General features: G+C 45.2%; 114 protein-coding genes, 2 pseudogenes and 1 other annotated feature (2 of these 117 cut by a window edge). Of the genes and pseudogenes, 11 read left to right on the top strand and 105 right to left on the bottom strand.

Annotated features, from left to right (window positions below):
- The 36 genes and pseudogenes from fliF to SporoP37_RS14390 form a co-directional block, all read right to left on the bottom strand.
- On the bottom strand, positions 1–1,351 hold the 5' portion of the coding sequence (gene fliF / locus SporoP37_RS14565) for a flagellar basal-body MS-ring/collar protein FliF (protein ID WP_081244358.1). 245 nt of this gene lie to the left of the window's left edge; the window shows 1,351 of its 1,596 coding nt (coding positions 1–1,351); it begins with the start codon at positions 1,349–1,351; its stop codon lies off the left edge, out of view.
- Positions 1,352–1,406: 55 nt separating this feature from the next.
- Complete coding sequence (fliE, locus tag SporoP37_RS14560) at positions 1,407–1,715, bottom strand: flagellar hook-basal body complex protein FliE (protein WP_081244357.1); 309 nt, start codon at positions 1,713–1,715, stop codon at positions 1,407–1,409.
- 29 nt (positions 1,716–1,744) lie between these two features.
- On the bottom strand, positions 1,745–2,206 hold the full coding sequence (gene flgC / locus SporoP37_RS14555; protein WP_081244356.1) for a flagellar basal body rod protein FlgC: 462 nt from the start codon (positions 2,204–2,206) through the stop codon (positions 1,745–1,747).
- Between the two features lie 2 nt (positions 2,207–2,208).
- Positions 2,209–2,598, bottom strand: coding sequence for a flagellar basal body rod protein FlgB (gene flgB / locus SporoP37_RS14550; RefSeq protein ID WP_085431324.1), 390 nt, complete (start codon positions 2,596–2,598; stop codon positions 2,209–2,211).
- 508 nt (positions 2,599–3,106) lie between these two features.
- Complete coding sequence (gene codY, locus SporoP37_RS14545) at positions 3,107–3,883, bottom strand: GTP-sensing pleiotropic transcriptional regulator CodY (protein ID WP_085431323.1); 777 nt, start codon at positions 3,881–3,883, stop codon at positions 3,107–3,109.
- Between the two features lie 86 nt (positions 3,884–3,969).
- On the bottom strand, positions 3,970–5,361 hold the full coding sequence (gene hslU, locus SporoP37_RS14540; RefSeq protein ID WP_081244353.1) for an ATP-dependent protease ATPase subunit HslU: 1,392 nt from the start codon (positions 5,359–5,361) through the stop codon (positions 3,970–3,972).
- 3 nt (positions 5,362–5,364) lie between these two features.
- The gene (hslV, locus tag SporoP37_RS14535) at positions 5,365–5,901 is read right to left on the bottom strand and encodes an ATP-dependent protease subunit HslV (protein WP_081244352.1); all 537 of its coding nucleotides are present in this window, start codon (positions 5,899–5,901) and stop codon (positions 5,365–5,367) included.
- Between the two features lie 11 nt (positions 5,902–5,912).
- The gene (gene xerC, locus SporoP37_RS14530) at positions 5,913–6,812 is read right to left on the bottom strand and encodes a tyrosine recombinase XerC (RefSeq protein WP_085431322.1); all 900 of its coding nucleotides are present in this window, start codon (positions 6,810–6,812) and stop codon (positions 5,913–5,915) included.
- A gap of 461 nt (positions 6,813–7,273) precedes the next feature.
- A complete protein-coding gene (gene trmFO / locus SporoP37_RS14525; protein ID WP_081244350.1) occupies positions 7,274–8,584 on the bottom strand; it encodes an FADH(2)-oxidizing methylenetetrahydrofolate--tRNA-(uracil(54)-C(5))-methyltransferase TrmFO in 1,311 nt (436 codons plus the stop codon).
- Positions 8,585–8,631: 47 nt separating this feature from the next.
- Positions 8,632–10,707: a type I DNA topoisomerase gene (topA, locus tag SporoP37_RS14520; protein ID WP_085431321.1), complete on the bottom strand. Its 2,076-nt coding sequence runs from the start codon at positions 10,705–10,707 to the stop codon at positions 8,632–8,634.
- Between the two features lie 128 nt (positions 10,708–10,835).
- Entirely contained in the window at positions 10,836–11,711 is an 876-nt protein-coding gene (gene dprA / locus SporoP37_RS14515) for a DNA-processing protein DprA (RefSeq protein ID WP_081244348.1), read from the bottom strand.
- A gap of 72 nt (positions 11,712–11,783) precedes the next feature.
- A complete protein-coding gene (gene sucD / locus SporoP37_RS14510) occupies positions 11,784–12,686 on the bottom strand; it encodes a succinate--CoA ligase subunit alpha (protein ID WP_081244347.1) in 903 nt (300 codons plus the stop codon).
- 18 nt (positions 12,687–12,704) lie between these two features.
- Positions 12,705–13,865 carry an ADP-forming succinate--CoA ligase subunit beta gene (gene sucC / locus SporoP37_RS14505; RefSeq protein ID WP_081244346.1) on the bottom strand — a complete coding sequence of 387 codons (1,161 nt, stop codon included), beginning with the start codon at positions 13,863–13,865 and terminating at the stop codon, positions 12,705–12,707.
- Between the two features lie 136 nt (positions 13,866–14,001).
- Positions 14,002–14,286: an EscU/YscU/HrcU family type III secretion system export apparatus switch protein gene (locus SporoP37_RS14500; protein WP_081244345.1), complete on the bottom strand. Its 285-nt coding sequence runs from the start codon at positions 14,284–14,286 to the stop codon at positions 14,002–14,004.
- Positions 14,283–16,442, bottom strand: coding sequence for a hypothetical protein (locus SporoP37_RS14495; protein WP_085431320.1), 2,160 nt, complete (start codon positions 16,440–16,442; stop codon positions 14,283–14,285). The genes SporoP37_RS14500 and SporoP37_RS14495 overlap by 4 nt, the downstream gene beginning before the upstream one ends.
- A complete protein-coding gene (locus tag SporoP37_RS14490; protein WP_081244343.1) occupies positions 16,439–17,212 on the bottom strand; it encodes a ribonuclease HII in 774 nt (257 codons plus the stop codon). Before SporoP37_RS14490 ends, SporoP37_RS14495 begins: the two co-directional genes overlap by 4 nt.
- A 115-nt stretch (positions 17,213–17,327) precedes the next feature.
- Positions 17,328–18,182, bottom strand: a complete 855-nt coding sequence (ylqF, locus tag SporoP37_RS14485) for a ribosome biogenesis GTPase YlqF (RefSeq protein WP_081244342.1) — start codon at positions 18,180–18,182, stop codon at positions 17,328–17,330.
- 18 nt (positions 18,183–18,200) lie between these two features.
- On the bottom strand, positions 18,201–18,767 hold the full coding sequence (gene lepB, locus SporoP37_RS14480; protein WP_369821984.1) for a signal peptidase I: 567 nt from the start codon (positions 18,765–18,767) through the stop codon (positions 18,201–18,203).
- A gap of 102 nt (positions 18,768–18,869) precedes the next feature.
- Positions 18,870–19,214, bottom strand: coding sequence for a 50S ribosomal protein L19 (gene rplS / locus SporoP37_RS14475; RefSeq protein ID WP_081244340.1), 345 nt, complete (start codon positions 19,212–19,214; stop codon positions 18,870–18,872).
- A 126-nt stretch (positions 19,215–19,340) separates the two neighbouring features.
- Complete coding sequence (gene trmD, locus SporoP37_RS14470) at positions 19,341–20,081, bottom strand: tRNA (guanosine(37)-N1)-methyltransferase TrmD (protein WP_081244339.1); 741 nt, start codon at positions 20,079–20,081, stop codon at positions 19,341–19,343.
- On the bottom strand, positions 20,078–20,593 hold the full coding sequence (gene rimM, locus SporoP37_RS14465) for a ribosome maturation factor RimM (protein WP_085431319.1): 516 nt from the start codon (positions 20,591–20,593) through the stop codon (positions 20,078–20,080). Before rimM ends, trmD begins: the two co-directional genes overlap by 4 nt.
- A gap of 76 nt (positions 20,594–20,669) precedes the next feature.
- Positions 20,670–20,903, bottom strand: coding sequence for a KH domain-containing protein (locus tag SporoP37_RS14460; RefSeq protein WP_081244337.1), 234 nt, complete (start codon positions 20,901–20,903; stop codon positions 20,670–20,672).
- A gap of 15 nt (positions 20,904–20,918) precedes the next feature.
- Complete coding sequence (gene rpsP, locus SporoP37_RS14455) at positions 20,919–21,191, bottom strand: 30S ribosomal protein S16 (RefSeq protein WP_081244336.1); 273 nt, start codon at positions 21,189–21,191, stop codon at positions 20,919–20,921.
- Positions 21,192–21,283: 92 nt separating this feature from the next.
- Positions 21,284–22,639 (bottom strand): signal recognition particle protein, encoded by a 1,356-nt coding sequence (ffh, locus tag SporoP37_RS14450; protein WP_081244335.1) that lies wholly within the window; start codon positions 22,637–22,639, stop codon positions 21,284–21,286.
- A 12-nt stretch (positions 22,640–22,651) separates the two neighbouring features.
- On the bottom strand, positions 22,652–22,978 hold the full coding sequence (locus tag SporoP37_RS14445) for a putative DNA-binding protein (protein ID WP_196796808.1): 327 nt from the start codon (positions 22,976–22,978) through the stop codon (positions 22,652–22,654).
- 63 nt (positions 22,979–23,041) lie between these two features.
- On the bottom strand, positions 23,042–24,076 hold the full coding sequence (ftsY, locus tag SporoP37_RS14440; RefSeq protein ID WP_085431318.1) for a signal recognition particle-docking protein FtsY: 1,035 nt from the start codon (positions 24,074–24,076) through the stop codon (positions 23,042–23,044).
- 12 nt (positions 24,077–24,088) lie between these two features.
- Positions 24,089–27,646, bottom strand: coding sequence for a chromosome segregation protein SMC (smc, locus tag SporoP37_RS14435; protein ID WP_158233582.1), 3,558 nt, complete (start codon positions 27,644–27,646; stop codon positions 24,089–24,091).
- A gap of 2 nt (positions 27,647–27,648) precedes the next feature.
- Positions 27,649–28,386, bottom strand: coding sequence for a ribonuclease III (gene rnc / locus SporoP37_RS14430; protein ID WP_232329851.1), 738 nt, complete (start codon positions 28,384–28,386; stop codon positions 27,649–27,651).
- Between the two features lie 134 nt (positions 28,387–28,520).
- A complete protein-coding gene (locus SporoP37_RS14425; RefSeq protein WP_029052326.1) occupies positions 28,521–28,760 on the bottom strand; it encodes an acyl carrier protein in 240 nt (79 codons plus the stop codon).
- A gap of 112 nt (positions 28,761–28,872) precedes the next feature.
- A pseudogene (gene fabG, locus SporoP37_RS14420) lies at positions 28,873–29,617 on the bottom strand (3-oxoacyl-[acyl-carrier-protein] reductase).
- Positions 29,617–30,561: an ACP S-malonyltransferase gene (fabD, locus tag SporoP37_RS14415; RefSeq protein WP_085431316.1), complete on the bottom strand. Its 945-nt coding sequence runs from the start codon at positions 30,559–30,561 to the stop codon at positions 29,617–29,619. Before fabD ends, fabG begins: the two are co-directional and overlap by 1 nt.
- Positions 30,558–31,550 carry a phosphate acyltransferase PlsX gene (plsX, locus tag SporoP37_RS14410; protein ID WP_085431315.1) on the bottom strand — a complete coding sequence of 331 codons (993 nt, stop codon included), beginning with the start codon at positions 31,548–31,550 and terminating at the stop codon, positions 30,558–30,560. Before plsX ends, fabD begins: the two co-directional genes overlap by 4 nt.
- Positions 31,551–31,556: 6 nt before the next feature.
- Complete coding sequence (gene fapR / locus SporoP37_RS14405) at positions 31,557–32,129, bottom strand: transcription factor FapR (RefSeq protein WP_081244328.1); 573 nt, start codon at positions 32,127–32,129, stop codon at positions 31,557–31,559.
- A gap of 100 nt (positions 32,130–32,229) precedes the next feature.
- Positions 32,230–34,269, bottom strand: coding sequence for an ATP-dependent DNA helicase RecG (gene recG / locus SporoP37_RS14400; protein WP_099662714.1), 2,040 nt, complete (start codon positions 34,267–34,269; stop codon positions 32,230–32,232).
- A 112-nt stretch (positions 34,270–34,381) separates the two neighbouring features.
- Positions 34,382–36,037 carry a DAK2 domain-containing protein gene (locus SporoP37_RS14395; protein WP_085431314.1) on the bottom strand — a complete coding sequence of 552 codons (1,656 nt, stop codon included), beginning with the start codon at positions 36,035–36,037 and terminating at the stop codon, positions 34,382–34,384.
- 18 nt (positions 36,038–36,055) lie between these two features.
- Positions 36,056–36,418, bottom strand: a complete 363-nt coding sequence (locus tag SporoP37_RS14390; RefSeq protein ID WP_081244326.1) for an Asp23/Gls24 family envelope stress response protein — start codon at positions 36,416–36,418, stop codon at positions 36,056–36,058.
- A gap of 216 nt (positions 36,419–36,634) precedes the next feature.
- Between SporoP37_RS14390 and rpmB the strand changes: the two genes are divergently transcribed.
- Positions 36,635–36,823, top strand: a complete 189-nt coding sequence (gene rpmB / locus SporoP37_RS14385; protein ID WP_078817777.1) for a 50S ribosomal protein L28 — start codon at positions 36,635–36,637, stop codon at positions 36,821–36,823.
- A gap of 226 nt (positions 36,824–37,049) precedes the next feature.
- On the opposite strand, the gene spoVM is transcribed toward rpmB, so the two are convergent.
- From spoVM to gmk, 13 genes are all read right to left on the bottom strand, one after another.
- Complete coding sequence (gene spoVM, locus SporoP37_RS17120) at positions 37,050–37,211, bottom strand: stage V sporulation protein SpoVM (RefSeq protein ID WP_099662715.1); 162 nt, start codon at positions 37,209–37,211, stop codon at positions 37,050–37,052.
- A 13-nt stretch (positions 37,212–37,224) separates the two neighbouring features.
- The gene (locus SporoP37_RS14380; protein ID WP_085431313.1) at positions 37,225–37,878 is read right to left on the bottom strand and encodes a thiamine diphosphokinase; all 654 of its coding nucleotides are present in this window, start codon (positions 37,876–37,878) and stop codon (positions 37,225–37,227) included.
- Positions 37,875–38,543 (bottom strand): ribulose-phosphate 3-epimerase, encoded by a 669-nt coding sequence (gene rpe / locus SporoP37_RS14375; protein ID WP_081244324.1) that lies wholly within the window; start codon positions 38,541–38,543, stop codon positions 37,875–37,877. The genes SporoP37_RS14380 and rpe overlap by 4 nt, the downstream gene beginning before the upstream one ends.
- Before the next feature lie 2 nt (positions 38,544–38,545).
- Entirely contained in the window at positions 38,546–39,427 is an 882-nt protein-coding gene (gene rsgA / locus SporoP37_RS14370; protein ID WP_081244323.1) for a ribosome small subunit-dependent GTPase A, read from the bottom strand.
- Positions 39,428–39,439: 12 nt separating this feature from the next.
- The gene (pknB, locus tag SporoP37_RS14365) at positions 39,440–41,440 is read right to left on the bottom strand and encodes a Stk1 family PASTA domain-containing Ser/Thr kinase (RefSeq protein ID WP_085431312.1); all 2,001 of its coding nucleotides are present in this window, start codon (positions 41,438–41,440) and stop codon (positions 39,440–39,442) included.
- Positions 41,437–42,195, bottom strand: coding sequence for a Stp1/IreP family PP2C-type Ser/Thr phosphatase (locus SporoP37_RS14360; protein ID WP_081244321.1), 759 nt, complete (start codon positions 42,193–42,195; stop codon positions 41,437–41,439). The genes pknB and SporoP37_RS14360 overlap by 4 nt, the downstream gene beginning before the upstream one ends.
- 28 nt (positions 42,196–42,223) lie before the next feature.
- The gene (gene rsmB, locus SporoP37_RS14355) at positions 42,224–43,564 is read right to left on the bottom strand and encodes a 16S rRNA (cytosine(967)-C(5))-methyltransferase RsmB (RefSeq protein ID WP_085431311.1); all 1,341 of its coding nucleotides are present in this window, start codon (positions 43,562–43,564) and stop codon (positions 42,224–42,226) included.
- Positions 43,561–44,499 (bottom strand): methionyl-tRNA formyltransferase, encoded by a 939-nt coding sequence (fmt, locus tag SporoP37_RS14350; protein ID WP_085431310.1) that lies wholly within the window; start codon positions 44,497–44,499, stop codon positions 43,561–43,563. The genes rsmB and fmt overlap by 4 nt, the downstream gene beginning before the upstream one ends.
- Entirely contained in the window at positions 44,496–44,984 is a 489-nt protein-coding gene (def, locus tag SporoP37_RS14345) for a peptide deformylase (RefSeq protein ID WP_081244318.1), read from the bottom strand. Before def ends, fmt begins: the two co-directional genes overlap by 4 nt.
- Positions 44,985–45,014: 30 nt before the next feature.
- Entirely contained in the window at positions 45,015–47,423 is a 2,409-nt protein-coding gene (gene priA / locus SporoP37_RS14340; protein ID WP_085431309.1) for a primosomal protein N', read from the bottom strand.
- Positions 47,413–48,633, bottom strand: coding sequence for a bifunctional phosphopantothenoylcysteine decarboxylase/phosphopantothenate--cysteine ligase CoaBC (gene coaBC / locus SporoP37_RS14335; RefSeq protein ID WP_085431308.1), 1,221 nt, complete (start codon positions 48,631–48,633; stop codon positions 47,413–47,415). Before coaBC ends, priA begins: the two co-directional genes overlap by 11 nt.
- A gap of 78 nt (positions 48,634–48,711) precedes the next feature.
- Positions 48,712–48,936 (bottom strand): DNA-directed RNA polymerase subunit omega, encoded by a 225-nt coding sequence (gene rpoZ, locus SporoP37_RS14330; protein WP_081244315.1) that lies wholly within the window; start codon positions 48,934–48,936, stop codon positions 48,712–48,714.
- Positions 48,937–48,939: 3 nt separating this feature from the next.
- Positions 48,940–49,557 (bottom strand): guanylate kinase, encoded by a 618-nt coding sequence (gene gmk / locus SporoP37_RS14325; RefSeq protein WP_081244314.1) that lies wholly within the window; start codon positions 49,555–49,557, stop codon positions 48,940–48,942.
- 341 nt (positions 49,558–49,898) lie between these two features.
- On the opposite strand from gmk, the gene SporoP37_RS14320 reads away from it, so the two are divergent.
- Complete coding sequence (locus SporoP37_RS14320; RefSeq protein WP_085431307.1) at positions 49,899–51,581, top strand: Rqc2 family fibronectin-binding protein; 1,683 nt, start codon at positions 49,899–49,901, stop codon at positions 51,579–51,581.
- Between the two features lie 80 nt (positions 51,582–51,661).
- Here SporoP37_RS14320 and pyrE read toward each other — a convergent pair whose 3' ends face one another.
- The 44 genes from pyrE to SporoP37_RS14085 form a co-directional block, all read right to left on the bottom strand.
- Positions 51,662–52,291 (bottom strand): orotate phosphoribosyltransferase, encoded by a 630-nt coding sequence (gene pyrE / locus SporoP37_RS14315; protein ID WP_081244312.1) that lies wholly within the window; start codon positions 52,289–52,291, stop codon positions 51,662–51,664.
- Positions 52,288–53,001: an orotidine-5'-phosphate decarboxylase gene (pyrF, locus tag SporoP37_RS14310; protein ID WP_085431306.1), complete on the bottom strand. Its 714-nt coding sequence runs from the start codon at positions 52,999–53,001 to the stop codon at positions 52,288–52,290. The genes pyrE and pyrF overlap by 4 nt, the downstream gene beginning before the upstream one ends.
- Positions 52,998–53,912, bottom strand: a complete 915-nt coding sequence (locus tag SporoP37_RS14305) for a dihydroorotate dehydrogenase (RefSeq protein ID WP_081244310.1) — start codon at positions 53,910–53,912, stop codon at positions 52,998–53,000. Before SporoP37_RS14305 ends, pyrF begins: the two co-directional genes overlap by 4 nt.
- Positions 53,909–54,688 (bottom strand): dihydroorotate dehydrogenase electron transfer subunit, encoded by a 780-nt coding sequence (locus tag SporoP37_RS14300; RefSeq protein WP_081244309.1) that lies wholly within the window; start codon positions 54,686–54,688, stop codon positions 53,909–53,911. Before SporoP37_RS14300 ends, SporoP37_RS14305 begins: the two co-directional genes overlap by 4 nt.
- Positions 54,685–57,882 (bottom strand): carbamoyl-phosphate synthase large subunit, encoded by a 3,198-nt coding sequence (gene carB / locus SporoP37_RS14295; RefSeq protein WP_081244308.1) that lies wholly within the window; start codon positions 57,880–57,882, stop codon positions 54,685–54,687. Before carB ends, SporoP37_RS14300 begins: the two co-directional genes overlap by 4 nt.
- Positions 57,875–58,975 carry a carbamoyl phosphate synthase small subunit gene (locus SporoP37_RS14290; protein WP_085431820.1) on the bottom strand — a complete coding sequence of 367 codons (1,101 nt, stop codon included), beginning with the start codon at positions 58,973–58,975 and terminating at the stop codon, positions 57,875–57,877. The genes carB and SporoP37_RS14290 overlap by 8 nt, the downstream gene beginning before the upstream one ends.
- On the bottom strand, positions 58,975–60,252 hold the full coding sequence (locus SporoP37_RS14285) for a dihydroorotase (RefSeq protein WP_085431305.1): 1,278 nt from the start codon (positions 60,250–60,252) through the stop codon (positions 58,975–58,977). Before SporoP37_RS14285 ends, SporoP37_RS14290 begins: the two co-directional genes overlap by 1 nt.
- Before the next feature lies 1 nt (position 60,253).
- Positions 60,254–61,132 (bottom strand): aspartate carbamoyltransferase catalytic subunit, encoded by an 879-nt coding sequence (locus tag SporoP37_RS14280; protein ID WP_085431304.1) that lies wholly within the window; start codon positions 61,130–61,132, stop codon positions 60,254–60,256.
- 63 nt (positions 61,133–61,195) lie between these two features.
- Complete coding sequence (locus SporoP37_RS14275; RefSeq protein WP_081244304.1) at positions 61,196–62,482, bottom strand: uracil-xanthine permease family protein; 1,287 nt, start codon at positions 62,480–62,482, stop codon at positions 61,196–61,198.
- Between the two features lie 21 nt (positions 62,483–62,503).
- Positions 62,504–63,052 (bottom strand): bifunctional pyr operon transcriptional regulator/uracil phosphoribosyltransferase PyrR, encoded by a 549-nt coding sequence (gene pyrR / locus SporoP37_RS14270; protein ID WP_085431303.1) that lies wholly within the window; start codon positions 63,050–63,052, stop codon positions 62,504–62,506.
- 227 nt (positions 63,053–63,279) lie between these two features.
- Positions 63,280–64,185 (bottom strand): RluA family pseudouridine synthase, encoded by a 906-nt coding sequence (locus tag SporoP37_RS14265; protein WP_081244302.1) that lies wholly within the window; start codon positions 64,183–64,185, stop codon positions 63,280–63,282.
- The gene (lspA, locus tag SporoP37_RS14260; RefSeq protein ID WP_085431302.1) at positions 64,185–64,667 is read right to left on the bottom strand and encodes a signal peptidase II; all 483 of its coding nucleotides are present in this window, start codon (positions 64,665–64,667) and stop codon (positions 64,185–64,187) included. Before lspA ends, SporoP37_RS14265 begins: the two co-directional genes overlap by 1 nt.
- 136 nt (positions 64,668–64,803) lie before the next feature.
- Positions 64,804–67,563 (bottom strand): isoleucine--tRNA ligase, encoded by a 2,760-nt coding sequence (ileS, locus tag SporoP37_RS14255; protein WP_085431301.1) that lies wholly within the window; start codon positions 67,561–67,563, stop codon positions 64,804–64,806.
- Positions 67,564–67,706: 143 nt separating this feature from the next.
- Positions 67,707–67,921, bottom strand: a binding site (T-box leader).
- A gap of 43 nt (positions 67,922–67,964) precedes the next feature.
- Entirely contained in the window at positions 67,965–68,531 is a 567-nt protein-coding gene (locus tag SporoP37_RS14245; protein WP_085431300.1) for a DivIVA domain-containing protein, read from the bottom strand.
- Positions 68,532–68,630: 99 nt separating this feature from the next.
- Positions 68,631–69,407 (bottom strand): YlmH family RNA-binding protein, encoded by a 777-nt coding sequence (locus tag SporoP37_RS14240; protein ID WP_081244297.1) that lies wholly within the window; start codon positions 69,405–69,407, stop codon positions 68,631–68,633.
- A 69-nt stretch (positions 69,408–69,476) separates the two neighbouring features.
- A complete protein-coding gene (locus SporoP37_RS14235) occupies positions 69,477–69,767 on the bottom strand; it encodes a YggT family protein (protein ID WP_081244296.1) in 291 nt (96 codons plus the stop codon).
- A gap of 76 nt (positions 69,768–69,843) precedes the next feature.
- Positions 69,844–70,329 carry a cell division protein SepF gene (locus SporoP37_RS14230; protein ID WP_081244295.1) on the bottom strand — a complete coding sequence of 162 codons (486 nt, stop codon included), beginning with the start codon at positions 70,327–70,329 and terminating at the stop codon, positions 69,844–69,846.
- The gene (locus SporoP37_RS14225; RefSeq protein WP_081244294.1) at positions 70,326–71,036 is read right to left on the bottom strand and encodes a YggS family pyridoxal phosphate-dependent enzyme; all 711 of its coding nucleotides are present in this window, start codon (positions 71,034–71,036) and stop codon (positions 70,326–70,328) included. Before SporoP37_RS14225 ends, SporoP37_RS14230 begins: the two co-directional genes overlap by 4 nt.
- A gap of 48 nt (positions 71,037–71,084) precedes the next feature.
- Positions 71,085–71,330, bottom strand: coding sequence for a PRC-barrel domain-containing protein (locus tag SporoP37_RS14220; protein WP_158233583.1), 246 nt, complete (start codon positions 71,328–71,330; stop codon positions 71,085–71,087).
- An 838-nt stretch (positions 71,331–72,168) separates the two neighbouring features.
- Positions 72,169–72,957, bottom strand: coding sequence for an RNA polymerase sporulation sigma factor SigG (gene sigG, locus SporoP37_RS14205; RefSeq protein ID WP_081244290.1), 789 nt, complete (start codon positions 72,955–72,957; stop codon positions 72,169–72,171).
- A 104-nt stretch (positions 72,958–73,061) separates the two neighbouring features.
- Positions 73,062–73,772, bottom strand: coding sequence for an RNA polymerase sporulation sigma factor SigE (sigE, locus tag SporoP37_RS14200; RefSeq protein WP_085431298.1), 711 nt, complete (start codon positions 73,770–73,772; stop codon positions 73,062–73,064).
- Positions 73,766–74,614, bottom strand: coding sequence for a sigma-E processing peptidase SpoIIGA (locus SporoP37_RS14195; RefSeq protein WP_085431297.1), 849 nt, complete (start codon positions 74,612–74,614; stop codon positions 73,766–73,768). Before SporoP37_RS14195 ends, sigE begins: the two co-directional genes overlap by 7 nt.
- 182 nt (positions 74,615–74,796) lie before the next feature.
- Positions 74,797–75,966, bottom strand: a complete 1,170-nt coding sequence (gene ftsZ / locus SporoP37_RS14190) for a cell division protein FtsZ (RefSeq protein ID WP_081244287.1) — start codon at positions 75,964–75,966, stop codon at positions 74,797–74,799.
- A gap of 46 nt (positions 75,967–76,012) precedes the next feature.
- Positions 76,013–77,299: a cell division protein FtsA gene (gene ftsA, locus SporoP37_RS14185; protein ID WP_081244286.1), complete on the bottom strand. Its 1,287-nt coding sequence runs from the start codon at positions 77,297–77,299 to the stop codon at positions 76,013–76,015.
- Between the two features lie 100 nt (positions 77,300–77,399).
- Positions 77,400–77,765, bottom strand: a complete 366-nt coding sequence (locus SporoP37_RS14180) for a small basic family protein (RefSeq protein ID WP_081244285.1) — start codon at positions 77,763–77,765, stop codon at positions 77,400–77,402.
- A 7-nt stretch (positions 77,766–77,772) separates the two neighbouring features.
- A complete protein-coding gene (locus SporoP37_RS14175) occupies positions 77,773–78,411 on the bottom strand; it encodes a DUF881 domain-containing protein (RefSeq protein ID WP_158233584.1) in 639 nt (212 codons plus the stop codon).
- A gap of 96 nt (positions 78,412–78,507) precedes the next feature.
- Entirely contained in the window at positions 78,508–79,233 is a 726-nt protein-coding gene (locus SporoP37_RS14170) for a DUF881 domain-containing protein (RefSeq protein ID WP_231293258.1), read from the bottom strand.
- Positions 79,208–80,092 (bottom strand): cell division protein FtsQ/DivIB, encoded by an 885-nt coding sequence (locus SporoP37_RS14165; RefSeq protein ID WP_158233585.1) that lies wholly within the window; start codon positions 80,090–80,092, stop codon positions 79,208–79,210. Before SporoP37_RS14165 ends, SporoP37_RS14170 begins: the two co-directional genes overlap by 26 nt.
- Positions 80,093–80,106: 14 nt before the next feature.
- Entirely contained in the window at positions 80,107–81,195 is a 1,089-nt protein-coding gene (ftsW, locus tag SporoP37_RS14160) for a putative lipid II flippase FtsW (protein WP_081244281.1), read from the bottom strand.
- Positions 81,196–81,252: 57 nt separating this feature from the next.
- A complete protein-coding gene (gene murD / locus SporoP37_RS14155) occupies positions 81,253–82,602 on the bottom strand; it encodes a UDP-N-acetylmuramoyl-L-alanine--D-glutamate ligase (RefSeq protein WP_085431296.1) in 1,350 nt (449 codons plus the stop codon).
- A complete protein-coding gene (gene mraY / locus SporoP37_RS14150) occupies positions 82,603–83,574 on the bottom strand; it encodes a phospho-N-acetylmuramoyl-pentapeptide-transferase (protein ID WP_085431295.1) in 972 nt (323 codons plus the stop codon).
- 46 nt (positions 83,575–83,620) lie between these two features.
- On the bottom strand, positions 83,621–85,516 hold the full coding sequence (locus SporoP37_RS14145; protein WP_085431818.1) for a penicillin-binding transpeptidase domain-containing protein: 1,896 nt from the start codon (positions 85,514–85,516) through the stop codon (positions 83,621–83,623).
- Positions 85,517–85,588: 72 nt separating this feature from the next.
- Complete coding sequence (locus SporoP37_RS14140; RefSeq protein ID WP_231293257.1) at positions 85,589–87,778, bottom strand: penicillin-binding transpeptidase domain-containing protein; 2,190 nt, start codon at positions 87,776–87,778, stop codon at positions 85,589–85,591.
- Between the two features lie 32 nt (positions 87,779–87,810).
- A complete protein-coding gene (gene ftsL / locus SporoP37_RS14135) occupies positions 87,811–88,182 on the bottom strand; it encodes a cell division protein FtsL (protein WP_081244277.1) in 372 nt (123 codons plus the stop codon).
- Positions 88,183–88,198: 16 nt separating this feature from the next.
- On the bottom strand, positions 88,199–89,131 hold the full coding sequence (rsmH, locus tag SporoP37_RS14130; RefSeq protein ID WP_085431294.1) for a 16S rRNA (cytosine(1402)-N(4))-methyltransferase RsmH: 933 nt from the start codon (positions 89,129–89,131) through the stop codon (positions 88,199–88,201).
- A gap of 17 nt (positions 89,132–89,148) precedes the next feature.
- Positions 89,149–89,580, bottom strand: a complete 432-nt coding sequence (gene mraZ, locus SporoP37_RS14125) for a division/cell wall cluster transcriptional repressor MraZ (protein ID WP_081244875.1) — start codon at positions 89,578–89,580, stop codon at positions 89,149–89,151.
- 345 nt (positions 89,581–89,925) lie between these two features.
- Entirely contained in the window at positions 89,926–91,542 is a 1,617-nt protein-coding gene (bshC, locus tag SporoP37_RS14120; RefSeq protein ID WP_081244275.1) for a bacillithiol biosynthesis cysteine-adding enzyme BshC, read from the bottom strand.
- 85 nt (positions 91,543–91,627) lie between these two features.
- Positions 91,628–92,008 (bottom strand): DUF3397 family protein, encoded by a 381-nt coding sequence (locus tag SporoP37_RS14115; protein WP_158233586.1) that lies wholly within the window; start codon positions 92,006–92,008, stop codon positions 91,628–91,630.
- A complete protein-coding gene (locus SporoP37_RS14110) occupies positions 92,002–92,895 on the bottom strand; it encodes a ketopantoate reductase family protein (RefSeq protein WP_085431293.1) in 894 nt (297 codons plus the stop codon). The genes SporoP37_RS14115 and SporoP37_RS14110 overlap by 7 nt, the downstream gene beginning before the upstream one ends.
- Before the next feature lie 54 nt (positions 92,896–92,949).
- On the bottom strand, positions 92,950–94,500 hold the full coding sequence (locus SporoP37_RS14105) for an acyl-CoA carboxylase subunit beta (RefSeq protein ID WP_085431292.1): 1,551 nt from the start codon (positions 94,498–94,500) through the stop codon (positions 92,950–92,952).
- Between the two features lie 18 nt (positions 94,501–94,518).
- The gene (locus SporoP37_RS14100; protein WP_081244271.1) at positions 94,519–94,734 is read right to left on the bottom strand and encodes an acetyl-CoA carboxylase biotin carboxyl carrier protein subunit; all 216 of its coding nucleotides are present in this window, start codon (positions 94,732–94,734) and stop codon (positions 94,519–94,521) included.
- Positions 94,735–94,869: 135 nt separating this feature from the next.
- Positions 94,870–95,631 carry an enoyl-CoA hydratase/isomerase family protein gene (locus SporoP37_RS14095; protein WP_085431291.1) on the bottom strand — a complete coding sequence of 254 codons (762 nt, stop codon included), beginning with the start codon at positions 95,629–95,631 and terminating at the stop codon, positions 94,870–94,872.
- Positions 95,632–95,739: 108 nt separating this feature from the next.
- Positions 95,740–95,913, bottom strand: a complete 174-nt coding sequence (gene rpmF, locus SporoP37_RS14090; protein WP_029052386.1) for a 50S ribosomal protein L32 — start codon at positions 95,911–95,913, stop codon at positions 95,740–95,742.
- Positions 95,914–95,937: 24 nt separating this feature from the next.
- Positions 95,938–96,468, bottom strand: a complete 531-nt coding sequence (locus SporoP37_RS14085; RefSeq protein ID WP_085431290.1) for a YceD family protein — start codon at positions 96,466–96,468, stop codon at positions 95,938–95,940.
- Between the two features lie 126 nt (positions 96,469–96,594).
- Between SporoP37_RS14085 and SporoP37_RS14080 the strand changes: the two genes are divergently transcribed.
- Positions 96,595–97,773, top strand: coding sequence for a nucleotidyltransferase (locus SporoP37_RS14080; protein WP_085431289.1), 1,179 nt, complete (start codon positions 96,595–96,597; stop codon positions 97,771–97,773).
- Positions 97,774–97,776: 3 nt separating this feature from the next.
- Here SporoP37_RS14080 and SporoP37_RS14075 read toward each other — a convergent pair whose 3' ends face one another.
- Positions 97,777–98,823 (bottom strand): SepM family pheromone-processing serine protease, encoded by a 1,047-nt coding sequence (locus SporoP37_RS14075; protein ID WP_085431288.1) that lies wholly within the window; start codon positions 98,821–98,823, stop codon positions 97,777–97,779.
- 128 nt (positions 98,824–98,951) lie between these two features.
- Between SporoP37_RS14075 and SporoP37_RS14070 the strand changes: the two genes are divergently transcribed.
- A complete protein-coding gene (locus tag SporoP37_RS14070; RefSeq protein WP_085431287.1) occupies positions 98,952–99,833 on the top strand; it encodes a hypothetical protein in 882 nt (293 codons plus the stop codon).
- 83 nt (positions 99,834–99,916) lie between these two features.
- Here the strand turns inward: SporoP37_RS14070 and coaD are convergent, their stop codons facing one another.
- Genes coaD through SporoP37_RS14055 form a run of 3 tightly spaced genes read right to left on the bottom strand, consistent with a single transcriptional unit; the run spans position 99,917 to position 102,397 of the window.
- On the bottom strand, positions 99,917–100,399 hold the full coding sequence (gene coaD / locus SporoP37_RS14065) for a pantetheine-phosphate adenylyltransferase (protein ID WP_081244265.1): 483 nt from the start codon (positions 100,397–100,399) through the stop codon (positions 99,917–99,919).
- Between the two features lies 1 nt (position 100,400).
- On the bottom strand, positions 100,401–100,958 hold the full coding sequence (gene rsmD / locus SporoP37_RS14060) for a 16S rRNA (guanine(966)-N(2))-methyltransferase RsmD (protein WP_085431286.1): 558 nt from the start codon (positions 100,956–100,958) through the stop codon (positions 100,401–100,403).
- On the bottom strand, positions 100,955–102,397 hold the full coding sequence (locus SporoP37_RS14055) for a hypothetical protein (protein ID WP_081244263.1): 1,443 nt from the start codon (positions 102,395–102,397) through the stop codon (positions 100,955–100,957). The genes rsmD and SporoP37_RS14055 overlap by 4 nt, the downstream gene beginning before the upstream one ends.
- A gap of 71 nt (positions 102,398–102,468) precedes the next feature.
- Here SporoP37_RS14055 and SporoP37_RS14050 point away from each other — a divergent pair, with 71 nt between their 5' ends.
- On the top strand, positions 102,469–102,864 hold the full coding sequence (locus tag SporoP37_RS14050; RefSeq protein WP_085431285.1) for a DUF7147 family protein: 396 nt from the start codon (positions 102,469–102,471) through the stop codon (positions 102,862–102,864).
- Positions 102,865–102,876: 12 nt separating this feature from the next.
- Here the strand turns inward: SporoP37_RS14050 and SporoP37_RS14045 are convergent, their stop codons facing one another.
- The gene (locus tag SporoP37_RS14045; protein ID WP_081244261.1) at positions 102,877–103,149 is read right to left on the bottom strand and encodes a YlbG family protein; all 273 of its coding nucleotides are present in this window, start codon (positions 103,147–103,149) and stop codon (positions 102,877–102,879) included.
- Between the two features lie 284 nt (positions 103,150–103,433).
- On the opposite strand from SporoP37_RS14045, the gene SporoP37_RS14040 reads away from it, so the two are divergent.
- Positions 103,434–104,303 carry a glycerophosphodiester phosphodiesterase gene (locus SporoP37_RS14040; protein ID WP_081244260.1) on the top strand — a complete coding sequence of 290 codons (870 nt, stop codon included), beginning with the start codon at positions 103,434–103,436 and terminating at the stop codon, positions 104,301–104,303.
- A gap of 42 nt (positions 104,304–104,345) precedes the next feature.
- Here the strand turns inward: SporoP37_RS14040 and SporoP37_RS14035 are convergent, their stop codons facing one another.
- On the bottom strand, positions 104,346–104,789 hold the full coding sequence (locus SporoP37_RS14035) for a YlbF/YmcA family competence regulator (RefSeq protein ID WP_081244259.1): 444 nt from the start codon (positions 104,787–104,789) through the stop codon (positions 104,346–104,348).
- Positions 104,790–104,848: 59 nt separating this feature from the next.
- Complete coding sequence (locus tag SporoP37_RS14030) at positions 104,849–106,270, bottom strand: Mur ligase family protein (protein WP_158233587.1); 1,422 nt, start codon at positions 106,268–106,270, stop codon at positions 104,849–104,851.
- A gap of 111 nt (positions 106,271–106,381) precedes the next feature.
- On the opposite strand from SporoP37_RS14030, the gene SporoP37_RS14025 reads away from it, so the two are divergent.
- Positions 106,382–107,113, top strand: a complete 732-nt coding sequence (locus SporoP37_RS14025) for an amino acid kinase family protein (RefSeq protein ID WP_085431283.1) — start codon at positions 106,382–106,384, stop codon at positions 107,111–107,113.
- On the opposite strand, the gene SporoP37_RS14020 is transcribed toward SporoP37_RS14025, so the two are convergent.
- On the bottom strand, positions 107,110–108,282 hold the full coding sequence (locus SporoP37_RS14020; RefSeq protein WP_085431282.1) for a CAP domain-containing protein: 1,173 nt from the start codon (positions 108,280–108,282) through the stop codon (positions 107,110–107,112). The two genes, SporoP37_RS14025 and SporoP37_RS14020, sit on opposite strands and share 4 nt — an antisense overlap.
- A 178-nt stretch (positions 108,283–108,460) precedes the next feature.
- On the opposite strand from SporoP37_RS14020, the gene SporoP37_RS14015 reads away from it, so the two are divergent.
- Together SporoP37_RS14015 and ytvI are read left to right on the top strand one after the other, a co-directional pair.
- Positions 108,461–108,820, top strand: coding sequence for a YugN family protein (locus tag SporoP37_RS14015; protein WP_081244255.1), 360 nt, complete (start codon positions 108,461–108,463; stop codon positions 108,818–108,820).
- Between the two features lie 103 nt (positions 108,821–108,923).
- On the top strand, positions 108,924–109,979 hold the full coding sequence (gene ytvI / locus SporoP37_RS14010; protein ID WP_085431281.1) for a sporulation integral membrane protein YtvI: 1,056 nt from the start codon (positions 108,924–108,926) through the stop codon (positions 109,977–109,979).
- A 308-nt stretch (positions 109,980–110,287) separates the two neighbouring features.
- On the opposite strand, the gene SporoP37_RS14005 is transcribed toward ytvI, so the two are convergent.
- Both SporoP37_RS14005 and SporoP37_RS17490 read right to left on the bottom strand, forming a co-directional pair.
- Positions 110,288–111,622: an IS4 family transposase gene (locus tag SporoP37_RS14005; protein ID WP_255414209.1), complete on the bottom strand. Its 1,335-nt coding sequence runs from the start codon at positions 111,620–111,622 to the stop codon at positions 110,288–110,290.
- 334 nt (positions 111,623–111,956) lie between these two features.
- Positions 111,957–112,052: pseudogene (locus tag SporoP37_RS17490) on the bottom strand (DUF420 domain-containing protein); the annotation flags it as partial.
- A 180-nt stretch (positions 112,053–112,232) separates the two neighbouring features.
- Between SporoP37_RS17490 and istA the strand changes: the two are divergent.
- Together istA and istB are read left to right on the top strand one after the other, a co-directional pair.
- Positions 112,233–113,651 (top strand): IS21 family transposase, encoded by a 1,419-nt coding sequence (gene istA / locus SporoP37_RS14000; RefSeq protein ID WP_335696860.1) that lies wholly within the window; start codon positions 112,233–112,235, stop codon positions 113,649–113,651.
- Positions 113,648–114,373, top strand: coding sequence for an IS21-like element helper ATPase IstB (gene istB, locus SporoP37_RS13995; RefSeq protein WP_085430033.1), 726 nt, complete (start codon positions 113,648–113,650; stop codon positions 114,371–114,373). The genes istA and istB overlap by 4 nt, the downstream gene beginning before the upstream one ends.
- Here istB and SporoP37_RS13990 read toward each other — a convergent pair.
- Together SporoP37_RS13990 and ctaG are read right to left on the bottom strand one after the other, a co-directional pair.
- On the bottom strand, positions 114,359–114,820 hold the full coding sequence (locus tag SporoP37_RS13990) for a DUF420 domain-containing protein (protein ID WP_085431280.1): 462 nt from the start codon (positions 114,818–114,820) through the stop codon (positions 114,359–114,361). The genes istB and SporoP37_RS13990 overlap by 15 nt on opposite strands.
- Positions 114,821–114,847: 27 nt before the next feature.
- Positions 114,848–115,343: the 3' portion of a cytochrome c oxidase assembly factor CtaG gene (gene ctaG / locus SporoP37_RS13985; protein WP_081244252.1), read on the bottom strand. Its footprint extends 428 nt past the window's final position; 496 of the gene's 924 nt are visible here — the last part of the coding sequence; its start codon lies off the right edge, out of view — the gene reads right to left on this strand; its stop codon occupies positions 114,848–114,850.

The raw sequence follows: 115,343 nt of genomic DNA, 5'->3' as shown, positions 1-115,343 counted from the left end.
CGATTAAATAAACCCACCATGGTATGACTGTCTTAGTATCTTCAAACGCAATATTTTTCCCCCGCAGCGGCTGGACGGATACCGCAATTTTTTCTGCCAGCATCTCATCCGTCAATTCCCCTGCTGCTTCCTTATCCAATGAAGTACGAACAATCGTCTCCAGAATACGTTCTACATCCTGACGCACTTCGGGAGCCAACGACGCAGGATCATCCGCGGTCGGCGGTTCAATCATTACTTGTATGCCAATATTACTGATTTTATAAGGGCTTTCCACTATATCTTTTCTAATTCTGTTCACTTCATTGTTTATCGTTTCTTCCAAACGCTCGTAGTCCCCGTTTCCGCCTTCGCCTTCCACATAAGTGGTCCGGTTATCGGTTGGATCTTCTGCTTCAGGAGTTCCGCCCACAGCAGGATTGGTTCCCGAAAACGATTCGGTTATCCGCTGAACACTCAGCGCAATTCCTTCCATGTTTTCCGGATCGACCGGTGTGACAAGATTTTCTTCGCGCTGCTCTTTCGTAAAGTCGATGTCTGTTGTAACGGAAACAACTACTTTATCCTGGCCCATCAGAGTACCGAGCATCATTTGAACTTGGCGCTGCAAGTCCCGTTCTATTGTCTTTTTTACACCCATTTGATCGGTTACATTTGCGCCATATGAATTTCCAGAATTATTTAAATCAAAATACTCAAAGTATTGGTTCTGTATGACGATATTATCATTAGAGAGATTTGGAAGGCTCTTTGACACCAGATTATAAAGAGAAGTTATTTGCTGTTCAGAAAACTTTTGGCCGGGATTTGTTTTCAACATAATAGCCGCACTCGCTTCAGTCGTCGTGTCATTCACGAAAATACCTTCTGTCGGTAAAGTCAGCATAACTTTTGCGTCCTTAATACCTTCTATACCCTTTATCAGGTTTGCTAATTCCGTCTGCATCGCAGCCAGCTTAATCATGTTAAATTCATTATCCGTAGTGCCAAATCCCGCGTTGTCCGAGAAAAATGAGTAATCAATAAGTCCGGAATCCGGAAATCCTTCTGCCGCAAGTGACACACGCAGATTATCCAGCTGTTTCTCAGGCACTGATATGGCTGTACCGCCCGGTTCTACTAAATAAGGAACCCCCTGACCGTCAAGCACTTCTTTGATGCGTCCGATCTCAGATGGCGATACTTCTGAATAAAGCGTTACGTATGTAGTTTTTGAAAAGAACATTGTTAAAAAAACCGCCAGCGCAATCACACTGGCCGCCGTTGCAATATATATAATTTTTTGGTTTTTTGTACGACTATCCCAGAAAGCTGTAAGATCCGCTCTGAGCTTTGTGAGTCTTTCTTTCATTCTAATCCCCCGGTCAGCCCCACGAGGCAAACTTCTGCCTCGTGCATTCTATCTGTTAGACAGGCATTCTAATGATTTCTTGGTATGCTTCTACCACTTTGTTGCGCATTTCCACAGTTGCATTGAGCGCGATGCTTGCTTTTTGAGCTGCAATCATCACGTTATGCAGATCAACATCTTCGCCTTTTACAAGCCTTGTCGTCATAGTATCTGAGATTGTTTGTTTTTCATTTACTTGATGGATTGCATTGTTTAGCATGGCTGAAAAGTTTTGCTGTGCTTCAAACGGTGTTCTTTGTACTTTCGTGTCCGGCTGTTGGATTTGCATGGCAGGCAAAGCGCCTGTAATTGATTGAATCGGCATTTATTCCACTTCCTTATTTACTGATATGATTATCTGCCAATCTCCAGTGCTTTCATCAGCATAGATTTATTGGCATTCAAAACGGTGACATTCGCTTCGTAAGATCTCGTCGCGGACATCAGGTCAATCATTTCTCTTAATGGATCAATATTCGGCATTTCCACATATCCTTCTCCATTCGCATCAGGATGTGCCGGGTCAAATACTAATTTAAACGGCGTCTCACGGTCTTCCTTCACACGCGTCACTGCTACCCCGCTGCTTGCACCGCCGCGGGAATGTACTCCCTTAGCCGCTTGAAGGAAAGATGCGAATTGTCCTTCTTTCGGTTGTAATGTGACAGTTTTCCTTCTATAAGGCTCCCACTCTCCATCCACCTGCTTGGCCCTGGTGGAATCAACATTGGCCATATTAGATGATATCACGTCCATACGGAGCCGCTGTGCAGTCAATGCCGAAGAAGATGTATTTAAACTATGAAATATACTCACAATTATCGACCTCCTTTAATCACACTTTGCATCGAGTTAAATTTCCCGTTCAATCGTTCAATCAGCGCCGAGTTGTAAATTTGGTTGGCTGCCAAATCAGCCTGCTCTTTATCCATATCGACACCGTTGCGATCCTGACGATAGCGCAGTCTGGATATGTCAAACATTTTACTGCCTGCGGAATGGGTAAATTCCATATGCCTTGAATCCGTCTTATAAGCCTCGAGGCCTTTGTTCGATTCAGCAGCAAATACTTCTTTGAAATTTACGCTTTTCGTTTTATAGTTTGGTGTGTCTACGTTCGCTATATTTTGTGATATTGCTTTCCCTTTTGCAGATGAGTAGTCAAGACCCTTTTCAAGCAGGTTGATAGTACTGCCATAGATATTCATCTTCTCTCACCCTTCCCTGATTTAGTTCTATTCTCATTGTTTTTTACAGTATTTCACGTTTGTATAATAATCTTCGACAAGAACTTTGTATAAAAATGTCGATTTTATTAATCTACTACTCTATTGTAGCGGACAATAATGATTATTGTCCAATGAATTATGTAAAATTCTGTAGTTCAATGTAACCGTTTTACGGGATTCTAACTATTCACTTTCCTGTAGTTCATCACTTTTTCAGAACTGATTTTTTCAACATAATTAAAAGGGGCTATTTTATGGATATTTAAAGTGTTTTTTCGCTGCTTAGATGCGGGGATTTCCTAAGGAGCAAGAATAAGAAAGATCGGCGGAGGATATATTATGTCTCACTCCTACCAAAGTAATCCCCGTGTCTGTATGTATAAAAAGTCATGCAACAATTATTTCAAAAATAAAAAACTGAAGGAAAGATCCGTGTTTACGGAATTTCCCTTCAGTTTATCTCCACTATTTTCAGCGGAAAAATTGTTTATGAATTGTGTTTTTCAAGTTCTTCTAAAAATTTGTCGTTCAGAACTTTAATGTACGTTCCTTTCATTCCTAAAGAACGTGATTCGATTACACCAGCACTCTCCAGTTTACGCAATGCGTTAACAATTACTGAACGCGTAATTCCTACCCGATCCGCAATTTTAGACGCTACGAGCAATCCTTCATTGCCGTCGAGCTCTTTGAAGATATGCTCAATTGCTTCATGCTCACTGTAGGACAGGGAGTTGATTGCCATCTGTACGACCGCTTTGCTGCGTGCTTCATGTTCGATTTCCTCCGATTTTTCACGCAGGATTTCCATGCCGACTACTGTCGCGCCGTATTCAGCAAGAATCAAATCATCTTCTGTAAAGCTGTTTTTTAATCTCGCAAGAATCAGTGTGCCTAAACGCTCGCCGCCGCCGATAATCGGAACAATTGTTGTCAGCCCTTCTTGGAACAACTCTTTGTTCTCTACAGGGAATACTGTATATTCGCTTTCGATATCGATATTTGGAGACGTTTCATTGATGGAGAATAAGTTATTTGTGTATACTTCTGGGAATTTGCGCTCTTCAAACATTTTCTTCATGCGGTCGTTTTCGATCTGATGGTGGATCTCCAGACCAAGCAATTTACCTCTTCGGCTTACGATGAATGCATTACAGTCAATTACATCGCTAAGTTCTTCCGCCATCTCTTTAAAGTTAACGGGACCGCCCGCACCTTTTTGCAGCATTGCGTTGATTTTTCTTGTTTTAATTAATAAACTCATTTAAATTGTTCCTCCTCATAAATCTCTTCTGACTTTAATGAATATTCTAAAGGTTTTCAATCGTTAAATAAACAATAACGACTTCTTTACAGAATGAAATGTGACAAATCTTTGTTTTTCACGATTCCATCCAGCTTTTCATCTACATATGCAGGTGTAATCTTGATGGATGCCGGTCCGATTTCTGCCGCTTCAAACGATAAATCCTCGAGCAGCTTTTCCAAAATCGTATGCAGTCTTCTCGCACCTATATTTTCTGTCTCGTTATTTACTTCAAATGCAATTTCAGCCAGTTTGCTGATTGCTTCATCCGTGAATTCAATTTCTACTTCTTCAGTCAAAAGCAGCCGCTCATATTGTTTTAGTAAAGAAAAATCCGGTTCCCGCAGTATGCGCTCGAAATCATCTTTTGTCAATTTTTCGAGTTCTACACGAATTGGAAATCTCCCCTGCAGCTCCGGAATTATATCGGACGGTTTAGACATATGGAATGCTCCTGCCGCAATGAATAAAATATAATCTGTTTTGACTGCACCATATTTCGTGGTTACTGTTGACCCTTCAACAATTGGCAAAATGTCACGCTGGACACCTTCACGCGATACTTCTCCTGATGTTTTCTGATTACTGCTCGCGATTTTGTCCATTTCATCAAGGAATATGATGCCTGCTTGTTCAGTCAGCTCAATTCCTTTACGCGCAACTTCATCCTGATCAATTAACTTATCCGCCTCTTCTGCTTCAAGCACTATGCGCGCATCTTTTACTTTCATGCGGCGCTGGACCGTCTTTTTCGGCATAAGCGAAGACAATGCATCCTGCATTCCAGACCCCATTTGTTCCATACCAGACCCTTGCAGCGCATCAAACAAAGAAGGCTGCTGTGCCTGAACATCGACCGTTACCATTTGCTCTTCAATTTGACCATTTGCAAGCTGCTGTGCAATATCGGAGCGCTTTCTTCTGATTTCAGCCTGATCAGCAGTATTTTCAGGTTCAGTCTGTGTCTTTTGACCGAAAAACATTTCAAACGGATTTTGACCGGCAGTATTCTTTTTCGCTTCAGGAACTAGCAATTTGACTAATCTTTCCTCAGCCATCTTTTGCGCCTGCTCCTTTACCGATTCACGCATATCTTCTTTTACCATGCGGATACCGGCTTCGGTCAGATCCCGTATCATCGATTCAACATCGCGTCCGACATATCCGACTTCGGTAAACTTTGTCGCTTCCACTTTTATGAAAGGTGCATGTACCAGCTTGGCAATTCTTCTTGCAATTTCAGTTTTCCCTACCCCAGTGGGTCCAATCATTAAAATGTTTTTCGGGATTACTTCTTCCTGCTCTTCGGCAGATAATTGCATTCGGCGATAGCGGTTCCGCATAGCGACTGCCACTGCCTTTTTCGCTTTTTCCTGCCCTACTATAAAACGATTTAAATACGCGGTAAGCGCCTTAGGTGTTAACTCTTGCTTCATCGCTTACAGCACCTCCACGATAATATTGTGATTGGTAAAGACACAAATGTCAGCAGCTGTTTCCAATGAAATTCGTGCGATTTCTTCAGCAGACAATTGACTGCTGTACTTCTTCAATGCTCTTCCGGCAGCCAGCGCATAATTACCGCCCGAACCGATTGCTAATACGCCATCGTCAGGCTCAATTACTTCGCCTGTACCTGACACGAGCAGAAGCGTATCTTTATCCATGACAAGCAGCAGCGCTTCCAGTTTGCGAAGAATGCGGTCGCCGCGCCATTCTTTAGCCAGTTCAACAGAAGCCCGCTTAAGATTCCCGTCAAACTCCATAAGTTTTGCTTCAAATAAATCAAATAACGTAAAGGCATCTGCCACTGAGCCTGCAAAACCTGCCAGGACTTTTCCGTTAAACAATCGGCGTACTTTTGTCGCCGTATGTTTCATGACGACAGATTCACCCATTGTCACTTGGCCGTCACCAGACATGGCACATTGTCCGTCATGATGAACAGCAAAAATTGTAGTAGCATGAAATTTCATTTTAGTTCCTCCTAGGCACGGGGGTGCGTTTGTAAATAGGTCTGGCGTAAGTGTTCATTCGTGATATGCGTATATACCTGTGTCGATGACAGGTGGCTGTGTCCAAGCAGCTCCTGGACTGAACGCAGATCAGCGCCCGCCCCAAGCAGGTGCGTCGCAAATGTATGCCGGATCATATGCGGTGTAATAGTAGTATGCAACGCTGCTTTTTCCATTAAATCATCCAAAATATAGCGCACGCCACGGTCTGTCAATGGATCTCCGCGTAAATTCACAAACAGGCTGCTGTGCTTTTTTTGTTTCATAAGCATTGGCCGGCTGGAATTGATATAATCTTGCAGTGCGTCTTCAGCAAAACTTCCGAATGGCACGAAACGTTCTTTCCGTCCTTTACCCATTACCTTTACGATTCCTAAATAATGATCCACATCCTGCACTTCAATTTCTACTAATTCACCGACACGAATGCCTGTAGCATAGAGCAGTTCAAGCAGTGCCCGGTCCCGCAATGAACGGAAGTCCTCTCCCATTGTCACGTCAAACAATTTTTCAAGTTCCTGCTGATAGAAAAAAGCCGGAAGCCTCTCTTCTTTTCTTGGGTGATATAACAGTCTGAATGCCTGATCTTCAATCCCGTACCGGGTACTGATGAATGTAAAGAATGATCGAATTGCAGATATTTTTCTGGATATACTCGTTCTCGCATAAGAGCGATTATATAGGCGCGTCACGTACAGTCTGGCGACACCGTAGTCTACGTCGTCCAGCTGCCCGATTTGTTCTTCTTGCAGAAACAGTAAAAAATCCTGAAGATCCTTTTCATACTCAGAGACTGTGTAGGATGAATAGTTTTTCTCCAGGCGAATATAGGATACATATTCGTCAGCTAATTGTTTTATTTCAGGAATCATTTTATCACCCCGACACGATTTTATTGTCACACCTCGTGCATCAGAAGATTCCAAAGATTCTTGATTACATAAAATTTGGAATTAAACATCAAATTCAATGTTGTCCATAAAACACTATACAATAGCAAGGTTTTTTGAGCAACTTTGAAAACTGATTACAGCTTAGTTATTCCCCAATTGACGGCTTTTGACACATATTAGTCAAATTACTTTGATTTTAGCTATCATCATCTGCTTGCTGATCCAGTTTGTACCACTTAGTGGACGTTTCAAATATCGAGAAGTTTCAGTTATTTATTGGAAAACGGAAAAGCGCGCCGAAGTTCATCCCTTCCGCGACACACATCCTGCTTCCAATAAACCCCGACTATCTTAGCGGGTCGCAAAAAAGGACTGAAATCAAAACCTCTTTTAAGGTTTCGGCTTCAGTCCCGGTTTATCTTACTCTATACAATGCATGATTAGATATTCGTTGTTTCTTTAAATTCTTCTACCGCATGGAGCGCCCGGTTTGCATGTTTTTCCGCACGTTCGCCTTTTGTTTTATACCGTCTTTCCAGCTCAGGGAACAAACCAAAGTTGATATTAATCGGCTGGAAGTTATTTGGATCAGCTTCCGTAATATAGCGCGCCATACTCCCGAGTGCTGTTTCTCTTGGAAAACGGACAGGTTTGTCGCCTTTTGCCAATTGCGCAGCGTTGATGCCTGCGATCAGTCCTGAACCTGCGGATTCTACATATCCTTCTACACCTGTCATTTGACCGGCGAAAAGAATTGTCGGCTGTGATTTTAATTGGTATGTGCAATTCAGTACTCTAGGAGAGTTTATGAATGTATTACGATGCATAACGCCATAGCGTACGATTTCCACATTTTCCAATCCAGGGATTAATTTCAGCACTTCTTTCTGCGCTCCCCATTTCAGATGCGTCTGGAAACCAACCAGATTGTACAATGTCCCTGCCGCATTGTCCTGCCGAAGCTGAACGACAGCTTTTGGCTCTCTGCCAGTCTTCGGATCTTCCAGTCCAACCGGTTTTAAAGGACCGAACAACATTGTTTTTGCACCGCGCTTCGCCATAACTTCAATCGGCATGCAGCCCTCAAAGTACATTTCTTTCTCGAAATCCTTCAACGGCGCAACTTCCGCAGATATGAGCGCCTCATAGAAACGTTCGAACTCTTCGGCGTTCATAGGACAGTTTAAGTATGCCGCTTCCCCTTTATCATAACGGGATTTTAAATAGACTTTGTCCATATCGATTGAATCACTTTCCACGATAGGGGCTGCCGCATCGTAGAAGTATAAATAATCTTCACCTGTCAGCTGCCGGATTTCTTCAGCGAGTGCAGGTGATGTCAAAGGACCTGAGGCAACTACCGTTATTCCATCCGGCAATTTCGTCACTTCTTCATTGATGACTTCAATATTTGGATGGTTACGGATCTTTTCGGTTACGTTATCCGCAAATTCGTGACGGTCCACTGCAAGCGCACCGCCGGCAGGAACCGCACAGTCATCTGCAGCCTGGATAATTAAGGAATTAAATTGACGCATCTCTTCTTTAATCACGCCTACTGCATTCGTTAAATTATTGGCGCGCAATGAGTTGCTGCATACTAACTCCGCAAATTTGTCTGTGTGATGGGCGGGCGTTTGCTTCACGGGACGCATTTCATATAATTTCACTTGAACCCCTCGATTAGCTAATTGCCAAGCAGCTTCACTTCCGGCTAACCCCGCACCGATTACATTTACAGTTTGCGTCATTTTAACTACCTCTTTCTCATTATGCTGGAATACTATTTATATGCTGATTAACTTTGCGTTTCTTCTTTATAATCACATTCTGTACATTGGATTTGAACACCTTTTTTCAGGCGCTTCTCCACCAGTGTATGTTGACATTTCGGACAAGGTCTCGAAATAGGTTTATCCCATGAGACGTAATCACATTCGGGATACTGGTCACAGCCGAAGAATATCCGTTTCGTTTTGCTTTTCCGCTCAACGACTTCGCCTTCTTTACATTTCGGACATGTGACACCAATTGGTTTGATAATTGCTTTCGTGTTGCGGCAGTCAGGGAAGTTGGAGCATGCCATAAATTTACCGTAGCGGCCCATTTTGTAAACCATCGGCGAACCGCACTTCTCGCAGTCTTCGCCTGCCGGCTCATCTTTTATTTCAATTTTCTCCATTTCCGCGTCAGCTACTTCAACGTGCTTTTCAAATTCACGGTAGAATTCATCGATGACCTTGCGCCATTCAATAGTGCCTTCTTCCACATGGTCAAGACGCTGTTCCATTTGTCTCGTAAATTCAATGTCGATAATATCCGGGAAATATTGATTGACCGCCTGATGTACAATACCGCCAAGCTCCGTCGGAATAAACCGTTTGGCATCTAATGTGACATAGCCCCGCTTTTGAATCGTATCGAGCGTCGGCGCATACGTGGAAGGACGTCCTATTCCCAATTCCTCAAGTGTTTTCACCAGGCGTGCCTCAGAGTATCTTGGCGGCGGCTGTGTGAAATGCTGTTTTGGATCCACTTCGGCGAATTTGACTTTCTCGCCTTCTTCAAGCGGCGGCAGGATGTTTTCTTTCTCTTCTTGCTGGTCATCACTGCCTTCAATATACACTTTCATGAACCCCGGGAACTTTACCTGTGACCCGGATGCTCTGAAACGAATATCATTGTTCAGGAAATCAGCTGTTACGGTATCTAATACTGCAGGCGCCATTTGGCTTGCGACAAACCGCTCCCAAATCAATTTATACAACCGATATTGATCTCTTGATAAGAACGCTTTCATCGCGTCTGGCGGGCGCATCGCTGAAGTCGGCCGGACTGCTTCGTGCGCATCCTGCGTATTCGCTTTTGCTTTCGTTTTTTTCGTGCTGGTTGAAATGAACTCTTCCCCGTACATCGTATGAATGAATGATTTCACTTCTTCTTTCGCACTGTCGGAAATTCGTGTAGAATCGGTACGCATATAGGTGATCAAACCGACCGTTCCTTCTTTTCCAATTGCAATTCCTTCATATAATTGCTGTGCCATCATCATCGTCTTCTTCGCGCGGAAGTTCAGCTTACGTGCTGCTTCCTGCTGGAGAGATGATGTAGTGAACGGCAATGCCGGATTACGTCTGCGTTCTTTCTTCACTACCTTAGACACTTCAAATTCATCTGACTGCAATGAATCAATGATTTTTTCCACTTGTTCCTGGTTTGTCAGCTTCAACTTTTCTGAAGCATTGCCGTAAAATGACGCTTCAAAAGTTTTATCAGCCTTTGTGAACTGGGACGTGATAGACCAGTATTCTTCTGGTTCAAACGCGTTAATTTCATTCTCGCGGTCAATAATTAATCGAAGTGCGACTGATTGCACGCGTCCTGCAGATAAGCCCTTTTTTACTTTCTTCCAGAGAATCGGGCTGATGTTATACCCTACTAGCCTGTCAAGAATACGCCGTGCCTGTTGTGCATCGACTAAATCCATATTGATCGGACGGGGATGTTTAAATGATTCTTTAATAGCGTCTTTTGTAATTTCATTGAAAACTACGCGGCAGTCAGATTCGGTATCCACACCCAGCTGATGCGATAAATGCCATGCAATTGCTTCCCCTTCACGATCCGGGTCAGCCGCGAGAAATATTTTCTTCGCTTTTTTTGCATCCCTCTTCAACTCTTGAAGTATCGGTCCTTTGCCTCGGATCGTAATATACTTCGGCTCATAATTATTCTCAGTATCTACACCCATTTGACTGCGGGGTAAATCACGTAAATGCCCCAGCGAGGCACTAACTTTATACTTTTTTCCTAAGTAACGTTCAATCGTTTTCGCTTTAGCAGGCGATTCCACAATTACTAAGTAATCTGCCATATCGTTCCCTCCTCAGAGAGATTTCTTTATATTTATTCAGCAAAAGAATATCTGTTGCAAAATGTATAACAGTTTTCGGGATAATGCAACCTTTTAAACATTTTGCAATGCGATTGGATGGCAATTACCTATAACAAATCGATAATCTGAAATCCGCTCCATAATGGCTTAGCGCCTTCATCCAACAGCTTATTCGGGCCTGCAGAAAGCGGTGAATCGATGGCGCCGGGAACCGCGAAAATTTCTTTTCCATGATCAAGCGCATGCTCCACAGTACTCATCGTTCCGCTTCTTTCAACGGACTCGGTTATGACGAGTGCATCCGATAAACCGCTGATGATCCGATTGCGCATAGGAAACGTCCATTTGGCCGGCGGCAAGTACGGCGGATATTCTGTTACGAGCAAATGATTTTTCGCCATTTTCTCTGCAATTTCTTTATTTTTCTTCGGATATATATGAGAAAATCCATGCCCCAGCACACCGATCGTTTTCCCCCCGTAGTGGATGGCGGCCCGGTGAGCCATCGTATCCGCGCCTTCAGCGAGCCCCGATACAATAGGGATACGATTGTCCACAAGCGGCGGCACGATGAAGTCCAGGGCTTTTTTTGAATACACTGTGGCTTTACGGGAACCGATAATTCCCACTCGGGGTCTGGTTTTCAGTAACGTAATGTCACCTTTACTATACAGCACAGCGGGCGGATCACATAATTGCTTTAATTCATCCGGATAATCAGGGTGAAAATACGGGATAGGGATGCAGTCCGTTTTTTTCAATAAATTCAGGATGGGAAGTGCGGATATTTCTGCATATTGGCCGGATAACTTGGCTGCTTTTTCGGCTGTCAGCCCGAAAAAATATGCCCATTGCAGCACAGAGTAAGTTTCCAGATTTTCAAGTGAAGGATTTTCCTGCAGCAGCAAATGAAAGCGGTTGAACGGCACAGGGTGGATGTAATGCATATTTATCAATTGCTGCTGCTGATTTGTATAGATCATTGAATGCTCCTTAATCGACACTACAAGCAAGAGCACGAAAAAAGGAGCAGCGATTACGCTGCTCCTTTCAGTTTACTTCGTTTTACATTTCTCGTACAGACCTTTTTCTTTCAGGACTTTAATCAATGTTTCACCGATAACCGATGGTGTTTCTGCAACTTGAATATCCGCTGCCTGCAATGCTTTGATCTTTTCTGCAGCAGTACCCTTACCGCCTGAAATAATCGCACCAGCATGGCCCATACGCTTACCTTCAGGGGCTGTCTGACCGCCAATGAAGCCTACTACAGGCTTGGTCATATGTTCTTTCACCCATTCAGCAGCTTCTTCTTCCGCCGTACCGCCGATTTCACCGATCATGACCACTGCATATGTTTCAGGGTCTTCATTGAACTCTTTCAGGACGTCAATAAAGTTCGTGCCGTTTACCGGGTCTCCCCCGATTCCTACTGCAGTAGTCTGCCCGATTCCTTCCTGCGTCAGCTGATGAACCGCTTCATACGTTAGTGTCCCTGAACGTGAAACAACGCCCACGTGACCTTTTGTATGAATATAGCCAGGCATAATGCCGATTTTCGTTTCATCCGCCGTAATGACACCCGGACAGTTCGGACCGATCAATCGAGTCTTTTTGCCTTCCATATAACGTTTCACTTTAATCATGTCAAGGACAGGTATATGCTCTGTAATACAGATTGTCATGTCAAGTCCGGCATCGACGCCTTCCATAATTGCATCCGCTGCATATGGTGCAGGAACGTAAATGATGGAAACAGTTGCCCCTGTTTCTTTAACTGCTTCTTCCACAGTGTCAAATACCGGCACGCCTTCCACCGTCTGACCGCCTTTACCAGGCGTTACGCCAGCGACAATTTTCGTACCATATTCCAACATTTGCTGTGTGTGGAACAGGGCAGTGGAACCTGTAATTCCTTGTACAATTACTTTTGTATCTTTATTTACATAAATACTCATGATTTGTACCTGCCTTTCTTATCCTATCAACTCAACGATTTTTTTCGCGCCTTCTGCCATAGAATCCGCTGCAACAATATTAATTCCGGATTCTTTCAGCAAAGCTTTCCCGCGTTCCACATTCGTTCCTTCAAGACGCACAACAAGAGGCACTTGAAGACCCACTTCTTTCGCTGCTTCAATTACACCTTCTGCAATTACGTCACATTTCATGATTCCGCCAAAGATATTAACGAAAATCCCTTTTACTTTAGGATCTGACAAAATAATTTTGAAAGCAGCTGCAACTTTTTCTTTCTTGGCGCCGCCCCCAACATCCAGGAAGTTAGCGGGTTCTCCGCCATAATAATGAATCGTATCCATTGTAGCCATCGCTAAACCGGCACCATTAACCATACAGCCGATATTTCCGTCAAGGGAAATATAACTTAAGTCATGTTTGGATGCTTCGATTTCTTTCGGATCTTCTTCATCAAAATCGCGTAATTCGACAATATCTTTATGACGGAATGTGGCATTATCGTCAAAGTTGAATTTTGCATCCAGCGCAAGTACACGCTCGTCCTTTGTTACGACTAGCGGATTAATCTCTACGATCGATGCGTCTTTTTCACTGAATACTTTATACAATCCTAAGAATAGACCTACAGCTTTATTGATTAACTTACTTGGGATTTGCATGTTGAACGCCATGCGGCGCGCCTGGAAAGGAGCCAATCCCACTACCGGATCTATTACTTCATAAAAAATCTTTTCCGGATTTTTTTCAGCAACTTCTTCTATTTCTACTCCGCCTTCAGCAGACCCCATTAACGTTACGCGGTCAGTTGCGCGGTCCACGACCAGACCAATGTAAAATTCCTGGTCAATATCGATTCCTTCTTCAACAAGAAGTCGTTTTATTTCCTGACCTTCAGGACCTGTTTGGTGCGTAACGAGCTGCTTGCCGATCAAATCAGCTGCTACTGCCCGGACGTCATCAAGATTTTTTACAATTTTGACACCGCCGGCTTTCCCTCGTCCGCCCGCGTGTATTTGTGCTTTTACCACAATCGGCGTAGTACCGAGTTCTTTCGCCACTGCCACTGCTTCTTTTGGTGAAAAAGCGACACGGCCTTTCGAAACAGCCACTCCGTAATCTCTTAATAGCTGCTTCCCTTGATATTCATGGATGTTCATACGTACTGCCTCCATTCGATTTGCAATTGCTTGAAGCTTAACTACTTTATTATTGTAATCAAACCGTCACACATTGTCCAAGAATCGCTATTGCTAATTTAATTTCTATAGATTCTTACAATTCATCGGCTCTTCTTTATTGCTTACCACCTTTTTCCCGGTCTAAACGGTAAACATAAGCAAACACTTCAGATACTGCCTGATAAAGTTCTTCAGGGATTGTTTCATTGACATTTAATTGACCAAGCAATTCCAGCAGACTCGGATCTTCCTGAACGGGAATATCATGCGCTGCCGCACGTTCCAGTATATTTTCCGCAATCTTCCCTTTTCCCTTGGCGATAACTTTCGGCGCATCTGCCACCTCTGGATCATAAGACAGCGCAACGGCTTCTTTACGGATATAGCGTTCTTCTTTCATATCCTGTAATCCACTCCTCCCTCATCAAAATGGGGGGCACTGGCAGCTTTTTCGCTGATTTGCTGCTGTTCTGTAAACGGTTTAAACGAAATGCCCGACAGCTTATACCCCGCTTTTTCCAGACCTTCTTTCAGCTGTACCTGAAATGGCATTCCCGTAGTTTTCAAAGAAGAAATTCCATTGAAAATTGTCAAGTTTACCACCTTGTTCTGCACATGCATGTCAACCAGTGTAGTCGACAGTGATTCGAGCTCCAAATAAAATAATATCCGCGCAAATGACGGATCGATCTGACCATTTTCTTTCATTCTGCCGTTCCACTGAAGCGTCGCGTCGATTTTTTTACCGAACATTTCCAAAGGCAGCTGCATGATCAATTGATGCTGCAGCCCTGTATCTCCAGACTGGATTACTGTCCCATTCATGCGCAGCACCATGGTTTCCGCTGCATCCCGCAACGGAGGAGACAGTGACGGATCCTGTAGTATGGCCAATAATTGCGGTTTCAATGTATGGGCAATATTCGACAAATCGGGGTCCTTGTCGTTAAGCACAGCTTCGTAATTCAGACCAAGTGTGCTGACAATATGCTGGATTGCCTCTTTCATGACTGGCCCATTCATCGTTTGAGACACTTGTGTTTCTGCGGCCTGAAGAATTTGCCTGATATGGTTATTGGCGGAACTTTCTGCCGCCCGGTACAGCGAACGCATCGCTTCCTCAGATTTATCCGACGGTATGAACAGAGATTGTAAGGCCTGCTGCACTTCCCTTGAGACGTCCTGCCTGCCCGCCTGCTGCAGTAACGCGTGACTTAGTTGTTCAACCGCTGCTGTTTTTGCGGTTTCAGTCAGGGGCTGTTGTGTAAATGGGCTCATACTGTTTTGCAGTGCCTGTTTCACAGGTTCAGGTAATGCGGAATTATTTTGAAGGTGGCGGGCCAGGTGCTGTTCAATTGCTTCGATCCTCTGCAGATCAGCTGCGGGCGTCTGGCTTAATTGGCTAATGGCAGTCTGGATGTTCTGAACCGATGCCAGCGCAGATGGTGCGGCTGCAGCGCCCGCCTCTGTGAATACTCTGCTGAACTGTTCGATGACTGCAGCTTTTGCGGCTTCCGTCACAGGCTGCTGAGTCAGCTGATTGAGCACGGTCTGTAATGTATGCTTCACAGATTCCGGCAGAGATGTATTGGCGAGCTGGCGGGTAATATTTTGCATAATCGCACTGACAGTCTGCTGATTCGCAGCAGCAGCCTGGGTTAATTGACTGAGCTGTGTCAAGACAGCATTTGCCGCTGCCGTTTGACTGGACGCAGCATTTGCCGCTGTTTTCGCATCCGCCGTATTCGTCACCAATTCGGCTAATACTTGCGGAAGGTTAGCCAGTGATGTGCGCGCAGGCAAAATATCCGCGCTTTTCAGAAGCTGCAGCGCTGCAAACCTCTCTGTTCTATCGGTTTGCGGATCCAGCAGCTGCGACAAGGCCGACCCTAGCAGCTCCCTGCCGACAGCCTGGCCTGCAGGAGTGGATAACGCCTGCATGGTCGTTACTAGCTGTTCCCGCAGCGCAGGAGACAGATTGGGCTCTTTTTGAATGGCGGTCTGCAGTGTGGTGAGTTGCTGTGAAATCGTGCCGCTTTGCGCCTGAAGCAATGAGCGGAAGACTGACGGCGTAATAGGAAGACGCGACTCTGCCATTTTACCGAGCGTTTCAACGGCAATCGCTTTCATCCCCCGGGGCGCAGATTGCAGGAGAGTCACAGCTTCAAGGAGGTTTTCTTTTGTGACCGGAATCTTTTGCCTGATAATCGCGGTCAGCATATCCTTCATTTCCTGTGTTTTCGGCAAGTCCAGCGACTCCATCAGCTGTGACAGTTGTGCAGACTGACCTTCCCCGCTCCGCATAGGACCGGAAATGACTTGCAATTGTAACTCAGGTTCCGTGCCGTTGACTTTGAAGAAATATTGATCTCCTGCCTGCATAGGGACTTCCAGTTTTGCATACAGCCGCTGATTTCCTACTTGCACTTGCGCCATTTGCCCCGGGAATAATTGAGCGATCTTCCCGTGAATCATCTGACCTTCCCTTAAAGTCAGCGGCTTCGTTTCAGTTGAAGCTGCGCCGGCGGATGAAATGGATAAGGAGCTAAGATTCATTGTCTGTTCCTCCACATCGTTTTAATCGGTTCAAAAGTTTTCCGGTGATGTTCGCAAAACCCGTGCGTTTCAAGTCCTTGAAGGTGCTTGGCAGTTCCGTAACCCGCATTTTCATTGAATGCGTACCAAGGAAACTTTTCATGCAATTCGTTCATCAGTGCATCCCGTGTTGTTTTGGCTAAAATGGAAGCTGCTGCGATTGCCAAACTTTTTTCGTCACCTTTTACAATGGAATAACAAGGACATTCCAGATTCAGATTCATCGCGTCAGCTATCACTGCATGGGGTGCCGTTTCCAGGCTGCTGACGGCTGTTTCCATCGACTGTTTCGTCGCCTGATAGATATTCAGTTCATCTATCCGAGCGGCGGGCTGCACGTGTACAGCGTACGCTATAGCCTGTTCTTTAATTAGAGCGGCAAATTCCTGTCTTTTTTCTTTTGATACTTTCTTTGAATCATCCAATCCGATTAACCCAGGACACTCCTCCGGAAGAATGACGGCAGCTGTGACAACCGGTCCAGCAAGCGGTCCTCTTCCCGCTTCATCAACTCCTGCAATCAATTGAATCCGGTTCGATCTATAGGAATCATCAAATGCTTTTTTCTGCTGGAATTCCTGTACAAGCAATTGGCTTTTTTCGTACCGTTTATGCCATTGGCTGATCGCCTGCCGGACACCTTTGCGCTGATCGGACTGCAGTTCTTCCAGCCACTCGTTCGGTTCCTGCAAGTTCTCCAGTTGTTTTTTTATTTGCTGTATCGTCATCATTTTCTTCACCTGTCCATCTGAAAAGTTATTGTCTATGTATTATATCGGTTCCCAAATCATTTTTTCGACAAAAAAGCAACGGCCGGGAAACTCCATCCCAAGCCGTTGCTTTTAATTATTCAAATTCTTCCGGGAAATCAAATGTTAATTTACCTGCCTGCTGGTCTCGTATGTCCTGCACAACCATCTCGGCGACTTTGTCATAATCTATTTCTCCGCCGGCACCGTATACTTTCCGGCGTTCACCGATCTTATCGAACAGCGCTTGAATGTTTTCACCGACTTCTGACATCTCATAACGCTGCTCAAGCCGCTCCGGATAATGCGCTTCCAAAAAGCGGAGTCCGTAGACCGCCAGCTCTTCCATATTCAGTATGGAATCTTTAATCGCGCCCGTCAATGCCAGTTTATAACCCGCTTCGGGATCTTCAAACTTCGGCCAGAGTACGCCCGGTGTATCAAGTAATTCAAGTTCTTTGCCATATTTAATCCATTGCTGGGCTTTCGTGACGCCTGGTTTATTACCTGTTTTTGCAATATTTTTCTTTGCCAGCCGGTTGATCAATGTCGATTTCCCTACGTTTGGAATACCGACAATCATTGCGCGGATTGCACCAGGGCGGATCCCTCGCTGCTTCATGCGGTCAAATTTCGGCTGCAGTATTTCTTTCGCTGCTTTCATAACTGTTTGCAGGCCTTTTCCTTCAAATGAGTTAATCGCAACGGTGCGAAAACCCTGCTCTTCAAAATATGCAATCCAGCGTTTGGTCTGCACTTCATCCGCCAGGTCCATTTTGTTTAAAATAAGCAGTCTGGGTTTTTGATGGATGAGTTCATCAATCATTGGATTACGTGAAGAGAGCGGTAATCTCGCGTCTATTAATTCAAACACAATATCCACTAATTTCAGTTTTTCAGAGACTTCGCGTCTCGCTTTCGCCATATGGCCCGGAAACCACTGAATGGTCAATCGAATCGTCTCCTTTCGTTATTTCACAAGACCGAAATCTTTGATCGGCCAAAATACCACACTTGTGCTGCCGATGATTTCATCGATCGATACCGCACCGATATGTCTTGAGTCTTTGCTCTTCCGACGATTGTCGCCCATCACAAATACATGATCCTCCGGCACTGTTTCCGCCTCGATTTGCGGGACATCCTGCAGTGTGAAATCTTCTGTCAGCGTTCCGTCCTGCACTTCGGCTTTGTATTGATCAAGATACGGTTCTTCATACGCTTTGTCGTTTATATAAAGCACATCGTCCTTGTATTCCACCGTGTCGCCAGGCAGACCAATTACACGTTTGATATAGTCTTTCTGTTCGGGTGCATGAAACACGACGATATCAAAACGATGCGGTTCGCCGATGGTATAACCGATTTTATTGACAATCATGCGGTCTCCATGCTCCAATGTCGGCATCATGGAAATTCCGTCGACAACGATTGGCGTGAATAAAAAGATACGTATAATAGCAGCCAATCCAAATGCAATTAACAGCGCTTTGATCCATTCTAAGCCTTCACTTCTCGTTTTCTTTTCTTCCATCAGTCCTGCCTCCTGCCTTGTCTGTTATTATTGTACAGTTATTTGTCATTCGGAGCAAAAAGAAAGGAGGCCAAATGCAAGGCCCCCTTCGTTTTGCTTATCTGATTAGCGGAGTTCTTTAATACGTGCTGCTTTACCGCGCAATTTACGCAAGTAGTACAATTTCGCACGACGAACTTTACCGCGACGAGTTACTTCAATTTTTGCAAGTTTTGGTGTGTGTAATGGGAATGTACGTTCCACTCCAACACCGTTTGAAATTTTACGGACAGTGAAAGTTTCGCTGATTCCACCACCGCGGCGTTTGATAACAACACCTTCGAATAACTGGATACGCTCACGAGTTCCCTCAATGATCTTCACGTGTAAGCGAAGAGTGTCACCGGGACGGAATGAAGGGTGCTCAGTGCGCAACTGATCTTTTGTAATATCTGCAATTAGTTTTTGCATGTTTTTCTCTCCTTCTTTTCTGATGCTCTTGCACGTGTTGAATTGCAGCGGAACAACAGTAAAATAGGCGCTCTTAAAAAGCGCTTAATAAATCATATCATATGCAAGTTGGCGAATCAAGCAAATTCAGTCTCTTTTTTGTTTCCATTGCCGGTAAAGTTTTTGCTGATAATCCGTAAGCGGAGCATCCTCCAATAGTTCCGGGCGCCGTGCAGCCGTGCGGTAAAACGCCTGCTCTTCTCTCCACTTATCAATTTCAGCATGATTGCCTGATAACAGCACAGGAGGCACTTCCAGGCCGTTGAATGATGCAGGGCGGGTGTACTGAGGATGTTCCAGCATGCCCGTCGAAAACGAGTCGTGGACAGCTGAGAGATCATTTCCAAGCACGTCCGGCAATAATCTCACTACACTGTCGATAATCGCCATCGAAGCCACCTCTCCGCCTGTCAGGACGAAGTCACCCAGGGAGATTTCATCTGTCACCAAATATTCTCGGATTCTTTCGTCATACCCTTCATAATGACCGCAGATGAAAACCAGATGCTGCTCCTGTGCAAGTTCTTCTGCTTTCTTTTGTGTAAAGCGTTCGCCCTGCGGACACATCAGAATGACACGCGGCTTGCTTTCACCTGTACCGGTCACCGCTTCCACTGCGGCGAAAAGAGGTTCAGGTTTTAATACCATTCCCGCTCCGCCGCCATACGGGTAATCATCCACTTTTCTATGTTTATTTGTTGCATAGTCACGAAAATCCGTTACTCGAAATGATGCGGCTTGTTGTTCCTGCGCTTTTTTCATAATGGAAGAATGCAGCACGCCTTCAAACATTTCCGGAAACAGCGAGAGTACGTCGATTTGCATCATGAAAGCAGACCGTCCATCAGTTCAATTGTAATTACTGATTCGTCGAGATTTATATCTTTTACGACATCTTCAATGTACGGGATATAATGCGGTTTTCCTTCAGCAGGTGTGACTGTCCAGACGTCATTGGCGCCTGTTTCGATAATCTCAGTAACAGTGCCGATCTCTTCACCTGTATCTGTAATAACACGGCAGCCGATGATTTCATGGTAGTAGAATTCATTCTCTTCAAGTTCTGTCAGCTCTTTTTCCGATACTTTAATCACGCCGTCACGGAACTTCTCCACGTCATTGATGTTCGGATAACCTTCAAACGTCAGCAGGTCAAAGTTTTTATGCTTGCGATGGCTTGTCACCGTCACAAAAGTCGGTGTTTTACTTTTTGGCATAAAAATCGCCAGCTTGCTTCCTGCTTTGTAACGCTCCTCCGGGAAGTCCGTCTTTGACATAACACGCACTTCCCCTTTAATACCATGTGTATTGACGATGGTGCCTACGTTAAACCATTCCATTATTTCGCCTCCGTTATATGAATCAAGTATTTATACGTGCAAAAAAAGGAAGGAACCGGGGCTCCTTCCTTTTGGATCAATCCAAAATATCCAAATACACTTTTTTGCCGTGGTGGCTGCCTGCTGCTGAGTAAACAATCGTACGGATCGCTTTTGCCACACGACCTTGCTTCCCGATCACTTTACCCATATCTTCCGCATTCACTGATAACTGATAAACGACTCGCTGAGACTGCTCTTCAGATACCACTTTCACGTCATCCGGGTAATCGACTAACGGTTTTACAATTGTTTCAATCAGCTGCTTCATGTCCACCCCTCCAAATTACTTGCTGTATTTAGCGTTATGGAATTTTTCCATGATACCTTGTTCTGAGAACAAGTTACGTACTGTATCAGATGGTTTAGCTCCATCCTGAAGCCATTTCAAAGCCAATTCTTCGTTGATATCAACTGTTGCCGGCTTTGTAAGCGGGTTGTATGTACCAACCTGATCGATTTGACGGCCGTCACGTGGTGCACGTGCATCAGCTACTACAATACGATAAAAAGGAGATCTCTTAGCTCCCATACGTTTTAGACGAATTTTAACTGCCATTATTATCTACACCTCCGAATAGTTTCACACAAGATAGTATATTATCAAGGTTTTGTTTGTTTGTAAAGTGTTTTTTCTTAACACCTGTTATTTTATTTAAAAAATGAATCAAAACCAGGCATTTTGCCCTTCTTTTTGCCTTTTTGCTGCATGTTGGTCATCTGTTTGACCATTTTCTTCATTTCTTCAAACTGTTTCAGCAGTCGGTTCACTTCCTGAATGGATGTGCCCGCACCAGTTGCAATCCGTTTTTTTCGGCTTGCGTTGATAATGTCCGGATTTTCGCGTTCAGCCAATGTCATGGAATAGATGACTGCTTCGACACGACCCATCTGACTTTCATCCACTTTTGCACTGTCAAGCCCTTTAATTTTATTGGCGCCTGGCATCATTTTTAAAATTTCATCGAGCGGCCCCATCTTTTTCACTTGCTGCAGCTGATCAAGGAAGTCATCGAGCGTGAAAGTTTGCGTGCGCAATTTCTGCTCGAGCTCTTTTGCTTTGGTTTCATCCACGTTTTCCTGCGCTTTTTCAATGAGCGACATGACATCGCCCATGCCAAGAATTCGTGATGCCATACGCTCCGGATGAAACGGCTCCAGCGCATCCATCTTCTCGCCCATACCAACGAATTTGATCGGTTTTTGCGTAACAGAACGAATGGACAATGCCGCCCCGCCGCGGGTATCTCCGTCGAGTTTCGTCAGCACAACACCCGTGATTCCAATGGTCTCGTCGAAACTCTTAGCCACGTTGACAGCATCCTGACCTGTCATGGCATCGACTACCAGGAATACCTCATCAGGCTTCGTCAGTTCACGGATATCCTTCAGTTCCTGCATGAGGGCTTCATCGACGTGCAGACGGCCGGCTGTATCAATGATGACTACGTCATGGTGTTCGCGCTCGGCTTCTTCCATTGCCTTGCGTGCAATTTCAACAGGTGACTGATCTGTTCCCATAGAGAACACAGGAATGGTGATTTGCTTCCCAAGCGTTTCGAGCTGCTGAATGGCAGCCGGACGATAAATATCCGCTGCAACGAGCAAAGGCTTTTTATTATGTTTTTTACGCAAAACCGTGGCTAATTTGCCGGAAGTTGTCGTTTTACCGGCCCCCTGCAAACCGACCATCATAATGACAGTTGGTGATTTGCGGGAAAATTGGATCGGGTTCTGCTCCCCGCCCATCAGATTCGTCAATTCATCTTTAACAATCTTTACGACTTGCTGTCCCGGCGTCAAGCTTTTCATAACGTCCTGGCCAACTGAGCGTTCGCTGACCGTCTTGACAAATTCTTTCACAACTTTTAGGTTAACGTCGGCCTCAATCAGCGCAAAACGCACTTCCCGCATCATTTCTTTTACATCAGATTCATTGATTTTGCCTTTGCCTGTAATCTTATTCATCGTACCTTGCAGGCGTTCGGCCAGACCTTCAAAAGCCATAGACAATCCCCCCTATTCAAAATCCTTTAAGGTGTGCAGCAATTCTTTGAACCGGTCAGGGTCATATGCAGGTATCATTTCTGACAGCTGCTCTACGATTTCCAGACGGCTTTCATGCTTTTCAAACAGTTTGAGTTTTTTCTCATAATCTTCAAGCATGGCTTCGGTTCTTTTTACATTGTCATACACTGCCTGTCTCGATACGCTGTATTGTTCCGCAATTTCACCGAGAGAAAGATCATCCAAATAATATAATTGCATATATAAACGTTGTTTGTCTGTTAATAATGATTGATAAAAATCAAAGAGGAAGTTCACTCTTGTCGTTTTTTCAAGCATGATCACGACCTCCTTCAGTCACCACTTTATAGTAGCCCGGACACTGTTTGCTGTCAAGTATTTTTACTTGTCTTCTTCAGCATCTTCTTCATTTCCTTCTTTATCCAGATCACTGTCTTCCATTTCCAGACCATCTGCAAACAATCCGTAGACGTATTTTTCCGGATCAAACGGCTGTAAATCATCGATGCCTTCTCCAAGACCGACGAATTTCACCGGAATGTTGAGCTTGTTGCGGATTGCCAGCACAATACCGCCCTTTGCTGTACCGTCGAGTTTCGTCAGGACAATTCCCGTAACATTCGTCGCTTCGTTGAATGTCTGGGCTTGAATTAACGCATTCTGACCGGTAGTCGCATCAAGCGCAAGCAATACTTCATGCGGCGCGCCTTCAATTTCACGGCCGATGATACGGTGAACTTTTTCCAGTTCATTCATCAGGTTCACTTTGTTTTGAAGGCGTCCTGCCGTGTCACAGATTAGAACATCAATATTACGTTTCTTCGCCGCTTTCACCGCGTCAAAGATGACCGCAGCCGGATCTGAACCTTCTGCCTGCCGGATGACTTCTGCGCCTGTTCGCTCTCCCCAGACAACGAGCTGGTCAATCGCGCCTGCCCGGAACGTATCGCCTGCTGCCAGCATGACGGTTTTGCCTTCTTTTTGCAGACGGGCCGCCATCTTACCGATCGTCGTTGTTTTGCCGACACCATTTACTCCGACCATCAGAATAACGTTCAGACGGCCCTCTTCAATAGTCAGCTTATTGGACATTTCTTCACCTGAGTTATAAATCTCCACGAGTTTTTCAGAAATCAATGACTGCATTCCTGCAGTATCTTTAATGTTTTTGCGTTTGACTTCATCTTTCAACAGATCGATCAATTCCATAACGGTTTCAAACCCTACATCCGCCTGAAGCAATACTTCTTCCAGTTCTTCAAAAAACTCTTCATCCACTACACGGAATTTCGATACGAGGTCATTTACTTTTGACGTAAATGAATCCCGCGTCTTGGTCAGACCGTCTTTGAATTTTTCTGTTACCGCTTCATTTGTACCTGAAATTTTATCTTTTATTTTCTTAAAAAAAGACATTCAGTTCACTCCTTAGCTATTGATTTCTTCTGCCACTTCAGACAGTTTGACAGAAAGCATTTTTGAAACGCCCGATTCCTGCATTGTAATGCCGTACAGTACATCCGCGCCTTCCATCGTACCTTTCCGGTGAGTGATCACAATGAATTGCGTCTGCTCTGAAACTTTCTTCAAATAATTACTATAACGCACTACGTTCGCTTCATCCAGTGCCGCTTCCACTTCGTCAAGTATACAGAACGGCACCGGACGGACTTCCAGAATCGAAAACAGCAAGGAAATCACAGTCAGCGCACGTTCCCCGCCTGACAGCAGACGTAAATTCTGCAGTTTCTTCCCCGGAGGACGCGCCACAATATCAATTCCTGTCGTCAGCAAATTGGCTGGATCTGTTAAGAGTAAGTCGGCTTCTCCGCCGCCAAACATTTCTTTGAACACCCGGCGGAAATGACTGCGAATCGCTTCAAATGTCATCTCGAAGCGGCTCTTCATTTCCTGGTCCATCTCCTCCATCGCTTCCTGCAGCGTGTTTTTTGCTTCCAGCAGATCATTGCGCTGCGACTGCAAAAACTGGTGGCGGCCGGAAACCTCTTCAAATTCCTGGATGGCATTTGGATTGACCGGACCGATCGCCGCAAGCCGCTGCTTACATTCATCCACAGTTTTCCGAAGCTGCGGAATATCCGGTGTATCCGACTGCAGTTCATTTGGACGCAGACCGTACTCTTCATCCAGACGTTCTATGACAGTTTCATACTGTGTTTCGAGCCTGGACAATTGAACTTTCACTGTATTCAATCGCTCAGCCACCGTACCTGCCTGCTGTCTGAGCTGTTTCATTTGCTGTTCGTGTGATTGGACCCGCTGCACTTGCCCGGACCGTTTCGTTCGTTCTGCCTCAATTTGTTGCTGGATTTGCTGCTTTGCTTCGTTTGCCTCTTGACTGTGCTTCTCAATTTCTTCAGGGGACAGCTCGTTGCCGATGACAAACTCCCGGACATACTGATGCTCCTCCTGCAGTCGGCTGATTGTCTGATGCAGTTCCGCCAATTGGTCTTTTGTTTCCAAAATGCTGTTTTCACGGTACGCGTTCTGCTCTTTCAGTACAGCACTTTTCTGTTGCAGATCATGCAGTTTTTGCTGCAGTGACTGTTGCTCTTCGCGGCCATTTTCAACTAAACGTTCCAGGCTTTCAAGCTTTTCCATGATCTCTTGAAGTTCGCTTTTTAAAGCTATGTGATGCGTTTGTAAGCCCTCTTTTTTCCTGATAAGCTCTTTTTCTGCAGATGCCGTATCAGTTCGCCCAATTTCAATTGTTGAAATCTCCATTTTCACAGAACGCAGTTCCATTTCGGTTTCCTGTAAAGAAGTATGAATAGCAGACTTTTTCTGCAGAACCTCTTCTGTCCGGGTCCTCAGCTGATCGCGCAAATGTAAACTGACTCCCACCTGGTTGCGTGTTTCCGCTATTTGCGCCGTGGCCTGCTGAATGGATTCATCCATTTGCTGCAGCTGAGCGGTAAGTGTCTCTACTTCCGCTTTCCGCGAAAATAAAGTGGATTGCCCTTTTGCACCTCCGCCGGTCAGTGATCCGCCCGCATTGATGATATCACCATCGAGTGTGACGATGCGGTAGCGGTGGCTTATTGCTTTTGCCAAACCGGAAGCTGTCTGCAAATCACTCGCCACTATGGTCTGGCCTAATAAATTTTTGGCGACAGATTCATAGGCAGGAGAAGTTTGAATCAGTTCAAACGCTGTACCGATAAATCCCGGCTGCCCACTAAGCAGCTGACGGCTGTTCATCGGCAGCTCCCGCGGCTTTAAAATATCCAGCGGAAGAAACGTTGCGCGTCCGAAGTTTTTAGACTTCAGATAACCGATCGCCTGCCTCGCGTCACGTTCAGTTGTCGTGATGATATGTTGCATCGCGCCGCCAAGGGCTGTTTCGATTGCTTTCGTATAGGAAGGTTCTGTAGTAATCAGTTCTACTACCGCCCCTTCAATACCTTGTATACGCTGTTGCTTCTTTGCGTGCAGCACTTCTTTCACACCCGAATAAAATCCGGAGAAATCTTTCTCTAAACTTTCCAGAGCACGGAGTCTCCCCTGCATTTCAGACTGTCTGCGCAGTGCTTTCTGCAGAAATTGCTGCTGTGTAGACAGACGCTGTTCTTCTTCAGTTAATTGTTGCTGGCATGCTTTCGCAGATTTCTCCAGCTCGTCAAGCTGTTTCTGAATGACGGTCTTTTGCGCCATTTTCTCCTGCTGCTCTTTCGTCAATTGCTGCTGCCTTTCAGAAAGAAGAGCAGTCTGCACAGTAATCTTTTCAGTGGATGACTTTTCACCTTGCAGACGCTCTACCACATGCCTGATTTCACTGCGCACAGTCGCTTCTTCATTGAGCCGTTCAATATAGTCTGATTTTAGCCGTTCAATTTGCTGTTCTGTTTCTTTCAATGAACTGCTCAGCATAGATGTGACTTGTTTACTCTCTTTCACAACGGCTTCCAATTCCTGCTGAGCTGCTGTCTGTTTGGCCTGCATCGCAAGGAGTTTATCTTTCGCTGCTTGTTCAGCTTGTTCAGCGGCTTGCAGTTCTTGTGTGATCCGTTCTACCTGCTGCTTCGTATTGCGGCTTTTTTCAAGGGACAGCAGTCTTCTGCCTTCCCATTTTTCCGCATCTGATGTTTTATTGACTAGCTGGCTTTGCAGTTCATCCAGCGCAGCTTCGATTTGTCCAAGCAGCTGTTTATCCTGTTCTAGTTCCTGTTCACGCTGCTGAAGTACTGCAGATGATTGCCGCTGCTCTGCTTCATCAGCCTCTACAGCTGCTGTTTTTTCAGAAATCTGCTTCTGCAGTGTGCCCGCGTCATGATGCAATAACCGCACATCCGCCTCTCGGAGTTCAGACTGCAGATGTGCAGCTTGACGGGCCAGTCCCGCTTCCTTTTCAAGCGGAGCTAGCCGGTCGTCAATTTCTTTCAATATATCTTGCACACGATCTAAATTATCAGTAGTCTCGAACAGTTTATGCTCCGCCTGCAGTTTATGGGTTTTATATTTTAACACGCCCGCCGCTTCGTCAAAAACGTTTCTGCGCTCCTCCGCACGGCTGTTTAATATCTCATCAACCCGTCCCTGTGAAATAATTGAGAAAGCCTCTTTGCCCAGCCCTGAATCCATAAATAGCGCAGTGATATCTTTTAGCCGGCACGTTTGGCCATTCAGCAGATAGGCGCTGTCTCCGGACCGGAAAACTCTTCTGCTGACACTGATCTCTGTGTAATCCAGCGGAAACAGATTATCCGTATTGTCCAGAATGAGTGTGACTTCTGCAAAGTTAATCGCTTTACGGGAATCACTGCCGGCAAAAATAACATCTTCCATTTTACTGCCGCGAAGTGATTTTGCCGACTGTTCGCCGAGCACCCAGCGGATCGCATCAATAACATTACTTTTTCCGCTGCCGTTCGGTCCGACGATGGCTGTAACACCAGGTACAAAATCAATATGGATTTTCTCCGCAAAAGACTTAAAGCCTGCAATTTCCAGCCTCTTTAAAAACACGATTAGTTCTCCCCTTCGTCTGTTTGCGTCTGTAACTGTTCAATCGCACGACGGGCAGCTTCCTGTTCTGCTTCTTTTTTAGATTTGCCAATCCCTCTCCCCAGCTGCTGATCATTGAGGTTCACTACGGTAACAAACTTTTTCGCATGTGCAGGACCTTTCTCCTCAATTACTTCATATTGAAGAGGTCCGTTATTTTTTTGCTGCACCAATTCTTGCAGGCGACTTTTATAATCTGTCACATGCGAAAAAGCTCCGATACTAATTTTCGGAAAAACGATTTGTTTCAGGAACTCTTCTACGACTTCCATGCCCTGATCCAGGTAGAGCGCACCGATATATGCTTCAAATACATCCGCGAGCAGTGCAGGACGCATTCTGCCGCCTGTCAGCTCTTCTCCCTTGCCAAGCAAAATATAGTCACCAAAATGAAGTTCATTTGAGAACGTGACAAGTGACGGCTCACAAACAATCGCAGCACGGAGCTTCGTCAGCTCCCCTTCGCTTTTTGCAGGTTCTGTACGGAATAAAAACTTAGATACTCCCAGTTCGAGTACAGCATCCCCAAGGAATTCTAAGCGCTCATTATCGGAAAACTTCTTACGCCGGTGTTCATTGACATAGGAGGAATGAATAAATGCATTGTATAATAAATTCTCGTCTTGAAATTTAATACCCATTTCCTGCTGGAGCTTGTTAAATTTCTCCCGCACAGCTGCGGCAACGTAGGATAGGATGATGTCTCTTTTACAGTTCTCTTATTTTTCATAAACTACTCTGCCTCTCATCTATAAAAGTTATGTCTGTACTGTAAAGCGAAAAGAGACGCTTTCTCCTTTTCAGATGAAAGGAAGAAAGAGTCTCACCGTAAAGGTCATTCGCCTACTTTTTCTGTGATGTACGTTACTGCATCTCCGACAGTTGCAATCTTTTCTGCATCGTCATCAGAGATTTCTGTTTCAAACTCATCTTCAAATTCCATAACAAGTTCTACTACATCTAATGAATCAGCTCCCAGATCCTCACGGAAAGAAGCTTCAGGTTTTACTTCGCTTTCATCGACGCCCAGACGGTCGACAACTACTTTTGTTACACGCTCAAGTACTGTTGACAACATAGTCACCTCCTCTCAAAGCCAGTAACGGCCCATGGACTTCTATTGAATTATAGGGGTTAGTGCACCGGTAAGCGCAACCATAAGTAGCGCATTCGCAGAAGTAGTTCGTTTACATCACCATTCCGCCGTCAACATTGATTGTCTGACCGGTAATATATTTTGCTTCATCTGACAGCAGAAAAGCCACAGTGCCCGCTACGTCGTCTGCACTGCCAAGCTTGCCCAAAGGTATCGTCGACAGCAATTGTTCTTTCATATCGTCGCCGAGCTCATCAGTCATATCAGTTGTAATGAAACCCGGTGCTACCGCATTAACTAAAATATTACGCGCAGCCAATTCTTTTGCGGTTGTTTTTGTCAAGCCGATGACGCCTGCTTTCGCCGCCACATAGTTCGCTTGCCCGGGATTTCCCACCACTCCGACAACGATGCTAAATTGACGATTTTCCCTGCACGCTGACGCATCATTTGACGCGTAACAGCCTTCGTGCATAAGAAAACCCCTTCAGATTTATCGACAATACGTCATCCCACTCGTCTTCTTTCATGCGCATCAATAAATTATCACGCGTGATGCCTGCATTATTGATAAGAAAATCGATGGTGCCGAATTGTTTAACCGTTTCGTCCATCATGGCTTTTACTTGATCGGCATCCGAAACGTTTGCCTGAAAGACGAGCGCTTCACCGCCTGCAGAACGGATCTCTTCCGCTACTTCTTCCGCCTTTTCTTTACTGCCGCTGTAATTGACGACTACCTTTGCACCTTCTGACGCCAAACGCAATGCTACAGTTCGTCCAATCCCTCTGGAAGCTCCTGTAACGACTGCTGTCTTTCCATCAAATCTTCCCATCATGACCATCCTTTCGCTTCTTCAAGAAACTTCTCGAGCGTTTCTTCATCGTAAACCGGATACACTGTTGCAGTGCGGTCGATTTTACGGATTAGTCCGCTCAGCACTTTGCCCGGTCCGCACTCTACAAAACGGGTAACTCCGAGTTCAAGCAACTTTTCAACAGATTCTTCCCAGCGAACTGGTGAGTAAAGCTGTTCAACTAAAAGCTTCTTTATTTCTTCTTGTTTTGTCACTTCGTCCGCCGTGACATTCGCGATGACGGGAATTTCCGCATCCTTCATAGTAATATCTTCCAGAGTTTTCTGCAGCTCTTCTGCTGCCGGCTGCATCAGAACTGAGTGGAACGGCCCGCTGACATTCAGCGGCAATGCGCGTTTCGCACCTGCCTCTTTTAGCGATGTGCACGCTTTATCAACACCTGCTTTAGCGCCCGAGATCACAATCTGACCGGGACAGTTCAAGTTAGCTGCCTGTACCGGATGGCCTGATTCTGTAATATTCTGTGTGATAGATTCCAGGACGTCCCTGTCTATTCCCAAAATTGCAGCCATAGCACCCTGGCCTGCCGGAACCGCTTCGTTCATATAAAGACCTCTTTTATGAACTGCCACGACCGCATCTTCAAATGAAAGTACTTTCGATTCAACAAGCGCTGTATATTCACCAAGGCTGTGGCCCGCTGAGTAGTCAGGAACAATCCCCTCCTGCTCGAGACGCGCTGCGATCATTGCACCCGCCGTGAGTAATGCGGGCTGTGCATTGTATGTCAGGGTCAGCTCTTCCTGCGGACCTTCAAGCATCAGTTTGCTTAATTCAAAACCAAGCGCCTTATCGGCTTTCTGCATGAATTGTCTGCATGTTTCATTTTTCTCTGTAAATTCTTTACCCATCCCTACAACTTGTGAGCCTTGTCCCGGGAATACAAATGCCAGTTTACTCAAGTTTCTTCATCCTCTCCGACTGTTTCTTTAATAGTTTCACATACTTGATATTGTACCATGGTTCTCGCCTGGCGAACCGCATTGAATAGAGCATTGGCATTCGATGAACCGTGTGCTTTGATCACAGGCTGGTTCAAACCAAATAATCCTGCACCGCCGTATTCAGAGTAGTCCATCTTTTTCTTTAGGCCCTTTAAGTCCTCCTTCACCAACCCTGCTGCAAGCTTGGTTTTCAAAGAAGACATGAACACATCTTTAATCATAGAAAAGACATTCATCGCGGTGCCTTCAATTGTCTTCAGCACCATATTGCCCGTGAAACCATCCGTCACGACAACGTCAGCCACTCCGTTCAGCAGGTCACGTGATTCTACGTTTCCGATAAAGTTGACCGGAGCCTTCTGAAGTTCTTCATACGCTGCTTTTGTCAATTCATTTCCTTTTCCCGACTCCGTGCCGATGTTCAGCAGACCAACACGCGGTTTATCGATTCCACGCACTTTTTCCGCATACACACTGCCCATAATTGCAAACTGAGCCAATTGTGCAGGCTTACTGTCTGAATTCGCTCCGACATCAAGCAAAACAAAACCGCTGCCGTCAATCGTCGGTAACGTCGGCGCCAGTGCCGGCCTTTGAATACCATCCAAACGTCCCACAATAAAAAGACCAGCGGACATAAGGGCGCCGGTATTTCCTGCCGATACACATGCTTGCGCTTCTCCGTCTTTTACCGCTTGTGCCATACGAACCATGGATGCATCTTTTTTCTTTCGTATCGCACGAACAGGCTCGTCATCTGGCTCAATGACCTCCGAGCAGTGTACGACTTGCAGTCGCGGATGCGGCTCGAGAAACGGTGTCATTTTTTTCTCGTCACCGAATATATGTATCTTGATGTCTTCAAATGCATGCAAGCTCTGTAGTGCTCCCTTGACGATTTCTCCGGGAGCATGATCTCCACCCATTGCATCTACTGCAATAATCATATGTAGTTACCTGCCTTTTTTTGTCGTACGATACATCGAGAATTCTCCTGAAAACACAGGCTCGCCTTCGACAGTTGACAGGACATCGACGACCGTACTTTTATTTTTTAATGTTTCTTCGCGTACAGTGGCACGTGCTACGACGCGGTCACCCGCCCTCACTGGTTTCTGAAAATGCAGCGAGGAACGTACGGTCAATGCCAGATCATCGTCCAGCACAGCAACAGCCAGCGAATTTGCCTGAGCGAATAAGTGATGCCCTCTGGCAATACCGTTTCGTTTAAATACATGTGCTTCCGTCACATCAAAAATGGAAAGCGCTTTATTGTCTAATTCCACATCTATGATTTCACCAAAGATTTCTTCTGCCTGTATGGATTTCACGGTTTCCTGCATTTGCTGTGAAGCCACGGACTTCAGCCGTTCTCTCAATTCAGGGATTTGGCATTCCAGACGATCCAGCCGAACTGTTTGAATGCTTACGGAAAAATGCCGGGCAAGATCTTCATCCGTCAGAAAAGGATCCTCTTCAAGCAGCGTAACGAGTGCCCGCTGCCTCTCCTGCTTCGGAACTTTCAATTGCTCCACCCTTTCAGATTAGCACTTGGTATTAATACTAAGTATATAAAGAGCTAAAACAGATTGCAAGAGGTTATCGAATATACTCGTTACACAGCTTTCAGTCTATTCTCTTATCTGTCAGTGCACCTGACTGTTCGAGCTGCCTGCGCAATACTGCATAATCGTCATTTTGCCAAAATGCATCTGAGTTCAACAATCGCTCCGCATCTTCCCTTGCCGTAGAAAGTGCTTTAAAATCATGAACCAGATCGGCCATTTTAAATTCAGGCATACCGCTTTGCTTCTTACCGAAGATGTCGCCTGCTCCACGCAGTTCCAAGTCTTTTTCCGCCAAAATAAATCCGTCATTCGTCTCCGTCATCGATTGCATCCGCATTTTCCCTTCTTCGGATGAAGGGTTTGCAAGCAGGACGCAATAAGATTGATCGGAGCCCCGGCCAACACGTCCGCGCAGCTGATGCAGCTGGGCCAGCCCAAATCTTGTTGCATCATAGATCAGCATAAACGTCGCATTCGGAACATTGACGCCTACTTCCACGACCGTCGTAGAGACAAGAATGTTCAGCTGCCCTTCACTGAATTCCCGCATTACCTGATCTTTTTCTGTTGACGGCAGCCGGCCGTGCATCAGTCCGACTGTGTAGCGGCCTGCAAAATAGTTACTGAGCTCAGCATGCACTTCTACAGCGTTCTGCACATCAAGTTTATCGGACTCTTCAATCAAAGGACAGATGACGTAAGCCTGTCTTCCGGCGCGTAATTCTTTCTCCATTCTTTGCAGGACAGGCACCAGTGATTCTTCTTTTAGCCAATGTGTTTCTATTTCTTTTCGTCCTGCCGGCAATTCATCCAGCACAGACACATCCATTTCACCAAATACCGTAATCGCCAGCGTTCTTGGAATGGGAGTGGCGGTCATGAAAAGCACATCCGGATTCAGCCCTTTATCACGCAAGACACGGCGCTGCTCAACGCCGAACCTGTGCTGTTCGTCCGTCACTACAAAGCCCAGCTTACGGAATTGCACTTCGGGCTGGATAAGCGCATGTGTGCCGATCAGCAAATCGATGTCACCCGACTCCAGCCTTTCCAGTATTTCTCTTCTGGCTTTCGCTTTAGTGGAACCTGCCAAAAAAGCGACAGTTACACCAAACGGCTCAAACCAGTCAGCCAGCAACTCCGCATGCTGCTCCGCAAGAATTTCTGTCGGTGCCATCAGTGCACCTTGAAATCCGGCAGTAACCGCCGCGTAAAGCGCAATAGCCGCCACCGCGGTTTTTCCGGAGCCTACATCACCCTGCAGCAGCCGGTTCATGCGAAGAGGTGATTTTAATTCAGCGCATAATTCGTTCACCACCCGTTTTTGTGCATTTGTTAATTCAAACGGCAGGGAGCCGATGAATTTCTTCAGCAATTCCAGATCGTATTGTATGACTAGGCCTGGCTCCTGTTCCTTGCGCAGCTTTTTCATCCCTTGAATTTTCAGCTGAAACAGCAGGAGTTCTTCATAAACGAATCGTCTGCGCGCGTGCTTTACATCTTCCGGCTTCGTTGGAAAATGAATCATTTCCAGCGCCTGCGCAATCGACGGAAGCCGGTATTCACGAAGCATCTCCTGCGGCAGTGTCTCTTCTGCATCCTGTGCTGCAAGGTCAATTACTGTGCGCATATAGCGGCGGAAGGTTTTTTGGTGCATAACACCTTTTACGCTGTAAACCGGCTCGAAATCTGTTTGTGCTCCTGTATGTAAACGGCTGACCGTAATCACTTGGCGCCCTCTGTCCCACGTGCCGGTCACATTGACCTGCATGCCCGGCAGCAGACGGTCTTTCAAGTAATGCTGATTGAAAAACACCGCTTTCACTAAATGATGTCCGACCAGCAAACGCACTTGCATGCGTGAACGGTTCTTTCCCGAATAAAATACTGCAGGCTGTGATTCCACGCGCCCTTCTACAGTCACCCGCTCATTATGCGGCGTTTCAGTTAGGTCTCTCATTCTGAAATCTTCGTGCCGGTAAGGGAATGTATACAGCAAATCTTCAATCGTCAGAATCCCGAGTTTTGCAAACTGTTCAGCTGTTGCTTTGCCGATTCCTTTTACGGTTCCGATACTATTTTTTAAAATGGTTGCCACTGCGGATCCTCCTCTCTATGCAAGCTGAAAAACAGATGTTCTCTTTTTAGTTTACCATGAAAAGGCAGGAAAATAAAAACGTTGCCCCTGCTTACAGGACAACGTAATATTTTTATTCGACAGAAAGAATGTATGGATAAAGGGGTTGTTTCCCCGCGTACAATTCAATATCGACATGGTCGAATTGCTCTTCAATATACGCACTGATTTTTTCAGCCTCTTCTGCAGATACATCTTCACCATATATAATAGTGACGATTTCATCCTCTTCATCAATCATAGAAGAAACCAGGCGTTTCGTAACATCTTCAAGTGATGGAGCTGAACTGGTGATCTTGCCTTCTGCAATCCCCATAAAGTCATCTTTATGAATCGTCACTCCATCGATGGATGTATCACGTACCGCATACGTAACTTGCCCCGTCTTAATGGAAGCAGACGCCTGCTTCATTGACTGCGCATTCTTTTCCACCGTTGCTTCCGGATTGAATGCTAAGATTGCCGCAAGACCTTCCGGTACGGATTTAGTCGGCACGACAGCTGCCTCAATTTCCAATACCTCCGCCGCCTGTTCCGCCGCCATAATGATATTTTTATTATTTGGCAGAATTAATACTTTCTCTGCACCAATTTCCTGAATCGCTTTGACAATGTCTTCGGTGGAAGGATTCATCGTCTGACCGCCTTCAATAACCGCGGATGCACCGATACTTTTTAGGAGTTCAGCGATTCCTTCTCCCATCGAAACGGTTACAATTGCATATTTATGCTGAACTGGTTTCACTGCGGACGCTTCATCGCGATCCATGATGTCACTGTGCTGTTCACGCATATTCTCGATTTTCATCTTTGTTAATGAACCGTATTTCTGGCCATATGTCAGCGCATCTCCAGGCTCTTCTGTATGGATATGTACTTTCACCACTTCATCATCTGAGATAACGAGCAATGAATCGCCCAGTTCACTTAAATCCTGCCGGAAAATGGCTTCATCGAAAGGCTGATCAAGAAGTTTTTTGGAGTCTAATTTGACCATGAATTCCGTACAGTAGCCAAACACAATATCTTCGGAGTTCATAAAGCTCTGAACACTTCGATGGTGTTCTGTATTCACTAAGTCTTCCATCGACTGTACAGTTACTTTTTCTGGCAAGTCTTCGCCTTTCAGGCATGCCAAAAAGCCTTCATAGACATAAACCAGACCTTGTCCTCCGCTGTCTACTACTCCTACCTCTTTCAAGACCGGCAATAAATCAGGCGTGCGTTTTAAGGAAGTCTTTGCTTCTTCCACAATAATCTCCAGTAACCCTGCGAGATCTTGTGCATCTTCCATATGCTGTACAGCTGCATTTGCAGCATCTTTCGCCACAGTCAAAATGGTCCCTTCCACCGGTTTCATTACTGCTTTATACGCTGTATCCACGCCGTATTTAAGCGCTTCTGCAAATTGCCTGACGGATACTTCCGATTCTTTTTCAATCTGTTTACTGAATCCACGGAACAGCTGAGACAGAATGACGCCCGAATTTCCGCGCGCACCCATGAGCAATCCCTTTGAGAATGCCTGCGCTGTCAGCCCGATATGTTCCTGTGCGTGACGTTCTGTTTCCTTTGCCCCTGATGTCATGGATAAATTCATATTTGTTCCCGTATCACCATCCGGCACCGGAAAGACATTTAAAGAATCCACGTAATCCGCATTTTGATGAAGATGATGCGAACCCATTTCTACCATCTTCGCAAATTGCAATCCATTAATTGAAGTCATTGACTTGAAGTCCTCCTTTTACACGTTCGTTACCCGAACTCCCTGTACAAAAATATTTACCGAACTGACTGTCAGCCCGAGTGTCTTTCTCACTATATATTGCACTTTTGATTGTACTTGATAAGCCACTTCAGTAATTTTCGTGCCGTAACTTACGATGACGTATATATCGATATGGAATTCCTCGCCTTCGCTGCGCACAATAACACCGCGGGCGAAGTTTTCTTTGCGGAGAATTTCTGTAAGTCCGTCACGAATTTGATGCTGGGAAGCCATCCCCACTATTCCATAACATTCAATTGCAGCCTCTCCGACTACTTGCGCAATTACATCATTTGTAATATCGATCGTCCCGTGTTCATTTTTAAGTTCGATTGACATCCTCATCTTCTCCTCCCTATCTCCAGATACATCATACGTACATTATACGGCAAATCATCAAGAATGAAAGCATTGAAGACGGCAAAATATAGTGTAAAGGAAAAAACCTTGAAAGTATAAGAAAAAATTGTTGCATCGATTCTGTCCTTATGATAAAGTACTATGGTATGCGAATTGTAACGTGAATCGCTAAATAATTCACGAGGAGGAACTAAAATGGCTAAACAATGTGTTATCACTGGACGAAAAGCTCGTTCTGGAAACTCTCGTTCACACGCTCTGAATTCTAGCAAACGCACTTGGGGCGCAAACCTTCAAAAAGTTAGAATCTTAGTAGACGGCAAACCTAAACGCGTTTGGGTATCTGCAAGAGCTCTAAAATCAGGCAAAGTACAACGAGTATAATGTAAAGCTGAAAGCGCCCGGTAGCCTCGACAGTCGTTGGAGGATCTGCCATAAAGGCGCTTTTTGCCTTTCTGGCGGAGCCGAAACGATCCGAGAGGCTGGCGCTGGAAGCTGGATATAATGTTAAAGCTGAAAGCGCCCGGTAGCCTCGACAGTCGTTGGAGGATCTGCTGTATAGGCGCTTTTTGCTTCTTTACTTTACACAGAAAAAACACAAAGCACCTGCTTAGGCGCTTTGTGTTTTTTCTTTTTTGCGTTTTTTTGACTTGGCGGCTTTTGGATTGGCAGCAACCGTTGATTTTGTGCGGCTATCTTTCTGGAACGCCACTGCACACTTTCTCACGATGTTGCTGACAAACTTTGGCAGCGTGAATGTATATACTCGCAAATCCCCACTCCTTTCAGGAATCTGAACTCCTTACCATTAAGCATATGCCCTCACGGAAGGAGATAGTACAAACATCCGCCATTGTTTCATTACTTGTAAAACGAGTTACGCCAATTTCCAGCCGCTCATTTACTGTTTCGTATTTAAAGCCCGTCAGCGTCAGCCCCGTTACAGCAGGGCCGAACGAGAAAAAGGATGTATACGGATAACGGGAATCTTTCTTTACGCGTCTTACTCCGGGAAGCATGACACGGATATCATTTGTTGTATTATGAATCTTAAACTTTACTTTACGGTTCTCGGACTGAATCCGGTACAGCAAATGCAAAGCTGACTGCAAATGATCCAGACGCCCGCCTGTGACGCCTGTCAGCACGATGTAATCGGGCTCGTACGCAAGCGCGCGCTGTACTGCAAGTTCCGTATCAGTTTCGTCCTTCTCTTCGTTCGCACGATGAATCATTTCAGCACCTGATTCGATTTGTTTAAATTGCTCTTCCGTCACCGAATCAAAATCGCCAACCGCTTCATTCGGCACTATGCCTTTTTCGAGTAAATACAATGCGCCCCGGTCCACCCCGATATACACCGTATCCTCCTGATCATACTCTGTCAGATCCACTACTTCCTCAATGGGGCCAGCCGCACACACGATGGCATATTTCATTTCGCCATCACGCTTTCACCGGCTGACTTGATGGCCTGCAGCGCTTCTGCGCGATTCTTTTTATTATAGATGGCAGAACCAGCCACAAAAATAGTCGCACCTGCCTCCACACAAGGCTTGATCGTTTCTTCATTAATACCGCCGTCAATTTCGATTTCAATGGAGAGATTGCGTTCTTTGATGATATCGGACAGCTGCTTCACTTTCGGAATGACGGATTCAATGAATGACTGGCCGCCGAAGCCGGGATTGACTGTCATGAACAATACCAAATCCACATCTTCAAGAACATGCATAATCTGTTCAACAGGCGTATGCGGATTCAGGACGACACCCGGCTTTGCACCGGTTGATTTAATTAACTGCAGTGTTCTGTGCAAATGACGGCATGCTTCCACATGGACCGTAATATAATCTGCTCCTGCTTTCGCGAAGTCTCCGATATACGCATCCGGATTTTCAATCATTAAATGCACATCCAATGGCAGTTCTGTCAACGGACGCAACGCTTCCACCACAATCGGCCCCATCGTAATATTCGGCACGAAATGACCGTCCATTACATCGATGTGAATAAGCTCGGCTCCTGCCTGCTCTACCTCTTTCACTTCTTCTCCTAATTTGGCAAAGTTTGCCGCTAAAATAGATGGCGCAATTTTTATCATAGTTAATACCTCGGCTTTCGATCCATTATTTCTTGCATGAATAACAAGTAATTTTTATAACGGCTTTCTGAAATGAGTCCTTCTTCGACTTGCGCTTTAACTGCGCAGCCCGGCTCCTTCAAATGAAGACAGCCTCTAAATTTACATCCTTCACTTGCTTCAGCCATCTCTACAAAATAATCCCGCAGTTCTTCTTTTTCGATATGATCAAAATCCAGCGAACTAAACCCGGGTGTATCAGCCACCAGACCGCCCGCCACTTCGAGCAGCTCCACGTGCCGCGTCGTATGTTTTCCGCGGCCCAGCGCGTCTGAAATGACTCCGGTTTTCAACTGCAGCTCAGGCAAAATCGTATTCAGCAATGTGGATTTGCCTACACCTGACTGTCCTGCCAGCACGGTAGTTTTACCGCTGATATACGGACGCAGCACTTCCAGCAGCGGTTCTTCATTATCCACATTCCGCAAAACTGTATAACCGATCCGCTGGTAATATGCAAGATTCTCTTCATTATCCTCTACGGTTTGCTGATTGGCTATATCCTCTTTTGAAATATACAAAATCGGCTCTAATTGGTGTGATTCAATGACCGCCAGGAAACGGTCCAATAAACGGAGACTCATATCTGGTTCGACGACTGAAAAGACCAGCAGCACTTGATCCACATTTGCAATCGGCGGTCTGACCAACTCACTCTTACGCGGCTCGACCCCAGTAATAGTCGCATCATTTTCTCCGTCAGGCACATACGTCACAAAATCACCTACAAGCGGATTGATCTTTTTTAACCGGAATACTCCCCGGCTTTTACATTGAATCAATTCACCATTATGTTCCACATAATAAAAGCCGCTGATTGCTTTTCGAATTTGGCCTTCCGCCATCGAACTCCTCCTCTACTCTAACTCTTTATAGTCAAACTTATTTTGTTCAATCACTGTTTGATCGCGCATGATTTTATATCCTCCACGCGCTCCTTCTTCAATTTCAATAGTGATTTTACGGGTCGTATCTTCCGTAATTTCAAATTCCTCCACTGGATCGTTCATGGTATGTGTCCGGTCTTGGATAAAAATTTGGATTTTCTGAGGTGTTGGTTCCGTCTCTGGGTCAGAATCCGAATCAGGATTCCCTTCATCCTCTCGGTCAAATTCATCTTCTGGCTGGTTTTCGGGATATTTGTAAGGTATATGAATGGTTTTAACCAGCAGTTTGACCGGTTTTGATGCAGGTCCCTTGGATACTACTACATCCACCCGCTCACCTTTTTCCAATTTCTCACCTTTAGCCGGTTTTTGTGAAACGACATGCCCCTTTGTGACTGTGTCTGAGTATTCCTCGCTGACAATATGAATTTTCAGTCCTGATCTTTTCGCGTAATCCTCCAGCTGTTTAGCAGACATCCCTGACAGGTCATTAAGAGAGTGAAGTTCTTTGCCTTTACTCACAGTAAAAATCAATTTCGTATCTTCAGGAATGACAGGCTGATCAGCTTCAGGCTGCTGGCTGATGATTGTGCCTTTAGGTTCTTCAGAGTAGACTTCCACTGACTCAATCAGCTTAAAACCATAACCTTCAAGGAAACGTTTCGTTGCTTCAAAATTTCGCCCGGTATAGTCGCTGAGCTTCATCGTATCTTTGCCCGTACTGATGAAGAGTTTGACACCGTCGCCTTCTTTGCGTTTCTTGCCCGCTTCTGGGACCGTCTTGGTAACTTTTCCGGCATCGAACTCATCGGATGTCTCTTCAAATCGCTCATCAATGACAAAGCCTTCCTTTTCCAGTATCTCCGTTGCTGCGAGCTCTTCCTCCCCTACCACTTTAGGCACGATAATCTCTTTCGGCTTCATCATCATGAACAGCAGAAATGCCAGCAGCGCCGCCAATAATATACCGCCTGCCGCCACATAAGGCCATTTCCTCTTTTTCTTTTTCACGGGAGATACAGGGTCCTCTTTCACCGGCGGAATTTTCATGGTGTCTTCCGCATCTTCAAACTTCGGCACATCACGAATCACCGGGATCGCCATTGTCTTATCATCATCAAAAGGTAAAGTAAATTTACTTTCATTTGCCCGTTCAGGTGATAATACGGTCAATAAATCATCGTACATTTCATCCGCTGTTTCATAGCGGCACATTGAATCTTTTGCAGTTGCTTTCAGGATGATATTTTCAACGCTCTGCGGAATTTCAGGAAACTGGTCGCGGACAGACGGCGTTTCTTCCTGAAGGTGCTTTAGTGCAATGGCAACAGCTGTTTCCGCTGAAAACGGCAATTCACCCGTCAGTAATTCATAAAAGACAATGCCGAGTGAATAAATATCCGAACGCTTTGTCGCCATGCCCCCTCTTGCCTGTTCAGGTGACAGGTAATGAACCGTGCCGATCACAGAATTTGTTTTGGTGTGAACCGTGGAATTCAGCGCCATCGCTATTCCAAAGTCCGTGATTTTCACATCATCTTCACTATTCATGAGAACATTTTGCGGTTTGATATCGCGGTGCACAATACCGTTATGATGCGCATGCGAGATAGCTGACACCAGCTGCTGCATAATGGATACAGCGTGTTCTGCCGACAATGCGCCATGGGTGTGGATATAGTCTTTCAACGTTCTGCCGGGTATGTATTCCATCACCAGGTAATGGAGTTCATCTTCTTGGCCGACATCAAAAATATTTACAATATGAGGATGTGTCAGACTGGTCGCGGAAAGTGCCTCCCGCTGAAATCGCTTCTTTAACTCCTCTTCATTGGCAAAATCATAATGCAGTACTTTAATGGCTACGTCGCGGTCGAGAATGATATCATGCGCCAAATAGACTCTGGACATGCCCCCGTCTCCGATGACCCGAATAATTTCATATCGTTTACCGATTCGTTTACCAATCATGCCGGCGTCACCCCGTTTCCGGGAATTTCCAGCAGAATCACTGTAATATTATCTTCGCCGCCGCGTTCATTCGCCATTTCGATAAATTCATCTGCTCTGACTGCCAGCGGGCTGTCTTGAAGGATGATATCCAGCATGGTTTCTTTATCGATTTTATTGCTCAGGCCGTCTGTGCAAAGCAGCACATAAGAGTGTTCAGTCAAAGGGAATATATAGCGGTCAGGAACGATCGACTTTTCAGAGCCGACTGCTTTCATAATCCAATTACGCTGCGGATGCACTTCCGCTTCTTGTTCTGTAATTTCTCCGCTGTCAATCAATACATTGACGAAAGAATGATCTTTTGTGATCTGGCGGATGGCTTTGCCTGTAACATGATAAATCCTGCTGTCGCCGACATGGAAGACAAGACATTGTTCATCCAGAATCAGCGCAATGTCAAGCGTAGTTCCCATCCCTTTAAAGTTTTCATCTTCCTGAGAAGTTGTATAAAGAAACAGATTAATATCGACAACTGCATCATATAGAAGATCGCACCAATCCTGTTCAGTCTCCACTTCCTCGTCCGCTGCCATAAATCGCTCGCCAATCATGCGAACGGCTGTGGCACTGGCAAAATCACCGCCTTTGTGACCACCCATTCCATCCGCAATGATTGCGAGAACCGTCTGTTTTTTGGAGTGAACAAATACAGCTGCTTCATCTTCATTTACAGTTCGCTTTTTCCCTGTATCTGAGCGGATCTCATACTCCATAGGCTACCCTCCGTTCCAATCTGTCACATCAGCTGATTCTTTGCATGGCTGCAATAAAGAATCCGTCACTTTGATGGTCATGCGGTAAAATCTGCAAATATCCCTGCTCATTCTCTTCTTCCAAAATATGAAGAGGCACCAGCTTAAAGTCCGGCTGCTCCCGCAAGAACCAATCGACAATCTCTTCATTTTCTGATTTGTCGATGGTACACGTACTATAGACGAGCAGGCCGTCTATCTTCACCAGCCGGCTGGCAACTTGCAGCAGCTCTTTTTGAATGACTGAAAGATTTTGGATATCCTGCAGCGTCTTTTTATATTTAATTTCAGGCTTTCTGCGAATAACACCCAATCCGCTGCACGGCGCATCCACCAGCACACGGTCAAATGACCGGGCTTCATAAGTGTCTAATAACGCTCTGCTGTCACCGCTGTTTGTATGAATTGAATTCAAACCGAGACGCTGTGCATTTTGTTCAATCAGACGCAGTTTGTGCGGGTGCAAGTCATGCGCCTGTATTTCCCCTTCATCATTCATGCGTTCTGCAATATGTGTCGTTTTGCCGCCAGGTGCTGCACACATATCCAGTACGCGCATCCCAGGCTCCACTTGCAGTGCAATTGCGGGCAGCATCGAACTTTCATCCTGAATTGTCAGCAGTCCTTGCTTGAATACTTCCGTAGATGCGATATTACCTGACTCCACCTGGATACTGCTGTCTGACAGCGTGCCAGGCGTCGCAATAATACCTTCTTTCTTAAGTAACCCAATGACTTCCCCTTTATTCGTCTTCGTTTTATTGATCCGTGCTGTCGTAATAGGCGGCTGGTTATTGACAACTGCCGCAGCAGTCGCTTCTTCCATGCCGTACTGCTCAATCCATCTTCGAATCAGCCATTCCGGGTGGCTCGTTTCGATTGACAAACGGGTAACAGGGTCTTCTATTTCATCAAGGGAAGGTACGCCTTCACGGAGTATGGAGCGTAAAATTCCGTTGACCATAGATGACACCCCTTTATGCCCGCGTTTATTGGCAATCTTTACTGCTTCATTGACAACAGCATGTTCAGGTATCTTGGACAGATAAATGATTTGATACACTGACAGCCGCAGTAATTGCCGTACCCACGGCTGCAGTTTTCCGCGCACGAACGGCGCCAGATAATAATCGAGTGTCATTTGCTGCTGTAAGGTGCCGTATGTTAATTCTGTCAATAACGCACGGTCTTTTGGCGGCAGATCATATAACTCAATAGTTTTATGCAGTAATAAATTACTGAATGCCTGCTCGTTTTCAATTTCCATTAAAATTGATAATGCGGCATCCCGGACATTGCCGCGCCAAATCTTCTTTTTATAATTTGTCATTCAAATTGATCTCCCACTTGCCATTTCGATCCGATTCCATTTAAGAATACGTCGGCAGTCATTCGTTTTTTTCCTGCTGGCTGTAAATCAGTGATCGCCAGTGCGCCTTCACCTGTCTGCACGATAATCCGGTCTTTCTCAAGGCCGATAATTTCTCCCGGCACTGCGTCAGCATGCTTTTCTTCCATTTGCGCCCACCAGACTTTCACTTGATCGCCTGCAAACTTCGTGTAGGCGACAGGCCATGGATGCAGCCCTCTGATTTGGTTATAGATGGAACGTGCGGATGTTGTCCAGTCAATCCGTTCCTGTTCTCTTGAAATATTGCGTGCAAACGTTACTTGTGTCTCATCTTGTTTTGTGCGTTCGTTCGTACCGCTGATAATGGAAGGCAATGTCTCCTTCAATAATGAAGTGCCTGCCGCAGACAGCTTTGTGAACATAGTTCCAGTATCGTCGGTCTCTTCAATTGGCGTGACGACTTGTGAAATAATATCGCCCGCATCCAATTTTTCCGCCATATACATGATCGTGACACCCGTTTCGGTTTCACCGTCCATCACTGCCTGGTGAATCGGTGCACCGCCGCGATATTTTGGTAATAGTGAAGCATGCACATTAATGCAGCCAAGCGCAGGTGCTTCAAGCAATTCATTTGGCAGCAATTGCCCGAATGCGGCTGTCACGATCAGGTCGGGCTGCAATGCCAGAATTTCCTGCAATTCGGAAGATCCTTTCAGCTTTTCAGGCTGAATAACCGGCAGTCCCAGGCGCACCGCTTCTTCTTTTACAGGAGGAGGCGTCAGTATGCGCTTGCGGCCTACCGGACGATCAGGCTGCGTAACGACAGCAGCGATGTCATATCCTTCCCCGTGAAGCATCGAAAGGACACCGACAGAAAATTCAGGCGTACCCATGAAAATAATTTTAGTCATTCGTCGTCCTCCTCCTCTTCAAATTCAGACGGGTCCACTACCCGCTGGATTTTCTTATCAAATAAAACACCATTTAAATGGTCAATTTCATGCAGAATGGCACGAGCTTCATATCCCTCTGCTTCTAACTCATACAGACTGCCGTCGCGTTCCTGAGCTTCTATTTTCACGTAAAAAGGGCGCTCTACTTCGCCGAATAATCCCGGGAAACTGAGGCATCCTTCGACCTCAACTTCTGACCCTCCTGTTGCGGTAACTACCGGGTTGATCATTTCAATGATGTCCTGTTCTTCATCGAAGTCAACAATGGCGGCGCGGATCGTGCGGCCGACTTGCGGCGCAGCAATGCCGACACCGTCATTTTCGACCATCGTCTCATACATATCGTCAAGCAAAACCCCTAGCTTCTCGTCAAATACGGTAACTTCCTCGCAGGGAGTAGTCAAAATAGGGGACGGATGTTTTACAATTTCTAATATAGTCAAAATTACTTCCTCATTTCTGCGTTGTAAAAGTTAAAAAATTGCTGTCGGCTCACGGTTTATAGACATAATTAACCCGTCTTTTGCCCAGCTCGTTTTATAATGTTTCAACAGTTGCTGCAGTGTTGGAATCAGTGCAGGTTCCTGTTTGTATTTTATCAAACTTTGGTAGCGATATCTATTGTTGAGGCGGCTGATGGCAGCAGCCGTCGGTCCAATGATCACAGTGCCTGGCGACAGGTGCTCAGACAGAAACGCGGTTCCTTTATGTGCGTAGTCCGCCGCTTTCAATACATCTTCATGACTGAACTGTACAACCGTTACGTAATAATAAGGCGGATAGCCGAGCTGCCGTCTTCGTTCCATTTCCAGTTCATAAAATGGTACGTAATTCTGTGTTTTAGACAGCTCTATCGCATAATGTTCAGGGTCATATGTCTGAATGACCACTTCTCCAGGCAGCTGATCACGTCCGGCCCGGCCGCTCACCTGCGTCAGCAGCTGAAATGTTTTTTCTGCTGCCCGGAAATCTGCGAGGTGAAGAGATGTATCAGCCGCTAAAACGCCGACGAGTGTAATGCGCGGAAAATCCAGTCCTTTTGCAATCATCTGTGTTCCGAGGAGAATATCTGCTTTGCCTTCACCAAAATCATAAAGCAGACGTTCATGTGCGCCTTTTGTATTTGTCGTATCGACATCCATGCGAATGACGCGTGCTTCTGGCACCAATTTATACAGTTCTTCCTGCGCTTTTTGTGTACCGGTTCCGAAAAAACGAATGTGCTCACTCGTACATTCAGGGCATTCAAGCGGCACCGGTTCTTCATGACCGCAATAATGGCATTTCAAACTTTCACTCGCGCGGTGGTAGGTCAATGAAATATCACAATTCGGACATTCCACTACAGTCCCGCAATCACGGCAAAGCACAAAACTGGAGAAGCCGCGTTTATTGAGCAAAAGCACAATTTGTTCCTTGCGTGCCAGCCGTTCGCGAATGCCTTCCGCCAATGCAGTTGAAAACATCGAACGGTTCCCCGTCTTCAGCTCTTCCCGCATATCCACGACTTCAACGCTTGGCAGTGCCTGATTTTTCGCCCGCTTTGACAGCGTCAATAACGTATAAACACCTTTCACAGCACGTGCATAAGACTCCAATGAAGGCGTCGCACTGCCTAAAATGACCGGGCAGTTATAGTGCTGAGCACGCCAAATAGCTACATCCCGCGCATGATATCTGGGTGATTCTTCTTGTTTATAAGTAGATTCATGTTCTTCATCTAAAATCAGCAATCCTAAATTCGTAAAGGGCGCAAATACGGCAGAACGTGCACCGATTGCCACTTTCACTTCGCCCCGGTGGATCCGGCGCCATTCATCATATTTCTCGCCGGACGACAATCCGCTGTGCAAAACCGCCACCAGCTCGCCGAACCGTCCTTTAAAACGGGCTGTCATCTGCGGAGTCAATGAAATTTCCGGAACAAGCACAATTGCTTCTTTTCCTTGTGTCAGCACATGGTCAATTGCCTGTAAATAGACCTCTGTCTTGCCGCTTCCAGTAATGCCGTGCAGCAGAAAAGTTTCCTGAATCTGTCGGTCGCTCGCTTCGCTGATTGCTGACAGGGCAGTCCGCTGCTCGTCCGTCAGCTGTTCCGGTTGTCCGCTGTCCTGCATTTTCGGTGTATCCAATTCACGATACACTTCCATATAGGACTGTTCGACAACCTGTTTATCCACCAGTGATTTCAAAACAGCGGCCGTCACGCCGGATTCATTGACAATTTCACTTGCTTCGATCGATTCTGCCGGATGAAGCAATAGCCAGCGCAGTAATTCCTGCTGTTTTTTTGCATTCGGATGGGCCTCTTCCAGTGCGCCCTGCAACTGCTCCGCATCGGGTATATGAATCATCCGCACTTTTTTCATTTTCGTTTTCTGCTGAATCGCTGTGTCGATATCGACGATTCCCAGCTCACTGTATTTCTTTGCTTCATTTAATAAATTCGCATCTTGCAGTGCTTTCAGAGTCACTTGCTGACGATTTCCTAAAAATGCACGGAACGAATCATCCAGCAATTCCGGTTTGACTGCCCTCAAAACCTTTTCATACTTTGCCCGCATCGCTGCGGGCAGCATTACTTGCAACGCATCAATCTCATAAGCAATGGTGTCTGTAGCCATCCATTTGGATAAAGCCAATAGTTCTGCTGATAAAACCGGCTCCAAATCTATAATTTCTGCGATTGGTTTAATTTTATTGTGATCCAGTTCACTTTCCTCTTTGACCGCAGTAACGTAGCCAAGAACTTTTCTCGGACCGAACGGCACTTTGACCCGCAGACCAGGCTCCATCACATGTTCCCAATCCGCAGGCACGGCGTAATCAAACGGTCGGTCGATCGGATAAGCCGCTACATCGACAATGACTTCAGCGAACATGCAGTTTACTGCTTTCTTGCTGAATAATCGTTTCAAATAAACGCACAGCCAGCTGACCTTTCGGCATAGAGGAGAAAGGAGTCACATCTCCTTCTCTAGAAAGGAGTGTTACAACATTTGTATCACTTCCGAACCCGCCACCCGGATCGGTCACATCGTTTACGATAATATAGTCAAGGTTTTTAGATTCTAATTTCTTTTGTCCATAGGCAATCACGTCTGTCGTTTCAGCCGCAAAGCCAACGAGTAACTGTTGCTCTTTACGCTCACCGAGTGTTTTCAATATATCCGTTGTCCGCTCAAGTTCAAGCACATCATCGCCGGCTTTTTTCTTCATTTTCTGGCCATGTATATTTTTAGGCCGGTAATCTGCAACTGCCGCCGATTTCACCACTATAGATGCATCGTCATACTGGCCAAGTACGGCATCCAACATTTCTGCTGCACTTTCGACATAAATCACGTGAACGCCAGCAGGCACCGCCAATTCTACAGGCCCTGAAATCAGTACCGTTTCGGCCCCAAGTTTTTGTGCCGCAGCCGCCATCGCGTAGCCCATCTTCCCGCTGGAAAAATTAGACACATAACGCACAGGGTCAATTCGTTCACGGGTAGGCCCTGCTGTAATAACCACTTTCTTGCCTTTCAGCGGCTGATTGGAAGCATCCGTAAAATAGCTGCCGATCAGCTCAGTGATTCGTTCCGGCTCTTCCAGGCGCCCTTTGCCTACGTAACCGCACGCAAGAAACCCTTCTGACGGTTCGATAAACTGATAGCCGTCTTTATGCAGCTGTCCGATATTACGGACGACAGCCGGATGGTCATACATATGCACATTCATAGCCGGCGCTATCCATACATCTGCTTCCGTTGCGAGTAAAATAGTCGTTACCATATCGTCAGCAATTCCATTAGCAAGTTTGCCGATGACATTGGCAGTGGCAGGTGCCACCACAACCAGATCTGCCCAGTCCGCCAGATCGATATGCGCAATGACACGGGAATCTTTTTCATCAAACGTATCGAAATATACGTCGTTGCGGGACATCACTTGAAAAGATAAAGGCTGTACAAATTCTTTTGCTGAGTCTGTCATCACCACTTTTACATTAGCGCCTGCCTGGGATAATTTGCTGACAAGTGCAACTGCTTTGTATACCGCAATACCGCCTGTGACGCACAGTAAAATGTTTTTATTGTCAATCTTCATGGAAACTCTCTTCCTTTCCGAAAATAATAAACTCCCTGAGAACGGTTGGATTCTTAGGGAGTTGTTTTTTATTTCAAATCATACTTCATCTTCATAAACAATGGATTCGTCTGCTTTTTCATTGATCAGAATCCCTGCCGCTACTTCTTCGAGGGATCTGCCGACACTTTTTACCGAACGGTACGTGCCAAGTAATTCGTTTTTCTTTTCCTGCATTTCACGTGCGCGTTTTGCTGCCAGTGTAACGAGTGTATATTTAGAATCAACTTTTCCTTTTAGTGAATCAACTGATGGATATAACATAGTTTATTCTCCCTCCAACATTTGTAAGTATCTCTCTTCTACACGTTCTCTTCTGCAATGCTCTGCCGTAACAATCGCATTGATCCGATCACATGCTTTGGAGACCTCGTCGTTTTCTACTACATAATCGTACAGGTGCATCATTTCCAGTTCTTCTCTCGCTTTTAACACACGGTCAGCAATAATGTCAGATGCTTCTGTACCTCTTCCGATCAAACGGGTTTCCAGATCGCTTAAGCTTGGAGGTGCAAGGAAAATGAACAGGCCGTTCGGTACTTTTTCACGCACTTGCGCTGCACCGACTACTTCAATTTCCAGGAATACATCGCGGCCTGCATCCAATGTTGCGTTGACATAGTCAAGCGGAGTTCCATAGTAGTTTCCTACGTATTCTGCGTATTCAAGCAGTTTGCCTTCGCCGATCATTTCTTCAAATACCTCTTTTGAGCGGAAGAAGTAGTCGACGCCGTCCACTTCCCCTTCCCGCGGGTTTCTGGTGGTCATGGATATGGAATATTCGTAATTAGTATCCGGGCTTGAGAAAAGTTCTTTCCGAACGGTTCCCTTTCCGACGCCGGATGGACCAGAAAGGACGATTAGGAGTCCTCGATGTTTGTACATGTAATCCCTCTTTGTATATGTATTCATTCGCACGTCATACCTCTGATGCGCCGTTGATTTGCGCTTCAGGCGGACGCTTTCCCGAGGGCGTGGCCCGAGCCGCTTCCCTCAATTCGTTCAGTCCAGGGTCTCGAACTCACGCTAATCCTCCGGGAGTCGCCGCCTTACGCTCCAATCAACTGGAGACGCTTCTAAACATAGAACTTTAACAAGAAAGTCAATTTACTACTTGAATTTTATCGTTAAACTGAAAAGGCCCATGTGTGCAATCTGTTCATATTATACCATAATCATACGATGAGTGCTAAAATGGAACAAAACGAAATGAAAGAGGAATCCGTATGGCATTTGATGGTTTATTTACGAAAGCTATAGTAAGCGAACTGCAGCAACTGAAGACTGGCCGGATTTCGAAGATTCATCAGCCGAACTCACAGGAAATTATATTCCAGATCCGGGCCAACAATAAAAATCATAAATTATTAGTATCGCTGCACCCTTCTTTTTCGCGTCTGCAGCTGACCGATGAGGTATTAACTAATCCGCAGGAGCCCCCTTTATTTTGCATGGTGCTGCGAAAACAGCTCGAAGGCGGAATGATTACGTCAATTAAACAGCATGAAACAGACCGCATTGTAACTATTAGTGTCCAGGCGCGAAATGAACTGGGTGATCAGATTGAACGGAAGCTGGTCATTGAGATTATGGGCCGGCACAGTAATTTAATTTTACTGGATGCATCGCGTGATATGATCATCGACAGTATGAAACACTTGCCGCCTTCCGTAAACAGTTATCGGACCGTATTACCCGGACAGCCTTATATTCCGGCACCGCCGCAAGATAAATTGAATCCTTTTGAAGTAACAGAAACTGAATTCAGCGAAATTGCGGGCACACTGCAAGAGCCAAAAGATATCGTGCGCCGATTTTCCGGTTTTTCTCCACTGACCGCGGCGGAACTGCTGTACCGTTTGGATAATCAAGCCTTATTCAGCATTTGGCAGTCGTTTCTGCAAAGCTTCTCTGCCGAATCAATGAAACCGACTGTCGTGGAAAATGACAGAAAGACCGTATTTTCCGCGGTGGAACTTACACACGCAGAAGGTACTGCACAGTCATTTTCCACACTGGGCGACCTGCTTGATAAGGTATACTTTGCCCGCGCGGAACGGGAACGGGTAAAATCGCAGGCAATCGACCTGGAACGCTGGTTATCAAATGAAATTGCTAAACTGGAAAACAAAATGAAGAAACTGCAAAAAGAACAGGAAACAGCACAGGATCTTGATACATTAAAGCTGTACGGTGAACTATTGACAGCAAACAGTTATATGCTGCAAAAAGGTGATAAAGAAGTGACGGTGGACAATTACTATGAACAAGGCACCGTTGTCACTATCCCGCTTGATCCGAGAAAATCGCCAATCGATAATGCGCAGCGCTATTTCTCACGCTATTCAAAAGCTAAAACAGCTCTCGTCCGGATAGCAGAGCAGCTGGAAAAAACTAAAGACGATATTGAATACTTCGAAATGGTCAGACAGCAAGTGTACCAAGCTTCCCCCATTGATATAGAAGAAATACGTGAAGAACTGGTGGATCTCGGATTTATGCGTGCAAGAAAAAGCAAAAAGAAAGTCAAAGCGAAGAAGCCGAAGCCGGAATCATTCGTATCGTCTGCCGGCATCCCGATCTCCGTCGGAAAAAATAATAAACAAAATGATTATTTGACTTTCAAACTGTCAGCCCGGGATCATATATGGCTGCACACGAAAGATATCCCCGGCTCCCACGTTGTCATACATGACGCCGAACCGGATGCACAGACGATTGAAGAAGCTGCGGGACTTTCCGCTTACTTCAGTAAAGCAAGGGAGTCCTCCTCTGTACCTGTCGATTACACAGCAGTCCGTCACGTAAAGAAACCTTCAGGCGCCAAACCTGGCTTCGTCATTTACTTTGAACAGAAAACAGTATTTGTTACGCCGGATGAAGATTTAGTGCGGAAACTGCGGAAATAAAAATGAGAGAGAACAGTTAATCGGTCTTCTAATCTTTCTATCCAATAAAAAACGGTCCCCGTCATGGGAACCGTTTTTTTTTACAGTGTGCCTGCTTTAAGTTTCGTATGCCAGTCCATCAATTCTTTCATAGACTCTTCCTTAATCGCGCCTTCTTCTTTCGCCACTTCTGCCAGCGCAGCGAAATTCGTTAAGCTGTGATACGAAAGGTTGGCTTCTGCAAATTTTTCATCCGCTTTTTGCAATTCGTATGTAAAAATCGAAACAATGCCGCTCACTTCTACGCCTTCTGAAAGAAGTGCATTCGCTGCGTTCAAGCTGCTGCCGCCGGTTGAAATCAAATCTTCAATAATAACTGCTTTTGCGTCCGGCTCGATTTTACCTTCGATTTGACGGCTTTTTCCATGCGCTTTTGCAGTGGAGCGAATATAAACCATCGGCAATTTTAAAATATCAGCCACCCATGCAGCGTGCGGGATACCTGCAGTTGCAGTACCTGCGATCACTGTAGCTTCAGGGTAGTGGACGCGAATCAATGCCGCAAGACCTTCTGCAATTTCTTTGCGTCCTACAGGATCTGCCATTGTCAGGCGGTTATCACAGTAGATCGGTGATTGAATTCCGGAAGCCCACGTGAACGGCTCTTCAGGATTTAGCGCTACTGCACCTACATTGAGCAGGATTTGTGCTGTCTCTTTTTCTCTGTTCATGAAGTGATTCCCTCCCACAATGTGTTAACTTTTTGATACGCTTCGAGCGGGTTAACGGCACCTATGATGGCACGGCCGACGACAATATGTGTCGAGCCTTCCTGCCATGCTTTTGCAGGGGTCGCCACGCGCTTCTGATCATGGACATCGCCTTGTGCAAGGCGGATACCTGGCGTTACTTTGAAAAACTCCTTGCCGCATACTTCTTCAATAATTTTTGCTTCCTGCACTGAGCAGACAACCCCATCCAAATGAGCAGATGAAGCCAACTTTGCATAATGTTCGACAGACTCTCGAAGCGGCACACTGATCAATTGCTCTTCCCTCACCTGACGTTCGTCGGTAGATGTCAGCTGGGTAACAGCAAGCAATGCAGGACGCTGCGCACCTGCCGCTGTACCTGCATCCAAGCCTTCTAATGCCGCTTCCATCATTGCCTTGCCTCCCGCCGCGTGGACGTTGACCATATCCACTTCCAGTGAAGCCAAAACTTTCATCGCAGATTTCACAGTGTTTGGAATGTCATGCAATTTCAAGTCCAGAAAGATGGAATATCCTTCTTCCTTCAATCGTGCAATCATGGCGGGGCCTTCTTTATAATATAATTCCATTCCTACTTTGACATTGACCGAGTGATCAAATGCTTGCAGAAAGTCGAATGTTTTTTCAGCTGAATCAAAATCTAGCGCGATAATTGGGGAGCGGTTCATACGCGATGACTCCTTCCGATCAATTCTGAAATATGGTCTATTCCCAGTTCATCCAATTTTGCAGGCAACTGGTCAATAATAGCAGGACAGACAAACGGATCTACGAAGTTTGCAGTCCCTACCGCCACTGCACTGGCGCCGACTGATAAAAAGTCCACGACATCTTGGACGCAAGTGACGCCGCCCATCCCAATGATCGGAATATTGACGACCTGGCTCACTTCATAGACCATGCGGATTGCCACAGGTTTCACAGCTGGCCCGGATAATCCGCCGGTTTTGTTGGCAATGACCGGCTTTCCTGTCTTCTCGTCCAGACGCATACCGACCAATGTATTGATCATAGTAATACCGTCTGCCCCGCCCGCTTCCACAGCCACTGCCATCGCTTGAATATCAGTGACGTTCGGCGACAGTTTCACATATACGGGGACGGATGAAACGGCCTTAACAGCCGCTGTTAATTGCTTCGCTACTTCCGGATCTGTTCCAAATGCAATGCCGCCGCATTTGACGTTTGGGCAGGAGATATTCAGTTCTAACGCATGGACATTTGGCGCCTTTGAAAGTTCTTTCGCCACTTCCACATAGTCCGCAGTTTCAGATCCCGCCACATTCGCGATGATCGGCACATCGAATTTCTCCAGCCACGGAAGTTCATTATCCAGCACGCCTTGTAATCCCGGATTTTGAAGCCCGATAGCATTCAGCATGCCGGCTGCCGTCTCCGCAACACGCGGTGTCGGATTTCCGTAACGTGTTTCTTGTGTCGTCGCTTTAATCATGATAGCGCCCAGCTTTGAAAGATCATATAGATTGCCGTACTCTTTACCGAAACCGAAACAGCCGGATGCCGGCATGATTGGATTTTTCAATTCGAGTCCCGGCAATGTAATCGCCAGTCTGTTCATATCTGCACCACCCCTGCCGGAAATACTGGACCATCTGAACATACTTTGACATACGCTTTATCCGAAGCGTTTTCATTCGTATGGCAGACACAGGCGAAACAAGCACCTATACCGCAGCCCATACGCTGTTCAAATGATAAAAATCCTTTTTTATGGACATATGCTTTTTGTACTGCATCAAGCATCGGCATAGGTCCGCAGCTGTAAAATGTTTCAAAGTCGTCAGATAATCCGCTCATCACATTCGTAACAAACCCTTTTGTTCCGTTACTTCCGTCTACGGTTGCGATATGCGTTTCACCCAATGATGCAAATTCTTCTTCATAGAAAACGACGGAGTCAGTCTCGAAGCCGAGAATGTGGATGCAGTTTACACCTTTTGCCGTGAGCTGTTTGGACAACTCATACAATGGAGGCACGCCGATTCCGCCGCCGATTAATACAGCGGTTTGCCCTGCTGCAGTTTCTTCAACCGGAAAACCGTTTCCAAGGGGGCCAAGCACATTGACCGTGTCTCCCTCTCTTTTTTCGGACAGGAGTGAAGTTCCACGTCCTTCTGCCCGGTAGATAATAGTCATTTCATTTAGTTCCGGATTAATTTCCGCTATTGAAATCGGGCGTCTCAGTAATGGTTCAAATGAATCCGATACGCGGATATGGACAAACTGGCCCGGAGAAGTAATTTCTCCGACCAGCTCGCCTGTAAGCTTCATCTCAAAAATATTTTTCGCGATTTCCTGCTGCGATCCGACGGTCATCAAGTCCTGGATGATCATTGAACCACCTGCGGCTGCGGCATTGCTTCCGTCTGGAACGTCATCGATTCAATCACAGACAGCATGGCTGCTGCTGTATCAATAGACGTTAAGCAAGGAACGCCATTTTCCACTGTTTCCCGGCGGATTCTGAAACCATCACGTGCAGGCTGTTTCCCTTTAGTCAGTGTATTGATGACCAACTGCGCCTGTCCTTTTTGAATGACATCGATCAGCGTCAAACCTTCTGTGCCGATTTTACCGACGGTTTTCACTTCGATGTTTTCGGCTTCAAGTGCTTTAGCCGTGCCTTCTGTTGCCATAATGCGGTAGCCGATGTCAATGAAGCGCTTTGCTATTTCAACGATTTCTTCTTTATCTTTGTCAGATACTGTCATTAAGACTGTACCATATTCTTTTACTTCCATACCCGCAGCCACCAGGCCTTTGTATAAGGCTTTTTCCAAAGTGCTGTCTTTCCCCATAACTTCCCCTGTTGATTTCATCTCGGGTCCGAGTGTAATATCTACACGGCGAAGCTTGGCGAATGAGAATACCGGCACTTTTACATAGACTCCGGCCGGCGCTTCTGCCAGACCTCCTGCAAAGCCTTGTTCTGCAATCGACTTGCCCAGAATAGATTGAGTCGCCACATTTGCCATCGGAATATTCGTGATTTTACTCAAGAACGGCACCGTACGGCTCGAACGCGGATTGACTTCAATGACATATACTTGGCCTTCTGAAATGACGAACTGGATATTCAACAGCCCGCGGATATTTAATCCAAGTGCTAAACGTGTTGTGTAATCCGTAATTGTCTCAATCATCGACTGTGACAGGTTTTGCGGCGGATACACAGCAATCGAGTCTCCGGAGTGAACACCCGCGCGTTCAATATGTTCCATGATGCCCGGGATCAATACCGTTTCACCGTCACAGATCGCATCCACTTCGATTTCAGTTCCCGTCAAGTAACGGTCAATCAGTACAGGATGTTCAGGGCTCGCTTTTACCGCGTTCTCCATATAGTGAAGCAATTCTTCTTCATGGTAGACGATTTCCATCGCGCGTCCGCCAAGTACATATGAAGGTCGCACGAGAACCGGATACCCGATTTCAGTTGCAATGACAACTGCTTCAGGGACAGACAGTGCTGTCTTTCCAAGCGGCTGGGGTACGCCGATTTCATGCAGCGCACGCTCAAACTTGTCGCGGTTTTCTGCACGGTCAATATCATCCAATGAAGTTCCAAGAATCGTTACGCCGCGTGCTTCCAGTTCATCCGCCAAGTTGATGGCAGTCTGGCCGCCGAATTGTACAATAACACCTTCAGGCTGCTCGAGATCAATGATGTGCATAACATCTTCAATTGTCAGCGGCTCAAAATAAAGCTTGTCAGAGATGGAGAAGTCCGTTGAAACGGTTTCGGGATTGTTGTTTACAATAATCGCTTCATATCCCGCTTCCTGGATTGCCCATACACAGTGCACTGTGGCATAGTCGAACTCTACGCCCTGACCGATGCGGATCGGGCCTGAGCCTAATACAACCACACTCTTCTTATCTGTTTTTATAGATTCATTTTCTTCTTCATAAGTGCCGTAGAAGTAAGGTGTGTCTGACTCATACTCCCCTGCACATGTATCGACTTTTTTATAGACAGGAGTCATTTCCTGTTCTTTTCTCCAGCTGTATACTTCACGTTCTGTTGTGTTCCATAGTTTCGCAATCGTCACATCTGCAAATCCGAGGCGTTTTGCTTTGTATGCAACAGCCGAATCATATGGGTGATCTTTCAGCGTTTCTTCATAACGAATGATATTGTCGAATTTACGCAGGAAGAATAAATCAATTGCGCTCCATTCGTGCAATGTTTCGATAGTTACACCGCGTCGCAATGCTTCGCCGATAAAGAACAGACGCTCGTCCCCCGCTTTACGGATACGCTTTTCAATCCATTCATCTGACATCTCACCGCCCCCTGGAAGTGACAGATCAAACTGACCTGTTTCCAATGAACGGACTGCTTTCATAATGGATTCTTCAAATGTACGGCCCATTGCCATGACTTCGCCTGTTGCCTTCATTTGTGTGCCAAGGTTACGCTTAGCCGATTCAAATTTATCGAAAGGCCAGCGCGGGATTTTCGTTACTACATAGTCAAGTGTCGGCTCAAAGCAGGCATATGTATTGCCTGTTACAGGATTCATCATTTCATCAAGCGTCAAACCGACAGCAATTTTTGCCGCAAGTTTTGCGATTGGATAACCCGTCGCTTTGGATGCCAGAGCAGACGAACGGCTGACACGCGGATTCACTTCAATGATGTAATAATCAAAACTGTCCGGGTCAAGCGCCAGCTGTACGTTACAGCCGCCTTCAATTTTCAGTTTGCGAATAATATTCAATGAAACATTGCGCAGCATCTGATTTTCACGGTCTGTTAACGTCTGGCATGGTGCCGTTACGATAGAATCACCAGTGTGGATCCCCACAGCATCGACGTTCTCCATATTACATACGACAATTGCATTATCTGCTGAGTCACGCATTACTTCATATTCAATTTCCTTGAAGCCCGCGATGGATTTTTCCAATAGACATTGTGTAACCGGGCTGTATTTTAACCCGCTCGCAACGATTTCTTCCAAGTCTTCATCGTTGTAGCAGATTCCTCCGCCGGTTCCGCCTAATGTGAAGGCAGGACGTACGATGACAGGATAGCCAATTTCATTGACGAACGCATACGCCTCATCCAGATTATGGATGATTTCACTTTCTGGAACAGGTTCTCCCATTTCATTCATCAATGTACGGAATAAGTCGCGGTCTTCTGCTTTATGAATGGCATCCAGCTTCGTGCCAAGGATCTCAATTCCCAGTTCATCAAGAATGCCTGATTCATGCAGTTCAATTGCCATGTTCAGTCCAGTTTGTCCGCCAAGTGTAGCGAGCAATGCATCGGGACGCTCTTTACGGATGATGCGGCTGACGAATTCCAGCGTAATGGGTTCAATATAAACTTTGTCGGCAATTTCCGTATCTGTCATGATAGTGGCAGGGTTAGAGTTGATCAGAATGACACGGTACCCCTCTTCTTTCAGTGACAGACATGCTTGTGTGCCTGCATAGTCAAATTCTGCTGCTTGGCCAATAACAATCGGGCCGGAACCAATAACAAGAATGGATTTAATATCAGTACGTTTAGGCATTAGTATTCTCCTTTCGGTTGCTTGCAGTCATTAATTGAATGAAACGTTCAAACAAATAGCTGGAATCCTGAGGTCCCGGTGATGCTTCAGGATGGAATTGTACAGAGAATGCTTCCAGCTGTTCGCTGCGAAGACCTTCTACGCAATTATCATTCAGGGCTCTATGTGTTACTTCAAGGCCAGTGCCTTCTAAAGAGTCTTCCAGCACTTCATAACCATGGCTCTGAGATGTCAGGTCTGTACGGTTTGTGTTCAGGTCTTTTACCGGGTAATTTCCGCCGATATGGCTGTTTGTCATTTTTGCAGTTTTGGCACCGCAGGCAAGCGCGAGCAATTGATGGCCAAGTCCAATGCCGAAGATCGGTTTTTTGCCAAGCAATTCTTTAATAGTTTCAACTGCACCTTCAACATCTTCAGGGTTGCCGGGGCCATTCGACAGAAGAATTCCATCCGGAAATAATGCCTGAATTTGTTTTGCTGATGTATCGTAAGGCACGACAATTACGTCGCAGTCCTTTTTATTTAATTCGCGTAAAATACCGTGTTTGATGCCGTAGTCAATAGCTACAACGCGTTTGCCCAAGCCCGGGCTCGGGTACGGACGCTTCGTGGATACTTTTGCCACCAAATCTTTTGGCAGTTCGTATTGCTGAAGCTCTGCAACGGTTGCATCTGTATCGACGTCTTCTCCTGCAGCAGTCAGTTTCCCCCGCAGTGCGCCTTTCTCACGCAGCAGACGTGTCAGTTTGCGCGTATCAATTTCCTGAATACCCGGAATACCTTTTAACGTAAGCAAGTCACCGAGTGTCATACCGCTGCGGAAGTTGGAAGGCTCGTCCGCCAGTTCTCTGACAACCAGGCCGTTAATAGCCAGATCGATGGATTCATAGTCATCCCGGTTAATACCGTAGTTACCGATTAACGGATATGTCATGACAAGTATTTGTCCGCATCCTGATGGGTTGGAGATTGTTTCTTGATAGCCTGTCATTCCAGTGGCAAATACTGCCTCTCCCACTGAAGCACTGTCTGCCCCAAATGCCTTACCTTCAAAAATAGAGCCGTCTTCTAATACTAAGTATCTTTTTTTCATCATTGACCATCCTTCCACACGATGTTTCCACCGAAAATTGTCATTGCAGGCCATCCCGCGCACTCCACGCCGTCAAATGGTGTGTTCTTCCCTTTTGAAACAAATGTCGTACGGTCGATTTTCTGCTGTTTTTCCAAATCAATCAATACCAGATCCGCTTCAGCACCCACTTCAAGTCTTCCGTATGGCAAGTTGAAAACTTCTGCCGGCTTGACTGTCATCCAGTCCAGCAATTGCTTCAGCGTCCAATGACCAGGCTTGACGAAGTTTGTATATAGCAGCGGGAATGCTGTTTCAAACCCTGTAATACCGAATGGTGCTTTTGCGATCCCGACTGCCTTTTCATCCGCTGTATGCGGTGCATGATCTGTCGCGATGCAATCCAGTGTGCCATCCATTAATCCTTCACGCAGTGCGTCACGGTCCTCTACGGAACGAAGCGGCGGATTCATCTTCCAATCTGCATCGTCACCGGGCACATCATCTTCTGTCAGCAATAAGTGGTGCGGGCTGACTTCTCCTGTCACACGAATACCTGCTTTTTTTGCATCTCGGATCGCGCGCACAGACTCCTTTGTACTGACGTGGCATACGTGGTAATGTGCGCCCGCTGCTTCCGCAAGCAGAATATCCCGTGCGATATGTACGGATTCCGCAATAGAAGGAATTCCCGGCAAGCCCAGCTCTTTATTGCGCTTTCCTTCGTGCATGGCGCCGCCGTAGATTAACGTATTATCCTCACAGTGCGCAACAATCGGCATGTCGATTGCCGCAGCATCCTGCATTGCTTCATACATCATGCCGGCCTCCTGTACCCCTACTCCGTCATCTGTAAAAGCGAAGGCGCCATGTTCTTTTAATTCAGAAAGATTTGTGCGTTCTTTTCCCGCTTCTCTAATCGTAATAGAGGCATAAGGAAGCACACGGATTTTTGCATTGTTTTCAATTAATGTATTTATCTTTTCAAGATTTTCTTTTGTATCGGGTACAGGGCGTGTGTTGGGCATTGCACAGATTGTCGTATAACCGCCTTTTGCTGCTGCATATGTACCTGTTTCGATTGTTTCTTTATGTTCGCCGCCCGGCTCGCGTAAGTGTACGTGCACATCGATGAAGCCAGGTGATACGAGAAGCCCTTTACCTTCAATCACTTCACAGCCGTCTGTTGCCAGCCCGCTGCCGATTTCTGCAATTTTTCCGTCTTGGATCCGGATATCCGTTTCGACCATTCCGCCTTCTTCATTGACCATTTGCACTTGTTGAATTAACGTGTTCATATTACTTCCGTCCCTTCAAAATAAGTTCTAGAACAGCCGCCCGAATATAGACGCCGTTTTCTACCTGTTTAAAAATACGTGATTGCGGACTTTCTATTAAACAATCTGCTATTTCCACGTCCCGGTTTACCGGAGCAGGGTGCATAATGATTGCGCCTTTTTTCATCTTGGCTGCACGCTCTACGGTCAGACCGTATTGCTCGTGATAGGCAGCTTTCGTATACGCCATTTCTGTATTGTGACGCTCGTGCTGTACGCGCAGAAGCATGACTACATCGCTCGTTTCAATAACCTCGTCCCAATTATCCACACTGTCAAATTCTCCTGCCCATTCAGGCGGGCAAAGGAAGGTGACTTCTGCACCAAGTTTTCGCAAAGCTTCTGCATTTGAACGGGCTACCCGGCTGTGGGCAATATCTCCCGCAATCAGAACCTTCAACCCTTCAAATCTGCCGAATTCTTCCTGTATGGTGAACAGGTCCAGCAGAGACTGCGTAGGGTGCTGACCTGATCCGTCGCCTGCATTGATGATGGCAACGTTTGTCCGTTCGATTAATTCTTCATAGAAGCCATCGGAAGGATGACGGATCACAAGTGCATCCAACCCAATTGCTTCCAATGTTCTAATCGTATCATATAAAGTTTCCCCTTTTAGAGTGCTGGAAAAACTCGTTTCAAACGGGATGATTTGCGCGCCTACTTTTCGTTCCGCCATTTCAAAGCTAGTTTTCGTTCTGGTGCTCGGTTCAAAAAACAAGTTACTTACGGTGTAAGTACCCGGTAATTCACGGAAGCCCAGCCGCTTGAAAATTGTTGCCCGGTCAAGTATGAGCATAATTTCTTCAACTGTCAGGTCTTTCATTGAAACTAAATGTTCCATCGGATGTTCCCCCTTCACGAAGTGCAGGCACTGCTATTGGTACTGCTGTATTCCATCTGTTTTTTATTCTTCCTCATCCATTAATGTGTCGTTTGTTTTACCCGGCAGCACCAGATTCAGCAAGACGCCGACGATTGCCGCAAGCGCCATTCCGCCCACTTGGAACGTAGGGCTGATGTTAATGGTTGCGCCGCCAATGCCGATGACTAAAATGATGGATGCGATCACCAGATTCCGCTGGTTATCAAAATCAATTTTATGGTCAATCAGCATACGAATTCCCGATGATGCGATGATTCCGAATAACAGGATGGAGATTCCGCCCAGTACTGCTGCAGGAATCGTTGCAATGAGTGCCATGACTTTCCCTACGAAAGAAAACATAATGGCGAATACTGCTGCTCCTAAAATAACGTACACACTGTATACTTTTGTAATCGCGAGGACACCGATGTTTTCTCCATAGGTAGTTTTTGGCGGTCCTCCGACCATTCCGCTGATCAGTGTGCCCAAACCATCACCAAGCAGTGATCTGTGCAATCCTGGGTTTTCAATATAATTTCGTTCCACCACTTTCCCCAGTACTAACTGATGCCCTATATGTTCAGAAATGGTGACGATTGCTATTGGCACCATAATAATGAGCAATGTCGGAGTGACGGCAAACTCGTAATCAATTCCCGGAATCAGCATCTCCGGTACAGCAAACCATTCCGCTTCTGCCACCTTTGTGAAATCGAGGATTCCTACGAAGGCGGAGTAGATGTAGCCAACGATAATGCCTATCAGAACCGGCATCAGGCTGATAATCCCTTTAAAGAACATCAGGCAGAACACTGCGGACCCGAGTGTGACAAGAGCAGCGGAAAAATGCAATCCGCTGTATATTTCTTCTTCACCGACCGTAATCATGCTTGCCATATTGACCGCAGTCGGCGCAAGTGCCAATCCGATGACCATGATGACCGGTCCGACTACAATCGGCGGTAATAATTTCATAATCCATTTATATCCGGTCTTATAAATCAGCAGCGAGACAAGTGCATACACAAGAGCTACGAACATGCTTCCGATCATCGCACTGCCGATGCCGCCCGTCTGTGTCGCCATCTGGATCGGGACGATAAAGGCGAATGAAGAGCCGAGATACGCTGGAACTTGGAACTTCGTAACGAGAATGAATATGATTGTTGCTATTCCGCTTGTTAAAAGCGCGATAGCCGGGCTCAGGCCTACCAGCTGCGGAACTAAAATTGTTGCGCCGAACATAGCGAACATATGCTGTAAACTTAATATCACCCAGCGCCCCGGCTGAGGTTTTTCATGTACATCTAATACTTTACCGTTCATCTGTCTGTTTCCCCCAGCTGCTTATAGTGTGCGTGTATGAATAGCCACGCCGTCGCGGTCGTCTGTTTCTATCATGCTGACAACAACCCGTTCATCGCTCGAAGTCGGAATGTTCTTTCCTACAAAATCGGGCCGAATCGGCAGTTCACGGTGCCCCCTGTCGACAAGAACTGCCAGCTGAATGGAAGAAGGTCTGCCGAGATCCATGATGGCATCCAATGCCGCCCGTACGGTTCTGCCTGTATAGAGGACATCATCTACAAGGATAACTTTCTGATTCGCCACGTCATGTTCGATATTCACTTGCTGTACAAATGCTTCTCCCTGCTGATGCTTTAATTGAAGATCGTCCCGGTACAATGTGATGTCCAGCTCGCCCGTTTTAATGGGTTTGCCTTCAATTTGTTCGATTTTGTCTGACAGCCGTTTAGCCAATATTGCGCCTCTTGTTTTAATGCCGACCAAAATACACTGATCGATGCCTCTGTTCTTTTCAATAATCTCATGTGCAATACGTGTGACGGCCCGTCCGATAGCTTGCTCATCCAGTATTGCTGCTTTTTCAGCCATATCAATGAATCCCCTTTCGATTCCATCTTTTATTCATAAAAAAACCCTCCGGTCAGAAGAGACCGGAGGGCAGACGTGCAGAAAAAAGCATACATCGATTCCTGCCGCAGCAGGCCATCATGTAATTCCGTGCAACCTTCCCAGCCTCTCTGGACTGACTTTAAAGGTATCGCTATTCAATTGCTTTATAGAGTATACATCTTACCCTAAGAGTTTGTCAATGCATATTAGGCACGTAATTCATTTAATAATTTTTGATAACTTTCCGGCAGGGGTGCGGTAAACTCCAGATACTCATCCGTTACAGGATGCTGAAATCCAATTGTTCCCGCATGCAATACTTGTCCACCGAAATCAATGGTTTTCCTTGGACCATATTTCGGATCACCTACAAGCGGATGGCCGATATATTTCATATGCACGCGGATCTGATGGGTTCTGCCTGTTTCCAGCCGGCACTCCACCAATGTATAGGTTCCGAAACGTTCCAATACTTTAAAGTGCGTCACAGCATGTTTGCCGTCATCGACAACCGCCATTCTCTGACGATCACGTTTATCCCGTCCGATTGGCGCATCAATTGTTCCGTTATCATGCGGAATATGTCCGTGAACCAGGGCCGTATAGACACGGGTGACTGATTTGGCAACGAGCTGATTAACGAGCGAGACATGGGCTTTATCATTTTTCGCTACCATCAATAAACCTGATGTGTCTTTATCAATTCGATGAACAATGCCGGGACGCATTACACCATTAATACCTGACAAATCTGTAATCTGATACATTAACCCATTGACAAGCGTGCCGCTTAGATGACCGGGCGACGGATGAACTACCATTCCGACCGGCTTATTGACAATTAACACATCCTGATCTTCGTAGACAATCTCTACATTCAGATTTTCAGGCTCCACGTCATACGCTTCTGCTTCAGGCTGCTCGACAGCCACGATATCTCCTGTCTTCACTTTATAATTCGATTTGACTGAACTGCCGTTTACTTTTACACGCTCTTCTTTCACCCATAATTGGATTTGGGTGCGCGACCAGTCAGGCTGCAGGACAGCTATCGCCTTGTCGATCCGATTACCGGTTTGTTCTTCTGTAATTTCATATTCAAATCTTTCCATTACGACACCTTTTTCTTTTTCTTTTTCTTTTTCTCATCTAGCAGCACATGCAGCAGAATGAGTGCGACAGCTATAGTCAGTGCGGCATCTGCCACATTAAATATCGGAAAATCATAATTAATAACAGGAATTAAGACACTGATGAAATCTACTACTTCTCCTCTTAGCAGCCGGTCGATAAAGTTCCCGATCGCACCGCCGAGCAGCAGCATCAGACTGATGCCTAACAGCCGATCTTTCTTTCCTTCTGTATGGAAAAAATAAATAATAGCTCCTACTACGACAATCGTTACGATGAAGAACAGCCACATCTTTCCTTCAAGCATGCCCCAGGCCGCACCGCGGTTACGGTGAGACAGCAGCGCAATATAAGGATCCAGAACAGAGATATGTTCCCCCAACTCCATATTTTTTACAACCAGCCATTTTGTCAGCTGATCCAGGCCGATGACCAGTACAGCCACTGCATAATAAACGATCACTTCATTACCCTCCGTCCGGCAAATTTCTTCTTTAGTTTACCACAAAATGTACCCTTCATTGCATTTACCGGTCCTGTCATGTAAAAAAAGCAGCCATCATCATCCAGGGATAATGATGGCTGCGCATCAGGATTGCTTACGCATAGTTCTCTTTCACAACAGTTGCGCATCGTGTGCACAATGTCGGATGAGCTGTATCTTCTCCAACTGTCTTGGAGATCGTCCAGCAGCGTTCACATTTTTCGCCTTCAGCAGGTTCAACCAGAACCGTTGCCCGATCCAGTTTCAAAGCATTAGGCAATCCTTCATCCGCGCTTTCTTCAAACGCAGAAACGATAAAGAATTGTGCAAAATCAATGTCTTCAGCTTCCAGAATACCGCGCTCAGCTTCAGGTAATACGACTGTCACTTTGGCTTCCAGTGACTTACCGATTACTTTTGCATTTCGTGCTTCTTCCAGCGCTTTTAAGACATCATCACGGATATCCATCAAGTTGTCGAAACGTTCACGAAGTTTGTCTGCCGCTTCGCCTTTTTGATCAGCTTCCGGCATATCCGTCAACTGGACACTTTCCGCTTCTTCAAAAGCAAGGTTCGTCCACATCTCATCTGCAGTATGCGGCAAGATGGGTGTGATCAGCTTCACCATTGTGATCAGTGTATCGTACATCACTGATTGCATCGCGCGCCGATGCGGGTGATCCGCAGCTTCAATGTACACTACGTCTTTTGCGATATCCAAGTAGAATGAGCTGAGTACACCCGTACAGAAATTATTGATCGCATGGTAAACAACCGGGAATTCATACTGCTCATACGCAGTTAGCACTTCTTCAATCAAATCTTGAAGCTTCACATAGACGTATTGATCGACTGGACGCATATCATCGAAAGCCACACGGTTTGCCGACGGGTTAAAGTCCGCCACGTTACCGTGCAGGAAGCGTACTGTGTTCCGAATCTTCCGGTATACTTCCGAAACCTGTTTGAAGTTTGAATCGGATACACGTACGTCTGCTGTATAGTCAACAGACGATACCCATAGACGCACAATATCGGCGCCCAGCTGATTGATGACTTTTGCCGGAACGATTACATTACCTAAAGATTTACTCATCTTGCGGCCGTCTTTATCTAATGTAAAGCCGTGGCTCAAAACACCTTTATACGGTGCAATACCGTTGATCGCTACGCTTGTCGTCAATGAAGAGTTGAACCATCCGCGGTATTGGTCAGATCCTTCAAGGTATAAATCGGCCGGGTACCGCAGATCATCCCGCTCCTCAAGTACACCCTGATGCGTCGTACCGGAGTCAAACCAGACGTCCATGATGTCCGTCTCTTTCGTAAACTCGCCGTTTGGACTTCCTTCATGCGTGAAGCCTTCAGGCAATAGCTCTTTGGCAGAACGCTCAAACCAGATATTCGATCCGTTCTCACGGAACAGGTCCGCCACATGGCTGATCGTTTCATCTGTCAGAATTGCTTCGCCGTTTTCCGCATAGAAGACCGGAATCGGAACTCCCCATACCCGCTGACGGGAAATACACCAGTCGCCCCGGTCACGGACCATATTGTACAGACGTGTTTCACCCCAAGATGGCGTGAATTTTGTATTGCGGATCGCTTCCAGCAGATCACTTCTGAATAATTCAATCGAAGCGAACCACTGTGCTGTGGCGCGGAAGATCACAGGTTTCTTTGTGCGCCAGTCATGCGGATAAGAGTGAGTGAAGAACGACAGCTTTTGAAGTGCCCCGACTTCTTTCAGCTTCTCGGTTACCGCTTTATTCGCATCTTCATAGAACAATCCTTCGAAGTATGGTGCTTCTTCCGTCATAACACCGCGATCATTGATTGGAGATAATGCATCGATTCCATACGCCTTTGATACGTAGAAGTCATCTTCACCATGCCCAGGCGCCGTGTGTACACAGCCAGTACCTGCATCAGCCGTAACGTGTTCGCCAAGCATAACCAGTGAATCCCGGTCATAGAATGGGTGTCTTGCTGCAATTCGGTCAAGATCAGCACCCTGTACTTCTTTCTCAATAGAATAGTCTTCCCATTCTAATTCTTTTGCTAAATATTCCACTAAGTCCTTTGCTGCCACAAATTTCTCGCCATTCACTTTCACAACTGCATAAGTGAATGCAGGATGTACGGAAATTCCCAAGTTTGCCGGAATTGTCCAAGGAGTTGTTGTCCAGATTAGGAATTTTACATCTTCATCCAGCACACCTTTTCCGTCCCGGATCAGGAAGCTGACATAAATCGACGGAGACTTTTTATCTTGATATTCAATTTCTGCTTCAGCCAATGCAGATTCACTTGACGGTGACCAGTACACCGGCTTCAGACCTTTGTAGATATATCCCTTTTTTGCCATCTCGCCAAATACTTGAATCTGACGGGATTCAAATTCAGGCTTCAATGTGATATACGGATTATCCCAGTCTCCGCGGACACCGAGACGTTTGAACTGCGTACGCTGGTTATCGATTTGATTAAGCGCATACTCTTCACACATTTTACGGAATTCCGCAGTGCTCATTTTCTTGCGGTCGACCCCTTTATTGACCAAAGCCTGCTCGATCGGCAGACCGTGCGTATCCCATCCCGGAACATATGGCGCATGGAATCCTGACATGGATTTATAACGGATAATAAAGTCTTTTAATATTTTGTTGAGTGCGTGGCCCATATGCAAATCACCATTTGCGTATGGCGGGCCGTCATGCAGCACGAAAAACGGACGGCCTGCTGTGCGCTCCTGTACTTTCTGATAAATATTTTTCTCGTTCCATTCTTCCTGCATCTTCGGTTCGTTATTCGGCAAGTTTCCGCGCATTGGGAAGTCTGTTTTCGGCATTAGTAATGTATCTTTATATTCCATTGTAATTCCTCCTTAAATTATGTGAGTTTCAATCGTGCTGTGTTTGAAGAGCAACGTCAGGCTTGGGCCGTTTCTAAACTCCATGGCCCGTTGAACACGAACGCTGTCTGCTGCTTTTTTAATAAACAAAAAACCCCATCCCAAAAAGGGACGAGGCTTATTCTCGCGGTACCACCCTACTTGCAATTGCATACACAATTGCCGCTTAGACACTGGTAACGGCAGTGTAACCGGGGCTCCGCATAAAACAAAGTCCAGCTCAGGAGTGATTTTCCTTGCTGCTTCTCCGCCGGGCTTTCACCATCCCCGGCTCGCTTTGGGTAAAGTCAGTAAGTACTCTTTCCTTCAACGCTTCATTATAACGATTTAGTTGTCATTATAAAAAATGTGTTCGGAAGTTGTCAAGCCTCTTCCACTTTCTCAGGTTTCACTTCATCCAGACTGTCCACATCGGGTATGTCTAATTCTTGCTCTGCCACATTTTCTACACTGGACGTATCAAGCTCATACTTCATCAGCTCGTCCCAGTCTTCTGTGTTGATCATATCCAGCTGCGCTTCGACCATCATCTTAAAACGGCTCTTGAAAACTTTGGACTGCTTTTTCAGCACTTCTACTTCCAGTGCAATTTTTCTCGCCTGGGACAGTGCGTCATTAATCAGACGATCCGCATTTTTTTCTGCTTCCGAAATAATTAACTTAGATTCCTGAACAGAATTTTTACGAACATCTTCCGCAGCTTCCTGTGCAATCAAAATGGACTTTTGCATCGTTTCTTCAATCATATTGAAATGACTGATCTTTACTTCGTGATCTGCAACCTTTTTTTCTAGTTCTTCATTTTTTTTCAGGACGTTTTCATAATCTTTCATGAGCTGCTCAAGGAACTCATTGACTTCATCTTCATCGTAGCCGCGAAACTTTGTGTTAAACGTTTTATTATGTATATCCGTAGGGGTTAAAGCCATAATACGCTTTCTCCTTTCAGTATGCTGTATCAACTTGCATTGTAATCATCTATACTACTTGATTAAACACTACTTTTCTGAAATTATCAAGGATTCTATTTAGACTAACGCCCCGATCATTACACGGATTTTATCTTTTCTCGTACGCCCTTCGATGCTCATGATTCTGAAACGGCCAAATCCCCTGACCGACAGCACATCGTACTCTTCTACTTCGAATGCCTGCTGATCGATCATCGCCCAATTCACTTTCACTTTTTCACCTTTGATAAGGGATGACGCTTTCGCTCTTGAACTGTTCGTCAGTGCTGCAACCACAGTATCCAGACGCAGTGAACTGATAATATGCAGCTCTTCTGCCCACTCTTCTTTTGCATCAATGAAATCTTCAGAGTTCAATACAGGCTCCACGGAAACCTTCACTTTACCAACTTGAGTAAAGTTCACGTGAATATATTCAGACACTTCTGACGCAACTGCAAATTGCACTGCTTCTTCCGTCAATTCGATATCCCCGAACCTCGACCGTTCAATGCCGATTGACAGAAGTGACCCCAGCAATTGAGAATGTTTCAGCGTGACAAATTTTTGCGGATAATTCACCTGATAGATACTGATCTGAAAATCATCTGCTGCCGGTGTGTAATAATCGGGATAAATTAACACACGCTGACGCTCTGCACCGTGAAATCCTCCTTCCGCCGTCAATGTCAAGTCGGAATTTCTGACAATCGATTCTGTAATGAAGCGCTGGCGCGGATCCAAAAATTCCGTTAATTTTGGCGCATACGTATCCTCAACTTCTTTCACCCAGCTATTCACTTTTTCTATAAAAGGCTGTTCCTCTTTACGGAAATGCTGAAACATCGAATCCATTATTTTTATTCTCCTTATACAAAAAAATCCTCACCCTGTGAGGATTTCCGTTTTCTGTTAAGAGTATGCTCAGTAAACCAATGCCTGAAACAGCATTAAATAAATTTGGCCGATTCCCCTGCTAATTAATTGCAGAGCAAGCAAAGCTACGATAGGTGAAAAATCAATCATGCCGAATGGCGGAATGAACTTACGGAAAAACCCTAAATATGGTTCCGCTATTTTGGCTAACATCTGACCAAATTTCGTTTCTCTCGTTGACGGGACCCACGACATCAAAATATAAATGACTAACAGAATTGAAAAAATTTGCAGCGCGCCTGAAATCAATAAATAAGCGTTATTTAATAATGCGATCATAATTACTTGTACACCTCATTCAAAATTGTTCATCTTCCGTTTAACTGGAAGTTTTAAGCTGTGTAGCCTTCCTTCTTTACTGCTCGGATAAGAATTCTGTTATCTTGCCGGCTACTTCTACGTTGTCTGGTGCACATAGGAATATATCTGCTCCGATTCGCTGAATATCTCCGCCAAGCGCGTAAACTGTCCCACTCAAGAAATCGATGATGCGAAATCCCTGATCCCGTTCCACCTGCTGCAGATTAACCACAACGGAACGCCGGTTTTTCAGGTGTTCTGCAATGTCTTCCACTTCCGCATAAGACCGCGGCTCGAGTAAGATGACTTTCGATGACTTTTGGAGACTTTGTAAACTGATGACCGGAGCTTGCGCTGAAGTTTGCTGCTGGCCAGGCTGCACACGTGAATTGAATGCCCGTTTCTTTCCGCCTAGCTTCTTCATCTCTTTACGGGCAAGAGCGTGCTCCGCTTTTTTTGGTTTACTCTGTGGTTGAGGCTGATGAACAACTTCTTCTTCCGATACCCAAAACATCTTTTCTAATCGTTTTTTGAGGCTCATTCAATTTCCTCTCTTTCTGATCCGGCCAATGCTGTGCCGATACGTATATGGGTTGCTCCTTCTTCTATCGCAATTGCAAAATCATTGGACATGCCCATGGATAATTTCGTACATGGCGCATACGGCAGCTTCTTCGCTGCGATCCGGTCACGCAGTTCACGCAGCGACTGGAATACACCGCGAAGCACGGACTCGTCCTCTGTGTTCGGCGCCATCGTCATTAATCCAATCACATGAACATTCTCATAAACTGCCAGCTGCTCAAAGAATACATCCGCTTCTTCCGGCGTAATTCCCGATTTAGATTCCTCTCCTGAGACATTGACTTGTACAAAACAATCCAGCGGCCGGCTAGCCCGCTTGTTCACTTCTTTCGCAAGGCTCAGGCGATCGAGCGAATGAAGACAGTCAATCGTATCAATCAGGTCCTTCACTTTACGCGTCTGCAAGTTTCCAATGAAATGCCAATTTGCTGAATCTGTAATCGCTTCCTGCTTTTCAAGGAGCCCTTCCAGACGGTTTTCACCTAAGTCTTTTATGCCGATATCGAGCAGAGACTGCGCTCTGGAAGGTGACACCTGTTTGGTAACTGCAATAATCGTAATGTCTTCCGGATTGCGCTGAGACATTTCACATGCTGTATTTATTTGTTTTTGTATAGTTGCTAATCGTTGTTTTACTTGTTCCACAATATCACTACTTTTCATTGTCTTTGCTTCATTGTATCAAGCGGGGAATCATATATCAACGATAAGTCATTTATTCAGCGGTTTATTCTGGATCAGGATAATATCTTTTCCAATCGTCATGACGTCTTCATAACTGACTTTCTGCACACCTTTAGATTTGCCTTCAGAGAAGAACGAGCGCTCAAGTTCCCCTATATGAAGCTGTGCAATCCTGCCGTTTTTGATATCAATCGTCGCATCCTGAACAAACCCGAGAAACGATCCCTTTTTAAGTTCAATAACTTCTTTTTTCTGCAAGCTGGAAAAACGCATAGTTTCCCCTCCTTCTTTCATACTATGCATAGGCGGTTTTAATGAGAACGCAGAAAACTGTCTTCATAACCAATGAAAATGACGGGCTGGAGCAGTCAGAGACTTTGTTGGAACTAATCATTATTGATAAATCGAGTTTTTTTGTAAAGTTCAAGATGGGAATAGAAGTAAATAGCTTTATGAGCGCTTATGGAGCAAGTATGAGCGCTTGCACAGGGTCATTGAGCGCTTGACGGAAGTTATGAGCGGTCGCCGGCATGCATAGAGCGCTTGCGGGGATGTTATGATCGCTTACGGAGGATTTATGAGCGGCCGGGAGAATTTACAAATCAATGCACAGCCAAACACCACTCTAAAAGCGTTACAAGTGAAACGGAATGGAAGACGGCGACTCGGGGTGGATCAGCACGACAGGCGAGACAGCCAAAGGGAGCCCAGGCGACCTGGTTGGCACGGCGCGGGCCCTGCCGAACGCGTCCGTCTGGAACGCAGTGCAGCGGTGCCTTACCGTTTTCATTTCCATCCTCTTAGTAGTCAATGAGCGGATAACGGACCAGTATGAGCGCTTGCACAGCCCCATTGAGCGCCTGCTGAAAGTTATGAGCGGTCGCCGGCACGCATAGAGCGCTTGCGGGGCTGCTATGATCGCTTACGGAGGGTTTATGAGCGGCCGGGGGAATTTACAAATCAAAGAACAGCCAAACACCACGTAAAAAACTGCAACAAGAGGAACGCAGTGCAGCGGTGCTTTCAAGTCTCCCTAACACTCTCCATCAACAAAACAAAAACTGCCCTACCACTTTTACATGGAGGACAGTCTTAGTAAAGTCAATCGCTATTAACTATTTTTCTGCTCAATCCCAAGCCGAATCTGTTCCATCGCATGCTTCTCTATTCTTGAGATTTGTGCCTGTGATATCCCTAGCTCCTTGGCGATTTCAGTCTGCGTCTGACCGAGGTAAAATCGTTTAGAGACGATAAGCTGCTGGCGTTCATCCAGCTCGCCCATCTTATCCTTAATGGAAACATAGTTCATCCAGCGGTCTTCTGATACTCTCTGGTCATGCAGCTGATCCATCATATAGATCGGATCTCCGCCGTCACTGTTCATCGGCTCGTGCAGAGACATCGGATCTTGTATCGCATCAAGCGCAAAGAGAATATCTTCTTCCGGAATGCCTGTGATTTTCTCCAAATCAGAAATTCTGGGTTCGTGCTGATGTTCGTTAACATATTGTTCTTTTGCCCTGATGGCTTTATAGGCGATATCACGTAAAGATCTGGAAACACGGACAGCATGATGATCACGAAGATGCCGTTTGATTTCACCGATAATCATCGGCACGGCATATGTTGAAAACCGGACATTATGTTTTAGATCAAAATTGTCTATGGCTTTCAACAAACCAATACAACCAACCTGGAATAAATCGTCAGCCTGTTCCCCGCGATAGTTAAAGCGCTGAACAAGACTCAGTACGAGACGCAAATTCGCAAACACCAATTCATCTCTGGCAAATTCGTCGCCGCTTTGCAGCCGGATGAAAGTTTCCTTCATCACATCACTGGTCAATAATGGCAGCTCGGACGTATTGATTCCACAAATTTCAACCCTTGTACGTACCATTGGCTTTTCCTCCGCATTCTATAGGTGAGTGTAATGAGTAGTTTGTCCTCAACTCTTTAGAATATGCGGTTTCACGAATCGCCAATTTCTGCCGATATGTCCAGTTACGAAATCGGCTGATTCAGACGGTCACGAAGTTCTGATATAATTTTCTTTTCTAATCTTGAGATGTAAGATTGTGAAATACCGAGCAAATCAGCTACTTCTTTTTGCGTCATTTCATTTGTACCCATGAGACCGAATCGCTGCTCCATAATATAACGTTCTCTCTCATCCAAGTTCCGGATGGCCTCAATCATATATTGGCGCTCCATTTTTTTCTCTACATCGTCTGTAATAATATCTTCATCTGTACCCAGAATGTCTGACAGAAGCAGTTCATTGCCGTCTGCATCGGAGTTTAACGGCTCGTCGAATGAAATTTCTGAACGGATCCGGCTCGTTTTGCGCAAATGCATCAAGATTTCATTTTCGATACAGCGGGATGCGTATGTTGCCAGCTTAATATTCTTATCTGCTTTAAATGTTTCAATGGCTTTGATCAGTCCAATTGTACCGATGCTGATGAGATCTTCAATATTGGTATTCGTATTATCAAAACGTCTCGCAATATAGACCACAAGACGCAAATTCTTTTCGATCAGTGTATCACGTGCAGCAGGATCTCCATTCATTAGTGCCTGTATGGTTTTTGCTTCTGTCTCTTTATCAAGCGGCTTCGGGAGCGATTCATGTCCTCCGATATAAAATACGCCGCCTTTTTTCCTAAAAAAGCCAATAATGTAAGAAATCCATTTTTTCACTTCTGTTAACATGCAGCCGTTCTCCCTTCTTCTTTTAGTATTTCCATCGCACTCATTTGCAAAATGGCTGATGCGCCTTGCGGATACTGGCGCCGTTCTTTTGTCAGGACAGCATAGCCTGCAGGCAGTGCTTCTCCATTCACCAGCCAGCTGTCATACTTGATTCCGACTGCCCACGAAGCTCCTTGAACGGTTTGCAGTCGTATTAGCCGAAGACTTTTTTGATGGGGTGCAGGAAAACCGGCTAAGTCAGGGGTTTGATCAGGGCGCCATGCTTCCAAAGCAGAGGCAAAATCTTTAGGTAAATGTTCTTTTACTGCCTGATACCCAATAAAATGGACTGGATCTCCCGACAACGGTTCTATGCAATGATTGCCTGTGTCAATAAACACTTTCAGCGGAATAACCCTGCCCCACAGTGTTAATTCCGACTCATGTGTAAAACTCATTAACTTGCTCACCATTCGGGTATCAATCCATTTGTGCTTGACGATATATAACGAGAGATACGTCAGACCGATTGCAACAAATAAGAAATTTGGATTCGTGCTGATAGAGATTTGTGTGTAGACGAGAGTCAGCAATCCCCCTGCAAAGAACGCTGCAATTAGTACAGCAAGGACTGAACTCTTCCAGCTGCTGAACGTTTGTCCGAAAGCGATATACGTCATCCCTAAAAAAGTGAGAATCATCGCCGGCAGAGAATACGGGAACAATGTAATAAAGAAGGCACCAATAAATGCTGCGACCCATAACCTCCTTCTGCTTGTCTGATGATTTCCAACCTTATTTGTGAATGACAGGATGGCGTAGTTAAAGAGCATGTTGATTCCTATCATCAGTTCTCCATACATATGCCGGCCTCCTTACGAACAGATTAGCACGGCTGTCCTGAAAAACCTGTCAGGCTTTGGATGGTTTCCTATGAAAACTTCGACATTTTTTTGAGCATCCAAAAATAGAACACAATTATTGAGAAAACAAAAAAGCTTTCCGCTGAAGAATAAAATCTTCAGCGGAAAGCTTGGTTTTTCTATTATTTACGGCGTGTACGGTTGCGCAAGAACGTTGGAATATCCAATTGTTCTTCGTGCTGGTGCTGATTCGTTTGTGACTGTCTTGGCTCCGGCTGCTGCTCGTAGCGCGGCTGCTCTTCATATCTGCTTTGAGCAGGCGGCTGCTGCTGGGCAGGACGCTGCTGACGCACACCGCCGGTAACGCCCGGGCCTCTTTGTCTTGATGATGAAAGCAGCTCTTCGTTAAAGCCTGTTGCGATAACTGTGACAATGATCTCGTCTTTGAGATCATCATTGATCACAGAACCGAAAATCATATTGACGTTTTCATCTGACGCAGTGGCAACGATATCTGCTGCTTCCTGCACTTCAAACAAGCTCAGGTTAGAGCCGCCTGTAATATTCATCAGAACGCCTTTTGCTCCATCGATCGATGTTTCAAGCAATGGACTGGAAATAGCTTTTTTCGCAGCTTCTGCCGCACGGTTTTCTCCAGTGGACATACCGATACCCATCAATGCAGAACCTTTGTTGTACATAATTGTTTTCACATCGGCAAAGTCGAGGTTGATCAATCCAGGTACCGCGATCAAATCGGAGATACCTTGAACACCCTGACGTAATACGTTGTCTGCCTCTCTGAACGCTTCCAGCATTGGTGTGTTCTTGTCAACAATCTCCAGCAATTTGTCGTTTGGAATGACAATCAGCGTGTCGATTGCTTCTTTCATGCTGGCAATGCCGCCTGCCGCTGAAGTAGATCTCTTTCTTCCTTCAAACGTGAATGGGCGCGTAACAACCCCTACTGTCAATGCGCCGATATCTTTGGCGATTTGAGCGATTACCGGTGCTGCACCCGTACCCGTTCCGCCGCCCATCCCCGCTGTAACGAATACCATGTCCGCTCCGCGCAGTGCTTCTTCAATTTGTTCTTTACTTTCTTCTGCTGCTTTTTTGCCTACTTCAGGATTTGCCCCCGCACCGAGTCCTCTTGTAAGCTTTTCACCGATTTGCAGCTTTACTTCAGCCGATGATAACTGCAATGCCTGAGCGTCAGTGTTTACCGCAATAAACTCCACACCCTGCACTCCATGTTCGATCATACGGTTGACCGCATTATTTCCGCCGCCGCCCACTCCAATAACTTTAATTACTGCTAAAGAATCTATATTCGTCTCAAATTCAAGCATTGATTTTCCTCCTCTTAATTATCTGCAATTTCCATCTGTCAAGATTTTACTCAAAGAAATTGTCGAATACTTTTTTAGCGCGTTTCATGAAACCTTGACTTTTTTCTTTTTTCGGTTTAACCGGTTTAGCCGCAGGTTCAGCAACTTCATAAATGGAGTCATTTGCTTGAGGTGAACCGACTTGATCTTCTTCATATCCAAAGAATACATCTTCCATATACGCATAGCGAATCAAGCCAACCGCAGTAGAATACATCGGCTCACGAACACCTATATATTCAGGCGTGTACAGTCTGGCTCTGGTTTTGAAGACATCTCGGGCTAACTGCAGAATTCCGTCAAGTTTAGCCGTTCCTCCTGTAATGACGATTCCGCCCGGCAGGTCACGGATACCCGTTGCATACAAGTCTTCTAAAATTAATTCAAATAATTCTTCCAGACGTGAACCGATTACATCAGAAATATAGCGCTGGCTATACTGATCTTTCGCGTCTGATCCCACTACCGGCACTTCAAACAGCTCTTCGTCTGAAGCATCTTCATAATAGGCATGTCCATACTGATGTTTAATCATTCTTGCCTGTTCTGTCGGTGTTTTTAGTACAATCGATAAATCTTTTGTAATATGGTCGCCGCCTACAGGCAATACAGACGTACTGATCAAACGGTTTTCGGCAAATACAGATACCGTAGTGGACCCTCCGCCAATATCGATGAAAGCAGTTCCATGATACATTTCATCTTCAGATAATGCGAATGTACCTGCCGCCAGCGGCTGCAAATAAATTTCGCGAATTTGTAAACCGGCTTTTTCTACACATCGTAAAATGTTATGTAGTTGTGTTTTGGATGTCGTGATTAACGTTGCATCCATTTCCAATCTGACACCCATCATACCACGGGGATCAGTAATTTCATCATAATCATCTACAATGAACTGCTTAGGCACTAAATTGACGAATTCTCTTTCCGGCGGAACATTCATCACTTGCGATGATTTCATTACTCTTTCTAAATCGTCATCAGTAATTTCACGATTTTCGGAGTTCACAGCCACCACGCCTTTGACGTTTTGGAACTGGACGCCGTTCGCCGGGATGCCAAGAACTACTTCTTCAATTTTCAGGCCTGTCATTCGTTCAGCCTGTTCAATCGCTTTACGGATCGATTGTACAGTGGCATCAATATCAATAATTGTGCCTTTGCGGATTCCGGCTGATTGTACATTCCCCACGCCAATTACGTGCAGGGCATTTTGATCCATCTCACCAATTAAGACTTTAATTGTGGACGATCCTATATCTAGTGATACGTAATGATTTGATTTACTCAATTATTGACACCTCCTTAATGTAACTAGTAACTTCCATTCTATTGTATTATGACTGCTTTGTCTAAATATTTTCAACACCCTCTTCTAAAAAAATTTACTTTCAGGCATTTGTATTAGGATTTTTGTTTCTGGACGTCCATTTTGTCAGCAAGATTCTGCGGATGACAGCAATGTTTTGGAATAATCGTACACCAAACGTAAAGACAGCCGCCAAATATAAATCTACGCCTAAATGTACACCAAGGAAAGCAAGTCCCGCTGCCAAAAGCAAGTTAAAGAAAAATCCTGTGACGAAAATCTGGTCGTCGTATACTTGCTGCAGATAGGCTCTGATTCCACCAAATAGTGTATCAAATGCAGCGAGAATCGCAATAGTTAAATAATTATTATACACCTGCGGGATCTGTATATCCGAGAGCAAACCTAGTGAAATGCCAAGGAGGAGCCCAAGTAAGGGTAGCCACATATTGTCATTACTCCTTTGTTTGTTCTTTTAAAAATTGGTTTTCAAAACCGCCGGTCCAGCCCTCTAACGTAATACGGTCCGTTGGTTCACTAATTGACAAAACTAAGTCATCTAGATAGAATTCATCCTGGATTGTAGTTGTCAATAATAAATTATACAGCTTTTCACTGTCTTCCATCGTTGGAGAAACGACTTTTATGTTAAACGGCGGTGTGGAAACGATTTCTCCGCTGACAGTCAGATTGCCGTTGACGTCCCGGATCCAACTCAGTGTAGTGAAACGTTTGCCGTCAATTTCCAGCTCGTTCCCTTGGTGCTGATTGATCACATTAATAAACCAGGCCAGCAATTCAGATGAAACAGGTTCTATGTCATAACCGAACGCAATAGACTCTGGGGACGGGGCTACTTCGATTACAAATCCCGGTCCGGTAATTGGCATGAATCCAGCTTGTTTATACAGCTTGTCCAGTGTGTTTTGCAGCACTTCAGCTGCGTTTGCCTCAGGCGATGCAGTATAGGATGCAAGTGTTTGATCTATTTCCCTGATTTCTTCCAACAGTTCAGAGTGAATTTTCTTTTCATTGGACAATTCTTTACGGATCGCCCACAAATCTCGTGTATCACGTGTTGATGTGGTATTCATAGAATTATATTGTAACGCTAATACAAACCCTACTATACCGAGAATCAAAGTGAACTTCCAGTGTGTGTTCCGTTTCACTCTACCCCCCACAATCCATCATACTTCGTCACGAATCGCAGGCAGTTGAATTTCCTTCATTTCCTCTACTGTGACGACAATGTTATCCCTTTGCAATCCGTCAATGACACTGCCTTTCAGATGCAGTGCCGGTGACAGCACTTTCGGATCCCCAACTGCTTCTATAATAAAAGGTGCCGGAAAGGTTCTGCCATCAATCATAATAACAGGGCCTGTACATTTTATGTACGAATTCGAATTAATCCGCTGCCCATTGATGGTCATTCCTTGTGCACCTGCGATTTTCAATTCATTAATGACGCGCAAGACATGACTCTCATGAACGATATAATCATTTGGATTTTGAACCGATGGGTCATAATCCGCATCTTCAAGTGTCACTTTGACGCCTTCTCCCTCTGAAGGAACAAAGCCCAGCAATAATCGTAAATCACGTGCTTTTTCTACAAGAACCGCATGTTTTTTTTCTTTGTCGGAAAACTCCTGTTCGAAATCATGTACCCGTTTTTGTTTTTCAAGTAATTCGCCGGTCAATTCTTTATTGCGTTCCTGCTGCTCAATTAAATCTTCACGATATCGTTCTTCCTGAAGAAATATACTGGATTGTTCAGGATCCAGCACTTGTTGCTTACTGCCGATTGTCCGGTAAGAAAATGCAAGCATGAAGCCCAGTACTAGAAAGACGACAGAGAACACTAACTGCTTGCCTCGTTTTTCCCTAGTTTTCTTCAGTCCCTTGCCCACTTTCTCCCTCCTCTTTCCGTTCCATTTCGACAGGCGGCGCCTGTTCTTCATCAGTTTTTTCGTCTGTCTTTTCATCGGTCTTTTCGTCAATCTGAGGAATTTCGACTTTTACAGGCTCGGGCTCTTTATAATAATCCGAGTATTTTTTAAAATACACGCCAATCTCGATATCCAGCACACCTTTTTCATCTTTCGGCAATTGTGCGATAATATCCGGATAATAAGACATTTTTTCCGCAAAGCCTGAAATAACAGCGTGCACTTCATATCCATCGTTCATAAAAACATCTATTTTTTCCTGTCCTGCAAAATGAAGTTCTGACAGCAGCTCGAAAACGGAACTGTCCATCTTCTGAAGCTGGTCAATCATCCGTTCTGTTACATCCGCATCGGTAAACCCAGACAGAATTGGGGCATGTGAAAGGATTTCTGGATCACCAGTTTCGATGCGCTCCCCATTCTCCAGGAGCAGGTCATATCGCGTCTTATTTTCTATATAAGCAACCGGCTCCCATTCCGTTACGGTTATCGACACATCATGATAAAAATCCCTTTTGACGCTCACTTCCTTCACGCCAGGGATTTTCATTATGTTATTTTCAATGTCTTTTGTGCGGAATCCCCATAGCGACTGTCCTTTATATAATCCGCTCTGATCTATATATTCCTCACTGTCATGTAAAATAGTCTCATTAATTGATATATCCGACACATCGCTTAATGAGGATTGGAAATACAGCAAGGCCAGAAGAACAAGAACGAATATCACGACTAGAATCAGGAAGCTGATATTAGCTCTTCTTCTTCGCTTTTTACGCATCGAGGGAATTCGGTCTTCAATATCAATTATTTTATCCATATCCTGTTCTCCCTTCATCCTGCCCTTTTATTCGCAGAGTAGTGCAGGATTGTTCCGACAGCCAGCCACGTGGTTAACAGCGAAGATCCCCCGTAACTGATAAAAGGCAGCGTCACTCCTGTTACAGGCAGCAAACCTGATACGACTCCCATATTTAAAAATGTTTGAAAAGTAATCATGGACACCATACCGGTGACTATTAAAAATGAGTTCCAGTTACCGAGACGAATCGCGATACCAAATGCCGAAGCAAATAACAGAATGAACAGCACGACGATGGATGCCGCACCTATAAATCCGATTTCTTCTGCAATGATGGAAAATATAAAATCGTTTTGCGGTTCGGGCAAGTACAGGAACTTTTGCCGGCTGTTGCCGAAGCCATGTCCGAATAATCCTCCGGGGGCAATGGCAAACAACGACTGGATACTTTGAAAACCCGTACCGAGCGGGTCATTCCACGGGTCAATATAGGACTTGATCCGATCCAGGCGATACGGTGCAGCCAAGATGAGCCCGATAAAAGCAGCAACTCCGGATACGATAAGAAATATAAAGAATGACAGCGGATAACCTGCCAGAAACAGGATGACAAAAGCAGAAACAATCATGATGACGGCTGATCCCAGGTCAGGCTGCATCATAATCAACGCCGCCGGCAGCAAGATGAGTGCAAAATGCTGCCATTGCCATGACTTTCCTTTGTGTTTCTTCATACTGCTTGCCAATTTCCCAAGTAACGCGACTTTTACAAACTCGGCGGGCTGCAAACTGACCGGACCGAGTGTGATCCAGCTTTGGGAACCGTTACGCACCGCCCCGATGCCAGGAATCAAAACTGCCACGAGCATCACAATGGAAGCGATGTAGCAATACGTCCAAAACTTCGGATGTGAAGTTAATGGACTCTTCACCAGCACGTAAGCGACACTTAATGAAATAATCATGTAAATGCCTTGCTTGACGATGAAGGGGGAGGAATCCTGGTAATGCACTTCCCCCCAATACGATCCTGCCGATTGCACAAATACCAACCCGATCAGCGACAAAAGTAAAGCGGCTGTCAAAAAGACTATACGGTAGGTTCTTTCCAGCGTTCGCATCCTTTCTCAAATTAATCAGCTGTCTGTTCATTTTACTTTCCCGCTGTTGCAGCGAAGTTATAATTTCATTACTGCATCAATAAATTGATCTCCGCGGATTTCAAAACTTGGATACTGATCCCAGCTGGCGCAGCTTGGCGATAATAAAATGACATCGTCCTCACTGCTGAATCTATATGCCTTTTCAACTGCTTCCTGCATAGTCGAAGCACGCGCGGTATCAGTCACACCGCATGACACCGCAAACTCCGCAAAACGATCAGCGGTCTCCCCTATCGCCACAACAGCGCGGACATTTTGCATGAACGGCCGCAGCTCTTCAAATGAATGATTCCGGTCAAGTCCTCCAGCTATCAATACGATCGGAGTCTTAAATGATGACAATGCACTTTTCGTTGCCAGAGTATTAGTCGCTTTGGAATCATTATATATGGTGCGGCCTTTTACTTCGCGCACGAATTGCATACGGTGGCGTACGCCTGTAAATGAATTTAAAACATTTTCAATTGCCGTTTTTTCACAGCCAGATAAGATGGCCGCGGCAGTTGCCGCTACAATATTTTCCAAATTATGGCGTCCTGGCAATTTGATTTTCCTGATTTCAATGAACGGTTCGCCTAACCAGTAAATCCATTCATCATCGGCTGAAATCCCTTCCGCATTTTTCCCTTGAACAGAGAACGGAACTTTACGGGATTCGAATAACCCGACTGCCTCACTGATAAGCTTTTGATCTGCATTATAAATCAAGTACTCTTGTGACGTTTGATTGCGCGCCACCTGCAATTTTGCATGTAAATATTCTTCCAGTGAACCATGATAATCCAAGTGTGCTTCGTATAAATTCAAAAACACTGCAATTCTGGGAGTAAACCGTTCCGTCCCTGCTAATTGAAACGAGGAGGCTTCCAGAACCATCACTTCATCGGGTTTGGCTTTTTCCGCCACGGTGCATGAAACTGTTCCGATATTACCGGCAATCAGCGGCTTTTTCTTCGCCATATTGAGCATATGATAAAGCAATGTGGTTGTAGTCGTTTTTCCATTAGAGCCCGTTATGGCAATAATCGGCGCTTCACTCAGCAGACCTGCCAACTCCACTTCTGTCCAAATGGCAAGACGCTGTTCCACCGCTTTCGCGATCAGCGGATTAGTATACGGGATCCCCGGATTTTTTACGATCAAGTCAAAATTTCGCTCCAGTAAATCTGCCGGATGGCCGCCGCCGATCACTTCTATCCCCTGCGCCTGGAGCTCCATAGCTTCTTCGTTGCCTTCTGCCGGTCTGGAATCATTGACGACAACTTCTGCTCCGAGCCGATGAAGCAAACCTGCTGCCGCCACCCCGCTCTTTGCCAGGCCGACCACAAGTACTCGTTTCCCTGCGAATTGTTCTGCATTCTTCATTTACATGACCTCCAAAAAGACCGGTACAAGGGCAGCAAGCAGTGCTACTCCCCAGAACACAATCACTACTTTCCATTCAGACCAGCCCGATAATTCAAAATGGTGATGAATGGGACTCATTTTAAAGACACGTTTTCCAGTCATTTTGAAACTAATGACTTGAATGATTACAGAAAGCGTCTCTACCACAAAGACAATCCCGATAATCAGCAGCAGCAACTCCTGCTTGATCAGCACGGACAGCATGGCGAGCGCACCACCAAGCGCAAGCGAGCCGGTGTCGCCCATGAATACTTTTGCAGGCTTAATATTGAATAATAAAAACCCGAGCATGGCACCCGCCACTACAAAAGCGAATAGTGCAATATCATTTTGTTCATACGCTAATGCAAAGACGCCGAATGCCGAGAATGCGATGGTTGAAGTTCCTCCAACCAGACCATCCAGGCCATCTGTCAAGTTGACTGCGTTGGAAAATCCTACAAGCCAAAAGACTAAAAAAGCCACATAAAATACGCCAAGGTCTATCCCGAGATCCGTGAAAGGGATCGTTACAGTTGTTTCGAATGGTCCCAGTTTCAGTAAGAAAAAGGCGATGATCGCTATGATAATCTGTCCGATTAATTTCTGAAGTGATGTTAATCCTAAGTTGCGTTTCGCTACGATGATGATAAAGTCATCCAGGAATCCGATACATCCGAAACCAATTAGCACAATCAATAACACGATCGTATGAGTAGTCAATGTGTCGTTTATGTAAGATAAGGTAAGTGTTGAAATCAATATGGAAATAAGGAAGATGAGCCCGCCCATAGTAGGCGTGCCCGCTTTTTTCATATGCGCTTGCGGACCCTCTTCCCGTATGCTTTGACCAAATTTCAACCTTCTAAGTAATGGGATGATGATCACCCCGACAATCGCTGAAACAAAAAACGCAACAGCGATTATCGTGACTGTGGTGCCGAGTGTCATATTAAGTTCTCCTTCTACTATCTATTGCGTGTCAATAAGGCACTGCTTATTCTGTATACAGATGAATGGTATCTTCCACGGTCATCAATGTATGAGGCGCCGGCAACTGACGCACTACCTTCTTGCCTTTGCCGTGCCATTTGACCTTGAATGAGTAATTTTGGGACAGCAGTTCCTTTTCAGTCATTCCGAGTAAGTCCGGCGAGCGGAATGTGATGGCATCTCCCCACCGATACTCTTTCTCTAGCTGTTCTTTCCTTCTCTCGATATGAGCTATTGGTGCCACTTCTTCAATTATCCGTCCGACAATCGGAGCTGCTATGACACCCCCGAATTGAATCGAGTTCTTCGGGCTGTCTACTGCTACATATACCAGTAATTCAGGATCATCCGCGGGAGCAAAACCAATGAACGAAACAATGTAGTCGCCATCACTGTAACGGCCATCCACTACTTTTTGCGCTGTTCCAGTTTTCCCTCCAATGCGAAGTCCATCTGCGAACGCATTGCGGCCCGATCCATTTGCGACTACCGATTCAAGCGCATGACGAACTTTCGCTGATGTCTCTTCACTGATTACTTGTCTTTTCAATTCCGGTTCAAATTCTTGAATCGTCTTGCCTTCTGAGTCCCTTATTGATTTGACGATATACGGTTTAAAGAGTTTCCCGCCATTTATGGCTGCAGCTACCGCCTGAACTTGCTGGATCGGCGTTACTGATATCCCTTGGCCGAATGAAGTCGTTGCCTGCTCAACCGGACCAAAAGCTTCTTTTGAGAACAGGATACCTTTCGCCTCGCCGGCAATGCCGGATTCTGTCGAAACGCCAAAGCCGAATGACCGAATATAGCGGTCTAGCCTTTCGCTTCCAAGCCGCTGCCCCATCGTAATGAAACCGGGGTTACAAGAATTCTCTACGACTTCAAGAAACGTCTGATCTTTATGCCCTTCCCGCTTCCAGCATCGCAATCGGGCATTCGCTACCATCGTATAACCGGGATCATAGAAGCCTTCATTTTCCAGATCAATGACATCTTCTTCTAGACTTGCCGCCAGCGTGACAATTTTAAATGTAGAGCCCGGCTCGTATGTCATCCAAACCGGTAAGTTCCGGTTATAAATAGTGGAATCAGCCGATTGGTAGTCTTTCGGATCAAAGCCCGGTACAGATGCCAACGACAGTAACTCCCCTGTCTTTGGATTCATAATAATTGCCAGTGCCTGTGTCGCATCATACTTCTCCATTGCCTGAATGAGCTCACGTTCAACAATTTGCTGCATTTTCAAATCAATTGTCAGTTCGAGAGAGGATCCTTCTTTTCCGTGTTCAAAGCTGTCTTCAACATGAGGCAAGGCAATGCCCTTAGCATCAGTGAACAGCCGCACTTTGTCCCCTGTCCCATTCAGAATCTCGTCATAAGCATATTCAATGCCTGCGAGTCCTTTGCCGTCATAGCCGGTAAATCCAATCAAACGAGCCAACAGGTCATTATATGGATAATGGCGGACAAAATCTACTCCAACGTACAATCCAGCAATTTGCAGTTTGGTAATTTCATCCGCCTGCTCTTTCGTGATGTTTTTTCCTTCAGGAGCCAGTTTCACCATATAATCTTTTTTCTTCAGTTTTTCTTCCAATACAGCAGGTTCTGTCCGCAGGATTTTTGCAATCGCAGGGATGTCATCTGAAATATCAGGATTTTGGGCGGGCATAAAATATAGCGTAGGAGCCAGCTCATTGCCGACAATCAGCTGCCCATTACGATCTGTAATATTCCCGCGCATGGCGCCGAAAGGGATTTCACGGTCCCAGTTTTCTTCGGCTTTTTCTTTCAGCCACTCGTGTTTAATTATCTGCACATGAAATAGTTTGCCGATCACGAGAAGTAAACAGATGAGGAACAAGACAAACGCTGCACGTAAACGCTTTTTTGACTGCATATCGATAAATGACCGCAATGATTCACTACCTTTTTTTCTATTAAGGTATGCCGTGAATTTGCGCACTATACATTAGCCGCCCATGATTTGTTCCTCTTCGCCCTCTTCTTTATTCTCTTTATTCTTCTTTTTATTAAACTGTTGTTCCGGGGTCCGCAGCTCGACTACGACAGGGTCTTCCTTATTCACAGAAGTACCCTCTGTAACGCTCTGACCGACAACATACCCTTCACCATTTATCCGAATGTCCAGCTTAGACAGATTCGTAAATGACAGCACCATTTTTTTGGACCATCCCGTCATATCCGGGAATGTCGTGTCCCCTTCTGTCTTCAGAAGGATGATGGAATCCTCCGTCAATTTAGTCTTGGCTTTAGGTATTTGTTTCGATACTTTGCCGCCCTCCCCTATCAATACCGTTTGGAAACCGTCTTCAGCTGCCAGTTCCGCAGCCTTCTCTGCTTCTTCGCCTTCATAATCCCCTACTTTTTTCACAGGAATTACTTGCTCGTCATCCGGGGCGATATTCAAGTATTTTAGACTGTTTTCCATAATAGGGTTGAATACTTTTGAAACCGGATCTGAACCAAGCTCCCCGCCCTTTAGTTTGGGTTGCTGCACGGTGACATAAATCAAAAGCTGCGGATCGTCGATGGGCGCCATGCCAAGGAAGGAATACAGATAGTTTCCGTATCCGGACATATAGCCTTTTCCTTCTTTTTTCGGAATTTCGGCTGTTCCTGTTTTACCGCCTACTGCATAATTCTCCAAATGATATTTTTGCGCCGTTCCGTTTTCTGAAGTAACGGTAGATGCAAGAATTTCGCGCACCTGTTTAGCAGTTTCTGCTGAAATTGGTTTGCCGCTTTCTTCCGGCTCATGATTCTCGAGAACTTCTTCGGTATTCGGATCAATGATTTGATCAATCACATACGGTTTCATCATGACACCGTCATTCGCGATAGCGGAAGCTGCCTGAATCATTTGCAAAGGAGTGACCGTAGACCCTTGTCCATAGGAAGTCGTCAATCGTTCAGCCGGATAGTTATCAAGCACGACACCGGAAGCTTCGTTCGGCAAATCAATACCGGTGCGTTTGCCAAAGCCAAATTTATGAATGTATTCGATAAATTTCTGATCTCCGATTCTCTCCAGCAGGTAGGCCATGCCGACGTTAGATGAACGCTGCAGCCCTTCAAGGAAAGTAATTGTTCCCCAGCCGTCCACGTTGACATCCCGGATGATCCGATCATAAATTTGATAAGAGCCCGATTTGAAATAGTCATCCGGTGCCCACTTGCCCTCTTCGACCGCCGTGGCCAACGTGAACATCTTCATCGGCGAACCTGGCTCAATTGTCTGTTCCACCGCATCGTTCAACCAGTTTTCCGTCAAACCTTCTCTCGTCATTGGATTGAATGTAGGCCGCTGACTCATTGCCAGGATTTCACCGGTTTTCGGATTCGTTACGAGTACCAGCATTTTTTTCGGCGAGTACTCTTTCTCCACCTTATCCATTGCTTCCTCAACGAAATTACTGATCGTCTTATCCAGTGTCAGCTTGATCGTCTGACCATCCTTTGGTTCTTCTATTTGTTTACTGGCAGTCGGCAGTAAATATCCCCAGCCGTCAGCCTGATAGTTCACTTTGCCGTCCACTCCGGTCAATTGCTTGTTATACGTCTTCTCCAGTCCCATTTTTCCTGTAGTAACGGTGTTTCTGTCTGCCGTTTCCTCTTTTTGTGCAAAGCCTACTAAGTAGGAGGCAAAGCGGCCGTTAGGATAGAAGCGCTTTTTCCCCTCTACAAACAAAATACCCGATAAGCCTTTTCTATCGAGTTCTTCCTTCATCTTCAGCACCGTTTCCCGGTTAAGGTCCTTGCCTGCACGACCAAATTCAATTTGCCATGTGCCTTCCCTGGCATTTTTCATTTTGTCATATATTTCACGTTCGGTTAGCGGCAAATATTTGGCCAGTACTTTGGCCGTTTCCTTATAGTCAATTACGTGATACTTTTTTTTGCTGTTTTTGCTTGCTGCTTCATTTAGCACCGCAACTACATGATAGCTCAACGTATCCGATGCAATGGGTTCATCATTTCGATCCACTATAGCACCGCGGTTCGCCTGAAGAACTGCATGTTTTTCATACTGGTTAGCGGCTATTTTCGCAAGTTCTCTGCCATCCACCTGACCGGTCATCTGAATAAACAAGATTCTGCCGAATAATATGAAAAAGAGCCCTCCGAATACTACAAACATTAGAAAGGCTCCCCATTGAAAGCGAAACTGCTTCATCGTCCCGGTACGACCTTTACGTTACTTTCGTTAAGGTTCAGACCACTCTCTTGTGCTTTTTTCCAAATGCGTTCATATGTGGATTTATCACTCACTTGGATGGACAATTCAGTATTTTGTTTTACCGCATCTTCTATTTCCAAATTCATCAATTGCACTTCTTTATTCACAGCGTTTATATCTGAATGCGTCTGTAAAAGCATAGAAGTAGATCCAATTGTAAATGCTGCAAATAAAGTGAACAATATTTTTTCACCTTTAGAAAAACGTTTTTTTACTCGGCGGACAACCTGGGGCTGATTAATTTCAGTTTGTTGTTCTGTCTCCGGTGTCTGTGGCATATTCAGGTTCCGTTGTTCTAGTCCCATGCTCTATTCCCCTTTTCTATTTTTTCTCTATAATTCGTAATTTCGCTGATCTTGCGCGTTTGTTCAGTTCTATTTCTTCATCTGAAGGTATGATCGGCTTTCGTGTAATAAGCTGGAATTCCGGCTCCATTCCTTCAGGTATGACAGGCAAATTTGGCGGCAGCTCCGGTATAGATGCTGCTTCTTTGAATATAGTCTTACATAAGCGGTCTTCAAGTGAATGGAATGTAATGACGCTGATTCGGCCTTCTTTGCGCAATAATATGAGCGCATCTGTCAAAGATTTCTCAGCTGCTCCGAGTTCATCATTCACCGCGATACGTATTGCCTGGAAAACCCGTTTAGCCGGGTGGCCGCCCGTTCTTCTGGCTGCTGCAGGTATACCCGTCTTAATGAGTTCCACAAGCTCTCCAGTTGTGCGGATTGGCTCAATCCCCCGTGCTTCTTCAATTTTACGGGCAATTTGTTTTGAAAATTTCTCCTCGCCGTAACGGAAGAAAATTCTGACCAGATCGGCATAAGACCATTCATTAACTACTTCATAAGCTGTCAGCGGCGCAGAAGTATCCATACGCATGTCCAGCGGCGCATCGTGATGGTAACTGAACCCTCGTTCGGGCGTATCAAGCTGCGGAGAAGAAACCCCCAAGTCATATAAAATTCCGTCCACTTCAGAAATCCCCAATTTTGCCAATTCATTTTTTACGTCTTTAAAGTTCGCATGAACAAATTTTACTTGTGCTGTATAGTTCTCTAATTTTTTTTGAGCTGCTTCAATAGCTGTTATGTCTTGATCGAAGCAGATAAGTTGTCCTTCCGGTGAGAGAAGTTTAACGATTTCTTCACTGTGTCCTGCTCCGCCAAGCGTGCAGTCAACATAAATACCATTTTGTTTTACATGCAAGCCATCAACTGCTTCTTGCAGTAATACGGTTGTGTGATTAAACATGATTATCCCGCCCGCTTTCAAAAGTCAAAATCAATAAGGTTTTCTGCAATGTCATTAAAGGACTCTTCAGATTCTTCGTAGTATGCTTCCCAAAGTTCTGCTGACCAGATCTCGATCCGGCTTGACACACCGATGATCATACAGTCTTTTTCGATCTTCGCAAATTCTCGTAAATTTGCCGGGATATTGACTCTTCCCTGCTTATCGAGACTTGCCTCGCTCGCGCCCGAAAAGAAGAAACGGGTGAATGCACGGGCATCTTTTTTAGTGACCGGCAACGCTTTCAACTTTTCTTCAAGTTTTTGCCATTCGTCCAGCGGGTAACCGAATAAGCAATTGTCCAGTCCACGGGTTAAAATAAAGCCGTCAGCTAATAGTTCCCGAAACTTCGATGGAACGATCAGACGACCTTTTATATCGATTGAATGCTGATACTCACCCATGAACATAGAATTCACCCCACTGTATGAAATAATGTACCACATCCCCCCACTTTCCTCCACCCACTAGGCTGTTTTTCTTCGCATAATTTTTAAAATGTGTCAATAGTACTTCTTTCTGATTTGTTTTCCTCCCCGTCTCCCGAAAAACCCACTATTTTCGCCATTTTCTTGGTTTTTTATCAACAAAGAAAATTCTGATGGAAGGAAAGTATTACTAAATGGGCCCGGCTAATTTAGCCAAAGAAAATGCTGAAAAGCGAACATATCCTCGCCTTCACTTTTACATCAGCCCATATGCATTTTGAGACAGAAAAAACCCGTCATTCACAGAACGAATGACGGGCATTACGTTTATAAATAAACCAGCTGATGTGATCCATCAAATGTATAAGGCTGTTTCAGTAATTCGTCTATCAAGCCTTGGCCGAACTGGTTCATATAGAAATACGGCGAATAGAGCCGTTCCTGCAGAGACCCTTCCGGAAACAGTTGTTCTGAAATAAGGTGAAAGCGGCCAAATTGAACATGATGTTTCAGCAATGTCGACTGTTCTTTTTTCTTTTTCAAATAATCAAACTGACCTTTATGGAACTGCAAGTTTTTATCCAACAGCTGCAGCAGAGCCGGATCTGTTGTTTCCAGATGGCTATGCAACTGTTCATACTGCGCTTCCAGCTGATTCTTTGTTTCATCCAACAGCTGATCAAATCGCTCATCGCGCAGCTGCTCGAGCCACAACTCCTGGTGTGACGGCAGCTGGTGATCCAGCACTCGATCTATCGTGATGCCCGTCAGTTTCAGCGCTTCCTGGACCTGTCTGTTGACCAGTGTGATGGATAATCTCGGTACGATGACCGGCATGCGGATGCCTAGTATATGGAATGCGCCTTTTAATAATGACCAATAGGCGATTTCTCCGGGGCCGCCAACAAAAGCTAATACCGGAAAGACCAGATCCTGCATGATGGGCCTCGTTGCCACGTTATTGCTGAGCAGCCACGGTTTGTTCTTTGCCAGCTCATGCATTTCTCCCTCGCTGAAAGATATCCCGGCCTGTTCATTAACAAATTTATGATCTTTTCTTCGCAGCAGCACTCTTCCTGTATCATGAACATAGAAAAGATTGGCATCCTGCTCTTCCGATTCAATTGGTTTTGCGTACCCCATGGTTTGCAGCTGCTGCTCTGTGGAATAAACACTCTCCGCCATCGCCTCCGCATTTTCTATCATTTGAGAGAAATATGGAGATTCTAATTCACGCAGCGGTTTACATGCGGCATCTATGAACAGCAGGCCGTGGGCGGAAAATAATCTATTCATCAAAGATGTAAAGAAGCCCGTGTACGTTCGCTGCTGCTGCACAGTCTGGAGAACGTCTTGCAGTAAGCTTTGCGTATACGCTGTTTCACCGTAGCTTTTGAAGATCTTTTTGATATAGGCTGTCATTTCTTTTTGATCATAAACGGTATCCGAAGCCATCGTCTTTAAAATGGCCGGCTGCTTGAACTGCCTCTTCACAGCTTTGCCCGACTGCGGAGTATATGTATGATTAATTTCGTTAATATCATGATCTTCTCCGGCAATCCAAAAAACAGGAACTACCGGTCTTTCAAGCACCGCCCGCTGTTGCTTTGCCAATAAAATTACGGAAACTGCTTTATGAACAGAGTAGAGAGGACCCGTCAGCACACCAGCCTGCTGACCTCCAATGACGACCAGCGCATCTTCCGCGAGCTCCTGTATATGTTTTGCCGCGAGTTCAGAAATTCCAAACGGTTTCATGTATTCCTTAACGACAGAAGCCAGCCGAGTTCTTTGGAAAGAACGTTCATCTAACTCCTGTACTCGTTCTTTATATCCTTTTTCCGTTACTTCATTGTCAAAAAATCTATGGAAAAACTGCGGATCATGACGGTACGATTCCATCAATTTATTCTTTTTCGGCAACTCCAATGTCTCCAAGTCCATGTCACAAACTCCTTTATGTCAAATACTACCGCAAGTATAGCACCCCATGCATACAGGTTGAATTGATGTGCTTACAGGGAGGCCGTTATTTGACGTACTGGACGATCTGTATAACGATTCCCAAAATGAACAGCAGAATATAAGCCGCGGTCAGCAGCAGAAAAAATGCTCTCCACGTTCTGCGTAATACCCAAAACGTCCGGAATTCTTTTTCTGATGAGCGCTCTTTGACTGCAAAGCCGATAGCAATCAGACATAACACTCCGATGATAAGGACAGGCAGCCAAACATCCCAAATCGCGCGAATCAATATTAATACAGTTATTGCCATGAACGGCGTCGTCCAGTCGACAGCCCAGCCAATTCTTTTTTTCTTCGGTAATCCAATTTTTTTCGCAATAATGAGTAATACAACTAAAATAATAAAAGGAAACAATAATAATGTACCCAATATATTCGTTAACATCCGCCACATTCACTCCTGTTTATTCCCAGCAGCATGCTTTCAAGCACATGCAAAAAAGGGGCGCTGCCGCCTTTTTGTTCAATCCTTTGCAATACTGCCGTCAAAATTGTATCAATTTCCATAGTGCATCCTTTCAATCTATCCGTCAGCATGGAAGATTGATTGTCTGCAGTTTTGCGGCACACACCCGCAATATCTTCGTAACTCAGCAAACCTTCAGCTTCAGGGAAGTTACTGAGCAACTCCTCGCATAGTTGATTAAATAACTGATGAAAATGAGGGTTATCCAGCAATTGCCCATTTTTCACCTGCAAAATCGCTGTCAGCGGATTAATCGCACAATTAATCAGCACTTTGCGAAGAAGCAGAAGTTCCGGATTTTCCTGCGTGCGTACCGGAAAATTTACCGGATCCATGTCGCGCATCCAGCGAATCACTGGCGCAATGTTTTCGTTTTCCGCAATCGTTATCGGACCTACACCGTTATGCCGGACTGTTCTGTCATCCAATCTTCCCGCCCCATGTTCCACCGTCGCAAAAGATACATAACCAAGCGGATACTCCTCAACCATAGACAGATGCCCAATACCGTTTTGTATAAACAGTAAATCCGGCTGTACAGGCAATTCGCTGATTTCAGACAGCATTTTCTGCAATGCATCATATTTTACTGCAATGATCCACAGCGCATCTGTCGGCAGCTCTTCAATATGTATGGTAGCTTGCACATCATATGTATGTTCTTCCCTGTCTCTAACCAAGCCTTTCCGTAAGCATTCCGCCTGTTCCTCACGCCGGACCCAGAATGTTACATTTGCTTTATGCTGGGCTAAATAGGAGCCGATTAACAAACCGATCGACCCCGCACCCGCCACTACAAACTGCATAGCTTTCCTCCTTAAAAAAAGAGACCCGTAAAGGCGTCTCTTTGGTTATTTCTATTATACAGGATAGACCGGATGTTTTCTCGAAGAATTCGCAACTTTTTTTGTTTCATAATAGGCTAAGCGTTCAACGAGAACAGAACGTAAATCACGAGGTGCCACCACTTCGTCTATAATGAGTTCTGATGCCATTTTGTAGATGTCAATTTCCTCTTTATACTCCTGCTGTTTTTCTTTAATAAATGCAATTTTCTCTTTCGGGTCTGTAATTGCTTCAATTTTATTGGAGTATACGGCATTTACAGCTGCTTCAGGCCCCATCACCGCAATTTGCGCTGTCGGCAGCGCGATGCATACATCCGGCTCAAATGCAGGACCGGCCATAGCATACAGCCCCGCACCGTACGCTTTACGGACAATAACAGAAATCTTCGGCACCGTCGCGGAACTCATTGCCATAATCAATTTTGCCCCGTGACGGATAATGCCCTGACGCTCAACTTTTGTTCCGATCATAAAGCCCGGAACATCCGCCAGGAACAGCAGCGGGATGGAAAAAGCATCACATAATGTGATAAATTTTGTTACCTTATCGGCTGAATCCACAAACAGCACGCCGCCCTTTACTTTCGGCTGATTAGCAATGATTCCGACAGGCCTGCCGTCAATTCGCGCAAGCGTTGTGATGACCTCAGCCGCGAACAGTTTTTTGATTTCAAACAGGCTGTTTTCATCCACGAGCTGATCAATTGCTTCATACATATCAAAAGGCGCATTTTGATTTTCGGGAATAATTTCTTCCAATGAACGCCCCGCTTTGACCTCGCTGGCTTCCGCCCGTCTGACAGGCGCTTCAAAATTGGCAGGGAAGTACGAAAGATATCTGCGCGCTTCGATAATAGCCTGCTCTTCGTTTTCAGCCAGGACATCACCGCATCCGCTCACTGAACAATGCATACGGGCACCGCCCATTTCTTCGAGTGTCACTTTCTCCCCAATGACTTTCTCCGCCATACGCGGCGAACCTAAATACATCGACGCATTACCTTCCACCATGATCACGACGTCACAGAAAGCGGGAATATACGCACCGCCTGCCGCGGAAGGCCCAAACAGCAGACAAACTTGCGGAATAACCCCGGACAATCGTACCTGATTGTGAAAAATCCGTCCTGCTCCGCGGCGGTTCGGAAACATATCCAGCTGATCCGTTATACGGGCACCAGCTGAATCCACTAAATACAGTAACGGCACATTCAGTTTCTCCGCCGTTTCTTGAATACGTATAATTTTTTCTACTGTTCTGGCGCCCCAGGACCCCGCCTTTACCGTAGAGTCATTAGCCATGACACAGACTGTCTGACCGTCAATTTTCCCCGTAGCGGTCACAACTCCGTCAGCAGGCAGATCATTCGCTTCACAGTTTGCGAACTTTCCGTCTTCCGCATACTTTCCTTCATCAAACAGCAGCCGCAATCGTTCTCTGACGAACAGTTTGCCTTGTTCCTCCAACTTCTCATGATATTTTTCAGCGCCGCCTCCAGATATGCGGGTACTGATTTTTTGCAGTTTTTCATTATAAGCTGTCTTTGCTGATTCATTTGCCAAGGAACTTCCCGCCTTCCCTTACGATTGAATTGTGACCAACACGTCTTCTTCGTCTACAAAATCACCTTCAGCACCGTGGATTTTACTGACTGTCCCGTCCATTTCCGCTTCCAACGGAATTTCCATTTTCATAGATTCCAAAATAATGACGACTTGTCCTTTTGTCACAGCGTCTCCTTCTTTTACTTCAATCGAAAAAATTGTACCTGCCATGGATGCTTTTACTTCTTGCATACAATCACTCCCCGTAGTCTATTTGCGTACAGTTGATGCAACGAACTTCTTACAATAAGTGTATCGCATCTATGAAACCGTTTACAAGCAGAAACTAAGCAATCCCGACAGTATATGTCTGCCGGGGGAGGAACTTTACTTACTTTTTGTTAAGAATCGCTGAACCGCTTCGTGGTGGGCATCGCTTTCCCACAGCACTGAACAGACGCGGGCTTCTTCCTGCATCGCCAGCTTCAGATCACCGGACTTCCACTTTCTTACGGCAATGTTTTTATAGGCACGGTGTACATTTCTGTGCACTTTCAGCTTCGGCGCTAAAAATTGATCGAGTGCTGTCTGCACATCCCCTTCAAACACTTCAGTAGCCCATCCAAGCTGCTCCAGCTGTTCTGCCGAATGAACGCTCGCTCTGCTCGTAAACTGCAGCATGCGGTCATGAGGGCCATTCTTCTCGAACAGCAGCGATGCGCCTCCCCAGCCAGACGTTATAGCTAATGTTCCCTGAATAAATCCTGCTTTGGCATGTGAAGCGACAAGACGGTAATCACAGGCTGTTGCCAGTTCACAGCCGCCGCCGACAGCCGCCCCGTTGACCAGCGCAATCGTCGGCATCGGCAATGTCGCGATACGGTATAAAATATTCGCTCCTCTGCTTAGCATAGGCCACGCATCATCCGCTGTCTGAAAACCATGAAAATCCCCAAGATCTCCTCCTGAACAAAATGCCAGTCCACCTTCCCCTGTGATGACAGCAAACGAAACTTCAGGATCATCCTCTATTTGATCTAAAAATAATTCAAGTCCTTCCATAACATCATAATTCACTGCATTACGCATGTCCGGACGGTTAATTGTAAAATACGCAATTGACTGACTGATTTCTATCGTGTAAGACATATGACTTCCCCCTTTTTTTATCTAGCATACCATTTTTACACAAAACAAAAAAGACTGCCTTGAGCCATGGTCTCAAGACAGTCTTCCATTCGTTGCGCTAAATCTAAATTATTCGCCTACAACGTCTTTTCCTTTGTAGTGTCCGCATGATTTGCAAACGTGGTGTGCCAATTTCATTTCGCCACAGTTGTCGCAAGTAGTCATACCTGGCGCTTCAATTTTGAAATGAGTTCGACGCATATTTTTCTTCGTTTTAGAAGTTCTTCTCTTTGGTACTGCCATTGGGGGGCACCTCCTTATAAGGGTTTACTCTTTATCGGTTTCAAAAAAATTAGCCAATCCCGCTAATCGAGGATCCACTTTTTCTTCTGCATCTTGACGCTGCGCTTCCAATTCTTCATCGGTTGTATAGGACCAGCCTTTACCTTCGACCTGTTGCATTTCATCTGTATTTTCGCAGAATACTTGCAGCGGGATCTCCAGCAAAATCAGTTCTTCTAATACAGGCGTAAAATCAATTGTTTCCCCTTCTACCAGATGAATTTCATCATCTGTCAGAAGCGTCTCCTCGTCCCAGCTGAATTGCTCAACTGATTCAATAGAGAATGGATAATTGACGTCTTCCCACGTACGTGCACAAGGCAAAATCATTGAACCTTCTAGCCGAAGCTGGCATGTTAATTTTTTCTCACCAATTATACATGTTCCGCTTACTCGAACAGGCTGAATTGCCCTAATTTCTTCATTCCGATTTTTCACGGAATCTAAATTTACTGCTTCGTCAAACAGTAGCGGGCCTTGCCTATGTTTCCGTAATTGATGAATGGACCATTTCATGTCTATCACCTCAAGACAACAATGTTGATTATAGTATTTAAAATAAAGGATGTCAAGATATTTTCTTGTCACCCTAATAAGTTTAACGTTATAATTCATTATACGCAAGTACAGAGGAGGATTTCATTGATAGCTACTGGTATTGTCGTCGAATATAATCCTTTCCATAACGGCCATCTCTTTCATCTGAATGAAGCGAAAAAGCAGACTGGCGCGGATGTCATTATTGCCGTCATGAGCGGTCATTTCTTGCAGCGCGGCGAACCGGCAATTGTCGATAAATGGACACGCACCCGTATGGCGCTGGCCGGCGGAGCCGATCTCGTCATCGAATTGCCGTATGCTTTTTCTGCAGCCCATGCCCCGCTTTTCGCAAAAGGTGCTGCAGAGATTCTCGATGCACTTCACTGCAGCAGCGTTTGCTTCGGCAGTGAAGAAGGCGCGATCGAACCATTCACCAACAGCCTGGAATTGATGGACACAAACAAGACACTCTATGAACAAACAATAAAGAATGCCATGCAGGAAGGAATCAGTTATCCGAATGCATTGCGGATTGCGTATGACGAAATCTCGCATAACGCAAACGGACCGCTGGCTGATTTATCCGAACCGAATAATATTTTAGGTTTTCATTATATGCGGGCTATCAGCGAAATACAGTCCGGCATGAAACCGGTCACGATTGAAAGGACCGGCACACATTACCATGACGCTGCGCTGCCTGCGGGTTCCATTGCAAGCGCCACGGGCATACGAAAAGAAATCTTTACAGGCAATTCAGCGCAAGTAGAGCCGTTCATGCCTGATGCTTCATATCAATTACTGACCGGACAGCCGCAGATGAGCTGGAATCACTTCTATCCGCTTCTGCGTTACACTATCCTCCGGGAAGGACCCGAGCGTCTGGCAGACATAGCGGATGTAACAGAAGGCATCGAATATTCTTTCTGCCGCTCCGCCAGGGAACATACTGCGTTTTTAGGGTTCATGCAATCTGTGAAATCCAAGCGCTATACTTGGACAAGAATTCAGCGCATGCTTGTTCATATCCTGACAGGCTATCGGAAGTCTGACCGTGCGCAGATCACCCGCCCGTCTTATTTACGGCTTCTTGGCATGTCGGCAACAGGAAGAACCTATCTGCGGACGGTCAAAAAACAGTTGCCGCTGCCTGTAATCAGCCGTGCTGCTTCCCATACCGATCACTCACTTTTGATGGATATTAAAAGTACAGATATTTACATGTTCGGCGCGCACAGAGCACCGGGGCTTGATTATCAGACGCCGCCCATTTTGATGTAAGTGTTATTTTTCTTCCAGCTTTTCAAGATAACGCAGCGCATCGTCAATCGTTTTAACCGGCACTATTTTCATTTTCGTGCCAATCTTTTCTGCAGTTGCTTTCGCTTCTTCGTAATTGGACTGTAACTGCGGATTTTTCTTTTTGACTTCTTCAGGCAATTCGTCGTCAGGAGCGAAAAATATTTCAATGTCCTGGCGGTCTGCAGCAATGACCTTGAAGTCTATCCCGCCGATTCGTCCCACCGATCCGTCTTCATGCATCTCACCAGTTCCTGCGATATGATAACCTTTCGTTAAATCAGCATCGACAAGACGATTCATCAATTCAAGTGTAAACATAAGGCCCGCTGAAGGCCCTCCGATATCTTCGGTACGAATATCCACTTCGGGTTCTGTTTCAAGCGTAATCTGTTCTTCAAACTCGATGCCAATTCCTGCACGGCCATGCGTACCGGGAAGCTCTGCTAATTTAACCGGAATCTGCAGGGTCTCTTTTCCGCGCTTTACATTCAAATCCACTTGCTGACCCTTCGACATATTGCTGAATGCGTCGATAAATTCTTTTGCAGAAGTAAACTGCTGATTATTAATCGATTGAATGACATCTCCTACCTTGAGCTTTCCGGCAGATGCTCCCTCCGGCAATACACCAGCTACAAAAACGCCTGTGAACTTTCTGTCAATCGGCAGTCCTGCCTTTTCAAATGCGACAGAAATAGCATGTATTTTGGAGTCTGTCATTAATTTCTTTTGACGCACTCCATATTCTTCATCACTTTCCCCGTGTCTTCTGACATTTGCAGCCGGCAATAATTTCATTTTCCCGGAGACATGCGACCAGGCGTAGGTGAGCGGTGTCGCTTTGCCAATCGCGATCGTCATCAAACTGAACGTTCCCCGATCATCCGTATCTCCTCCTGACACTTCTACGAGCGGTGCTAAATCGTATGCGCCACCCGGTCTGGAAATATACATATCTAACGGATAAAGTGCCAGAAGCGCCACTGCAATAAGGAGTGCAGCCGCTATCCCCCACTTGCGCATTTTCATAAAAGCTCACCTCCATTAATAGCCTGTACGAATCCAACATATATATTACGGTAGATTTCATTGTAGTTCAAAAATTAGAAAGGAGTGCGACAGATGCTTATCGATTTTCTATCCTGCCGTATAAGACTATGAGTAATGTACTCTTCATCTGGGCACTGATTATTTTATTCATTCTGCAGCCCGATGTCGCGCATGAAGGAGCTGTGACAGGTGCGCAGCTGTTTACCCACGCGCTGCTTCCTTATTTACTGCCGTATATTATTTTAACGCAGTGGCTGTTAAAAATGCCTGGAAAAAGAGCCTCCAGCCAGTGGAGTCGTTACATAAAAGCGTATGTGCTCGGTTCATTCGGCGGATTTCCTGTAGGTGCCGTCACTGTCAGTGAGATGAAGAAAAACGGAGAAATTACAGCGGCCGAAAGCAGTCTGCTTGTCGCCTCCTGCCATGCACCCGGCCCGATGTTCATTATTGGCTTCGTTGGCAGCGAATTATTCGGCAGCACCGCAAGCGGATGGAAGCTGCTCCTTGCGATACATCTGGCCAATATTGTATTTTTCTTGCTGGCCATGTCGATAGCAGGGAAACGGAACCAGTATCCGGCACCCGCCGCTGTTCCAGTGCAGCATACAACGTCACCGCTGCTGCGCTCCATCAAAGACAGCTCGTCCGTCATTTTACTCGTAGCAACGACCGTTATCTTTTTTTCTTCGCTGGGTAATGTACTGTCTCATTCCATCTCTGCATTGTTCCCCGTCGATATGGAGATAACCAAAACGCTATTGCTCGCGATATTTGAAATGACTTCCGGCGTCCAGTCGGCCACTGAGCATTTTAACGGAGAAGCGATTTATCCAATGCTGATTGCCGCCATCCTTTCAATCAACGGCTTGAGCATCCACATGCAGGTCATGACCATCGCTAAAAGCGCCGGCATACGGATATTCCCTTACATCATTGCACGGGCATGGAACACATTACTCGTCCCTGTGTTGTTCATGTGGATTTATTGACTGCGCATCGTAGTGTGTAAAAAAAGTGGTTATGATGATTCACTCATCATAACCACTTTTACACATAATGTTTCAGCTTACTTTCAATTATTGAACTTTTCCTTGAGCGCTTTGTTGACATGCGGCGGCACAAGTGTGGAGACATCTCCGCCGTATCGTGCAACTTCCTTCACGATACTCGAACTGAGGAATGAATATTGACTTTTTGTCATGACGAAAAACGTTTCAATGCTTTCATCCAGCACCCGGTTCATCGACGTGATTTGCATTTCGTACTCAAAGTCCGAAATTGCGCGTAATCCGCGCACAATAACAGAAGCATTGATCTCATGCGCATAATCAATCAACAGGCCTGCGGATGTATCAATCGTGACATTGCCATATTGGGATGTTACTTCATGAATAAGGGCGATTCGTTCTTCCACTGTGAACAACGGCTGCTTCGACGAGTTATTCATGACCGCGACGTGCACTTCCGGGAATGTTTTCGCAGCCCTTTGGATGATATCCAGATGACCGTTCGTTACGGGATCGAAACTTCCCGGTACAATTGCAATTTTCGACATGCTAGTAGCCTCTTTTCTCGTAAATCGTAATAGCAGTACTTCCATAAACTGCAGAATTAATTTGGATATATGTATCGTACTGTTCAGGCAATGCTGTATTTTTATCATGTTCACACACGATGGTTGCATCATCCGCCAATAGTTCTTGCATGATCACTTCTTTTATTACATCATAATATTCGACTGCTGCATAGGGAGGATCTACAAACAGCAGATCTATACGGATGTTTTTCTGTTTTAAGACCATGGCAGCCTGACGGGCATCTCTTTTTTCAATATGCAGAAGTTCCTGCATTCTGCATTTCTCTGCGTTTGCTTTAATGACGGCACAGGCTTTCGGATTTTTTTCAAACACAATTGCCTGCTCCATTCCTCTTGACAGTGCTTCAATGGCAATGGAACCGCTGCCGCCAAACAGCTCAACAACTGTTCCCCCATCGAAATACGGACCAATTTTATTGAATAGTGATTCCTTTACTTTGTCTGAAGTGGGACGTGTAGAAGTGCCAGGCAAGGATTTTAATGGCGTTCCTTTTCTCGAACCGGAAATGACTCTCACTCTTTTTCCATCTCCTTTATCAAATTTTCAATCTGTTCGATAGAAATGGTCTTTTCTGACTTTTCGATCAGCACCAAAAAGATGCGGCGCAACCAATTTTCATCAAAATATAATTCCTTGTTAATATAAGTATGAGGCTTTTCCAGATAATCGAATTTTCGGTCATTCATGACGTAGAACGGCTCCAATTTAGAAAAGCGATACTTGCGATTTGGACTTTCAATGTAGATAGACTGTTCATTAGAACGGATTGCATAGCCCATTTTTGACAATAACTCAGCTGCAGGATAAAAGCTCTTTCCGTCTTGTACGACAACCTTTACTGCCGGAACTTCTTTCCCATCCAAAAGAACTGTACGAGGGTCAAGTAACAGGAACGGATAGTTAAGCTGCTGCTCATGCATAGTTTTTTGGAAATATTGTGTATCGAACGCCATTACATCCGCCAGCAATTGATCCATCCTTGAAGCGGACAGTTCTTTGCCTATCTGTTCATGCACATTTTGCCGGAATGATTGATACTGTTCTTCGGAAAGTGATTCTTTTAACCGGATAAATACACCCTGCTCAGCTTTTGTTCCCACCGGCTCATCACCGAGCAGGGAAGCCAGCATACTATTCATCGACGGCTCGTCCGGCCTCAAAGTGAAGCGCGACTTGACACTCATTTTGGCTGCCTGCTTTACCACCTGAGGCATATTTCCCGTCTTTTCCACAATAATACGCTCTGCATACAGCGGCTGATTGCGCGGCGCCAGAACTACACTTATATGATTTCCGCCGACTCCTTCAAGCATCTTCACCATTTGGTCATTCTGTTTCTTGTCGATCCCTACCCCATACATAGACAATTTATTGGAAGAGTAAGCCAGCGGCACATCTTGCGGCTGCCAGTACAGTTCATTAACGAAGCCGACACCCCGGTAGAGACGATACGTGATGCGCTCTTTGTCTGCTTTTCCTACACGTTCGAGTCCTGTCACCCACATTCCGCCAACATCCTGCTCATCGGTCATGTGAAGTACTGTCGTTAATGGTTTATTATCTTTCAGTAATGCAAACGGCTTTTTAAATAATTTCCGTCCTGTCAGGGGCTGTTTTTTCGGTAATTTATAGATGACGGACTGCTGATCACGCTCCCCTTCTTCAAACGCAACGCCCGACTCATTCAACCGGGAGCACGGCGCGGATTCTTCCTGCTCACAGCCGCGTTCCACACTTCCCTGAGGCCATATAATTTCGTGTCTGTCTTCTGACAGATTATAAAAATGGTGCCGGATGTATAATCCATCTGTCCGATTGATCACTTCGATTTCCTGACGGTACGTCCCCGAATCAGCGCTTTCACCATCTGCATTTGCCGATTGACTGTAATGCAAATATATGAGGACTCCGTTTACCGCCGCCAAAAGAAATAAAATCCTTACAATAGCTTTCAACGTACAACACCTCATCACATGGTATGATGGATACGAACCATTACTAATCGCCTGAAAGGAAGAGCCTGATTATGATCCAACAACGTTTTATTGAACTGGGAGAAGGATACAGCGACATTTACGAGCTGCTCGAATTAATGTCCACAAATTCCCGCAGAATTTATAAATCTTATATTTTTTCATCAGCACACGGCAGTCATGAACAGTTATCGCTTGCGGTTTCCTTTTCTCCTGCAACAGAAAACAGCCACTATATGCCGATCTATATTTGCAGAGAAGGAATTCGGCACACCGCGGACAAGCCGTCCAAGCGCTATGATTTATTTGTCGAACATGCGGAATCTCTGAATACAAAACCTGTTCGGGTGGAAATAAAGCACTCTTCGCAGTTTGCGGAAAAAGAATTATTTTATCAGTATATTATTGGAATCTTGCGGCTGAATCATTTGCTCCCGCCGCTCAATTAATCGGATGAACTATCATAAACCCGTTTTATAATCGTATTCCTTTGCTTTATCCGGCTTTGCATTTTCATATTCTGTACTGACAAATGGCCGCTGGGAAGGCAGTACTTTTCTGACAGCGGACAGACGCTCCAATTTGCTGATTGTCGTTTCCACGTCCTCCATATTACAGTAGAGTACAACGTATTTCATTCTCTTGGAAATATAATGAACATGCCCGAATTTACGCAGTGATTTTGCTTGTTTTAAATGATGGAGATAGACAATTATTCCTTGCCGATCAATCATGATTCTCCCCCTCTTTCTTACTCCATACAATACCATAGGTGAGAAAAGTCCTGCAACCTTGCTTTGTAAATGTTTGTCCGAATGCGGGCACTATATGTAAGAACATGAATCTTTGATTGCACACCTTCTCATAAATAGGTTACAATTAGTTAGACATTTATCTGAATTCAGCCGGATGCTCTTTTCGAACTGACGGCTGAATACAAGTATTTTCCGGTCCGCTGAAGTTCAAACAGCTGCGGATTGAAAAAGCGAAAAAGAGTTATTTATAAGGAGGTTTTAGATTGGGAAGGAAAACAAAGGTTGCACTAACTGTCGGAGCTGCCGGAGTGGCTGCATGGGCAGCATCAAAAGTAGTAACGAAACAACAGCCCCGCGACGAAAAGAAAGCGCTTCAATTTACTGAAACGGCTGTACTGACAGATGCGCAATTTCCCCTGGAGAGCGATGTCCATCCGCTGACTGCTTTTACAAAAGCAGCTGATTTAGGCGTACATGGATTCACTGTGGATGTGCAGCTTACGAAGGACGAAGAAATTATTTTAGTGCCGGCCCGGGAACTCTTGCCTTCCGATGAAATCGCCGACTATACTTTTGCTGAAATGCAAGATGAAACTATTACAGCAAATGAAGGAGATCCCGTACCGCCGCCCAGCTCCATTATCGCTTTGCGTGAACTGTTGGAAAAATTCCCGCAGCTGCTGTTTGTTGTTTCCATGAATGATTCACCAGATTCTTACGAAGGCAGTCTGATCCCTTCCAAGCTGTGGCATTTGCTGAATGAAATGGATGCGACGGAGCGTGTAGTCGTGACCAGTTCGTATGACGAACAAATAGACCGCTTCAATCTGTATGCACAAAATTCCGTCGCTCTAGGAGCAGGCAGTGAGGAAATTAAAAAAGCATACTTGACTTATACAAGTAAATTTGGCCATCTCTATCGCCCAGCCGCAGATGTCTTTTGTCTACCGGAAAAGCTTGGTGTATTTCCGCTGGCGTCTGAAGGATTTGTCCACTTTTTGCAAGAGCTGAATATTGCGGTGTTCTATGAATTGGATGAAACTTGCGATCTTCCGAAATTGTCCAAGCTTCACGTTGACGGCTTTATTACAAGCCAGCCAAAAGATTTGCTGACATTCTTTAACGAAAACTAAACCCTGCGCACAGAGCGCAGGGTTTAGTTTTCGTTATAATCATTATGCCGAACAAGAACAACTGCCGCCGGAGCCGCAGCCGCCTCCGCAAGAACTGTTCGAGAAAGTTCCGTCACCGGCAGGCACTTTGACTGCATCTGAAACCGATTGTCCGATCATGATGCCGATTTCATCCAGCAATGATTGCACATCATTTTCCGCCAGACGCAATTCCGCCACTTCGTCCTGCAAGTCCAGTTCCCGCTTTTGCAGGCGTATTTCCTTCATAATTACTCTATAATCCGGATGATAGCGTCCAAAACGCTGTACATCTTCATATTGTTCTTTCATTTTGGTAAATTTTATGATCTTTTCACGCAGATCAGCGTTTGAATATACACGGTTGTGTGCGTCTCGATAGGCTTTCACCACTTCAGAACGCAGCAGCATATCGGAAAGTTCTTCCGCCACATCGATGACTCTCATCCACTCGTCTGTCATCATCATAGTTTGCCGCACCTCCTATCTACCCCATCATACCAAAAAACCGGTTCCCCGACTATTCATTAAGATTTCTTGCGCCTTTTATTTTCCGCAGCGAATGCTTTCTTCACTTCTTCCATATCACAAAAGCGGATCGTTTGATTTCCCGACTGCTGTGTCTGTTCATGTCCTTTACCTGCGATAAGGACAATATCTCCGGGCTGCGCTTGCCTGATCGCGTATTGAATCGCATACTGCCGATGCATGAGGATATCTACTGGCGTTGCGAATCCTGTCATGCCGGCAAGGATATCCAAGATAATTTGAGATGGTTCTTCTGTTCTCGGATTATCAGAAGTAAGAATGACACAGGAACTGTAATGAGCCGCTACTGCACCCATTTGCGGGCGTTTTTCACGGTCCCTTTCTCCGCCGCAGCCAAATACCGTAATTACACGTTTGGAACTCGCAGACAGCGCCTCAAGCACGGCTTGCAGTGCATCCGGTGTATGCGCATAGTCTACGTACACTTCGATACCCGCTTCTTCATACTTTTCCAAACGGCCCGTCGGCAAACGAAGACTTGTCAGATGGGGTCGTACGGCCTGCCAAGTATAACCAAGAGCGAACAACGCTCCGACAGCTGCACGGGCGTTCATTTCATTATGCCTGCCGAGGACCGGATAGGTTCCGGGTGGCTGCGGCATCCCGTGAATGTGCTGACTGCTGAAATAAATTGGCGGATCAGCCAGTTCCATGCCAATTGAATGACAAGTTTCATCTTCTTCGTTGATCACCAGCTGGTCAGCCAGCAAAACCAATTTCTTCTTTGCTTCAATATAACGCTGCTTGCCGCCGTGTTCAACGTAATGATCCATCCCGATATTCAAAAATATACCGACAGCCATCGGACAATGGGCCAGCCGGTTTGAAGATAAACCGAGTGATGATGCTTCCAGCACAACATGTGTCACATGCTGATCGGCACATCTGCGCAGAATGGGATGCAGCTGTTCGGCCGGCATGGTCGTCATAGAATTGGCTATAGTTTCTGTCAGCTGGCCGTTGATATAAAGCCCTGTCGTCCCAATCACTGCCGTCTTGCAGCCTAGTTCATTCAGTAATTGACCGATAAAATGACTGACTGTCGTTTTGCCGTTCGTACCTGTAACACCAATCACCGTCAACTCTTCAGCCGGATTTCCTGAAAACCTCGCACTTCCATATGAAATAAATAATGAGCAGTCCGGTACAAGCACCACGGTAATATCATCAGGCACGAGTGAGAGATCTGCATTCGTCCGGTCTACTGCAAGTGTTTTCGCTCCATTAGCTATAGCTTCATCTATAAATGCCATACCATCTTGCACAGATCCCTTCCTTATGACAAATACATAGTCTTTCTTCACTTTTTTAGAGGATTCCGTAATGCCGCTGACTGACTGCCGTATCGAGCCCTGCAGCACAGTGCATGGCCATTCCTTTAGTAACTCAGATAAAAGCAAGGCAACCCGCTCCTTCCCGAACATTTTATTCTTCAGAGAATATAATGAAACGAAGCATAAAGTATTCTATGAAAGGCGTAAGGAGAATGTCACGAAGAAAGTTGGGATACTATGATTATCCAGAAGTTCGGCGGGATTGCGATGCAGAATGAACAGCAGCGGGCAAAGTGCATTCAACATATCCGCCGTGCACTGTCGAAGTACCGCGCCGTAATCGTCGTCGTCTCTGCAATGGGGAGAGGCGGCGATCCCTATTCAACGGATCAGCTGCTGACACTCACCAACTCTTTCTCTAAATCCGGCGAAGCCAGAGATTTGGCAGCTGCATGCGGAGAACTGATTGCTTCTGCTGTATTATCCGCAGAATTAACTACTGAAGGCATAGACAACACAATTATCTATGGACAAAATACAGGCATTCGAACAAAGGGCGCATTTTGTAATGCCACCATCGAAAAAATCAACAGTACACATATTGTCAATACATTGCAGACGCATTCATGCATTATCGTTCCCGGCTTTCAGGGAATGAATACGCAAGGTCAGTTTATGACACTCGGCAGAGGCGGCAGCGATTTAACAGCGATTGCACTGGCTTCATCTTTACAGGCCAGTCATGTGGAGTTTTTTAAGGATGTACCGGGAGTCATGTCAGCCGATCCCCATAAAACATCAAACTATACACGTTTCGACCGGCTGACATTTGACGAGTTTCTTCCATTACTTCAGTGTGAACGTCCTGTTATTCAAGAAAAAGCAGCTGTATATGCAAAAAAAACAGCGATGCCTCTTCATATAAGAGGCATCGCATCGAACGAGGAAGGCACATGGATTCTTCCTTAGTCGTCATCTTCCGATTGATCGGTTTCCGTCCGGGCAACAAATGACTGTGTGTAGTATTTATTGTAAACGCCGACACCGGTATGCGTAAAATTGGGATTCAGCAGGACTTCCCGGTGCTTCGGTGAATTTAGCCAGCCATGAACCGTTTCAATGGAATCGATATAATTAAATGCAGTATTTTCTCCAGCCTTCGCAGGTGGGATGCCGGCCGCTTTTAACCGTTCTGAAAACGGTTCAATAATTTCTTCACCATGCGACCGGTATTTCTGAAAAATCATTTCCTGGCTATGCTTTCTTGAAAGTGCAGCCAGTTTTTCGTCATATGATAAAACCGGCAAGTCACGTTTTTCACGCACCTGATTAGTCACTTCGAATGTCTGTCTTTCCATAGCACGGTCTACCTCCGTCTGAACTGTTGAAGAAGGCTTTGGCGCTTCTATCATTTCGCCAAGATAGGTCATATCATACGGCTGATGTTTGACCAGCGTACTCGGAGTGATGAAGCGGACGCCTCCAAGCACCCCGTCTACTTGATCAATATATAATTGTACGAATAAGTTCTCGTAGGGTATTAGCATACGGTTTTTAATATCATCACTGTTTAATGAAAATGAATAAATATTGTCTTTGATTGTTACGTCAATCTCTGATTCAATTGGTGTAAAACGATGAATTTCCTGCACATTCTGCCCGATGGTAAACGGGGACACATCCGCTGATCTGTCGGCAGTATACAATTGGTTGACCTTTCCTTTTCGCACACCTGCCATAAAACTTGGTTTATCTGTGTATACCCACCATTCGTACTGATAGCTGGATGGCTCCACTCTGGATGGTTTGCCGAATTGCTCTTCCAGTTTTTCGACCTTCTGACCGACAAACACGGACATCCCTTCCGATGGTCTTGGCATACCTTCACCGCCCACTGAGGGGTCCTTTTCAGGCACTGCAATAGGCGAACCATGCTGTACGGGTGATTCCAGCGGTTCATTTACACTCACCTTATCAGTTATAAAATAAAAAATCCCCATGACGATCAATAGCAAAATGAGAATCTTCCAGCCCACTCTCCACATGTAATCTTCCTTTCCGCTCGTTTTATACAGTTCGTATGATTGCACCTTATCTTTTATTGCTGCAAACCATGATGAAACAAATGTATATATCATGATACGTATTTACATACTGGAACTTTCTTTTATTGTACAGAAGACACAGACGCTAGTCACCTATATACACCGTGAAAGAAAGCGTTGACACAATGTTGTCATTGCAAGTAAAATTGATTTGTTTTATGATATAATAGTATACGTATTCGTCAGGATGAACATGGAGGGGGATTTACAGATGTATGTTGAAAATATAGGTCTTAAAGGCCTTGTGGCAGATTTGCGGGTTATGGAAGAAATCATGAATAAGCATAATCTTGAAATCGACGGTCAATGGGACTACGAGCGCGTAACTTTCGACAGAAAGTACGTTGTTAGAGAAGGTACATACTACTTGCGCGTGTTCGGTGAGCTGGTAGAAGGCGACATCGACGGCCGTAAAGCTACTGTTCGTCTGAAGCAGCCTGTTCTGGGCAAGTATTACTATCCATTCGGCGTTGAGTATGGCGAAGAAGAAAACTTCCCGGCAAGCCTGGTTAAAGACTGCGAACTAACATTGAAAGCAGTATATGACGAGTTAAAGCAATATAGTTTGTAATGACAGGAAAAAGCCGAAGAGCGATTGTTCTTCGGCTTTTTCTACTATTACTCCACTAACTTGGTTATAATAAAAACAGTATCTACGTGGAGGACGATTACTCTTGAAATTTCTCACAAAACGAAACATTATGATTACACTCAGCATCATTGTATTACTGCTTATTGTGTTTTTTATTTTACCGGTTTCCATACCTATTATTTTAGCGTTTTTGACAGCTTTATTCATGGATCCTTTAGTAAAATGGGTGGAAAAACGATTTAATTGGAAACGTAAAGTTTCTGTTATTGTGAATTTCATCGTCTTTGTCGGTGTCAGTATATTCTTTCTATTCTACACTGTCACGACGCTGATTGGTAAAATTATTCATTTCACAAAAGAGATTCCGAACTACTTAAACTCTCTTTCAAGTGTGTGGATTAACACGCAAAGTAAATTATTTCAGTACACCGTCGGCATGCCCGATGATATTCTGACTATGTTGGAAAATGAATTTAATGAAATTGTAGAATCCATTCGCGTGTCAATTATTACACTTTTAAGCTATGACCGTATTTTAGCACTCATGTCCGATATTCCAAACTTTCTTGTCAGTTTTATCGTGTTCATGATTGCACTCTTCTTGTTCATGCTAGAGCTGCCGAGCCTGAAAAAGACATTTTATTTTCATCTGACGGAAGCAACCGCTCAAAAAGTTCATTATATGGCGAAAAGATTACGATTTGTTATCTTAGGTTTTGTCAAAGCACAATTGCTTGTCAGCCTGATTGTACTGGTCGTATCGTTTATCGGACTGCTGATGATTATTCCTAAATACGCTGTCGTCATGGCGCTCGTGATCTGGATTATTGATATTATTCCTATACTTGGTTCCATCATCATTCTGGCGCCCTGGTCCATCTATCAGTATATTTCAGGTGATATCGCGATGGGTACAAAATTAGCGATATTAGCAATTATTCTTCTGGTGATCAGACGGACAGTGGAACCGAAAGTAATGGGTTCGCAGATCGGGCTGTCTCCGCTGCCAACGCTAATCGCTATGTTTATCGGATTGAAACTGGTTGGTTTTCTCGGTTTCTTCATCGGGCCTATGATTGTCATCCTGTTTAATACGGCAAGAGAAGCAGGCATCATCAAATTGAATTTCAAAATTTAAAGCGAAAGAGACTGGGACATAATATGAAAAAAGCGTAAAGGAGTTTATTCATCCATTACGCTTTTTTTATGTCTATTTTTTAATAAATACTTTGCAAAGCATTTGAGTGGACCGGAGCGGAAAAAGGCCGACCATATACGTCAACTTAAGGTGTATTTCTTCTTTTTATTCGTTCTGTGACCAGCTATTTCTTGATTGGAACGGTTTGGATTTGCTGGAATACGGGAATGTCTCTAGTAACCTTCACTTTACAGATTTGAAGGCACAGTAAATAACCCCCAGTATGTTCTTTTTTAAAAATAGTGTGCTTATGTTAGCCAGCTAATGGGTCCGGATCCCCTCACATTCTTCCGGCCATTGCTGGCTAATATGTGGAGTAGTTCATCCATCAGTTCCTTCCACTTAGGAGAAGCACGCGCCTGCACCAGTTTCCACACTCGTTCACTCACTTCCCGGATCGCAATCCGCTCACTCAGTATCAGTTGTTTCTCTCGCCAAAAGTAATGACGCACTTGATACGTAAGCAGCACACTCAATAAGAAAATAATTAACTCCGCATACAAATGACACATCCATCTCTCCAGTTTCATATTTCGATGAGGAGCGACCCCTAAGTCGGATTTCCATGACTTGAAGAGGAGCTCAATTTGCCACCTGTATCGATAGAGTGTACAGATTTCCGATGCCGGAATGTCTGTGGGCAGATTGGTCACATATAGAGACAGGCTAGACAAGTCCTTTACTTTTTGTTTAATGATTCCGGGCTTCGTCTGTTTGCGTCGTTTGATACGAAATTCCTGGCGCTTCTGTTCCTCGGCTGTCATCCGGTAGATCACTAAGCGGGCTGGCATCCGTTCATGTTTTCCTATATACACTCGCGGAAACTCTTTGCTTTCTCCCGGTTTCATGGTCTGTACTTCTTCTTCCAGATACAACCGGATATGCGCGTACTTTTTCATGAGTTCTCCGTTTTTATGATAACGCGGGTGTGACGAATTCACATAAAACATGGTGTCGGCACGTGCGCGTGATACATAGAATGCTTCTTTCTTTTCAATCTTCCTGAACAGATCACATTTGAAATAGCCTAGATCCTGAAGAAGCAGATCATCTTTCTGCACGCTCTCTAACCGGCTGAGCCCTGAAGGGGAATCTCCTGCTTTTCCAGGCTGGAGTTCCACATAATAGAACTTTCCTGTCAGATAATCAAATTCCAATTGGCATTTAACGCCACCCCCCGTGGTTCCGGGGAACATGGTGTGAAGTGCGTCAGGCAATTTAATGGAGCTGCCATCCAAAATTCTCATGCTTCTAAATGGATGAGTGGTAGCGATGGGAAGCTTAGAGAATGCCATCTGGAATTGGCTGTCAAATAACCGGAGAAAAATCTGTTCCAAAAACTGTACGGCATTTTTGTTGAACCGCTTATCCAGCGCCTGCTTGGATAGCGTCCGATTCCGTTTGGCCAGCTTCGCACACAGATGGGTTAACGAACAGCCCGCAACCGCCCCCGGCTGGTCAAACAGAAGATGAAGGAATGTATTCATATCCAGCTTGCGTTCCCGTTGAATAAACTTAGTCTCTCTAGCGATAGCGGTAAGTTCTTTTGGGTGACAGAAGAGTAAACAATCGACGCTGCTGATAAAAAGGATGTTTAGGCTTCATGAGGTATCCCTCCTTCTATTTGTCGTGGTAAGGATTTATACCAACAAATAAAGGAGATCAATCATAAATTACTAAATTTTTCTTAAGTTGACGTATATGAAAGGCCGACTCCTGCGGGATTTAGCGCGAATGTTGAGACCCCGCAGGAGCGCCAGCGACGAGGAGGCTCAAGCGCACCCCGCGGAAAGCGTGCCTTTTGGAGCGCAGGGGAACGGACTTTATTTTTAATTTTTTCCCAGCCTCGTATGGCAAAGAAAAAGCTGAAGATCATCCACACGTGCCCTGTGAATAATCTTCAGCCTATAAGCCTTATTAAAAACCAAGGATTGCTTTAAATACAGAAGTGGTTTCGCCGCCTTTATAAAAGACATACAGCAGCAAGTATACAGCGACACCTGTAATAGCTGTTTAGTGCAAAATAGAAGTACATAGTTTTGAAATGAAAAAGTACATAACATTGCAACGTAAGTTTCAATAAAAAAAGGCTTGCCAGCCTCTTCAAACTTCTCTACTGTATTGGTGTCGAATCAAAACCAGTGGAGGTTGAAAGGAATGCTGACAATGCCTGAAATTAATTGTATCAAACTAATGAGAAATCAGAAATCATTATCTATCAACAAGATATCTAAAACCTTAGGAATTAATTGGAGAACTGCTAAAAAGTATGCTGATGGTGATCTATTACCTAAAGAAGCAAAGAGAAAAAGATCGGGAATGATGTATAGAGAAAAATGGGGAGAAATTGTTGGAGATTGGCTTTGGGAAGATCAGAAGCTTAAAAGAAAAGATAGAAGAACTAATAAAGGAATTTTTAAGGCCTTGCAAGAGATGGGATTCGAGGGGTCCTATCGGACTGTTTCAAACTATATTCAAGAATGGCGTGAAGGAAGAGAAGACCTGGAGGATGAAACGAAAGACAAAAGCTATGAGAGACTCATCCATCCCCCTGCTGAGGCACAATTAGATTTCGGATTGATGCAAGCTGTGCAGGATGGAAAATACCGAGATGTTCATTGTTTGGTTATGACGCTTCCTTTTAGTAACAGTGCATTTGCCATCCCATTGCCAGCAGAAAATCAAGAGTGTCTTTTACACGGTATGAAACTTATCTTCGATCAACTTGGTGGTATTCCAAGAACAATCCGTATTGATAACATGAAAACTGCAGTGGTGAAACCAAGGAATAGAAATGAAGAGGCTGCTTTTACCCAAGAATTTTTACAGTTCGCCACTCATTATGGATTTGAACCACAAGCCTGTAATCCATATTCTGGTCACGAAAAAGGAAATGTAGAAAATAAGGTGGGATATGTTCGATATAACTTTATCACTCCGGCCCCTGTTATAGAGGACTTAGACCACTTGACAAAGCTACTGCAAGAGCAACTAACGACAGATCGACAACGTATTCACTATAAGAAGCAAGTTCCGTTACAAGAGTTACTGGAGGAGGAGCATCAATATCTTTTAGCATTACCTGAAGAAGAATATCCAGTATTCAAAGAGGAGAAAACAAAAGCGAATAAGTATGGAGAAATCACGTTAGATAAAACGAAGGTGTATGTTCCAAAAGGATATAATTACAGTCAATTATCCGTAGTGAAGTACTGGGATCGCTTTAAGGTGGTGTCTCCTCACGGAGAGCCGTTATATCAAGACAACCGACCCTATATGCATAAGAATCGCGAGATTCCTTGGCAATCCATCTTGAAAGCATGGTTGAGTAAACCACGGGCAGTAAGCTATTCACGTTATTCAGCTTATTTACCTGGTCGACTCTTTGAATATCTAAACATCTCTAATCTTTCGATTCGCAAAGAGCGTATTCAATGGATTATCGGGCTTTTAGCTACGTATGAAATGAATGAAATCAATAATCAATTCTACGAACTCTTAAGTGGTCAATCGGACGAGTTAAAAGAGCCAGATGCGCATCCCTATAACATTGATTGGAGCAAGTATGATCAGCTTCAGAGTGCTCCTCAGATTGAAGGTGAGGGGAAATGACCCAAGATTTACAGACCATGTGCAAAGCATTGCGCTTAGCGCACGTGCATGATGTTTATTCAGATATCCCATTTGAAAATTCTGCTCAATTTCTTGAAGCTTTATTAAAAAAAGAGCTGCAGTTACGGGAAGAAACGAAAGCCGAGAGATTGATTAAGAAAGCAAGATTTCTGCAAAAGAAGTCCCTTTCGGCATTTCAATGGAATGAACAGATTCATTTTCCCTCTCATATTGATTCGCAAGAATTATGTACGTTAAGTTTCATCAGGCGCAAAGAGAATGTCATTCTAACCGGTGCGCCCGGTACAGGAAAGACTCACTTAGCTACGGCCATTGGTTATGATGCGTGTAAAAGAGGGCTTGAAGTACGATTTTACCGGGTTTCAGATCTAGCAGAAGCATTGGAGAAATCCTGGCAGGAGGGAAAGTCAACGCAGTTTAGAGCGCGTTTTAAAAACGTAGACCTTATCATATTGGATGAAATGGGGTACATACCATTCAATAAGGAAGGGGCAGAACTCCTCTTTCAGCTGATTTCTGACTGGTACGAACAAAAAAGTTTAATCATCACATCAAACTTGGAATTTAGTCAGTGGAATCGCGTTTTTAGCGATTCTAGATTGACTGCAGCATTAGTAGATCGGGTGATACATCATGCCCATATATTGAATTTTACGGGAGATAGTTTTAGAGTAACAAACGCTTTATCACGTCAAAAATAATACTGAAATGAAGGCTGGCAAGCTTATGTATTTTACTTTGCATTCTTCTGCACTTTTATCTTGCAAAACACAAATAGCGGTGAAAAACCAGATGATACTTGTCACAGGTCCGATTTTTCGATGACGTGACAGGTTGTTCCTAAGGCCGGCAATAATAGTAACGACGCCGAATACGGCACCTGTTGTTGCCAGTACGATATGAAAAATCAAAAATATGGTGTAATAAACTTTCAGCGAATCTGGTCCGCCAAAGGCTGTATTACCGATAAATACTGTTCTGGAAATATAAATAATAAAGAACAGCACAGCGGACACTGCAGCCGCAATCATCGTTTTCTGATGAGCTTCTATTTTCCTTTGACGTATTAACTTCCATCCGACTGCAACCAGGATCGCGGATAATACGATGAAAAATGTACTGACAGTAGGCAGTAAAGGAAGATCCATTGCTCATTAACCCCTTTTTAAAATCTGTTAGCCATGCATCGTTAACTTCTGACGTTTCAGCATGTCCTGCCGTGTAATTTCATCAGCATTGTCTTTTTCATACTTTGCCCAGCTTAAGAAGATACGTCCGATGACTACCACATAAATAAGTTCCTGTATTACTTTCATCAAGATACCGCCTAGTTGCTGATCATAGATAGTCGGCATATCCGTAAACAGCTCCGGACCCGAGATACCCATGCCTGACAGGCCGGCCAGCGTTCCGCTTGGCACACACAATGCCATCGCCTTTAGCCACGCTTCACCGCTCTGGTATGTTTCATATACAGGCACGTCTACAAATATAATTAACGAGCAGGCAGGTGTGATGAGTAATGCACTTAAAATCACATAACCGATTTTCTTCAAGCCATGTAACTGCGGCTGTCCTTTAACTGTATTCACAATCGGCCACCAGAGGAAGATAGCGGATAAGAAAAGTGTAATAGTGAAAATTGTATGCAATGGCAAGCTCAATTTAACT

Source organism: Sporosarcina sp. P37, assembly GCF_002109365.1.
Lineage (GTDB): Bacteria > Bacillota > Bacilli > Bacillales_A > Planococcaceae > Sporosarcina.
Note: the sequence above shows the minus strand (reverse complement) of the source record. Positions and strands in the feature narration are given on the sequence as shown.

What these genes read in the sequence shown, in the direction of transcription:
- SporoP37_RS14165 (WP_158233585.1), bottom strand. Translation starts at nt 80,092, where the DNA reads ATGGATAAAATAATTGATATTGAAGACCGAATTCCCTCGATGCGTAAA.
- SporoP37_RS14320 (WP_085431307.1), top strand. Translation starts at nt 49,899, where the DNA reads ATGGCATTTGATGGTTTATTTACGAAAGCTATAGTAAGCGAACTGCAG.
- SporoP37_RS14035 (WP_081244259.1), bottom strand. Translation starts at nt 104,789, where the DNA reads ATGATGATGACAGACGAGTGGATGAGAGTCATCGATGTGGCGGAAGAA.
- dprA (WP_081244348.1), bottom strand. Translation starts at nt 11,711, where the DNA reads ATGATCTATACAAATCAGCAGCAGCAATTGATAAATATGCATTACATC.
- xerC (WP_085431322.1), bottom strand. Translation starts at nt 6,812, where the DNA reads ATGATTCCTGAAATAAAACAATTAGCTGACGAATATGTATCCTATATT.
- SporoP37_RS14140 (WP_231293257.1), bottom strand. Translation starts at nt 87,778, where the DNA reads ATGTTTGTAGTATTCGGAGGGCTCTTTTTCATATTATTCGGCAGAATC.
- SporoP37_RS14490 (WP_081244343.1), bottom strand. Translation starts at nt 17,212, where the DNA reads ATGATGACGATACAGCAAATAAAAAAACAACTGGAGAACTTGCAGGAA.
- SporoP37_RS14100 (WP_081244271.1), bottom strand. Translation starts at nt 94,734, where the DNA reads ATGCAAGAAGTAAAAGCATCCATGGCAGGTACAATTTTTTCGATTGAA.
- flgB (WP_085431324.1), bottom strand. Translation starts at nt 2,598, where the DNA reads ATGAATATCTATGGCAGTACTATCAACCTGCTTGAAAAGGGTCTTGAC.
- topA (WP_085431321.1), bottom strand. Translation starts at nt 10,707, where the DNA reads ATGGCAGATTACTTAGTAATTGTGGAATCGCCTGCTAAAGCGAAAACG.
- SporoP37_RS14025 (WP_085431283.1), top strand. Translation starts at nt 106,382, where the DNA reads ATGATTATCCAGAAGTTCGGCGGGATTGCGATGCAGAATGAACAGCAG.
- coaD (WP_081244265.1), bottom strand. Translation starts at nt 100,399, where the DNA reads ATGTCGAAAATTGCAATTGTACCGGGAAGTTTCGATCCCGTAACGAAC.
- rplS (WP_081244340.1), bottom strand. Translation starts at nt 19,214, where the DNA reads ATGCAAAAACTAATTGCAGATATTACAAAAGATCAGTTGCGCACTGAG.
- SporoP37_RS14020 (WP_085431282.1), bottom strand. Translation starts at nt 108,282, where the DNA reads ATGATATATACATTTGTTTCATCATGGTTTGCAGCAATAAAAGATAAG.
- SporoP37_RS14240 (WP_081244297.1), bottom strand. Translation starts at nt 69,407, where the DNA reads ATGGATTCGATGTTTCAGCATTTCCGTAAAGAGGAACAGCCTTTTATA.
- SporoP37_RS14300 (WP_081244309.1), bottom strand. Translation starts at nt 54,688, where the DNA reads ATGATCATCCAGGACTTGATGACCGTCGGATCGCAGCAGGAAATCGCG.
- SporoP37_RS14445 (WP_196796808.1), bottom strand. Translation starts at nt 22,978, where the DNA reads ATGCTTGAAAAAACGACAAGAGTGAACTTCCTCTTTGATTTTTATCAA.
- murD (WP_085431296.1), bottom strand. Translation starts at nt 82,602, where the DNA reads ATGAAGAATGCAGAACAATTCGCAGGGAAACGAGTACTTGTGGTCGGC.
- SporoP37_RS14175 (WP_158233584.1), bottom strand. Translation starts at nt 78,411, where the DNA reads ATGAATACCACATCAACACGTGATACACGAGATTTGTGGGCGATCCGT.
- sigG (WP_081244290.1), bottom strand. Translation starts at nt 72,957, where the DNA reads ATGGTACGTACAAGGGTTGAAATTTGTGGAATCAATACGTCCGAGCTG.
- bshC (WP_081244275.1), bottom strand. Translation starts at nt 91,542, where the DNA reads ATGGACTTGGAGACATTGGAGTTGCCGAAAAAGAATAAATTGATGGAA.
- pyrR (WP_085431303.1), bottom strand. Translation starts at nt 63,052, where the DNA reads ATGGCTGAAAAAGCAGCAATACTGGATGAGCAAGCTATCGGACGGGCC.
- ileS (WP_085431301.1), bottom strand. Translation starts at nt 67,563, where the DNA reads ATGGAATATAAAGATACATTACTAATGCCGAAAACAGACTTCCCAATG.
- sigE (WP_085431298.1), bottom strand. Translation starts at nt 73,772, where the DNA reads ATGTTAACAGAAGTGAAAAAATGGATTTCTTACATTATTGGCTTTTTT.
- ftsL (WP_081244277.1), bottom strand. Translation starts at nt 88,182, where the DNA reads ATGGGACTAGAACAACGGAACCTGAATATGCCACAGACACCGGAGACA.
- SporoP37_RS14115 (WP_158233586.1), bottom strand. Translation starts at nt 92,008, where the DNA reads ATGTTAACGAATATATTGGGTACATTATTATTGTTTCCTTTTATTATT.
- rsgA (WP_081244323.1), bottom strand. Translation starts at nt 39,427, where the DNA reads ATGGCGGAAGGCCAAATTCGAAAAGCAATCAGCGGCTTTTATTATGTG.
- SporoP37_RS14015 (WP_081244255.1), top strand. Translation starts at nt 108,461, where the DNA reads ATGTATGTTGAAAATATAGGTCTTAAAGGCCTTGTGGCAGATTTGCGG.
- SporoP37_RS14495 (WP_085431320.1), bottom strand. Translation starts at nt 16,442, where the DNA reads ATGAATCTTAGCTCCTTATCCATTTCATCCGCCGGCGCAGCTTCAACT.
- istA (WP_335696860.1), top strand. Translation starts at nt 112,233, where the DNA reads ATGAGAAATCAGAAATCATTATCTATCAACAAGATATCTAAAACCTTA.
- hslV (WP_081244352.1), bottom strand. Translation starts at nt 5,901, where the DNA reads ATGAAATTTCATGCTACTACAATTTTTGCTGTTCATCATGACGGACAA.
- rpoZ (WP_081244315.1), bottom strand. Translation starts at nt 48,936, where the DNA reads ATGTTATATCCATCAGTTGATTCACTAAAAGGAAAAGTTGATTCTAAA.
- SporoP37_RS14180 (WP_081244285.1), bottom strand. Translation starts at nt 77,765, where the DNA reads ATGTGGCTACCCTTACTTGGGCTCCTCCTTGGCATTTCACTAGGTTTG.
- SporoP37_RS14305 (WP_081244310.1), bottom strand. Translation starts at nt 53,912, where the DNA reads ATGAACAGACTGGCGATTACATTGCCGGGACTCGAATTGAAAAATCCA.
- rpsP (WP_081244336.1), bottom strand. Translation starts at nt 21,191, where the DNA reads ATGGCAGTTAAAATTCGTCTAAAACGTATGGGAGCTAAGAGATCTCCT.
- SporoP37_RS14275 (WP_081244304.1), bottom strand. Translation starts at nt 62,482, where the DNA reads ATGAACGGTAAAGTATTAGATGTACATGAAAAACCTCAGCCGGGGCGC.
- priA (WP_085431309.1), bottom strand. Translation starts at nt 47,423, where the DNA reads ATGTTCGCTGAAGTCATTGTCGATGTAGCGGCTTATCCGATCGACCGA.
- sucD (WP_081244347.1), bottom strand. Translation starts at nt 12,686, where the DNA reads ATGAGTATTTATGTAAATAAAGATACAAAAGTAATTGTACAAGGAATT.
- rpmF (WP_029052386.1), bottom strand. Translation starts at nt 95,913, where the DNA reads ATGGCAGTACCAAAGAGAAGAACTTCTAAAACGAAGAAAAATATGCGT.
- istB (WP_085430033.1), top strand. Translation starts at nt 113,648, where the DNA reads ATGACCCAAGATTTACAGACCATGTGCAAAGCATTGCGCTTAGCGCAC.
- SporoP37_RS14045 (WP_081244261.1), bottom strand. Translation starts at nt 103,149, where the DNA reads ATGATTGATCGGCAAGGAATAATTGTCTATCTCCATCATTTAAAACAA.
- SporoP37_RS14095 (WP_085431291.1), bottom strand. Translation starts at nt 95,631, where the DNA reads ATGTCTTACACGATAGAAATCAGTCAGTCAATTGCGTATTTTACAATT.
- rsmB (WP_085431311.1), bottom strand. Translation starts at nt 43,564, where the DNA reads ATGACAAATTATAAAAAGAAGATTTGGCGCGGCAATGTCCGGGATGCC.
- pyrF (WP_085431306.1), bottom strand. Translation starts at nt 53,001, where the DNA reads ATGAACCGCTCCCCAATTATCGCGCTAGATTTTGATTCAGCTGAAAAA.
- rsmH (WP_085431294.1), bottom strand. Translation starts at nt 89,131, where the DNA reads ATGTTTAATCACACAACCGTATTACTGCAAGAAGCAGTTGATGGCTTG.
- rimM (WP_085431319.1), bottom strand. Translation starts at nt 20,593, where the DNA reads ATGGAATGGTTTAACGTAGGCACCATCGTCAATACACATGGTATTAAA.
- SporoP37_RS14070 (WP_085431287.1), top strand. Translation starts at nt 98,952, where the DNA reads ATGAGTAATGTACTCTTCATCTGGGCACTGATTATTTTATTCATTCTG.
- SporoP37_RS14085 (WP_085431290.1), bottom strand. Translation starts at nt 96,468, where the DNA reads ATGAAATGGTCCATTCATCAATTACGGAAACATAGGCAAGGCCCGCTA.
- plsX (WP_085431315.1), bottom strand. Translation starts at nt 31,550, where the DNA reads ATGATTATTGCAGTAGATGCAATGGGTGGAGATCATGCTCCCGGAGAA.
- ftsW (WP_081244281.1), bottom strand. Translation starts at nt 81,195, where the DNA reads ATGCGAACGCTGGAAAGAACCTACCGTATAGTCTTTTTGACAGCCGCT.
- gmk (WP_081244314.1), bottom strand. Translation starts at nt 49,557, where the DNA reads ATGTACAAACATCGAGGACTCCTAATCGTCCTTTCTGGTCCATCCGGC.
- SporoP37_RS14050 (WP_085431285.1), top strand. Translation starts at nt 102,469, where the DNA reads ATGATCCAACAACGTTTTATTGAACTGGGAGAAGGATACAGCGACATT.
- SporoP37_RS14245 (WP_085431300.1), bottom strand. Translation starts at nt 68,531, where the DNA reads ATGGCTTTAACCCCTACGGATATACATAATAAAACGTTTAACACAAAG.
- sucC (WP_081244346.1), bottom strand. Translation starts at nt 13,865, where the DNA reads ATGAACATCCATGAATATCAAGGGAAGCAGCTATTAAGAGATTACGGA.
- SporoP37_RS14395 (WP_085431314.1), bottom strand. Translation starts at nt 36,037, where the DNA reads ATGACTTCAATTAATGGATTGCAATTTGCGAAGATGGTAGAAATGGGT.
- rpe (WP_081244324.1), bottom strand. Translation starts at nt 38,543, where the DNA reads ATGATAAAAATTGCGCCATCTATTTTAGCGGCAAACTTTGCCAAATTA.
- trmD (WP_081244339.1), bottom strand. Translation starts at nt 20,081, where the DNA reads ATGATGCAAATCGACGTACTCTCGCTGTTTCCGGAAATGTTTGAAGGC.
- ftsY (WP_085431318.1), bottom strand. Translation starts at nt 24,076, where the DNA reads ATGTCTTTTTTTAAGAAAATAAAAGATAAAATTTCAGGTACAAATGAA.
- SporoP37_RS14290 (WP_085431820.1), bottom strand. Translation starts at nt 58,975, where the DNA reads ATGAAAAAAAGATACTTAGTATTAGAAGACGGCTCTATTTTTGAAGGT.
- pyrE (WP_081244312.1), bottom strand. Translation starts at nt 52,291, where the DNA reads ATGAACAGAGAAAAAGAGACAGCACAAATCCTGCTCAATGTAGGTGCA.
- SporoP37_RS14460 (WP_081244337.1), bottom strand. Translation starts at nt 20,903, where the DNA reads ATGAAGCAGCTGATTGAAACAATTGTAAAACCGTTAGTCGATTACCCG.
- carB (WP_081244308.1), bottom strand. Translation starts at nt 57,882, where the DNA reads ATGCCTAAACGTACTGATATTAAATCCATTCTTGTTATTGGTTCCGGC.
- fmt (WP_085431310.1), bottom strand. Translation starts at nt 44,499, where the DNA reads ATGACTAAAATTATTTTCATGGGTACGCCTGAATTTTCTGTCGGTGTC.
- SporoP37_RS14235 (WP_081244296.1), bottom strand. Translation starts at nt 69,767, where the DNA reads ATGATCGCATTATTAAATAACGCTTATTTATTGATTTCAGGCGCGCTG.
- hslU (WP_081244353.1), bottom strand. Translation starts at nt 5,361, where the DNA reads ATGAAGCAAGAGTTAACACCTAAGGCGCTTACCGCGTATTTAAATCGT.
- SporoP37_RS14195 (WP_085431297.1), bottom strand. Translation starts at nt 74,614, where the DNA reads ATGTATGGAGAACTGATGATAGGAATCAACATGCTCTTTAACTACGCC.
- SporoP37_RS14360 (WP_081244321.1), bottom strand. Translation starts at nt 42,195, where the DNA reads ATGGAGTATGAGATCCGCTCAGATACAGGGAAAAAGCGAACTGTAAAT.
- SporoP37_RS14110 (WP_085431293.1), bottom strand. Translation starts at nt 92,895, where the DNA reads ATGCAGTTTGTAGTGGCGGGTGCGGGGTCGATCGGTTTGTTAATCGGC.
- ftsZ (WP_081244287.1), bottom strand. Translation starts at nt 75,966, where the DNA reads ATGCTTGAATTTGAGACGAATATAGATTCTTTAGCAGTAATTAAAGTT.
- SporoP37_RS14265 (WP_081244302.1), bottom strand. Translation starts at nt 64,185, where the DNA reads ATGGAAAGATTTGAATATGAAATTACAGAAGAACAAACCGGTAATCGG.
- pknB (WP_085431312.1), bottom strand. Translation starts at nt 41,440, where the DNA reads ATGATTGGTAAACGAATCGGTAAACGATATGAAATTATTCGGGTCATC.
- ffh (WP_081244335.1), bottom strand. Translation starts at nt 22,639, where the DNA reads ATGGCTTTTGAAGGTCTGGCCGAACGCCTGCAAGGTACGATGAATAAG.
- fliE (WP_081244357.1), bottom strand. Translation starts at nt 1,715, where the DNA reads ATGCCGATTCAATCAATTACAGGCGCTTTGCCTGCCATGCAAATCCAA.
- coaBC (WP_085431308.1), bottom strand. Translation starts at nt 48,633, where the DNA reads ATGAAGATTGACAATAAAAACATTTTACTGTGCGTCACAGGCGGTATT.
- SporoP37_RS14075 (WP_085431288.1), bottom strand. Translation starts at nt 98,823, where the DNA reads ATGAAAATGCGCAAGTGGGGGATAGCGGCTGCACTCCTTATTGCAGTG.
- mraY (WP_085431295.1), bottom strand. Translation starts at nt 83,574, where the DNA reads ATGACACTCGGCACCACAGTCACGATAATCGCTGTTGCGTTTTTTGTT.
- SporoP37_RS14225 (WP_081244294.1), bottom strand. Translation starts at nt 71,036, where the DNA reads ATGAAAAGTAGTGATATTGTGGAACAAGTAAAACAACGATTAGCAACT.
- SporoP37_RS14380 (WP_085431313.1), bottom strand. Translation starts at nt 37,878, where the DNA reads ATGAAATATGCCATCGTGTGTGCGGCTGGCCCCATTGAGGAAGTAGTG.
- SporoP37_RS14145 (WP_085431818.1), bottom strand. Translation starts at nt 85,516, where the DNA reads ATGCAGTCAAAAAAGCGTTTACGTGCAGCGTTTGTCTTGTTCCTCATC.
- SporoP37_RS14220 (WP_158233583.1), bottom strand. Translation starts at nt 71,330, where the DNA reads ATGCGTTTTTCCAGCTTGCAGAAAAAAGAAGTTATTGAACTTAAAAAG.
- mraZ (WP_081244875.1), bottom strand. Translation starts at nt 89,580, where the DNA reads ATGTTCATGGGTGAGTATCAGCATTCAATCGATATAAAAGGTCGTCTG.
- SporoP37_RS14230 (WP_081244295.1), bottom strand. Translation starts at nt 70,329, where the DNA reads ATGAGCCTCAAAAAACGATTAGAAAAGATGTTTTGGGTATCGGAAGAA.
- SporoP37_RS14390 (WP_081244326.1), bottom strand. Translation starts at nt 36,418, where the DNA reads ATGTCAATCGAACTTAAAAATGAACACGGGACGATCGATATTACAAAT.
- trmFO (WP_081244350.1), bottom strand. Translation starts at nt 8,584, where the DNA reads ATGACGCAAACTGTAAATGTAATCGGTGCGGGGTTAGCCGGAAGTGAA.
- codY (WP_085431323.1), bottom strand. Translation starts at nt 3,883, where the DNA reads ATGAGTTTATTAATTAAAACAAGAAAAATCAACGCAATGCTGCAAAAA.
- rpmB (WP_078817777.1), top strand. Translation starts at nt 36,635, where the DNA reads ATGGCTAAACAATGTGTTATCACTGGACGAAAAGCTCGTTCTGGAAAC.
- SporoP37_RS14500 (WP_081244345.1), bottom strand. Translation starts at nt 14,286, where the DNA reads ATGAAAGAAGAACGCTATATCCGTAAAGAAGCCGTTGCGCTGTCTTAT.
- SporoP37_RS13990 (WP_085431280.1), bottom strand. Translation starts at nt 114,820, where the DNA reads ATGGATCTTCCTTTACTGCCTACTGTCAGTACATTTTTCATCGTATTA.
- SporoP37_RS14280 (WP_085431304.1), bottom strand. Translation starts at nt 61,132, where the DNA reads ATGGAACATTTAGTTTCAATGAAAGACCTGACAGTTGAAGAAATTATG.
- SporoP37_RS14285 (WP_085431305.1), bottom strand. Translation starts at nt 60,252, where the DNA reads ATGAACACGTTAATTCAACAAGTGCAAATGGTCAATGAAGAAGGCGGA.